Consider the following 115343-nt stretch of genomic DNA (forward strand, 5'->3'; position numbering starts at 1 on the left):
CAGACCGGAGCACCCCCACGTGCGTGGGGAGGACGCCCAGGTCGTATCCGAACCGCCCGTGTACAGCGGAGCACCCCCACGTGCGTGGGGAGGACGTGGGCAGCGGTGTCGGGGTTGCCAATAGCGACAGAGACTTTCGGAGCACCCCCACGTGCGTGGGGAGGACGGGATCTCCTTACGCGGCCTGGCCAGGTGCACCGGAGCACCCCCACGTGCGTGGGGAGGACGTGCCGTCGTCAAATGTGCGGTCTCTGGTGACCGGAGCACCCCCACGTGCGTGGGGAGGACTACCGCCCTTACCGCCGTACTGATCCTCACCACGGAGCACCCCCACGTGCGTGGGGAGGACATGAGCCCGTCGGTGAAGCGGCCGACGCGCCGCGGAGCACCCCCACGTGCGTGGGGAGGACGTGCTCGCGGAGCCCAAACCCGAGGCCCGATTCGGAGCACCCCCACGTGCGTGGGGAGGACGGATCTGGCCGGGGTTTCTCCGGCGATGTGAACGGAGCACCCCCACGTGCGTGGGGAGGACACTTTGTGACCTGCGCGTTTATCAGCCGTGGAAGCGGTTTTGCGTCGATCGAGTTGTGGTGTCGTATGGCTGTGGTTGCATGCTGATGCCCTTGCCGAGCGGGTACGAATGGAGGGGGTCGGATTGGGGGTCGACCATGACGGGGTCGATGCTGGGATTTGGGGCAAGTCTAGCCATCTCCTGAGACCGTATCCGTTGCTCTGGCATTTGATTGATACCGCGGCCGTTGCTGGTGCGTTGTGGGATCGCTATCTGGCCCCGAACCAACGGAGGGTCATCACGGAGGAGCTGGCCACCGACGACAGTCACGCTAAATCGTTGATCATGTTTTGGGCGGGATTACACGATGTCGGCAAGGCAACCCCAGGGTTTCAGAAGAAGGACGGGAGCGCGTTCGATGCGCTGCGGAGTGCTGGTTCGTATGAGGATGTTGTAGGCGATGGCTCGTTGAGGCACGACACCGCTGGTCAGTTGGCCATGCCGGGTCTTCTTGCTCCTTTGGGGTATCCGCGGTTGGTCAGGCGGGTCAGTGACCGCTTGGCCTACCGCGTCGCTCAGATCGTCGGCGGCCATCACGGGCGGTTCCAGCAAACCAGTGGTCCCCATGGTGGCCGGTTGCAGCTGGGCGAGGGCGGCTGGTCGAAGCAGCGCGCCGCCCTGGTGCGGGTGGTGCACGAGGCCGTGGGTTCACCCGAGCGGCCGCCGGCGATAGGTGCCGCGGCCAGTGTGCTGGTCACGGGGGTCGTGATCCTCGCGGACTGGCTGGCCAGCCAGGAGCACTTCTTGCGTCAGCAGTCTTCACGAGTGCCGCAGTACACGGGCGCCGAAGCTGTGTCGACTCATCTCGCGGTCTTATCCGCGCCCGCTGCCGCCCTGCTCGACGACGCCGGCTTAGGGTCACCGTCGTATCGGGCGTTGGGTTTCGAGGATCTGTTCCCGCACCGTCCGAACGCCCTTCAGCGGTCGATCATTGAGGAGTTGCTGCCGGTGGTCGACAGTCCGGGTCTGTTGGTCGTGACGGCGGCTACGGGGGACGGGAAGACTGAAGCCGCTTTGGTGGCTGCCAAAAGGTTGGCCGAGGTATGCGGGGCGCACGGGTTTTTCTTCGCTTTGCCGACGATGGCGACCTCCGACGAGATGTATCGCCGGGTACGAGCGTTTGCCGCCCGGCTTGCCGCCGGTCCGGCGCCGGTCACGCTGCTGCACAGCATGTCGTGGTTGAACGCTGAGTACGAGGCTCGGGCGGTTGTCGACCCTGGTGGTGCGGCTGAGGTGGTGTCCGATGAACCCAGTGGTGATGTGGTGGCACCGGAGTGGCTGCGCGGCCCCAAGCGGGGGCTGCTGGCGCCCATGGCGGTGGGTACGGTGGACCAGGCGTTGCTTGCCGTGCTGACCACCAAGCACAACGCGCTGCGTCTGCTCGCTCTCTCGGGCAAGGTGTTCGTCGTTGACGAGGCGCATGCGTACGACGACTTCACGACCTCCCTGCTGTGTGGCCTGTTGAACTGGTTGGGGGCCTACGGATGCCCGGTCGTCCTGCTGTCGGCGACGTTGCCCTCGTCGCAGGCGGCGACTCTTGTAGGGGCGTACGAAGAGGGTGCTGGCGTCGGGCCGACCAACACGCCTGTGCCCTATCCGGGTTGGACGTTCGTGCCGGCGATCCAGGGGCGTGACACGGTTTCGATCTCACCAACGATGCGGGAGGCCCTGGTCTCGGGTAGGACCGTGGAGTTCACGCTCGACGTACGCCCTGTTCGTCACCTCGTCGGGTCGGAGAGCGACCCAGCGGATCGTAGGGCCGTGGTGCGGCAGGTGCTGGCGCCGGTGGTCGAGCAGGGTGGGTGCGCTGCCGTGGTCTGCAACACGGTCAACGACGCCCAGCAGACCTACCGCGTCGTTCGTGACTGGGCGTCCGGGGGAGTGGATGTGGTGCTGCTGCACTCCCGTTTCCCGGCTCGGCGCCGGGAGGAGATTACGACGCAGATCATCGGTCGGCTGGGGAAGGACGGCAATCGTCCTAGATCGATGATCGTAGTTGCTACTCAGGTGCTAGAGCAGTCACTTGACCTGGACTTCGACCTGTTGGTGACGGATCTGGCGCCGATGGCGCAGCTGTTGCAGCGTGCCGGCCGGTGTCATCGACACCGCAGGACGAGGCCGCCTTGGGCTGCGCAACCGCGGGTGGTGGTTCTCGACCCGCGGGGCCCGGACGGTATCGAGCATGTCAGGCCAGCTGCTTGGGGAGACGTGTACGCGCGGTACCTGCTGCGGGCTACGCACCTTCGGCTGGCGGCGACCGACAGGATCGCCGTTCCGCACGCGGTGCAGAACCAAGTGGAAGCGGTGTATTCGCCACAGTCAGTCGACCACGATCCCGTGCTAAGCGCCGAATACGACGAGTACCGCGCCGAGGCGATGGCCCTACGTGGGATGGCTGAACTCGGTGTCATTCCTGATCCCGCTCAGGTGGCCGACCTGGCAGCGCTGAGTCTTACCGAAACGCCGGAGTGGCGTGCATCAACCCGCCTGGGAGCTGAGTCGGAGCGGGTGCTCTGCTGCTACCTCGACGCTGGCGGCAGGCAGTGGCTCGACCCCGAGCGGCGCACCCTGCTACCGCAGCGCGGGGCGAGACCCGACGGCCGCTTCTCTAGCCAAGAGGTACGGATGATCCTCCAGGAGACGATCCCGCTCCGAACCGACATCCTCACGGGATATGACCCACCCACCACCTTGCCAGCATCCTGGAGCAACAACGCCTGGCTGAAGCGTCTCCGGCCGCTGTGGCTCCCGATCCTCCCCGACGGGCCCGGGTCGGCCGCTTGGGCTCGTCGATCAGTGCACCTTGACCCCGAACTCGGGCTGGTAGTTCTCTCCTCTTCGGAAGGACGGCAGCCTGGTGTGGTGAGTGAGTGAGCAAAGCGCAACGAACGATGGACGTAGTTAGTGTGGCTTGTATCGCAATCATCAGCGCCTGCTTACGTTCAGGCCAGCTCGAGAGCTGTGGGGTCTCCACCGGGTTGGATGCGGCGGCTTGCGAGACGGCGATCTTGGGCTTGCCCGAGCCCTTCCCGCTGTACCTAGATTCGGCCAAAACCTTTTGGAGGAATTATGGAACGGTGTGAAGCAGGGCTCGGCATCTCCCTCCGGTTGCCGGCTGCAACGGTGCTGACCGTCGTGGTGATTGTGATCCATGTGCTCGTGACGTGGATGTGAGCCGTACGGAGTGAAGTGCGGGTTGCTGGCGGCAGCGCCGCCAGCAACCCGCACACCGCGCCAATATTGAGGAAGTTAATTGCCATGGGTCGTGGATGCGGCCGACGACCGGAGCACCCCCACGGTGAGGATCTCACCGACTGTAAGTCATGTAGATGACATGCAACTTCGCGTCGACACGTGAGTTTGGCAACGTCAGTGGGCCTTCAAGTGGAAGCGATCACGCTTATGATCAAATCTTTCGACCTGACAGACCAGCCGTGGATACCGGTGGTTGCCAAGAGTGAGTTGGAGCTGGTCGGCCTCCGTGAGCTTTTCGTTCGTGCGGCGGAGTTCGATGACCTGGCTGTTCCGGTGCCGCCGGCGGCGTCCGGGTTGTGGCGAATTCTGTACGCGATCACTGCACGGGTGACGGGCCTGGACATGCTGCGTGGGCCACAGTGGCGGCAGCGGCAGGAGTGGCTGCTTGACCAGGGCGGGTTTGCCGCAGGCGACGTCGGTGCCTACTTTGCGAAATACTCAGACCGCTTTGACCTGTTCGATGCGCTTCGTCCGTGGATGCAGGATCCCCGGCTTGCTGTCGAGTGTCCGAAGTCCTCCGGGGTCAACAAGCTGGTGTTCGACCGTCCAGCGGGCAACTCTCAGGTGTGGTTCGGCCATCACACGGATGCCGACGCGGTGGCTCTGGCTCCGGGGGAGGCGGCGTGGTACCTGATCGCGCAGCTGTATTACGGCGCATCTGGGCGGTGCAGCAGCCGTGAGGTGGCCGGGCAGAAGTTCGCCAACAGCAACGCCGGCCCGCTGCGGGGGGCCATGTCTTATCACCCGCTCGGGGAGAACCTGTTCGAGTCGCTGGTCGTGGGGGTGCCCCCACGGGTGTCATCAGGGCAGGACGAGGGGCTTGACCTGTGTCCGTGGGAGCGCGATGAGTTGCCGGATCCGCTCGGTGCGCCATGGTCGGTGTCGTGGCCGTGTGGCGCGTTGACGGGCCGTGCGCGGCATGCTGTGCTGCTGGTTCCAGACGCCGCCGGTGAGGCCGTGTCGGATGCCTACGTCACCTGGGCGTGGCGGCTTCCCGGGGCGGCGTCCCCTGATCCGTACGTGGTGCGTCGGCAGAACAAGGAGGGCGGCTGGTACCAGCTGCCGGCCGACGGCTCCCGGGCTCTGTGGCGGGACGTTGACGCCCTGCTGGGCGGCAACACCGAGGTCAAGACGCATCGTCCCGACATCATGGCTGTCGCCGCCGACCTCGGTCTCGACGGACGGGTGCGCGCGTATGGCTTCGATCAAGACGGGCAGGCCAAGGATCGGCAGTGGTTCATCGCACTGACCCCACCAGTTCTTGGTTGGTTGAGTGAGCGCGACCCGGTGACCGCCGACGGCGTGGCCCTGTTGACCCGGGCGGCGGAGTCGATCGGCCGGCGTGTCGGGGCCGCACTGCGGCAGGCTTGGCGGGAGTTGGTTAGCGTCAAGGACCGAGAGGGCCCGTGGGCTCATACGGGTGAGGCGTACTACTGGACGCGAGCCGAGGCGGTGTTCTGGGAGCACGTGCGAGACGGCCGTTTCGCCGAGGGCGGGCGGGCTTTCGCGCGGTTAGGGCACGAGGCCATCGACCACGCCGCGGATGGCGATGCCAGCTCACCGCGGCTGGTGCGGGCCACGCAGACAGCGCATCGGCTGTTGACAACTCCGTCGAGGAAGGGATCGGGCGCGTGATGTCCACGGAGATTGAAGAACGGCCATCCGACCGGTTCGCGAGGCGGGTCACCGAGCGGTGCCGCCGTGATCGTGGTCAGCGTGCGGCGCTGCGTCGAGGCCTACGTCGTCCTCCCGAGCAGGCGCACACCATGCATGCCGTTGTCGCCCCATTGCTGTCGGCGTCGGTGACGCAGGAACACGAGTATGCCCACTACGCCGTAGCGGCGATGATCGCCGCGTCGGTTCGTGACAGGCCAAACGTCGAATCCAGCGACGTCGAGCCAGCGAACGTCACTGACGCCGAGCAGGTAGCCGCAGCGGACGCCGACATCACGCCGGACTACCGCCCCAATCTGGGGCAGTCGTTGGCCTGGGCGGTGTGCCGGCCGGGCCTTGGCCGTCGGGCGATGAACCGAGCTACCGCGGAGAAGCGACTGCATCTGCTGGTCCGGCAGGGCTACCCCGGCGTCTACCAACACCTAGCCGGGGTGGTGCGGCATCTCGCCATGGTCGAGGTCCAGGTGAACTGGGGGCAACTCCTTGACGACCTCTGTCAGTGGCGGTACCGCCGTGACCAGGTCGCCAAGCGATGGCTCCAGTCCTACTACCGCACCCTGCACGAAGCCGACCGCCGCGCCGAGCAGCAGAAATACAACCCGAGCCTGGAGGAGCCCGCATGACCGCCCGTTACGTCGACATCCATGTGCTGCAGACCGTCCCATACGCCAATCTCAACCGCGACGATCTGGGCTCACCCAAGACTGTGCGCTTCGGCTACGCCGATCGCACCCGGGTCTCCAGCCAATCCTGGAAGCGAGCCGTTCGGCGGGAGCTGGAGGAATCGTCAGGTGACAAGGCCAAGCGCACCCGGCGGCTGCCGCAGGCCATCCAGGCTCGGCTCACCGGGCCCGACTGGGACTCGGAGCTGGCGGCCTTCGCGGCGACGCAGGTCATGGCCACGCTCGCCACGATCGCGGTCAAGGCCGACGGTTTCAAGGTGGACAAAGCCACCGGTGAGGCGCAGGTGCTGTTCTACCTGCCGGAGCGGGCCTTCGAGATGCTCGCTGATGTCTGTATGCAGCAGCGTGATCGGCTCATCGGCCTGCGGTCCGGCGCGCTCAAGCTCAAAAGGGGTGAGGCGCCTTTGCCTGCCGACGCCGTCCGCGCGGCGATGGAGCACCGCAGCGATGTGATCAACCTGTTCGGGCGGATGCTGGCGGAACTGCCCGGCAGCAACGTCGACGGGGCGGTCCAGGTTGCCCACGCGTTCACCACCCACGGCACGGACCCGCAGGTCGACTTCTTCACTGCCGTCGATGACCTCAAGCAGGACGCCGACCAGGCCGGCAGCGGGCACATGAACAGCGCCGAGTTCAGCACCGGCACGTTCTACCGGTACGCCAGCGTCAACCTGGAAGACCTTGCCCACAACCTCGGCGACCCGGCCACCGCGGTCGAGCTGACCAGGGTGTTCCTGTCGGCGTTCATCACCGCCATGCCGCAGGCCAAAAAGAACGCCACCGCACCGTTCACGGTTCCCGAACTGGCCTACATCGCGGTTCGCACCGACCGACCGGTATCACTGGCCAGCGCCTTCGAAACCCCGGTACGGGCCACATTCGACAGCGGATACGCCGAGCCGTCACGTCGGCAGCTCGCCGAGTACGCCGGACAGATCTACCGACTAATCGGCGACCAGGGAATGGTCTACCACGGTTGCGCTAGCGTCGACGACAAAGGCCTGGAACAGCTCGGCGAGACTCGCCAGAGCTTCGACAACCTGATCGCCACCGCCGTCGACAAACTGAGGGCGAAATGACGGGGCTGCTGCTGCGGTTGGCCGGGCCCATGCAATCGTGGGGTGACCACAGCACCTTTAGCGTCCGAGACACCGGCACCGTCCCCACCCGATCGGCCATGATCGGCATCATCGCCGCCGCTCAGGGCAGGCACCGCGGCGAGCCGCTCAGCGACCTCGCCCCGGTGCAGTTCACTGTCCGCGTCGACCGGCCCGGCACGGTCATGTCCGATTTCCACACCGTCGGCGGTGGTGCGCCGCCGGAACGGACCGTACCGACAGCAGAAGGCAAACGCAGGACGGCGGGTGCCGGCACCATCGTGTCGCGTCGGTTCTACCTGGCAGACGCGGTGTTCACCGTCGCGGTCACCGGCCCGGACGATCTCGTGGGTCAAATTCACACGGCCCTGAACAACCCGGTCTGGGGTCCGTATCTCGGACGCCGCTCCTGCCCCGTGGCGCACCCGTTCCTGGTCTCCGGCCCGGTCCCCGACCCCGTCGGCCACCTAGAACACCTGCCGCTCAACCGACGCCGCCCCCCGGGCGATGAGGAGACCGTCAGGGTGGACTTCGTCACCGGGGCACCCCACGGCGACGGCTCCATCAGCCGGATGACACTCAACGACGTACCCATGGAACCAGTGTCCGGAAGCCCTGACCCGCGTCGACGGCGATACCTCACCCGCCAGGTTTACGTCACCACCCGCAGCCTGCCCGCCGATCTGTGCGCCGGCACCGGCCTCAACTACCTGAACGCACTGGACGAGCACCTGCGAGGAGTCCGAACGTGATCGCCTGGCTGACCCGGATCGCACTTGACCTCCGCCATTCGGCGGCACGACGGGACCTACGCGACACGACCGCCCTGCACCGTCGCGTGATGTCGCTGGTGCCGGACGGTCTGGGCGAACAGCCACGACACCACGCGGGCGTGCTCTTCCGGCTCGACCACACCACCACTGGCCCGATGCTCCTGGTCCAGACCACCCTGCCACCTGACCCGAATCGGCTGCCCGACGGCTACGCCACCGTCGACACCCGCGACATCAGCCCGCTACTGAAGGCCCTGACCAACGGAATGGCGATGCACTACCGGATCGCTGCCAACGCATCCAAACGAGCGTGGAAGGGCAACAGCGCCGGCAAGGTCATCGCCTTGTCTGGCCAGCAGGCCGAGCAGTGGTGGCAGCGCAAGGCCGAGGCCACCGGACTCGATCTGCGTCACCTGCGCGCCCAGCCACAACCGGCCGCTCGCGGACGCGCCATCCCCGTACGTCACGCCATCACCCTGTTCGAAGGACAAGCGGTGATCACCGACGCGGACCAGGTCCGCGCAGCGGTGCTGGCCGGCATCGGCCGCGGACGCTCGTTCGGCTGCGGTCTACTCAGCCTCGCACCGATGCGATGAGCACCAGCGCCCAGCGGCGACTCGCCGCACCGACCCTGGCCATGCTGCCCCGCGTGGCGGACTCGCTTAGCTTCCTCTACGCCGACATCGTTCGGATCGTCCAAGACGACACCGGAGTCCTCGCCCAGGTAGATACCCCGAAAGGAGCCGAACGCGTCTATCTGCCCACAGCCGCGCTCAGCTGCCTTCTCCTCGGACCCGGCACCTCGATCACCCACCACGCCCTGTCCACCCTCGCCCGCCACGGCACTACCGTCGTCTGCGTCGGCTCCGGCGTCGTCCGCTGTTACGCCGGCATCACCCCCACCTCTCTGACCACCAACTGGCTGGAAAAGCAGGCCCGCTGCTGGGCCGACGACAACACCCGACTGCACGTAGCGATACGCATGTACGAGCAACGCTTCGGCGAAGCCGTCCCCGAAGGCACCACGCTGGCCCAGCTCCGCGGTATGGAAGGCCAGCGTATGAAAACGCTCTACCGCCTGTTGGCTCAGAAGTATCGAACCGGCAAATTCCGCCGCAACTACGACCCCAACAAGTGGGACACCCAGGACCCGGTCAACCTTGCGCTATCAGCGGCCAGCGCCTGCCTATATGGAGTGGTCCACGCCGTCATCCTCGCTTTGGGCTGCTCACCGGCGCTCGGCTTCGTACACAACGGCACCCAACACGCCTTCGTCTACGACATCGCCGACCTCTACAAGGCCAAGGTCACCGTGCCGCTCGCCTTCTCCATGAGTACCTCCGCCCAACCCGAACGCGACGTACGCCGCAAGCTGCGCGACGGGTTCCGTCTGCTCAAGCTGATGCCGACGATCGTTACCGACATCCAACATCTACTCGACCCCGACAGCACGCTTAAACAGCGGCAACCTGCCGCCGAAATCACCTCACTCTGGGATCCAGAGATGGGAGCCATGCCGTCCGGAGTTAACTACAGCTCAGACCCTTGGGACTAGCATGGCTTCCCTTATCGTCCTGGCAACCACCGCCGTACCCGATCACTTAAGAGGCGCACTCAGCCGCTGGATGATCGAAGTAACACCCGGCATGTTCGTCGGAACGCTCTCAGCCAAGGTCCGCGACGAGCTATGGAACGCAGCAAGCAGCGTCGTCGGCGACGGCGCCGCCGTCCTTATCCACCCAGACGACAACGAGCAAGGCTTCTCTCTACGGACCGCAGGAGCACGCAGACGCCGCCCGGTCGACTTCGACGGCCTCACCCTAGTAGCCATGAGCCCCAATGAACACCACGACGACGCTTCCACCCCAGCAGAAACCGTCTGGCCGGAAGGCTGGTAAAACCGCAGGTCAGTAAGTGTCCTCCCCACGCACGTGGGGGTGCTCCGGCACACACCTGGCATGTGGTGTGGCAATTTGAGTCCTCCCCACGCACGTGGGGGTGCTCCGGCCGAGGGCACGATGGTTGACTTGGAAGACGGGTCCTCCCCACGCACGTGGGGGTGCTCCGTTGCCTCGCCAGAGGTTTCGGCCGCTCTCGCCGTCCTCCCCACGCACGTGGGGGTGCTCCGTCGATCGGATCATCGTCGCAGGACACAGGTCAGTCCTCCCCACGCACGTGGGGGTGCTCCGTTGTGGTCCTACGCCCTGGTGGTCTTGCTGGCGTCCTCCCCACGCACGTGGGGGTGCTCCGAAGTCGCCCATGGCTGGTTGCCGGATGTCATCGTCCTCCCCACGCACGTGGGGGTGCTCCGGTAGAGAACCCCCGAGTTAATAGCTCCGCGTGGTCCTCCCCACGCACGTGGGGGTGCTCCGACGGCGATCAGCTCCTGGGCGTCGGCGAGGGCGTCCTCCCCACGCACGTGGGGGTGCTCCACCAACCCAACACGGCCGGACGGACCCGCTGAGGTCCTCCCCACGCACGTGGGGGTGCTCCGACGGCGATCAGCTCCTGGGCGTCGGCGAGGGCGTCCTCCCCACGCACGTGGGGGTGCTCCACCAACCCAACACGGCCGGACGGACCCGCTGAGGTCCTCCCCACGCACGTGGGGGTGCTCCGTCATCGACCACGGACAACATGCCGTTGAGCGGGTCCTCCCCACGCACGTGGGGGTGCTCCGCGACCCTGCGGTACGGGGTGGCGGTGACCGCCGTCCTCCCCACGCACGTGGGGGTGCTCCGTACCCGGTGAGGGCTTGGTGCTGGGTGGTGGCGTCCTCCCCACGCACGTGGGGGTGCTCCGATTGCGTGTTCGAACGTCACGATCAGTCGTCAGTCCTCCCCACGCACGTGGGGGTGCTCCGTGACCTCTTCCATGCCCAAGGGACAGTCGCACGTCCTCCCCACGCACGTGGGGGTGCTCCGTGACTGATCTGGATGGCCTTGATGGGCCGACTGTCCTCCCCACGCACGTGGGGGTGCTCCGTACGCCGACGAGTTCGCTTTCAACACCCTGCAGTCCTCCCCACGCACGTGGGGGTGCTCCGTCCGACCGCACCCAGGAGGCCGCCCGGGTCGTGTCCTCCCCACGCACGTGGGGGTGCTCCGACGCTGGTATCCCACTCTGCGGCCAGTTCCCGGTCCTCCCCACGCACGTGGGGGTGCTCCACAACGCGCCGCCGCCGCAACGCCCCGACGTACGTCCTCCCCACGCACGTGGGGGTGCTCCGCCACGGGCCAGCAACTCCTAGCGGTCCTCGCGGTCCTCCCCACGCACGTGGGGGTGCTCCCAAGTGGATGCGCCGGGTCGAACGTGTGCTCAGGTCCTCCCCACGCACGTGGGGGTGCTCCGATGCTGATGGGAGTGTCTGACGAACGCGCCTAGTCCTCCCCACGCACGTGGGGGTGCTCCGGCGATCGAGACCTTCCGGACCGGCCGCCCGGGTCCTCCCCACGCACGTGGGGGTGCTCCGGTCTCGATAGAGCGCCGGTCCTCCGCCGATAGGTCCTCCCCACGCACGTGGGGGTGCTCCGCCCGACACGGTGACCAGCGGTATGTCCGCATGTCCTCCCCGCGCACGTGGGGGTGCTCCGCAACATTCAGATTCGGCGAAGCCGAACTCCTTTATCCACGTGGCGTCCGGGGTAGCGCTGCTACGGCCGGAGAAGAACAGGTGTTCGCGGCGATGCTCGATGGCTGGCAACCCAGCAGACGGCGCGGAACCTGTCGTCGGCCATGATCACGGCGCGGTTGAGGGTGATCTGGGCGTTCGCCGAGCACGTCAGCAGCGACAGCGACCAGTCCGAGGCGGTCAAGGTCGTCACCCGCTATCACAAGACGCTGATCTGGGAGCAGACCAGGCACATGCTGCGGCTTCGCAGCGCACTGCGGGAGTACTTCCCAGCCGCGTTGGCCGCGTTCGCTGACCTGACCGCGTCGGAGGCGCTGGAGTTGCTGGCCAGGGCACCTTAGCCGGCTTCGGCCGCCCGGCTGCCCTTGACGAGGATTCTCGCTGCGGTTAAGCGGGCACGGCGCCACCACGCCGCGGTCAAGGCCGAGGCGATCCGAGACGCGCTACGGGCCGACCACCTGGGCCAGCCGCCTGTGGTGACGACCGCGTATGCTGCCATGGTCCGTGCTCAGGTCGCCTTCCTGACCACCCTCAACACCGAGATCAAGGCTATGCAAGAGCAGGTGAGGACCCATTTAGGGCGGCACCCGGACGCTGCATCTACGTCAGCCAGCCCGGGCTGAGCGCTGTGCTCGGCGCCCGGGTGCTCGCCGAGTTCGGAGACGACAAGACCCGTTACGCCAGCGTCAAGGTCCGCAAGAGCTACGCCGGCACCAGCCCGATCACGCGGCAGTCCGGCAAGAGGAAGGTCGTGCTGGCCCGCCACGTGCACAACAACCGGCTCGTCGACGCAGTTGGCCTGCAAGCGCTCACGGCCATACGTGCCTCCCCCGGTGCCCGCCGCTACTACGACCAACTCCGCGCCCGCGGCGTCGGCCACCGCGCCGCGCTGCGCCAGCTCGGTAACCGACTCGTCGGCGTGCTCCACGGCTGCTTGAAAACCAAGACCACCTACGACGAAGAGACCGCCTGTCCCAACCTCACAGAACGCCTCGAATACGCCGCAGCTTGATACCAATTCACACGGGATGTCTGCGCTGTGTGTGAGCGCCGCTCTACCGCTGAGCTACACGGGCGTGGCTCCGGTGGCTGGATTCGAACCAGCGCATGGGCGGATTAACAGTCCGCTGCCCTATCGACTGGGCGACACCGGAATGGTCGCGTGTGCGGAACTCGAACACGCTTCATCGCCGTGAAAGGACGAGGGCCTACCCATAGCCGAACGCGCGTGTGTGCCCCGAGCTGGTGTCGAACCAGCGACCTTCCGCGTGTCGAACGGACGCTCTCCCGCTGAGCTATCGGGGCGGGAGCGGGGGCGGGATTCGAACCACGCGATCTCCGGCTTATGAGGCCGGCGAGGACGACCGAACTCCTCTACCCCGCGAGTGCCGCCGGGAGGAATCGAACCTCCGCAATCCGGATTAAAAGTCCGGAGCCCGGCCATCAGGCGCCGGCGGCATCGTGCTGCGCCCCGCGCTGGACTCGAACCAGCGACACCCGCTTTAGAAGAGCGGTGCTCTATCCGCTGAGCTAGCGGGGCAGATGGTACGCCGCCCGGGACTCGAACCCGGAGCCTGCTGAGTAAGAGTCAGTAGCTCTACCGATTGAGCTAACGGCGCGCGGCGGTGAGGGAGGGAGTCGAACCCCCAAGGCCTTTCGACCCAGACCGTTTTCGAGACGTCGCCCGGCACCTATCGGGTGGCCTCACCGTCGGGCTGGCCGGATTCGAACCGGCGACCTCTCGCTCCCAAAGCGAGCGCGCTACCAAGCTGCGCTACAGCCCGTTGGTCGGGATGACCGGTTTCCCACCGATGCTCTCCCGCCCCGAGGATGTGGCAGCCTACCAAGCTGCGCCGCATCCTGATTTGTACCCCCGGCGCGATTCGAACGCGCGGCCTCTGGATTCGTAATCCAGCGCCCTATCCATCTGGGCCACGGGGGTGTGGTGTCGTCGGGTGGGTTCGAACCACCGCATCTCCGAGTTATCAGCTCGGTGCCTTCACCTTCTTGGCCACGACGACAGTGTGGACAGACGGGTCCCTTACCCGTGCGTGAGCGGCCCGGTGCCTGCCTGCACCGGCTCGGTGCCGCCTTTCTCGGTGTGACGGGCCGGCGCTGTAGCCCCTGAGTCACGGCGCACGTGGATCGACGGGGAGTCGAACCCCGCATGCGAGGCTTGCAAGGCGACGCTGTGCACCGGCATTCGACCCGTATCGCGGCCCTCCGCAGGCCCGCCCGCGCACAAGGGTGCCCGGCAGGGTGCGCTCGGGGGGAGTCGAACCCCCATGCCTGTTCGGCACCGGCGTCTGAGGCCGGCGTGTATCCCCGTTCCACCACGAGCGCGTGGTGCCGACGCGGGGTCTCGAACCCCGGGACCTCTCTGTTATGAGCGAAGCGCTCTACCACCTGAGCTACGTCGGCAGGCCAGAGCCGGTGGCGGGAATCGAACCCGCGTCCGCCGCATTACAAGTGCGGTGCTCAACCACCGTGAGCTACACCGGCACACCAAGCGTCGACCGCGGGCGGGACGCGGCCGGCGATTCGGTGAGTGCCCTCGACACGATTCGAACGTGCACTGCGCGGCACCTCATGCCGCTGCCTCCTACCAGTTGGGCTACGAGGGCGTCGCTGCGGGCGGAGGACTCGAACCTCCTCTTTCCGGTCCAGAGCCGGACGTGCTGCCCGTTGCACCAGCCCGCATCGCGCCGGCGGGGTGATGGCCCGCCGGCTGGGTCACCGTTGCGTCATCGACGACCAGGACGGCGTGCGCGGGGTGGTCCGCAGCCGCATGCCGGCCTCGGCCGGTGTCCGGTCGCCTTTCGCCTGGTTGCAGGCGGCGCAAGCGGCGACGGTGTTGGTCCAGGTGTTCCTACCGCCCCGGGATCGGGGCAGGACGTGGTCAACGGTGGCGGCTGGGCCGGCGCAGTAGCCACACCGACGGTCATCGCGGTGCAGCACCCCCGACCGGGACCAAGCAGGCCCGGTGGTGTAACGCCAGCGGGTGACCACGTACCGGACGAGGCGCACGACCCTCGGCATGGGAAACACGCCGATCAGCCGGTCGGGCACCGCTTCGTGGACCTCGGCGACCCGCCGGCACAGCATGCGGATCGCGTGGGCGACCGTGACCCGGTGCAGGGGCCCAAGGTCGGCGTTGATGACAAGGACCGCGTTCACCTGGGCCCCTCCTTTCCTCCTGTGTGCGTGTGGTGCCGTGCCCCGTGAGGGATTCGAACCCCCACGTCACCCGCCTTGAACGGGTTGCCTCTGCCGTTGGGCTACCGGGGCGTGGGCTCCGGGAGCAGGAATCGAACCTGCGTCTGTACCGGGATCCAACGTCCCGTCGCCCCTGCCAGCAGAGCACCCCGGATCGAAAGCGGCCGGCGGGCATCGAACCCGCTGCTCCGGTTTGGAAGACCGGCGTGTCCGCCGAGTTCACCACGACCGCATGGCATGTGATGTGCGTGGGCCGTACGGGGTTCGAACCCGTAACCTCCTGGCTGAGAACCAGGTGAGCTGCCAGCTTGCTCCAACGGCCCGCGATCTGCGACGACGGACGCGGGCGACGCGCGCGAACCGGTCGACGTGCCCGCCCCCGGGGTCGAACCGGGAACCTCTCGGGCTTCAACCGAGCGCTCTACCGTCTGAGCTTGGCGGGCGTGCGTGGAGCAGGCGGGATGCGAACCCGTGGCCTTCGGCGTGCTCCTCCGTGCTGGGCTACAGCCCCATGGTCCGGGACCGGGGTGTCGAACCCCGTGTCTCTCGCTCCCAAAGCGAGCGGGTTAGCCGTCTCCCTCGTCCCGGAGGTGTTTCCCCGGCCGGGCCCGTATTTGAGGCACCGGCCGGGGTCATACTTATGCCATCCACTGTGGAATTGAGAATAGACGGGTGTCTCCGATGGTGGCCGGAAACGGTAAGCAGGGGCGGCAGGATTCGAACCTGCAACCATCGGTTTTGGAGGCCGATGCTCTCGCCGTTGAGCTACACCCCTACGCACTGGTCGGGATAGACAGAAATGCCGCCCGGTCCCTGGCGGGTGGGCGGCTTCGCAGCTTCGCTGCTGCTATTCGCGCCCAGGCTGCCAGTAGTTTCGCTCGTTGCCACATAGGTCGTGGGCCCGCCCGATCGAGGGCAGCACGACACCGCCGCGCGGCGCGACCCGCGTGGATTCGGTGGGCATGTACTGCAACACGGGAAGCTCCTCGAGGTGTGGTGTGGACCGCTTGACCTTGCACATCGAAGGTAAATGCACCGTGGGGTGGATGCAAGAGATATTCCGCAGACGCGATCGTGATGTGATGCCTACCCCAACGGCAGTCACCCCGGCAAGCCCTGAAACCCTTACAAACTGTCGTGTCGCCGTCCCCTCAGGACAGCGATTCCAGGCGACCCTACCCAGGTGATGCCGCTGGCATCCCCAACGCACACCAACGCACGTCATCCCGATGGACGTGCCCGGCTTCCCGGACTCCTTCCCTGACGGTGCGTGCCTCAGGAGCCGTTCGGCGCTGGCCCGCGCTGGCGCACGCACCAGGGCGTGCAGGTGAACGCACACGCCCACCGCTACCCTGCTCGACATGAACGTCGAGCAGCGCCTCCTGCGCATCCGTGTCTGGCTGTGGATCGTAGTGGTGGGGCTGTTCCTCAGTGGGGTGACCGCGTTCCCACTCGAGATCGAAGTTCGCTGGCTGCTGAGGGTCGTCGACCCGCTGGCCGACCACCTGCCGGCACTAGTCGACTGGATTGAGCGGGTGCACCTCGGGCTGGTCGAGACCGGAGAGCGCTACCCGTTCATGCGGTACGGGACCGACTGGCTGGCGTTCGCTCACCTGGTGCTCGCGGTCGCGTTCTGGGGGCCGCTACGTGACCCCGTACGCAACGTCTGGGTGGTCCAGCTCGGCATGATCGCCTGTTTCGGAATCGTGCCGTTGGCGTTGATCTGCGGACCCCTCCGAGAGATCCCGTGGTTCTGGACGGTCGTGGATCTCTCCTTCGCTATCGGAGCGTTCCCACCGCTATGGTTCGCCTACCGACACATCCGGGCGATCGAGGTACTGCAAGCTAGGCCGGCTGACCAGGCTCACCCGTCGGCGCCGGAGCCTCACATGTCATCGGGCGCGTAGCGGGCCGCAGCTGCCCCAGCGGTGGTGTGGTTGGCGTGTGGGCGCCGTGCAACGGGAAACCACTACAACCTGCCCGCTGCCGTAAAGTGCCCGCATGGAACTCCCCGGCCTCGGAACAGTAACTGAAGACCTCGACGGGTGGTACCGCAGCGAGCCCATCACCGTGCCAGCCCTGGGTGACCGCGTTCTCTACGTGACGGTCAACGGCTACGACGACGATCCGGCTAAGGAAGACTTCCACGCAGCCATCACCGCGTTCCTCAGCATCGACGACTCTGCCCTGAAGGCCGCCGCACCAGCACTCTTCGACTACTACCAGGACATCGCGTCCGAGTTTGCCGACGACGACATGCCCGTGACGATCTTCAGTCCTGACCAAGTCTGGACGCACATCCACCCCGTCGAAATCGTCGTGGAGCGAGACAGCTTCCGCGATCAGCACGTCTACGTCTCGATGGAATGCGAATGCGACTGGGAGCCCGAGCACGGACTTCAAATCGTTCTGCGAGACGGCCGAGCAGTGACCAAGGTCGGCCCATGCGACGGCCACCTCACCAACGCAGCCGCCTTCAACCGCGACGACCTCGAAGGCGTCGTCTACCACCGGCTGAGGTAGCGCAACCGACTGTAGCCATCCGGCACTCGCCATCGTCGAGTGATAGACAGTTATCGCTTTACCAGCAGTGCGTGAACCCACGGACTCGGATCGCCGCATAGCTGCATACCTCCCTTCAGTTCCGGCATGACCGCACTTCGGAATTCGTGAACTCGCGGGACGTTTTGAAGGCCGCCGAGCACGGCGGCGAGAGCGGGATAGCCGAGAAAGATCAAGAAACCGCCGAACAAGGCCACGATGGGCAGGATCATCCGTTCGGTGGCGGCGTTGGCGGCTCCTTCGGCGTCGGTGAACTGGCGCTCTCGCATCGCTATCGCGCGGGAGCGCAGCGAGGAGCGAACCCGTGCGCCTTCGGTGCCGGCCATGCCGACGGTCGCGGCGAGTTGCTGCAATTCGGCTACGGCGAGGCGTTGACCGAGGACGGCGAGGATGTCCCACGGCGGTACCCGGGCTAGCCGGGCCTCGGTCAGCGCGTACCGCAGCTCGGCGTAGGCGGCGCGAAGCCGATGACGATGAGCCACAGCCACAGCCACAGCCACAGCCACAGGCCAGTGCCGGCGCCGAACAGCAGGATCTTGGTCGTCGCGGCACCACCGCCTCAGTCCCAGCCGAATCTGCGACGCCCTGCAAAATCCGACTCGTGTCCCGGTCACACATGAGGTGCGCGAGCCATACGAACGCGAACCCGAAACATCCGCCGGCCAGCAGGAGGACAAGCTGCCCTGCGGCGGTGTCGAACGGTGCCGGTAGCCCCGGTTGATCAGGGTGAGGATGCCAACCATGGCGAGGGTGACGCCGACGATGACCCGGGCCGAGGTGCGGTTGCGGCCGGCGGCGATACGCTGCCGGGACGCGACTTTGGCGCGGGCGGAGGCGGCCAGCTCGCCGAGGACATCGCCGAGTTGCCCGGCGCTGCCGCGTGCGGCCATAAGTAGGCCGGCGACCACGAGGTCGGCGGTCGGGTCGGCCAGCTCGGCGGCGAAGGCCCGTAGAGCGGCGGGGAGTCGCCACCCGTGTTGCAGGCGGGTGGCCAAGCGGTTCACCTCGTCGCGGATCGGCTCCGGGGACTCGATGGCGCTGGTGGTGATGGCCTGTTCCAGTCCGGCCGCGCCGGACAGGCTGTCGCGCAGCGCCTCGGTCCAGGTCGCGATGGCCTCGATTCGGGCGACCCGGCGGGCGTGGTCACGGTTCGGGCCGATGACCGCCGGCAGGACCCACACCCCGACGGCGGACAGGGCCGCCGCGACCGGCCAGCGGGTCAATACCGCCACGACCACGGCAACGGCCAGACACACAGTCACCCGCCTCCGGTCAACCCGTCCACGCCCAGGCGGGGGTCGAAACCGGCCCCGGCGAGGGTGGACAGCAGCCCGGTCGACGGCGGCGCCGCCGGGACCGCCCGCCCGTCGCGGTCGGGCCGGAACACCTCATTCGAGGCAACGGACAAGCCGTCGGCGTCCACAACCTCCCGCACGGACGTGACGACTCGTCGGCCGGTGTCGGTGAGTCCGAGGTGCACCACCAGGTGCACGGACTCCGCCACCAGCAGGTTTGTAGTGGCCGGATCGAGGCGTTTCGGTGACTGTGCCGCATACAGGGCGAGCTTGCGGAACACCCCGGCCGACGACGAAGCGTGGATGGTGCCCAGTGAGCCGTCGTTGCCCTGGCTCATGGCGTTGAGCATCGGGATCACCTCGTGACCCCGGACCTCCCCGACGATCACCCGGTCCGGCGACATCCGCAAACCGGAGCGGAACAACATGGACATGTCGATGGCGCCTTCGCCTTCGACGTTGGCCTCCCGTGACTGCAACGGCACCACATCCGGATGCAGTGTCTTGTCTGCGTCCAGGGCCAGCTCGTAGGTGTCCTCGATCGTCACGATCCGCTCGTCCGGTTCGATCACCGATGCAAACGCCCGCAGGAGGGTGGTCTTACCCGCACCGGTACGCCCCGCCACAAGGGTGTTGAGCCGCACCCTGACGGCGGCGGCGAAGCACTCCCGCAGCACCGGATTGACAGTGCTGAGCTGCTCCAGATTAGCCAGGGTCACCTTGATGTACCCGTCACGGCGCTCACCTAACGACCGGCCCACCAACGGATGACTCATCAGGAAGCCTCCCGACGGGCATCGGCGGCCTCGGGGCCGGCGACCTGCAGTAGGGCGAGGTCATCAAGAAGGTCGGTGTACGCGCGCATCAGTGGCAGCCGCCGCCACCGCCGTCCCGCGACCATCTCCCCGCCCAGCACCGCCGCTGCCTTACCGTCAACCGGCAGCGGCCCCAGCACCCCAATCGAATCCGAAGCGGCGGCCAACTCTTCGGCAATGTGGGTGGTCAGCACACTGGCCACCTCAGCGACCGGGTAACTGGCTGCGAGCAACAGGGCTAGCTGGCCGGCGTTGACGTCAACCAATTCAGCCAGGTATTCGCGTAGGTGGGCCACCTCGTCCGTGCGCGCTCTCGCCATGACGAGCACCACGTCGGCCAGAGGCAGCAGCGGCCAGACCGGGGAACCAGGCGCGAGCCGGCCACAGTCGGCGACCACGAGCCGATCCGACGTGGTCAGTACCGATGCGCCTATACCGGTCAGCTCCGGCAGGGCGGCGCGAGTCTGTGTCCCACCCGCCGGGGCCACCACCACCGGCACGGCCGCATCTCCGACACCGAGGGCCTGCTGGCCGGCGGCCAGCGCGCCCTGCGCATCGGTCGCGCCCCGGGCGGCAGCGGCCAGATCCACCAGACTCGGCGTCGCGGCGAGGTCGAGGCGGTACATCAGATCCCCGCCCGCCGGGTCACACTCCACCACCACTGGGCGTACGCGTGAAGGGGCCACGGCGGCCAACCCGAGCGCCGTCGTGGTGGCGCCGGAACGACCCTTCACATAGGTCACTGCCACCAGCGGCATGTCAGGCACCTCCCGCAGCGGTTTGCATCAGCATCACCCCGCCCGTCGAGGCCACTGCCAACGTCGGTCCGTCAGCCTCGTCCAGCAGCACCGTCACCACCGTGGAGCCCTGCCCGTCCCCGGCGAGGTCTACCCCGAGCACCACCGCTGCCAGCCGAACCGGCGGGGTGCCCGCCGCGCTGGATGCGGGCACCGGCTGATCGTCGGGACCGGTTGGTGAGATGTACACCGCCACCCGCACCCCAGAAGCCAAGCCCTGCGGGTACTGACCCGGCTTCAACGCCAGCGACGCGGCGACCTTACCCGGCGGCGGGATGGCCGCCTCACCCACCAGAGAAGGCGTGAGCAGCGTTCCCGGCACCAACGGCACGACCGCCGTCCGACCCCACCACCGCCTTGGCCTGTCCGGCGGGAATCAACGCCACCTTCGGGTCCAGCTCCAGGGGAAGGGCACACCTGCTCCACCGCGTCCAAAGTGCTGTCGAAACCCGGTGGCCAAGTCCGTGTGGCCGGTGTAATCATCGACATCTGGGGTCGCTAGCTCAACTGGCAGAGCATTCGACTGAGTAGCGCGTCCACTCTCCGCCTGTGCGGTCATGGAGGCGCTTCCTTCTCCTTGCTGGATCGAAGGGTTCGGGGTTCGAGTCCCCGGCGACCCACAACCCGCACCATTGTGCGAAACGACGGGCCGGTCGATGTCTCGACCGGCCCGTCGTCGTCTTGATCGAGTTGTTCGAGAGGGATCTTGTAGACCGGGGTGAGTGTGCTGCCCTGGATCTTGATCTCGGCGACGTGGGTTTCGATGACCGCTTTGCGCTGGCCTGGGGTTCCGTGGCTCAAGACGTGGGCGAGTTCCCGGCGCAGGCGGTCGATCGCCTTGGGGCTGGGCAGCGCTGGCAGGTCGTGACAGAGCTGGTGGAGTTCATCCTGCCGGGCCCGGAGCTGGTCGAGTTTGCGGGTCAGGTCTTGGACGCGGTGGCCGCAGGTGCGTTCGTCGAGGGTGCCGTTCTCGAATGCGGTGAGGTAGCGGTCGATGGCCGCTTCGGCGGTGCTGATCTGTCCGGCGATCGCGTCGAGTTCGGCTTGGTGCCGGTCGGTGCCGTCGGCGCGTAGTGTCCGCTCGGCCGCGACTGCTTCGATGATCAGGTCCGGTTTGCGGAAGAAGTCGATCAGCCCTTCGGCGACCGTGCCGTCGAGCAGGTCGGCGTCGATGCGGGCGGCGTCGCAGCCGGTGGGTCCGTAGCGGGCTCGGGTGAAGCAGGTGTAGTAGCGGTAGCGGCGCAGCTTGCCGGTGGCCGAGGTGCCGACGTACTTGCAGCCGCACTTGGGGCAGGTGATCCGGCCGGTCAGGTCGTAGTCGGAGTTGGCGGCGGCGCGTTGGGAGTGAGCCTCGCCGCGGGCCTCCAGGATCGCTTGGCATTGGTGGAACAGGTCTTGGTCGACCAGGGGCGGGTGGGCGTGCTCGGCGGTGACGTCGCGGAAGCCGACCTCGCCGAGGTAGAGCCGGTTGCCCAGCATCCGGCCGATGGTGTGCCCGGACCATGGCTTGCCCGCGCGGGTGCGTGTGCCGTGCTCGTTGAGCTTTGCGGCGATGGCGCGGGTGCCGAGCCGGGTTCCGGCGTAGAGGTCGAAGATCTCCTTCACGATGTGCTGCTCGTCTGGGTGTGGGACGAGGCGGTGCGTGGTCGGGTCGACGAGGTAGCCGTAGGGGCGGGGTCCGTGGGTCCATTCGCCCTTGGCGGCTTTGCGTTCCATGCCGTTGATGACGCGGTCGATGATGACTTCGCGTTCGAACTCGGCGAACGCGCCGAGCATCTGTACGAACAGGCGTCCGGCGGGGCTGGAGGTGTCGAACGGTTCGGTGGCTGAGCGGAAGTGCACGCCGGCGGCGTCGAGGTCGTCCATGAGGGTGGCCAGGTCGCGGATGCGGCGGGAGAACCGGTCGAGCCGGTAGACCAGCAGCAGGTCGAAACGTCCGGCGCGGGCTGCGGTCAGCGCCTTTGCCAGGCCGGGCCGGTCGAGGGTGGCGCCGGAGGCGTCGTCGGTGAACCGGGCAGTGATCTGCCAGCCGGGCTGGGAGTCGACGTAGGCGGTCAGTTTCTGGGTTTGGGCCTCGATGGTGTAGGGCTGGTGCTCGTCGTCCGTGGATCGGCGGGTGTAGATCGCCACCCGGAGCATGGTTTCCGGTGTGATCGCCTCCCGCCTGCGGGGTGTCGGCTTCGTTGTGCTGCCATAGCGGCTCCTTGAAGTGCTGGGGTGGTGTTGCGGCCGAACCAGGTTCGGCCGCAACGAAGGGGCCATGTTTCGTCGTCGTCTTGTTCGGGTGGGTGGGCGGTCCACCAAGAGGCGATCAGCGCCGCCCATGCCTGGACTGCCTTGCGGTACTCGTCGGCGGTCATCGGCACGGTCTCGGGCGGCCCGATCGTCCACTGCTGGCTGGTCGTCTTGCTCGGGCCGGTGGTCTTGCGCGGACCGGTCCGCCTAGCGGCGGTGGACGCCTCGCGGCGGCCGTGCCGGTCCCGGACCGGACGCCTGGCGGTCCGGCCCGGCTCGGCCTCGTGGTCGTCAGCCTGTCCGGCTGGGCGTGCTGGTGGCATAGGCCTCCTCGGGGTGGGCGCTCGTGGTGAGCACGGTGGGCGTCCATGGGGACTCCTTCCGGTTGATGTCGCTGTTCGTGGTGGTTGGCGGCGGGTCGGTCCCGCTGCCGGTCCCGGTCCCGCTCGCTGTCATGGTTCCGGTCCCTTTGTCGGTCCGAGTCCCGCTTCGGGCCCGGGTCCCGCTCGGTCCCGTTTTGGGTCCCGCTTGCGGTCCCGCTCGGTCGGGAGCGGTCCCGCTTCGCGTCTCGTTCGTTGGGCTATTCGGGCTGGTAGTGCTGCTGCGGGCGGTCCCGTTCGCCGTCCCCTGGTCGGTCCCGGTCCCGTTGCGTGGCCGCAGGGACCGTGGCCTGCCCCGGTCCGGATTGGTTGACCGGCTGTCGTCCGGTGTTGATCAGGCTGATTCCCGCTCCATCCAGGACGGGCCTCCGCGCCGGGCTTCAGCCACGGGGTGCCGACACGGCGTAGCCCGATCAGCTCGGGTCGGGTGACGCCGGGCCTGCGCCGAGGCAGCATCCCGCTGCTGCGCAGGGTTCGCTCCGCATCGGTCCGGCTGGGGCACGGCCCCTCGACCTGGCAGGTCCGGCACAGGCCGCTGCCGCTGAGCGTGGCGTGTTCGTTGACGGCGTCCAGCGCCTCGGCTGCCCTGGCCAACGCCGTGCTCGCCAGGTACGTCGTGCCCATCACCGCGCTCCGATCAGCAGCACCGGCGACGCGGTGGGTGGCGTGGGCGCGCAGGGTGCGGTCTGCGCGCCCACGCCACGGCACGCTCCGGCCGGTTGCGACGTGCTCGCGAAGGCGGCTCGCGGAGCCGGTCGCACGGAGCGTGCGGTCGAGGACGAGCCGGTGCCCGGCCACTTCTCGGCGCGGGGAAACGCCTCACGCGATGGCACACTGGCTACCACGGATCACCGTCCTCAAGGTCGTTGCTGGAGGGCGGGCTCACCGGCCACTGGGAGAAGCCGTTCGGCATGGTGAGCCCGCCCGGCGCTCACCACCGCAGCCTGTCGGCGAGTACAGCAGCAAGGCCAGCCGTCGCCCCGGCGGCGTGTCCGTCGGGGTCGACAACCACGATCGGCCCTTGTGGCTGGCCAGGTCAGTGACTGGTTGTCAACCCTGCGTCGGGTAGCCAGCGGCAGGGGCCGGCCGGGCAACGCCCGCCACAGCGCCGCAGGTCGTTGACCGGCTCAGCGCGGCCGACGCGGCTTCGACCACGGTGTGACAGTGCCCTTGGGCGACCCGGGCGGCTCGCTGGAGCTGGTGGGGCAGCCGGTGCCGTTCGCCGCCGCCGATGGCGTCGTGCAGCGTGGACTCGCCTGTGGTGACGTCTCCGGCGGCGAGCAGCACCTCGGCAATGGTGATCTGCTCGATGATGCGCCATTGCGGCGATGTCGGCAGGGTGGGAGCCGGGGAGGCACTGAGCAGGGCGATCGCTTGCGGGGCGCGGCCGGTGGTGATGAGCCCGCGGAGGTGGACTTCTCGGAGGGCTGTGGCGCTGACGAGCGGATCGTCGGAGGCTGGGCGGTCCTGGCTGCGGTGCAGTTCGGTGAGCGTGGCGTCGAACGTCGCGGGGTCCTGGGCGGCGCGTGCGAGTTGGACGAGCGCCGGTGGCCGTTGGTCGGCACTGACGATGGCGATGGCGTGGGCGAGTCGGACCAGGGCTGCGTTGACCCTGCCTGCCTTGCGGAGTTCGTTGCCGTGTACGCGCAGGGTGTAGGCGTGCAAGTCGGTGTCGTCGAGGTGTTCGGCGACGCGCAGTGCCCTGCCGGTCCACCGTACGGCGAACGCCAGCCGTTCCTCTGGCAGCACGTAACCGAGGGAGATACCGAGTTCGGCGCGTGCGCGGGCGAGCAGGAGCAGCATGTCCTTGTCGATGATGCCGTCGGCGGCGCGGGCTTCGAGGCGGGCGACCAGCGGCCACAGCTCGTTGACGGCGGCGGCACCGTGGCCGGCGTGGCGGGCGATCGTGGCAAGGCGCAGGGTCGAGTATCCAAACTGCAGCATGGTGACGTGGTCGACGGCCTCGGTGTCGGTGACGCCGACCCGGTGCAGTGGGATACCGAGGTGCTGGGCGATGCGCCTCCGGTTGACGATGTCGACGACGTCCCGCCGCCCGGTTTCGATCATGGAGATGTAGGAGGGGTCGTAGCCGAGCTTTTCGGCCAGGGCGAGCTGGCTCGTCCCGGTGGCCTGCCGCCAGGTGCGGATCATTACGCCCAGGTCGCCGGTGGCGAGCGCTGCCGCTGCGTGCGGGCTCGTCCACAGCCACAGCGCGGACGTCGAGGCAGAACGGGCAGGCTCGCGCGGGCTGCCGGTGACCGCGGCGCAGGCCGGGCACAGCGGCACGCCATCAGGTTCGTCGACGGAGGTGGCGCAGGCCCGGCAGCGCATGCCTATCCGCTTACCGGTGTTTCGAGCCGGGTGAACCAGTCGTGGATCGAGCGCCGGTACCCGTCGGGCATGGGTAGGGCCGCGATCTCGTCGGCGGCGAACAGGCGGGCTTCCTTGTGCTCGGAGCTCACCGTGATCGGCGAGTCGTCGTCGACGAAGCAGCCGTAGGTCACGATCAGCACGTCGATGCCGTCGCGGATGTGGTACTGCCAGGAGTCGAGGATCGGGCCGACCCGCACCGTCCAACCGGTCTCCTCGCTGATCTCCCGGCCGACGCAGGCGGCCGGGTCCTCGCCGAGTTCGAGCTTGCCGCCGGGGAGTTCCCATTCCTCGCGCTCGTTGCGCAGCAGCAGGACCCGGCCGTCGCGGACGCAGACGCCCTTGATGGACACCGGGAAGGCGTGAGGCCGGTACATGTTCGCGTCCTTCCGCAGTCGGCTGTCAGCGGACCGTAACACGGCGACGACGTGACAGGCGTCGCCGCAGGCGGCGGGCACCTTGACAATCCGTCACTTGATTGACCAGCACCTCGGGCTGACGGTGGTGTTGGTCAGACAGGGGGCTCACCATGATCTATCACGTTCGTGTCGATCCGCACGACAGTCAAGCCGGGACCCGGCTTGCGGCTGCGCTGAGAGGCGTCGGCCTGGCCACTTTCGAGGGCGTCACCGACCGGGCATCGCTGTTGCGCCTGGCAGGACAGGTGATGCGCATCTGGCACCACCGCGACAGTGATCCGGACGGCGTCACCGCCATCCACGATCGTGGCGAGTTGGCTCGCCGACCTGGATTGGCCGGCTTCGGCCGCGATGAGCTGACCGTGCACACCGAGTCCTCGGCCGAGGACCAGCCTCCCGGGCTCATGCTGCTGTTCTGCGCTCGCGGTGCCGCCGCCGGGGGCGAGTGCCGACTGGTCGACGGCGCCCGGCTGCACCACGAGCTGGCGGTGCGCGACCCCGAGTTGCTCGCCGCGCTGCGGACACCGCGCAGCGTGCTCTTCGGCGGTGCCGCAGGTCACCTCGGTGCCGTCTTCGCCGAGCATGAGGGCACCACCGTCGTCCGGTTCCGGCTCGACGACCTGGCCAGGTTCTCACCGCAAATCACCCGGAAGCTGGCCACGCTGCAGACGGCCTTGCGCGACCTGGAGACACCGGCGCCGCTCAAGCCCGGCCACGGCTACCTGCTGAGCAACACCCGCTGGCTGCACGGCCGAGCCGCCTTCACCGGCGAACGTCTCATGTACCGACTGCTGGGCAACCCGCTGCCCACGGTCGACATCCCCGCGGGCTTCGCGACCTCGCTGGCCGAGCCCGCCACCGTCTGACCACCACACCCCCCGGTGGCCGTCGCCGGCCCCAACCCCAGCACGCCTGACGGAGGTGCTTCGCCGTGCCCGGATTCCTCGCGCTGACCGGACCGCCCGCCGTGGGCAAGACCACCCTGTCAGCCCAGCTCGCCGCCGTCCACGGCGCGCAGGTGTTCCGGCTGCGCGAGTTCGCCCAAGGCTTCCGGCACCGCCCCGACGCCGACCCGGCCCTGTTCGCCACCGAGGACCCGCTCGGCTGGTTTTCAGACCAGACCGTCCGCGTGCTGCTGGACGTCGCGTTGCTCGGCCGGGAGCCGACCGGCGTGACGGTGCTGGAGAACCTGCCAGGCACGGTCAATCAGCTGCGCACCATCAGCGAGATCGGCCGTCGGCTCGGGCTACCGGTCATGGTGATCGAGCTGACCGCGCCGGATACCATCGTGATCGGACGATCACTCGCACACCGAGTCTGCCCGGCCTGCGAACCCGATCTCGACGCCGACCCCCACCGGCCCGCCGGCGCTGCTGCCGCCGACTTCGAGAACTGTGTTACCTGTGGCAACCGGCTTCTCCGTCGTCGCTGCGACGGAACAGCGCTGTACGAGCTGAAGTTGCGCCGCTTCCGGTCCCGCATCCCCGGCATCCGGCGCGAAGCCGCCACCCTCGACCTGCCCTACCAGGCCGTCATCGCCAGCGCCAGCCCGGACGACTGCCTGCGACGAGTGGTGGCCGCGCTCCGCACACCCAGATCCTCCCGTGCCTGCCCGCCGACGTCTCACCCGCCCTGAACGGAGCGACCCCGTGACGATCGTGACCCTACCGACCCCGACGCTGCGCCCCGAGGACCGCGACGGCTACGGAGGCGTATATGAACGACCTCGGCGCGAAGGGGAACCTCGAACTGGAAGCGGAGGTCAAGGTCGTTCTCGATGGGACGGTGACCACCGCGGATATCGATGACTGAGCCTCAAAGTCCGATCTTGCAGGGCGGACGTGATGTACGATCCAACCCACAATCGAGGAGAAGCCTTGCTGTACCGGGTGGATATCCGTCCGTCGGCCTTGCCGATCGCGACTTCGCCCAAAGCCGCGAGTGACTCGCAGCCCCTTAGCGAACATCATGATCGGTTTAGCTCACATGCCGCAATCCGACCGCTACGTAGCGTAGTTTTCCCAGTTGTGTCCGTTGCTGATAGCGCCAACTCGCCAGACCTAGACGTCAGGCATGTCGTGACCTGGCCAAACTGGCCGGCAGCGGGTTGCCGACCACGGTGATGATCGTTTTCGCATTCTGCATCGTCAGGCCCACTGTGCCGCGGCTGCGGGTTGGCAGTTGTTGGAGTCCGCCGGGAGGAGGAGGCACGTGCTGGAAAAGTTGATCATTCAGAGGGCGCTGCGCGTGCCGGCGAGCACCGGCGTGGCCGGTGATGGCACGTCCGTGGCCCGGCAGTTGGACGCGGCGCTGCTCGATGTCGGGTTCTCGGCGTCGCGGGCTCTGCTGGGCCATATCGGTGGCCTGGCGCCCGAGCCGGCGATGGATCTCGCCGCGACCGTGGTGTCGGCGGTGCGGGAGTTGGTCGGTGATCACGTTCGGCACAACGCGTACTTCATCAGCTTCCCGGACGATGTGCCGGACACCGTGGAGTTCTGGATCGACCGGCTGCGGGCGGCCGTTCTCATCGGTGGGGGCGCGGCGACCGACGCGCAGCTGCGTGCGGCTGTCGCCTCGGGTGGGGTGAACCTGCTCGACCTGCCGGCGTACGGGACCTACCAGCACACCTACGCCGAGCTGCTAGCGGCGCACGATGAGCTGATCACCGCGGCCGGTGACCGGGTGACGGTGCTACAGCTCGGTGATGTCGTCGAGGTGGAGGCGCAGCGGCTGTATCTGGCCCTGGCCGGCAGCGCGACGCCGCTGGGTGAGGCGGACCTGACCGTCCTTGGTGAGCTGGCGGTCGCCTGCATGGATGGCGCGCAGCCGGCGGAGGTGCCGGTGCGGGAGAACCGTGCCGTGCTCAACGGGGTCCGGCTGGTGCTTGGCCGGCCGCTGGTCGGTATGGACACCACGACGGATGTGCTGCGGCTTGCCTGTCAGGCTTCCGGCGGGGACACCTCACTGGTGACGGCTACGCGGTTCCGGTCGTTCCGGCGCCCGGAGCGGCGGGTGCTGCTCGCTGCGCTGGACGCTGTCGTCGGGGCGAGCCCGGGCAAGCTCGGTGACGTCGCCCGGTATGCCGAGCGGTGGAAGCGACTCGGGGAGCGGCTGCACCCGCACGAGTACGGCCAGTGGCCGCACGCCCGGGAGGTGTTCGCGGTAGCGCGTGGCGAGCGCCGGGTGCCGAACCTGGCGGGTCGGGCCGAGGCGGCCGTCCGTGCCGGCGCTGTCGGTCAGGCCGCGTCGTTGCTGTCGGCCGCTCCGGGCATGCTCCTGCGATCCGCCGACCGGCTGCTGCGGCTGGCATCGGCGGCCGAGCGCAGCGCCGTCCTCGACGCGGTCACCGGCGCGTTCGGTGCGGCGTCGGGCCGGGTGCTGCTGTCGCTGCGGGAGCACGTCGACAACCGGCTGACACCCGCGTCGGCCCGGATGTACGCGAGCCGCTCGCGCAACGCGTGGGTCGGCCTGGATGCCCGCCCGCCGCTGCCCGCCGAACTGGTGGCCGAGCTGTCGGGCCTGCTCGACGCCGAGATCAGCGCCCGACTGCCGGATCCGCAGCGGCGGCTGCTGGTGGATCCGGAGGTGCTCGACGTCGCCCTGCCGCTGTCGGGCAAGGCGACCGAGAGTGGTTTCGCGGTGCTGCCGCGAGGCTCGCGCGCACCGGTCACCGGTGAGCTGCTGCGCTTCTTCACGTATTGGCGGCAGGCGAGTCGCCGCACCGACTACGACCTGTCGGTGCTGCTGCTGGACGGCGAATTCCACCCGGCGGGGCAGGTGTCCTGGACGAACTACCGCCACGACGGGGTGGTGCACTCCGGGGACGTCACCGACGCGACGAACGGCGCGACCGAGTTCATCGACGTGCCCTTGGCGGATCTCGGGCATTACGTGGTTCCGCAGGTCTACATCTATGCGGGTGAGTCGTTCGACGAGGCTGCCGAGTCGATGTTCGGCTACCAGACCCGGGAGCGGGACCAGCGAGGTGCCCCGTTCGACGCCCGGACCGTGCGGGCGCGTTCGCAGATGCGCGGGCAGGGCCGGGTCGCGCTGCCGATGGTGTTCGCCAGGACCGAGCACGGTTGGCAGGCCGTGTGGCTGCACCTGTACCTGCGGGGGCGGCCGTCGTTCAACCGGGTGGAGGACAACACGTTCACCACGACGGATCGGGTGCGGGCGCTGATGGAGCGGCGGTACCTTACCGCGTCCTACCTTGTCGACCGGTGGCGCGCGCGGGCTGAGGTGACGACGTGGGACGGACAGCTGCCGGACGAGCCCGTCACGTTCATCGGCATTGACGCGCCGGAGGGCTTGCCCGACGGGTCCGAGGCATACACGTTGGATAGGCTGAGTGAGTTGATCCCTGAGTAAGCGGCGAGAGCCGAGGCCATGCGGGCGCTTCCTTCTCATCCGTTCGATTCGGTGCCTCCGCCAAAGCGGGGGATCTGGTAATCAGTGCCCGCGCTCTCTTCGGCTCTCGCTAACTTGAGTTTCAGCCTCCGTGGGTCCTCTGGGGACCCTGGCTGGTCACGGAAACAGTCCTTGGTCGATGATCTTCTTGTCGAGGGAAGAGCATCAATAACCAGCGGCTGTTCTGGTGATCAGTGTGCATGATCGTGCTGCGGCTGAGGCCGTCGGGGACCTGGGCAGGTTCCGGCGAGAGTTCTACGACTGCTTGACCGCGCGGGCTGACGCGTGGTTCGACCTGGCAGACGCCGTGTTGTGCGCTGATGGGCCGGTCCGGTCGTTGGTGGAGTTGTCGCTGATTGGTGAGCACCGCCGCGGTCACGGGGCGTTGTACGACGCCTCGCTTGCCGGCGGCTGGACATCGACCGGCTGCGCACCGCCCTGGCCGGGCGCCGCTGCCTCGGGCGGCCAACGGGCGTCTCGTGCTGGGTGTGGACATCACCTGCTGGTTGCGGCCGGACGCGCATACCTCACCGCAGCGGATCCTGTGTCACACCTATGGGCGTGGCAAGGACCAGACGATCATGGTCCCGGGCTGGCCGTACTCGATGGTCGTGTACTGGCTGGACGCCTACGGCGGCATGGGAAGCATGAGCGATCTGTCGATCAACTGGAGCGGGTCGCTGCCGCCGGATCGAGAGCGCGCCGTCTACGAGAAAATCGAGGAACTCCGAGGGCTGTGTTACCGCCTGGCGGCGCGGCTCAAGGCCGACATCCAGGAATACCGGCAGCATTGACCATTCGAGCGTGCCCGATCCAGCGGTCAACACCGGCAAACGGGGAAGTACCGGCGGGTCGCTGTCGGCCTGGGTGAAGGCGAGGTTGTCAGTGTCCCAGATGACGTTGATCCGGATGATTCGGCGGATGCCCGACCCGCCGCCGGGTATGTGACGGTGCGGGGCGATTGGGACGACGACCTCGGGGTCGCGTGGGCCTACCCCCTCGAACCACTACGGTGGCTACCGTGGGACTCCTCAGCCACGCGGCTGGCTGCGGGGTGACCACCGTCTGATGACGGGTCGGAAGCGGACGGTGGTCACCCCGCGTCTGATCAGTGCCCGCCTGGCGCGACGTGCCGCTGGATATCGACGATGGTGTTACTTCGCGCCGGTAAGGGCGACCAGGGCGTTCGCGGTCCGGAAGTACGGGTTGCGGCCGAGGTCGCCGACGGTGGTGATGTTGAAGGCTTCCTTGAGCAGCTTGGCGTCGCCGTCGCTGACTCCGGAGAGGGCGGACACCGGGGCGTCGACGATCTCGGTGAGGGTCTTGTCCTGGTAGGCCTTGTCAACCAGCTTGCCGAGGTCGGCGGTGACGGGCATGCGCACTCCTTTGCCACTCCGTCCGGAGGCTCCGGCCGGATACGGATGAACCTGCCAAATTAGAACACGGCTACTTCCTCTGATTCCACTGTGGATCTCCGACGAGTTGAGCGCTTTCCTCGCCGGAGTGAGGTGAGGACCTCGTTGCTGGCGGTACCGCCAGGTAGTCGCCGGCTCGTCGCGTTCCACCGGCACGGGTGCCGTAGGTGGACCGCCCGGAGCCGCACAAGGTGACGATGGCACCTCGGTCCTAGATGGATGAGTTGAGCGTAATGGCTGTCCATGACCGCCGTCGTGGGCTCGGCGAACCAGATCCGAGCGGCACCGAACACACACGTTACCCCTCGGGGATTCGCAGATTGGGTCACCTACGCTCACGCAACCTCCACAGGAGGCCCTGTCGCATCCAGTCGACAACCTCCACACTGGATGCTAGCGCGACGGACAGCGACCGACACAACTCATTCATCACTAGATGTGTTCGTCTGGTTGCCGACAGTCTTTGCGGTGTGATCGTGTCCATCGCGGTTACCGCGTCATGCAGGGGGTTGGGTCATGCGTCCTGCTAGCCGATCTTGCGGGTGATCAGTTCCACCAATAAGAGGAGGTCTGATTCACATATTTTGTGTGTGTTGGGGTTGTAGGGGTTCTCGGCAGGTTGGGGTGGTTTCGGTGGTGAGGCGTTTGGCGAGGTTGTCGATCATAGCGATGGTGATCATGCTGGCGGAGTTGTCGGGTCGGGCTTCGTGGTCGCGGACGAGTCGGCGGTGGTGCATGAGCCAGCCGATGATGCGTTCGACGACCCATCGCCGTTTGACCATGTTGAAGCCTTGGCCTGTGGGGGGGTCCCTGGTGACGATTTCGACGTCGACGCCAGGGTGGGCGCCGTGTTCGGCGACGTGGTTTGTGAGGCCGGCGTCGACCCAGGTTTTGGTGAGGGTGGGGTGGGTGGTGGTGGCTTGGTCGAGCAGGTTGATGCCGATGGTGCTGGTGCTGGTGCTGGCGGCGGTGACGGTGACGGCGAGAAGGGGCCGAGGGTGTCGGTGATGTGACGTGCCCGGTGAAGAACGACCGCACCTGCTGCTCGTCCGCGACCTCGCTGTCGTGTCAGTTGTCAGTAAAGGCCCTGGTCGTTGCGCGGACAGCCTGCGGGCACATGAAACTTGTTTCCGGCGTTCCTGGTTGCGCTGAGCTAAACCCTGGGTGACCCTATGGGTGCGACGTTCATGTACTTCGATGTTTCGCTCGCGAGGAGCTGAAAGGCGGCGCAATGAGCCAGACCCCGCGGACGCTTCAGCCAGCACTGTCCGAGCGCCACTTCTTCGGAGCTGAACTGCGTCGGCCGCGCGAACGCCCGAACCTCTCGCGGGTGCGGCTGAGCGTCATGATCCGGTTCGGTGCGGACCTAGTGTGTCGCGTGGAAGCGGTCGACCGGTTCCCCTCCTGTGAGTTCGCCGAGGCCTGCGACAAGGCGTTGGCGACCGGGCGCCCCGATGCGTCTGCTACCCCTGCTCGAATATCAACACCTGACGGACGGACATTCGCATCTTCGCCAAGGAGGGGTTGACCCCGTGGTGGACGTGGCAGTGGTGCAGACCAGCGAGCTCGGTGACCGCAGCTACATCGCCCACGACGGGCACGTCGCGATCGTGGTTGATCCGCAGCGTGACCTGGACCGCTTGCAGGCGGTTCTCAACGAGCGCGGGCTGCGCTGCGCGATGGTGCTGGAGACGCACATCCACAACGACTACGTCTCCGGCGGCCTGCAACTGGCGCATCAGCACAACGCGCCGTACGCGGTCAACGCCGCCGACGAGGTGGCGTTCGAGCGGCACGGCGTCGCTGATGGTGACGAACTGTCGGTGGGAGGCATGCGAGTGCGGGTGGTTGCGACCCCGGGACACACCGATACTCACCTGGCCTTCGTGATTAGCGGTGGCCCCGGGCCGGCGGCAGTGTTCACCGGCGGCTGCCTGCTCTACGGCAGCGTGGGGCGCACCGACCTGGTCGACCCGACCCGCACGGAGGAACTGACCCGGGCCCAGTACCGCTCGGCACATCGCCTCGTCGACCTGCTCGACGACGACGCCCGGATCTTTCCGACCCACGGATTCGGCAGCTTCTGCTCCGCCGGATCCAGGTCCGGCGGCGAGGACAGCACCGTCGGGCAGGAGAAAACCCGCAACGACGCGTTCACCGCGACGAACGAGGACACATTCGTGGCGCGGCTGGTCGCCGGTCTCACCGCCTACCCGGCCTACTACGCGTACATGGGTACCCGTAACCGTGCTGGCGCCGGACCTGTCGACCTGTCCGCACCGCAGCAGGTCAGTCCGACCGAACTGCGGGAACGGATCAGCGCCGGGGAGTGGGTGGTCGATCTGCGCGACCGTACCGCGTACGCCGCCGTGCACCTCGTCGGTACCATCAGTATCGCCCTGAGCCAGCAGTTCGCCACGTACCTCGGCTGGCTCATTCCCTGGGGCATGCCGCTCACCCTGATCGGTGAGACCCCGCAGCAGATCACCGACGCGCAACGCCAACTCGTGCGCATCGGCATCGACCGGCCGGACGGCGCTGCCACGGGCAAGCTGCGCGACCTGGCCGACGGCGTGGCCACCCGCGGCTACCGGCGGATCACCTTCGCTGGACTCGCCGCAGCCCGGCAGGCCGGGGAGGCCCTGACCCTGCTGGACGTGCGGCGCGCCGACGAACGCGCCCTTGGCGCGATTCCCGGCTCGGTGCACATCCCGCTGCACTGCCTGCTGGATCGGCTCGGTGACGTTCCACCCGGCCCGCTTGCGGTGCACTGCGCCAGCGGGTTCCGGGCCGGCATCGCCGCCAGCCTGCTCGACCGCGCCGGCCACGACGTCGTCCACATCGACGACGAGTACGCCGTCGCTGTCACCTCCGGTCAGACCACCGGCTGAACAACCTGACCGACCCATGCCGCCGAGGGAGCGTCACCCCGCCGACGGCCTCACCCACGGAGGCACCGTCATGACCGCACCGGCCGTTCACCATCGCATCCTCATCATCGGCGGCGGCAGCGCCGGCATCGATGTCGCCGCCCGGCTCCGCCGGGCGAGAGTCCCCGACATTGGCCTCATCGATCCCGCAGAAACCCACTACTACCAGCCGCTGTGGACCTTGGTCGGTGGCGGATGCGCCAAGGCTAAGGAGAGCGCCCGCCCGCAGGCGTCGGTCATGCCGAAGGGTATCGCCTGGATCAAGGACGCCGCGCACACCATCGACCCGGACCAGCAGACGGTCACCACCGCCGGTGGGATCCGGGTCCGCTACGACCATCTCGTCGTGTGCCCCGGCATCCAACTCGACTGGGACAAGATCCCCGGCATGGCGGCGGCCATGGACACTCCGATGGTATCCAGCAACTACACGTACGCCACGGCGCCGAAGACGTGGGAACTGATCCGAAACCTGCGCTCCGGGACCGCGGTGTTTACCATGCCCGTCGGGCCGATCAAATGCGCCGGCGCCCCACAGAAGATCGCTTACCTGGCCGCGGACCACTGGCGTCGACAAGGCGTTCTCAAGGACATCCGGGTCGTGCTCGTGCTGCCCACCCCAACCATGTTCGGCGTCCAGGTCTTCGCCGATGAACTCGAACGCGTCGCCGCCCGGTACGGCATCGAGGTCCACAAAAACAGTGAGCTCGTCGAAGTCGACGCCGACAGTCGCCAGGCGGTGATCGCCGATCACAACAACCGCAGTGGACAATCCATCGGCTACGACCTCATGCATGTTGTACCACCGCAGTCAGCCCCCGACTGGCTCAAGCAGACCGCCCTGGCAGACCCCGAAAGCCCGGCCGGCTACGCCCACGTCGATCGGAACACCCTGCAGCACACCCGATATCCGAACGTGTTCGCCCTCGGCGACGCCGGGTCCACTCCGAATTCCAAGACCGGTGCCGCGATCCGCAAACAGGCACCGGTGGTGGCCCGCAATCTCATCGCCACGATTAGGGGCGAGCCGCTGCCGGCGGCATATGACGGGTACGCATCCTGCCCGCTGACCACGGCCCGCAACAAGATGCTGCTCGCCGAGTTCGACTACACCATGCATCCCGCACCCAGCATTCCGTTCCTCGACACCACCCACGAACGCACCGACATGTGGTATCTCAAGCGCTACGGACTGCCGGCCCTCTACTGGAATCTCATGCTTCGCGGCCGTGCCTGAGGCCCACGCGTGGGCGGCTACCCACGGCGGCAGGCCCGCGGTGGTGCGTGGGCCTGCCGCCGATCAGCGTACGGCCGCCGCGGTCGAGTCGAAGCGATCCGCCACGTAGTTCAGCATGCTGGTCAGCTCCTGTGCGCCGACCGCGTGCCCGGCCGGACGTGGCCCGTCGATCGGCAGGGAGCCGACATGTGCCCACTCCAGCCGTCCGTCGGGGGCGACCCGGCTCCTGGTCCGGCCCTGAGTGTCCGGGTGCAGGCAGTACGGTACGTCCAGCAGGCCGCGCCGGAAGGCGATGTGCAGGGCGGTGCCCAGGTCTGGGTCGAGTGACCGGACCGCGTCGATCATCGTGCGGGCCTCCTCGTACAGCCCGGACTCTGACGGCGTCCAAGGGGGGCGGCCGGCGGCCCGCATCTGCTGGGAACATCGGACCTCGCGCTCGGCCCGTTCCACTGCCGCGACGTTGTCGGCGACGTCCGGGATTCGGACCGACTCCATGACTGTCTTGACGATGAGCCGCTCGGCACCACCGAAGACGGCGATCCGGGCGCTTTCATCGAGCAAGTTGGAGGAGCCGGCCCGGGTCCGGGGAAAAACGCCCATGTACGTGTACAGGACGACGTGGACGTCAAGGCCCGGCAGTAGCTCGTCGATCAGGCGCCGGAGGGCGGCCAGGGCCTCCAGGTCCTGTTCGGGCTGGGTCTGCTGGGCGTAGCTCAGTGAGATGCTCGGCACCCCATGCTGGGCGAAGAACAGGCCTTCCAGCACGGCGATGGCCACCAGCAGCGATGGCGGGCACATCTGCCCCAGCATGCAGCCACCGAAGCTCTCCAGGTGGGCCGGTCGTTCCGGCGTGGACATCTCGGCCAGCCGGTCGCAGGCAGCCGACCACTCGCTGATCGCGGACCGCAATGGGGTGCGGCCGTACGGTAGGCAGTAGGAGACCGGCCCGCCCTCGGTGGCGTCCAGCCCGATCCGCGCCATGGCTTCGATGATGTGCCCAGGCCGCGCTGAGCCGTGCCGGACCTGGATCGGGAATCCGGGCCCGTACACTTCGGACAGCATGGACCTGGTGGTGTCGTCGGGATGGGTACACAGCGGGTAGCCGTTGAGGCGGGTCCGGGTCCGCACGGCGGTACGGGCGCTGTGTAGGTCGCCAACGCGGGTGTAGCTGTCGAGGGTGATCGTGCCAACGGTGGTCGCCCGGGCGTCCCGGACCGCGACCAGTCCCGCCCGCATCGCTGATGGCTCGGCGAAGCCCATCCGGGGCTGGACGACCACCAGACCGTCCCGCCGAGTGTTGTTGATCGCACCGGCGAAGCCTGTCCCCGGTGGTGCTGTCATCGCGCGCCTTCCAGCTCGCGGCCGGCGGCGGCAGCGGGAGTGGCAGCGGCGGCGGTAGCGGCGGCGGCAGGGGCGGCGGCACGGATCTCGGCGAGCAGCCGCATCAGCTTCGGCAGGTCGTCCTTCTCGAGGACGGCGGTCACCCCGGCGGCCTCCAGCGCGGGCGTGTGGTCGGCGTTCGGGTCCCCGGCGGTGCCGAGCAGCCCGCCAACGATGATCGGCATCGCGTCGTGCCGGGGGTCGTAGCGCACCGCCGCGGCCGCCCGGGCCGCGTCGGTGTGGCCGTGCCCGTTGACCGAGCTGATCACCAGTGTGTCGGGTCGCAGCCGGACGCAGGTCTCGGTCAGCAGGCCGTCCGGGACGCACGGCCCGAGGTTGGTGACGTCGTGGCCGGCCTCCTCCAGGGCGAGTTGCAGGTACATGAGGTTCCAGGTGTGGGCGTCGGACGACGTGCCGGTCACCAGCACGTGCAGGCGGCGCAGGGTCATGACGGACGCCCGCCGATCAGGGCCGCCAACTCGGCCGGAGTACGGTGCTCAAAGACGTCCACATAGGTCAGCTCGGCATCGAACCGCCGGTACACCTTTGAGATCAGCCGGGTGGCCTTCAGGGAGTCGCCGCCCGCGTCGAAGAAGTCGTCGTTCACGCCGCACGGGGCGCCCAGGACGGCGGAGCACAGGTCGGCCAGCTCAGCGGCGACAGGGTCAACCTCGGGCGTGGCGGGCGCGGTGTCATTGCTGGAGATCATGCTGAGGTTCACCTTTCCGTTCGGGAGCAGCGGGAGCCGGTCGGCGATGCGCAGGGTCGCGGGTACGAGGTAGCTGGGCAGCCGCCCGGCGAGCCAGGTGCGGATCGCGGCGGCGTCGGGGGCGGTACCGAGGTCGAGCGGGACCACCCAGGCGGTGAGACCGCTCGGGCCGTCCGGGCCGTCAACCGGCGCCACGGCCGCGACGTGCAGCTGCGGGTGGGCGTACAGGGCACGTTCCACCTCCTCGGGTTCGACGCGCAGTCCCCGGATCTTGATCTGCCGGTCGCGGCGGCCCAGGTAGTCGAGCCCGCCGTCCGGCCGTTCGGCGACCAGGTCGCCGGTGCGGTAGTAGCGGCCGGTGCCGTCCGGGCCGGGACCGAACCGGGCGGCGGTCTCCTCCGGCTTGCCGGCGTAGCCGAGGCTGAGCGACGGCCCACCGACGAGTAGTTCGGCGGTGCCGTCCTGGTCCGGCAGGAGTATCTGTCGCACGTGGTCCAGGGGCGTGCCGATCGGCACCCGGTCGCCGGGCCCGATCCGCCGGCCGAACCCGCCGCCCAGCTCGGCGGCGTGGGTGACGAGCACCGTCTCGGTCTGCCCGTACGTGTTGAGCAGCCGGATCCGGTCGGGGGCGCGCTTGGCCCAGGTCCGTACCTGGGGCGCCCGGACCTCCTCCCCGCCGATGATCACCAGCCGGAGGTCGCCGAGCAGCGCCGCCGTCGCCTCCGGGGTCTCGTCGGCCTCATCGAGGAAGGCCACCAGCTCGTACCAGAAGGCCGTGGGCAGGTCGATGACGGTGATCTGGTGGCGCCGGGCCGCGCTCAGCAGGGCGGGCACGGATCCGCTGGTCGCGGCCGGGTCGATGACGAGGGTGGCTCCGGACAGGAACGCCGACCAGATCTCCTCGCCGCTGGTGTCCCAGCTCAGTGAGGCGAAGCTCAGCACCCGGTCGCCCGGGCCGGTGCCGCAGAGCCTGATCAGCGAGGTGGCCGCCGTGTACAGGGCGCCCTGTGACACCTGGACGCCCTTGGGGTCGCCGGTGGAACCGGAGGTGTGGATGACGTACACCGGGTCGTCGGGATCCGTGACGTTGTCGCCCAGGCTTTCGCCGGACCGCAGAGCTGGATCGATGTGCAGGAATCCCACCGAAAGGCTGCGCGGGAAGCCCATCAGGGCATCGCACCGCCCGATTACCGTCCGGACACCGCTGCCCGCGATCATCCGTTCGAGACGGGGAGCGGGCTGAGCCGCGTCGAGCGGCGTGTAGGCCGCGCCGATCCGGCCGAGCGCCAGCAGGCAGAGCAGGCTCTGCCGGGTGCGTTCGGCGGCGACGCCGACCACATCGCCGCGGCCGATCCCGTAGCGGCGCAGGGACGCGGCGAGCATCCCGGCCTGCGACCACAGGTCGTGGTAGGTCAAGGTTCCGTCCGGGTCGACGAGGGCGGGGGCGCCGGGCCACAGCGCCGCCGAGCGGCGCAGCGCCGCGACGACGGTGCCGGGGCTCGGTCCAGGGGCGGTCACTGGCTCGGCGGCGGCCGGGCCGGTGCGGGAGTAGGTCGTTGTCATGGCGTGTCCTTGTGGTCGGAGGTGGCGGGGGATCAGTTCGCGGCGGCCTGCTGGCGCTGCCGGAGGCTCAGCGGCCGCATATCGGTCCAGAGGGTCTCGATCTGGTCCAGGCAGGTCTGCTTGGGACCGCGGGTCCCCTCCTCCCGCCAGCCTTGTGGGGCCGGGCGGCTGGCCGGCCAGATCGAGTACTGCTCCTCGTCATTGAGTACGACCTTGAACTGTTCGTCGGTATCGGACACGACTTCGCCTTTCTCGGAGGTGACGCGAAAACGGTGGGTGTCAGTGCGTGCGAACGTCGTCCGTCGTGCGCAGTGCTTCCACGCAGGCGCTGACGACGGTGGGACAGCGGTCGGTGGTGAGCATGGTGGCGTGGATTCCCGGCAGGTGGATGGTCCGCGGCGCCGCGGCCCGGCCCAGCAGCTTCTGCCACCCGGCCGCGTACGAGCCGTAGGCGGTGTGCGAGGTACCGGAGGGGCGTTCGGGCGTGGCGTCGGTGCATTCGGCCGAGACCACGAACTGGGTCCGCACTTTCGACTCGTCCGGCAGGGGGAGCGGGCGGTACTCGGCGAAGGCCGCCAGCATTTGGCCGCAGGCGCGCATCGGCAGGGCGTCACCGAGGCTGATCTCGCCGGCCGAGTAGCCCGCGTCTTCCAGCAGCCGGGTCAGTTCGGCCCGCAGCCGGTCGCCTTCCGGATCGCCGGCGGGCAGCCGGAGGATCCGCTCCGCGAGGTCCGCGCCGCGCAGATAGCTATCCCGGGCCGGCCGGTGCAGGTCGATGGTCCGGGCCACCTCGGGCAGGGTGGGCTCGAGCAGGATCAGTTGGACCGGCTCGCCGAGCCGGTCCAACTGCCGCGCCATCTCGAAGGCGATGGTGCCGCCGAGGGACCAGCCGACCACGACGTACGGGCCCTCGGGTTGCACCAGTCGCAGGTCGGCCAGATACCCGGCGGCCATGTCCTCGATGGTCTCTGCGGGTGCCTCCCGCCCGTCCATGCCGAGCGGCTGGAACGCGTGCACCGGGTGCCCCGCGGGGAGGGCGCGTGCCAAGGGCAGGTACCAGGCGACGCCGCCGCCGCTCGGATGCACGCAGAACACCGGACGCCCGTCGCCCTCGCCACGCAGGGTCACCACCGTCCGCGTCGTGCCGGTGTGCCCGGCGCCGAAGACGGTGTCCAGAACCGGGGCGTACGCATCGTCGCGGCTGCGCGCGATCGCGCGCATGGCTTGCCCACGGACGGTCGGTTGCTCGAAGACGTCCTTGGGGGAGATCTCCACCCCGGCCCGGCGGCAGGCGCCGGAGAGCTGGATGACGGAGATCGACGTACCGCCAAGGTCGAAGAAGTTGTCCTCGATCCCGATCCGGTCGGTGCCCAGGACCGTGGACCACAACTCGGCCAGCAGCTGCTCGCCGGGGGTGCGTGGGGCCTGGTACCGGTCCTCGAGCTCCGGTCGTCCGGACGTCGGGCCGGGCAGCGCCCGGTGGTTGACCTTGCCGTGCGGCGTGAGGGGGAAGGCGTCGAGCGCTACCCACTGGTTCGGCACCATGAACTCCGGCAGTTGCTCCGCGCAGAACCGGCGCAGCGCCGACACGGTGACCGGCGGGTGGTCCTCAGCCGGGATGAACCAGCCGACCAGCTGCTGGTCGCGGACCAGCACCACCGCTTGTTCCACCCCGGGGTGCTCGGCCATGCGGGCCTCGATCTCACCCAGCTCGATCCGGTAGCCGCGCAGCTTGACCTGGTCGTCGACCCGTCCGACGAAGTCGAGGAGTCCATCGCCACGCCACCGCACCAGGTCCCCGGTGCGGTACATCCGCGCGCCCGGCTCACCGGCCGGATCGGGCAGGAACTTTTCGGCGGTGAGGGCGGGCCGGCCGAGGTAGCCGCGGGCGATGCCGTCGCCGCCGATGAAGAGCTCCCCGACGGCCCCGACCGGAACCGCCTCGAGCCACGCGTCGAGAACCTGGAGCCGGGTCTCGCCGAGCGGGCGGCCGAGCGGCAGTGGGCTGTCCACAGCCAGCTCCCCGGCTTCGCGCACCGGGTGCACCACGCGCCCGATCACCGTCTCGGTCGGCCCGTAGTGATTGATGACCTCGGCGTCCGGGCGCAGCTCCAGTAGCTGCTTCACCAGGGCCGGGTCCAGCGTCTCGCCGCCGACGACCCAGCCGCGCGCCGCCGGTGGGAGCTCCTGGCCGGTCCAGTGTCCGACCAGGTGGCGCAGGTGCGACGGGGTGAGCCGGATGTAGTCGTACGCCAGGGGCCCGGACAGTTCCTCGGCCAGATCGGCCAGGGTCGCGTCGGCTGGCATCAGGGTGACGCCGCGACCGGACACCAACGGCTCGAAGAGGGCCGACATGGTCAGGTCGAAGCCGACCGACGAGTGCGCCAGGGTGCCGCGCCGTCCGGCGGTCGGATAGCTCGCGGCCGCCCAGGAGAGGTAGCGCACGATCCCGATGTGCTCCACCGCGACGCCTTTCGGCTGCCCGGTCGACCCGGATGTGAAAATCGAGTAGGCCAGGCCGCGGGGGTCGACGGTCACCTCGGGGCGTTGGTCCGGCATCGCGGTGAGCCGGTCGGCCACCCGGTCCAGCGCCACCACGGGCACGTCGCCGAAGACCTCGGCCCCCGGTAGGCACCCGCCTTGCCCGGTGCGGGTCAGGACCAGCGCGGGTGTAACCGTGTCGGCGATTCGGGTCAGCCGGGCCATCGGGTAGCCCGGGTCCACCGGGATGAAGTAGCCCCCTGCCTTGAGGACGGCGAGCATTGCGACCACGAGTTCCGGGCTCCGGTCCAGCAGGAGCAGCACCGGTGTCTCCGGGCCGACCGGCGGTGCCCCCAGCGCCCCGGTGTGCAGGGCGTGGGCGAGGCGGTTCGCCTGGGCGTCGAGGCCGGCGAAGGTGAGGCTTCTGTCGCCGGTGCGCAGCGCGGTCCACCCCGGGGTCCGGTCGGCCTGCGCCTCGACGAGTTGGTGCACCGTACGGTCGTCGCCGACGTGCTGCTCGGAACGCCCCCACCGGGACGTGCGTACCGTGTCGCTCTCGGACGTGATAGCCAGGCGGGTGACCGCGAGCTCCGGGGTACGGACGGCTGCGGCGAGCAGATTCGTCAGCGATGTCACGAGCCGTTCGGCGGTGCCGGGCAGATAGAGGTCGTCGGCGTACTCGAGGACGCCCTCCAGCGTCGAGCCGCCGTCCACCACAGTCAGGACGAGGTCGAACTTGCAGGTCGTGACCGGTACGGGTACGGGTTCGAGGTCCACGTCGCCGGCGCTCCGGCCGGCCGGCTCCTGGCTGCTGAAGCTGTACATGATCCGGAACAGCGGCCCGTTGCCGGCGCCGCGGTCGGCAACCAGATGCTCGAACGGGAGCTCCTGGTGGGCCAGGGCGTCCGCGGTCCGGGCGTGGGTGCGGCGCAGCAGTTCGTGGAACGTCGGTGCGCCGGACAGGTCACCCCGCAGGACCACTGTGTTGACCAGGCAGCCGACCAGGTTGTCCAGCCGCGGGTTACCGCGCCCGGACACGGTGCTGCCGATCACGACGTCGGCGCCGCCGGTGATCCGGTACAGCAGGGTCTGCAGTGCCGAGAGCACCACGGTGGACACCGTGGTGCCGCACCGACGGGCCAGCTCGCGGATGCCCTGGATCTGCCGCGGTGCCAGCGCGAACTCCACCGCACCGCCACCGCCGCCGGGCGTGGCCGGGCGTGGGAGGTCGCCGGCCACCTCGGTGGCGACGGCGCCGGTCAGCTCGGTGCGCCAGAAGTCCAGCTCCGCCGCGTACCGCCCGCGCTGCGCCGACTGGCGCTGCCAGACCGCGTAGTCCGCCTGCGCAAGGGCCGGCTCGTCGAGCTCGGGTTCACGGTGCCCGGTGTCGGCCGCGTACAGCTCGGTGAGGTCGCGCTGGATCAGGTCCATCGACCAGGCGTCAACCGCCACGTGGTGGGCGGTCAGCAGCAGGACGTGCTCCCGCTCATCGAGGCGCCACAGCACGGCGCGCAGCGGGTGCTCGGTCGCGAGGGTGAAACCGAGGGCGGCTTCGGCCAGCAGGAGCTGCGCGAGGTCCGTGCCCGGTGCGGCATCGCGTTCGGTGAGTGCCGCACCGCCTCCGGCGGGGTCCGCGACCTGGACCGGCATCCCGTCCGGGCCGGGGTGGATCCGGGTGCGCAGCATCTCGTGTCGGTCGACCACCCGGTTCAGCGTTCGGCGCAGCGCCCCGCGGTCCAGCGGGCCGATCAGCCGCAGCGCCAGCGGCACGTTGTAGACGCTGTCGCCGGCGCTCACCTGATCCGCCAGCCAGATCGACTCCTGCATCGGCGACAGGGGCAGCGGCTCATCCCGGGGCACCGGGGCCAGGTGGACGGCGTCGTCACCGGTGGACGTCTCGGCGGCGAGTTCCGCGGCGACGGCGGCGACGGTCGGGGCCGCCAGCAGCCGCCGCAGGGAGAAGCCGGCGCCGAACTCGTCGCGGATCCGGGCGAGGAGCCGGAAGGCGAGCAGCGAGTGGCCGCCGAGTTCGAAGAAGTTGTCGCTGACCGCGACCTCCGGCAGGCCGAGCACCTCGGCGAAAGCGGTGCAGAGGAAGCGTTCCCGGTCGTCCCGCGGCGGGCGGGCGGTGCTGCGTGTGCCGTAGTCCGGCGCGGGCAGCGCGGCGCGGTCGAGCTTGCCGTTCGGTGTCGTGGGGAAGTCCGGCACTGGCACGATCACCGCCGGGATCATGTAGTCGGGCAGCGTCCGGGAGAGCTCTGTGCGCAGCGCGTCGGGGGCGACCGGGCCGTCCGGGATCACGTACGCCACCAGTCGCAGGTCACCGGGCCGGTCCTCGCGGACGACCGCTGCGGCCCGGCGCACCGGACCGGCGTTGATCAGCGTCGTCTCGATCTCTCCGAGCTCGATCCGGAATCCGCGGAGCTTGACCTGGTGGTCGGTGCGGCCCAGGTACTCCAGGTCGCCTGCGGCGGACCAGCGGACCAGGTCGCCGGTGCGGTACATCCGGGTGCCGGGCGGGCCGAACGGGTCGGGCAGGAACTTCTCGGCCGTCAGACCGGGCCGGTTCCAGTACCCGCGGGCCAGCCCTTCTCCGGCGATGTGGAGTTCACCGAGGACCCCGATCGGGGCGGGGTGCAGGTTCGCGTCGAGGACGTACACCTGGGTGTTGTCGATGGGCACGCCGATGGACCCGCGCCGGATGCTGTCCTCGCTGGTCGGGCCGCTGGTAGACCAGATGGTGGTCTCCGTCGGTCCGTACATGTTGGTGACCTCGGCGCCGGCGTCGCCTAGCCGGCGGGCCAGCTCGGCGGGGAGCGCCTCGCCGCCGACCAGGACCCGAATTCCGGCCAGCGCCGGTCCGGAGAGCTCCGGGACGAGGGCCTGCCACAGGGTCGGTGTGGCCTGCGCCAGGGTAACCCGGTGGCGGCCGGCGAGGTCGATCAGTGCCGCCGGGTTGCGGGCGGTGTCCGCGTCGGCGAGCACCACACCGGCGCCGGAGCGCAGCGGCAGGTACAGCTCCAGGCCGGCGATGTCGAACGAGACGGTGGTGGTGGCCAGGACCCGGTCCTCGGCGGTGAGGGGGAACCGTTCAGCCATGGCCGCCAGGAAATTGTCGAGCGCGGCCCGGGTGATCACCACGCCCTTTGGCCGGCCGGTCGATCCCGATGTGTAGATCACGTACGCGCTGTGTCCGGCGGGGACGGCGGGCGGCTCCGTGGCGGGATAGCCGCCGGTGTCGGTCTCCTCGAGGACCACGAGCCCGGTGATGTCGTCCGGGCCGAGCCGATCGGCCGTGGCAGCGTCGGTTACCACCAGCACCGGGCGGGCGTCGGACAGCAGGTAGGCGATCCGCTCGACCGGGAAGTCCGGGTCGATGGGCAGGTACGCGGCCCCGGCTTTGATGACGGCGAGCAGGGTGACGAGCAGATCGGCGGAGCGCGGGAGCAGCACGGCCACGAACGTCTCGGCACCCGCGCCCCGTTCCATCAGGAGCCGGGCCAGCCGGTTCGCCCGCTCGTCGAGCTCGCGGTAGCTGAGTGTCGTGTCCCCCTCGATCACGGCGACCGCGCCGGGTGTGCGGCGGCACCACTGCTGGAAGCGTTCGCGCAACGATGCGGCGGGCAGTGGCCGGGCGGTGTCGTTCCACCTGCATAGGACGGTGTGCAGCTCGTCGGTGTCCAGCAGGTCCACCTCGGATACCAGCCGGTCGGGCGCGCCGGTCAGCCCGGCGAGCAGGCTGAGGAACTGGCCGGCCAGCTGTTCCGCGGCCGCCGGGGTGAACAGGTCCGCGGCGGCCACCAGGGTGACGGCGAGGCGATCGCCGTCGTCCAGGACGCTCAGGTCAAGGTCGCATTTGGCGAGGGCCACGTCGACCGGCTGCTCGGTGCCCGCCGCCTCGCCGAACGTCAGCGCCACGGCGGTCGATTCGGTCCCGGCCATCGCCTGCACCAGCAGCTGACTGCCCGCGATGCGGTCCCGGCGCAACTCGCGGACGAGCCGGTCGAACGGGATCTGCGGGTGGGCGAAGTCGTTGCGCGAGCCGGCGACCGTACGGCTGAGCACCTCGTCGAAGCTGGGCCGGCCGGTCAGGTCCAGCCGGACCGGCACCATCCCGGCGAAGAGGCCGACCACCGATTCGAGGTCGGTGCGCCCGCGACCGGCGACCGGTACGCCGACCGCGAAGTCGTCCTGGCCGGTGAGCCGGTGCAGGAACGTGCCGTACGCGGCGAGCAGCACGGTGAACGGTGTGGTGTCGTGGGCTGCGGCCAACCGGCGGACGGCCGCCTCGGTGGCGGCGGGCAGCTCCCGCCGGACGCTGTGCGCACGCCAGTCCCGGTCTGCCGGGCGCTGCCGGTCGCCGGGAATCTCCAGGTCGGGCAGCCCGGCGAGCCGCTGCCGCCAGTACCGGAGCTGGTCGTCCAGTTCACCGGCGGCGAGTCGCCCGTGCTGCCACGCGGCGACGTCACGGAAAGCCGGTGCCGCCACGCCCGCCGGGAGTTCGCCTGCGTAGGCCCGGGCCAGGTCGGCGAGGAGCAGGCCGCACGACCAGCCGTCCAGAACGATGTGGTGGACGGTGACGAGCAGGACGTGCTGCTTGGCGCCGATCCGGTGGAGACAGGCCCGCAGCAGCGGCCCGCGTTCCAGGTCGAAGGGCTGTTCGGCGGCGGTACGCAGCGCCTGTGGCAGGTCGGCCTCGGTGACGTCGATGACCGGCAGCGCGACCGGTGCCGCGGGAGCGGTCTGCTGGACTGGTTCGCCGTCCGGCCCGAGCCGGAACACGGTGCGCAGCGCCTCGTGCCGGGCCGTCACCGCGTCCAGCGCCGCGCGCAGCGCGTCCACGTCGAGTGGGCCGGTCAGCCGGACGGCGAGCGGCACGCTGTACAGCGGCGTCCCCGGCCGCAGTTGTTCGGAGAACCAGATGCCGGCCTGTCCCGGCGCCAGCGGCACGGGTCCCGGCGGCTGGACCGGTAGGCCGCCGCCGTGCGCCGGGCCCTGGCGCAGACGGGCGCCCGCGCGAGCGATCCGGGCCCGGACCGCCTCCAGGCGCGGGTCCGTCTCGGCACGAGGCAGCTCTTCGATGGTCATGCTGTGCCTTCCTGCGTGTCGGAGACGAGGGCGGTCAGGACGGATTCGGCGACGGCGGCCACCGTCCGGGTGGCGTACAGCTCGGTCAGGGAGAACTCGATGTCGAAGCTCTCGCGGAGGCGGGCGACGAGCTGGGTCGCGCGCAGGGAGTGCCCGCCCAGGTGGAAGAAGTCGTCGAACACCCCCGGCGGGTCCGTCTGCAGGACCGTGGCGAACAGGTCCGCGATGAGCTGCTCCAGGTCATTGCGGGGTTCCGTGCGGCCGGTACCGCGCAGGCCGTTTCGCCACGGATCGGGCAGGGCCTGCCGGTCCACCTTTCCTGCCGTGGTCAGCGGCAGCCGGTCGAGTTCGACGAAGTGGGCCGGGACCATGTACGACGGGAGCGTCGCGGAGCAGAAGCGGCTCAGGGCGGCGGTGTCCAGGCGGTGCCCGGCCTCCGGCACCACGTAGCCGACCAGGACGCGTTCCGCGCCGGTCTCGGGTGTGAGGTGGTCGACGACGGCCGCCGTCTCCACACCGGGCGCCACCGCGAGCCGGGCCGCTACCTCACCCGGTTCCACCCGGTGGCCGCGGATCTGCACCTGGTCGTCGGCCCGACCCAGGAAGTCGAGGCGCCCATCGGCCCGGGCCCGAACCAGATCGCCGCTGCGGTACATGCGTGCGCCGGGGACCACCGGGTCAGGCAGGAACCGCTCGGCGGTCAGCGCGGGCCGCCCGAGATACCCGCGGCTGAGGCAACCGCCGATGTACAGCTCGCCGGTCGTGCCGGGTGGCACCGGCCGCAGGGCGTCGTCGAGCACGTGCACCCGCGCGCCGTACCGGGGTCCGCCGATACCGACGACCTCCGCCTGCGCCTCCGCCAGGGTGACGTCGACGGCGGTGGCGGTGATGGTCGCCTCGGTCGGGCCGTACGTGTTCACCAGCCGGCACCGCGGCGCCCACGCGAGCCAGCGTCGGGCGACGTCACCGGATACGGCCTCACCGCCGAGAACGAGCAGCCGGAGCAGGTCCGGCGGCGGCGCGTCGCCGAGGCGGTTGACGACGGCGGACCAGTAGGCGGGCGGTAGTTCCGCGACGGTCACCGCCGTGCGTCGCAGCAGCTCCGGGAACTCCTCCGGCTGCCACAGCTCGTCCGGTCGCAGCACCACCGTGGCGCCCACCGTCAGTCCGGGCAGCAGCTGTTCGAGCGAGGCGTCGAACGAGTGGCTGGCGAACTGCAGGACGCGGTCGGAGGCGGTGAGCTCGTACGCCGCGGCCATCGCCCGGCAGTGCCGCGTCAGCATGCCGTGCAGCCCGATGACGGCCTTGGGACGACCGGACGTTCCCGAGGTGTAGATGAGGTACGCCGGCTGCTGGACGTCCACCGTGGGCAGCGGGGCCGTGCCGGCGTCCGGGCCGGTGACCGGGACCGGGACGACGCCGTCCGGCAGGGGCAGGCCGCCGTCCACGACGGCGAACCTGGTCCCGGAGTCGAGCAGGAATGTGCATTTGCGTTCGGCCGGCAGGACCGGGTCGACCGGCAGGAAGGTGCCGCCGGCGCGGAGCACCGCCAGCAGGGCGACCACCGAGTCGACGCCGCGCGGCAGGTGCACGGCTACCGGCTGCTCCGGCCGCACGCCGAGGGCGACCAGTCGCCGGGCCAGGCTTCCGGCCCGCTCGGTCAGTTCCGCGTAGGTGAGTCGATCCGCGCCGCAGACCACGGCTGTGGCCGAGGGGGTGCGCGCCGCCTGCTCGGTGATCAGGACATGGATCGGGCGGTCCGGTTCGTCCGCGGGTGTCTGCGCGTCCCACGGGACAATCTCGGGACCGCCGTCCAGTTCGCTCACCCGCACGTCCGGGTTGGCGGCCGTCTGTTCCAGCACGGCCAGGAAACGGGCGGCCAGCTGCTCGGCCGCCGCGGTGGTGAACAGGTCGGTGGCGTACTCGATCGTCGCGCTCAACCCGCCGTCCGCGTCCAGTTCCAGGTCAACGGTCAGGTCGGCTGAGGCGCTGAGCCGGGGGAGCGCGGCATCGCGGACAGTCAGGCCGGCGACGGCTATCGGCGTCCGGTCCACGTGCCGCACGTCAAACAGCACGGTGAAGGGACTCTCGGCCGGCAGGTCGCCCCGGCGGCGCAGCTCGGCCAGCAGTCCCTCCACCGAGCAGCCGGGGACCGCCCGGCCCGGCGCCGACCGGACCCGGCCCCGGGAGTACCGGTGGGTGTCCAGGTCGCCGGTGCGGACGGTCTCGATCAGGGACAGCATTGTCGGGTCTGCGGACAGGTCGACCGGGCGCGGGACGGTGTCGACGAAGAAGCCCGCGACGGTCTCGCCGTCCGCGTGCAGGCGGTCGGCCAGCGGCGTGCCGACACACGTGCGGGGGGTTCCGGTCCAGCGGGACAGCAGCGCGTGGAAGCAGGCCAGGAGAACCGCGTTCGGGGTGGTGCGCGAGCTCGCCGCCAATCGGCGCAGCGCCGCTGTGGTGCCGTCCGGGACGGTGACGGTGAGCGTGGCGCCGCGCCCGGTCCGCGCCGCCGCTCCGGGGGAGTCAACTGGCAGCTGCGGTGCGACGGCTCCGGCGAGCCGGCGGCGCCACCAGTCGAGCCGCTCCGCGGCCGGCTCGGCCTCCTCGGCCACCCGGGCCAGCGTGAAGTCGCGGAATGACACTGGTTCGGGCAGGGCCGGGCTGTCTCCGCCGGCGGCCTCCCGGTACAGGTGCAGCAACTCGTCGCGCAGGACGTCGAGCGACTGGCCGTCGGCGGCGACGTGTGCGACGGACAGCAGCAGCACATGCCGGTCGTCTCCGGTGCGGACCAGCAGGACCCGGGTCAGTGGCCCGGCGGCGAGGTCGAACGGGCGGGCGAGCTCGTCCGCCAGCCGGTCCGTCAGTGCGGCGGCCGGCTCGCCCGCGCTTCGGACGTCGGCGTACCGGGGGATGATCGCGGCCGGGCGGCTCGATGTCCAGTGCGGACGGCCGTCCGCGCCGGCGACGATGCGGGCGCGCAGGGCCTCGTGCCGGGAGACCAGCCCGGTCAACGCCTCGGTCAGGGCGGCCCGGTCCAGCGGGCCGTCCAGCGAGAGGGCCAGGGGACACGCGTGCTCGGCGGAGTCCGGCCGCAGCTGGTGCGCCGTCCACATCCGCTGCTGACCGGCGGTCAGGGCGAAGTCCACCGGCATCGAGCGCCGGGACGGGACCAGGCCGAGCGGTGCCAGCAGCCGCGGGGCACCAGTGGGCGCGACGGCGAAGACGTCCACCCCGGCGTCGGCGTCGGCGGCCACCGCCGTCAGCCCGCGCGTCAGCGTCTCGCTCAGGGCCTCGATACCGGCCGGATCGAACAGTCCGGAGTCATACTCCAAGAACGCGGTCATCGCGCCGGCCTCGTCGGCGACGTCAAGCAGCAGGTCGAACTTGGCGGTCGCCCGGGGCACCGTGACCGGCTCGACCGAGATTCCCGGCAGGTCCAGTGTCTCGCCCACGGCGTTCTGGTAGTTGAAGCCGACCTGGAACAGGGCGGTCCCGGCCGGGGTCCGCTGCGGGCGCACCCGGCGGACCACCTGGTCGAAGGGGATGTCCTGGTGGGCGTAGTTGTGCAGTGCGGTCCGGCGGGTGTCGGCCAGCAGGGCGGTGAACGAGCTGCCGGGCACGACGCGGACCCGCTGCACCACCGTGTTCACCAGGTAGCCGACGACGTCCTCACTACCGGGAACCGACCGGGTGGCGACCGGTGAGGTCACTGCCACGTCCGGGCTGCCGCTCCAGTCGCTCAGGGTGGCCTGCAGCGCCGCGAGCAGCACCATGTACACCGACGAGCGGGACGTCCGGGCCAGCGCACGGACGCCGTCCGCCGTACTGGCCGGGATGACGAAGTGGATGGCGGCGCCCGCGCCGCGGTGATGCCGGTGGCGGGGCCGGTCGGTGGGCACGGCCAGGTGCCGCAGCCCGGCGAGCCCGTCCGCCCAGTACCGCAGGTGCTTCTCGGCGTCGAGCCCGGCCAGGCGCTCGTTCTCCTGCCGGACCAGGTCTGGATAGTCCAGCTCCGGTCCCGTCCAGGCTGCCCCCTCCTGATACGCCGCGCCGAGGTTACGCAGCAGGATGCCGGTGGACCAGTCGTCGAAGACGATGTGGTGGACGTTGAACACCAGGACCGTGTCGTCGGGACCGAGGCGCAGCAGCCGGGCCCGCGCGAGGGGTCCGTTCGCCAGGTCCAGCGGCTGCCAGCCGAACCCCGCGGCGGCGGTCCGGGCCGCCTCGACGGTGCCGCCGGTCAGGTCGACGACATCGAGGTCGAACGGGGCGTGCGGGGCGATCTCGTGCCACGGTTCGCCGTTCTCGTCGACCGTGAACCGGGCGCGCAACGCGGCGTGTTGCCGGGCCAGTGTGTCCAGGGCGGTCCGCAGCCGCTGCTCGTCGAGCGGGCCCCGCAGGCGAACCGCCACCGGCACGTTGTAGGCGGGGGCCGCATCCTCGAAGGTCTCGGCGAACCAGATGCGCTGCTGCCCGGCGGTCAGCGGCAGGCGGGCGGCCTGCTCGGTCTGCGGCGGCGTGACGTTCTGCATGGTCATCGGCGCACCTGTTCGGCAGGCGCGTGCCCGCGCCGCCACTGTCGATAGCTGATGCCGGTCTTCGCCACCTGCGGGGTGCGGTGCCAGTCCGGCTCGGTGAGCTCGCGGCTGCGGTACACGTACGGCTGGTCGGGCAGAGCCGGTGCGGTGGGTGCCGCCTGCCGCAGCGCGGCGGCGTCGAGGGCGGTCTCGGTCACGTCGTCCTCCTCGTGCGGGAAACGGGCGTGGAAGGTCAGCGGGCAGGGTCCTCGACCGCGGCGGCGAGACCGGCGACCGTGGGCTGTTCGAGCAGGTCGAAGTAGGTGAGCCGGACGCCGTGCCCCCGCTGGATCGCGTGCAGGGCGCGCGCGGCGAGCAACGAGTGCCCGCCCAGTTCGAAAAAGTCGTCGTCGGCACCGATCGGGTCGACCTTCAGCAGCTCGGACCAGATCTCGGCGATGCTGGTCTCCAGGTCTCCCTGCGGTGCCCGGAAGGCGGCGGTGCAGTTCCGGCCCGCCATGACGGGTCCGTGCAGCGCGGACCGGTCGACCTTCCCGGTCGGCCCCAGCGGCAGCTCGTCCAGGGCGGTGACCGTGTGCGGGAACTGGTAGGCCGGCAGCGTGTCGCGGAGCCGGTCCTGCACGTGCGCGACGAGGGCCGGTCCGGCAGGTGCGTCCGGGGCGGTGACCACGAAGGCCTGCAGCCGCGTGGTGCCGTCGTCGTCGGCCTGCGCGACGACCGCTGCCTTGCTGATCTCCGGCAGCCGGGTCAGGGCGGCTTCGACCGCGCCCGGCTCCACCCGGAACCCCTGGATCTTGACCTGCTGGTCGGCACGGCCGAGGAACGTGAGGGTGCCGTCCGGTTCCCAGCGGGCCAGGTCGCCGGTGCGGTACATGCGGACCGTGGTCGCGTCCGGTCCGGGCAGGTTCAGAAACCTCTCGGCGGTCGCGTCCGGGCGGCCCAGGTAGCCGCTGGCCAGGCCGTCGCCGAAGGCGTACAACTCGCCGTCCTCGCCCACCGGGACCGGCTGGTACCCGGCGTCCAGGAGCGCCACGCCGGTCCCGCTGACCGGCCGCCCGATGGGGACCGGCCCGTCAATGGCGGCCGGGCCATGCACGGTCCAGCAGGTGGTGAAGGTGGTGTTCTCAGTCGGACCGTAGCCGTTGGTGAAGGTGAGGTGCGGGTGCGCCGCGAGTAGGCGACCGACGAAGTCGGGCGACAGGACGTCCCCACCGGCGAGCAGGTGCCGTAGGCCGCCGAGGGCATCGAGCCGGGTGTCGACCATATGGTGGAAGAAGCCGGCCGTCAGCCACAGCACGCTGACCTGCTCGTCCGCCAGGACCTCGGCGATAGTGCCAGGGGTGGCTCGGCCGGCCGGGTGGATCGCCAGCCGGCCCCCGAGGGTCAGCGGGGTCCAGATCTCCAGCGTGGACGCGTCGAAGGCGACCGGCGCGAGTTGTAGGAAAACGTCGTCCGCGGTGAACGACGCCCAGTCCGGCTGCTGCACCAGACGGGCGATCGCGCGGTGCGGGACGCACACGCCCTTCGGCTCGCCGGTCGACCCCGAGGTGTAGCTGACGTACGCCCGGCTTTCCGGGGTGACCGCGGTGGCGGGCACCGGGTCGGTGACCGGCTCGGCGAGGAGCCGGTCCAGGTCGGCTACGGGTGCACCGCACGCGCCGGCGGTGCCGGGCAGGGACGGGTCGGCCAGCAGCAGCACCGGGTCCGCGTCCGCGACGAGGGTGGCGAGGGCGGCCGGTGGGGCGTCGTGGTCGAGGACGAGGTACGCGCCGCCTGTCTTGAGGATGGCCAGCAGCGCGACGATCAGCCGCGGGGACCGTTCGGCCAGCACCGCGACCACCTGATCCGGTCCGGCTCCGCGCTTGACCAGGTGCGTGGCGAGCGCGGTCGCGACGGCGTCCAGTTCGGCGTACGTCAGCCGGTCCGCGCCGCTGGACACAGCCACCGCGTCCGGGGTGCGGCGGGCCGCCTCCGCGACGAGATCGTGGATGCACCGGGCGGGTGCCGGTGAGGGGTGCCCGCTCCACGAGCGGATCGGTTCGGGCCAGGGGCTCGGGTCGGCGCTGCGCGGCTCAGCCGGACGAGCCGGCGACGTGACGGTCATACTGCTCTCCGATCGTTGTCGGGCGGGCCGGCGTCGAGCCAGCCGGTCAGTTCCTTGGGGGATCGGCGCCAGGGGTCGAACGCCTCGATGCGCCAGGTCGCCCCGGCGGCGGCCAGCAGACCGGTCCGGTCGGCGGCCTGCCCGGTGCCGGGCCGGCTGCTGTCCAGGGCGACCACCTCGTACGGGCGGTCCGGGGACTGCTCGGGTGCCAGGTCGGCCAGGCGGGTCAGCATGGCCGTCAGCTCCGCCGGTTCCGGGCCGCGCAGGTGCCCGTGGTCGTCGCGGACCATGGGGGCGACCCCGTCGAACCGGGCGGCTCGGCGCAGCGCTCCGGTCCGCTGGGCGGGCCAGGTGGCGGCACTCCAGATGGTGACGGCCGGGTGGCCGTGCCGGTCGGTGCTGCGGGGCGTCGGCAGGAAGGTGGCCCGGTCGACCCGGTAGTGCTCGCCGGTGTGGCTGAACTCGGTCCCGCGCCACAGGCCGGACAGCACTCGCAGCGCCTCGTCGAGTTTCGCGGCCCGGATCTGCAGCCCGGCGGGTTCGCCGAACGCCCCGAAGTCGAGGTCCGGTTCGGCGCCCAGTCCCGCCCCGAGCACCAGCCGTCCGGCGGACAGGTGGTCGAGTGTCGTCGCCTCCCGGGCCACCTTCCATGGCCGGCGCCGGGCCAGGGGGGTCATCAACGGGCCACTGCGTAGCCGGGTGGTGCGGGCAAGGATCGCGGTGACGACGGTCCACGCGTCGGCCATCGGGAGGCGCAGTTCGCGGGCGAACATCAGGTGGTCCCAGAGGAACACCCCGTCCCAGCCGGACTCCTCCGCGCGGACCGCGACGTCGACCAGCCGCGCCGGGTCGGCGTAGTAGCCGGCGTTCGGGAGCAGGAGCCCGTGCCGGACGCCCGGAGCGCTCACCGCGGTACCTGTTCGCCGGATCCGGCGGGGCGGGGGATCCGTCGGACGAGAGCGTTCGCTGAGCGGACGGCGCCTTCGAGGTGGCCGAAGAAGTACGGCGAATGCTCTGCGCCCACCCGGTGCAGGGGACCGTCCGGATCGCCGGGGGATCGGGCGTCGAGCCAGGCCCCGGGATGTGGCACCGCCGCGTAGCAGCCCTGGACCCAGGGCTGCCGCTGCCAGTCCTGCGCGGTGACGTGCACGGGTGCCAGGGCCGGGGGGCCGAACCAGTCCGCCAGCCGGGCCGTGAGCCCTGCCCAGGTGATCCGGCCGGCGCGGTAGGCCCGGGCTTCCGCCCCGGTCAAGAATCCGACCAGGACACCGAGGCCGTCGCGCCCGTTGGAGTCGTCGACCAGGAAGCGCAGCGGTGCCCGGTCCGCGGTGACCCAGCCGCTAAGCCCGCTGTCGCGCCAGAACGGCGTCCGGTAGATCAGGTGGATCTTCACCACCGAGCCGCCGGTGGATGCCGGCACCGGCGACACGGCCGCGCCCGGGATCGTCACTTCGACGGCTTGTTCCTGTGCCGGGCCGATCGCTAGGACGACCCGGTCGCAGTCGGCGACGAAGCCGTCGGCCTCCACTCGGATCCCGCCGGTGGTGGCGCAGATGCGGCGGACCGGGCGACCGGTCCGCACCGGGCGGTCCAGCCGGGTGGCGAGCTGTTCGCTGAGTCCGGCGGCTCCACCGGCCAGGCGGAACTCCTGGGCGCCGCCGGCGAAGGCGGTGAGGAAGTCGAGACCGCCGCCGGATTTGACGTAGAAGAGGAAGTGCAGCAGGGACACCTCGTCCGGCTCCGAGGCCAGCATCTCCCGCACGATCTGTTCGATCAGCAACGTGGTTGCGGAGGTCATCCGCTCGCTGCTCAGCCACTCGTGCACGGTGATCCGGTCCTGCTGCGCCGCGTCCGGTGACGAGCCGGGCGCGTGGAGGTCGACGGCCTCGGTCAGCTCGTCGATGCGGTCCAGGGCGAGGCCAAGGGCCAGAGCGTTGAAGGGCGCGTCGGCGTCGTCGTCCCGGTACCGGCGACCGGACAGGTCGAACAGTGCGGCGCCGGGGGCGACAGTACGCTGCAGCGGTACGCCCAGCCGGTCGGCCAGCTGCCGGATCTCGGTGTGCCGGTTCCCGATGTACGCACCACCGCAGTCCAGTTCGAGTCCGAGCGGCGCCGCCTCCGTGCGGGTGCGTCCGCCCAGCCGGTCGGATGCCTCCAGGACCTCGACGTCGTGCCCGTCCGCGGCGAGAGCCTCCGCGGCGCAGAGACCGGACAGACCTGCCCCGACGACGACGACGCCGGTCCGGATTCGCATACCGGTCACCGCTCGGTCCACAGCGGTTGGAGTCGGCTGTCGTTGCGGTACGCGTCGGCCAATGCCCGTAGGAAGGTGTGCAGCTCCTCCTCGTGCGAGGCGAGCGGGCCGGCGATGTACCGCGGATCGGAGACGCCCCGTTGGGTGGACGAGCAGGCGTCCCAGTCCTGCTGATTGGTGGTCTTCCAGAAATCGATCGCATAGTCCGGCGTGAACCCAGTGCTGGTCAGTAGTTCTTCCGGGAAGAACCATTCGCAGATTACCCGGGTGCGATCCGGAGCGACCGGGTCGAGGCGATGGGTGACCACGTAATCGTGCATCGCGGTGACGAAGAGACCGGGTAGCACCGCGTAGTAGCAGACCTGTCGCGCACGGTTCTCGTCGAGTTCAGGAAATGTCCACTCCGGGCCCTTTCCATCGAGGGACATGCTCGCCGCGGAATTCTTGAGATCAAGGGAACCGCCGAGCCACATCCCGGTGCTGGCGAATCCTTCGCCGTTAACGGTCCGCTGGACCTTGCTGAGTTCGGGGTGCGTACTAGGGCAGTGGTAGCACTCCAGGTAGTTCTCGACGAGGAGTTTCCAGTTGGCGTGGACGTCGTAGACCTCGGTGCCGACCTGTTTTAGGGTGCCGAGATGGTAGGGCGCGAGGATGTCGGTGAGATTGCCGAGGGATTCGCCGAAGTCGTTCGCATCCCCGGAGTGGTTGACGAACAGCCACCCGTTCCATTCGGTGGATCGAACCGGGAGTAGGTCCATGCCCTGCGGGTGCCGCTCGGCGGCGTCCTCGAACCGCGGTGCCCGGCGCAGTTCGCCATCCAGGCCGTAGACCCAGGCGTGGTAGGCGCACCAGACCTGGGCGCGTCGAATCGTGCAGGCGGGGGCGACCAGCTCGTGCCCACGGTGGCGGCAGGCGTTGACGAAGACGTTCACCCCGTCGCCGGTGCCGGTGATCAGGATGTTGCGCCCGGCCGACATGACGGCGGCCTGGGTGCCCTTCTCGGCGAACTCGGCGACCCGGCCGACCGGCAGCCAGCCCTGCCCGAAGAGTCGCTCCAGCTCCCAGGCGAACAGGTCTTCCGACGTGTAGGCGAGGCCAGGAAAAGCGTGTGCGTCCTGCGTTTCGGTTATTATCCGATCGATCGTATCGGACCCAATGGAATTGGATGATGCCCCATTTTCGGGCAGCGTCGATCGCATGTAGTTCACCTTTATCGGAACGGGTCGACGGTCAGGGGAATGGCGCAGCGTTAAGCGCGCCGGGTCGGCCGGTCGCGCTCAACTACACGAAATATTAATCATCAAATGAGTGATTATGGGGAAACGTATTAATCGGGGTAGGGGGCAGATCTGCCGAGTTCGTAAAGTTCGGCCCGCCGCCAGTGCATTGTGATTCCCTCCCCTGGTGCGTGGCCGTGAAGTTGGGATGATTATTTACCACTGTGAGTCCGCCTTAAAGGACATGTAATTATCTTCATAATTCCTTATTAAGTCTTGACTGCAGGGCTCTGGCAAGGTAAAGATATGGCGATTGGGGGCGGGCGCTCCGGATTGTGATGATAGATAGACGGATTCGAATATTCGGTGATCACCCAGGTTTCGATGGGTCCTCGCGGACCGGTCGGCAGCGGGGCCGGGCAGCGCGTGCACAGCGTGGACGGGAATGCCCTGCGTGGCGGTGGGCCCGCTTCCAGCCGCTGCTGCGGCCCACGTACCTACCGTGCCGAAGCCCTGGCCTTGACCATAGGAAGTCCACTATGGGCAACTTGGGCCTGTCCCCGGCCACGGAACAGTAGTGCCGCGAGCGCGGGAAGGGTGGCGGCGACGGCGATCGTCGCCCACGGCCCAGTGTTGGTGACCAGCACTCCGCCCGCGGCGTAGGCCAGGGATCCGGCCACCCCGTTCGCGGACGCCAGCCAAGCGAACGCGGTCAGCCGATGCCCGTCCGTGAGGTTCTCACTCAGATCGGCCAGCAGTGCCGCTGCCGCCGGGGTGATGAACACGCCGGCGAGAAACGCCAGTGGGTACAGGGCCGGAGCGGACCGGGCGGCGAGCAGGAGGGCGAATCCGGCGGCGCTGCCGATCAACAGCAACCGCACCTGTCGGCGCGCCGGCGCTCGCCACGACCGCGACCCGTACCACAATCCGCCCACGACACTGCCCGCCGCCCACGTCGCTAGCACTGCCCCGCTGGCAGCCGACGAGTTGAATTCGACCGCGACCGCGATCAGAGCGACCTCCACGAGCCCGATCGCGGCCATCTGGACCGCCGCGACGCCCAGCCACGGGGCCAGCCGGATCAGCGTCCGGCGGTCCATAGCCTGCGCCGGCGCGTCCGGCGACGGGACGCGACGCTGCTGGATCAGCAGAGTGGTGGCACCGGCAACCGGGAGCAACGCGGTCCCGGCCAGGGCAGCCGTCGGGCTGCTTAGGGCCACGACCAGCCCGACGAGGGCGGGCCCCAGTACGAACAACACCTCGGTGCCCACGGTATCCAGGCTGTATGCGGCAATGCGATCCCGCGGGTCGTCGATGGTGGCCGCGATCGTGGCTCGCAGCGTTGCGCTCAGCGGAGGGATCGCCGCTCCGGCCAGCACGACACCGGCCCAGAAGTTCCACGACTGCCATGGCAGGACGATGACGAATAGGCCGGCGCTGGTCAGGATCCCGGCGATCAGCAGGACGACGTTGCCGTAGCGCTCGGCCAGCCGGGCGATCAGCGGCCCGCTCAGGCTCGCGCAGAGACCGTAGGTGGCGGCGGCCGCGCCCGCAATGGCGAACCCACCGTGCCGCTGGTTGGCCAGCAGGAGGATGAGCAGCGGCGCCATTGTCTGGGTCAGGCGTGCGACGAGCGCGCCGATCAGGGCGGCCAGGATCTGCCGGTTCGCGACCACGGCGGCGTAGCGGCGCAGGCCCGTCGTCTCGGTCCCGCTCAATCGGCGGTCTCCGCCCCGGGGGCGGTCTGGGGGAAGCCGCGCACGGCCAGCCGGACCGGGCTGCGTCCGTCGCGGCGGGTCCGGCCCGCCTTCTCGACGTGGCTGCGGGTGACCTCCTCGACCGCCTCACCCCAGGCTTTGAGTTCGGCGGGTGTCATGAGAACGGCTCGGGTGTGCACGGTGGTGCTCGATGCCCAGTCGCCGATCTCTGCCTGCGGTGACGCCAGGAAGCTCAGGAAGAGGCTGAGATCGTGTCGGGCCGAGGCGCCGATCGCGTCCGTGCGGGCGCTGTCGGATCCCGCACCGCCGGTCTCGCCCGGCGGGGGGATCTGTACCTCGTCGAAGCAGCGTCGCCAGGGTCGCTGCCGGGTGTCTTCGGCGAGCGGATGGCCCTGCTCCACCAGGCCCTGGCGGGCGAGTACGTGCAAGTGGTAGGAGCAGGACTTGGGCGAGAGCCGGAGCTGCACCGCGCATTCCGAGGCGGTCAACTGGTCGTGGACACGGAGCAGATCCAGGATTCGGAGCCGTGTGGGATGAGCCAGCGCGCGCAGCCCTTCGACATCCGCGAGAGATGTGGAAGACATGTTCCGAATCTAACCGTGGCGTCGGATCCCCGCAAGGCGAGACGGCTCATCGGGCAGCGCGTTCGAACCTGCGCACCCGCCGGGCGCAGCGCCGCGAGCCAGCGTCGGGCCGACCGCCGTTCGTCCCCGACGGCATTGGTGAAAGCACAGCTGACTGGGGTGCGGGTCGCAGCCGTTACACGGAGGCCACGCTTCTGGCCTCTGCCACGGCGGACGACGCCGACGAATGCGGCTTGGCCGGCACGGGCTGGCGCTGCGCAGCAGTCGCGGACGGTGTGGCGAACCCGCTGCTGCCGCAGTGGCGGGCTCGGCCGGACTCGTCGCGCCGGGTGGCGCGGGCCCTGGGATTCCGTCAGCTTGGCGTTCAGCTGAGCAAACGGATCGAAGCCGGAGCACCAATGCCTCGTTGCCAGCAACGCAACGGACCCGGCGGCACACCCACTTAACGTGGAACAGAGCGTGCCCTGATGAGGTGCTCAGGGTCCGTACGGGTGACACCTGAGCGATTCGGTCCGGGGAACACCTGATTGATCTTGGTAATGCGCATGGGCAGGGTGAACTCATGTCATCGCAACCGCCGTTGAAACGCTCGACCCGCCCTCAACTGTCGCGCCGCGCCGTGTTGACCGGTAGTTGTCTTGGTCTGCTCACCGCCGCCGGCGCCACGCTCTGGGGTGATCCGCCCTCAGCGGCCACGGTCAGCGATCCTGCGGTGGGCGCCATCGCCGAGGACCGGCTGTTACGGCCGTGGGGACGGTTACCTGCCACGGCGCGCATCGGTACCGGCATCACGGTGGGGCCTACCGGGGAGGTAGCTCTGCTGCATCGGGCGGGCACCGCGTTTGCCCACGACGCGGTCATCGACACGGACACGGTCGTCGTGCTGAACCCGCGCGACGGCACGGTGCGCCGGACTTGGGGAGCGGGACGGTTTCGTTCTCCTCACTCGATCACCGCCGACAGTGCGGGACGGTATTGGGTCACCGACGTCAGTACCAACAAGGTCACCACGTTCGACGCGGTGGGACGGCAGGTCGGTGAGCTGGGCCACGACTATCCCACCGGGCTGGAAGCCTGCCTGCGAGTACGTAACGTCATTAGCAACCTGCCGTGCACCCTCGACGAGTACATCTTCGCCCGTCCCACCGACGTGGCCGTGTCGGCCGACGGGTCCATCGTCGTCACCGATGGCTACCGCAACTCTCGAGTGGCCCGGTTCGACACGCACCGCGTGCTGACCAGCGAGTGGGGTGAACTCGGTGACCGGCCCGCACAATTCAACATTCCGCATGGCGTGGCCCTGGACAGCAATGGAGCTGTGTACGTCGCCGACCGGCGCAACGCACGAGTACAGGTCTTCAATGCCGACGGGTCGGTGCGGCACGTGTGGCACAGCAGCGCCCTGGGCCGTCCTTACGACGTGGCGATCGGTCCAGACGACGCGGTCTACGTCCTCGACGGCGGAGATCTCCTGGATGAGAAGAACGGTGAGCAGCGCGGCTACGTTTGCCGGCTGTCGACCACCGGGCAGGTTACCCACCGGTGGGCGCTAGCTGATCAGCGCGCCAACCCCCACCAACTCGCCATCGGTGTCCGGGGGGAGATTTACGTGGCCGCTCTTGCCGGTGCCCCCCTGTGGCGATGGGCTCCCAGTGAATAGTCTCGCGACGGCAGTAGGGGTTAACGGAGTCGGCGGGCGAGACTCCCGCCGCCTACCCGGCGTGCCTCGGCGCAGGTCGGCCATGCGGCTACCCGATCCGGGTGGCCGCGGTGTCGTCGACGATCCGGCCGTCGGTCAGGTGGATGATGCGGTCGCAGGCGTCAGCGAGCCGGAGTTCGTGGGTCGCCAACAGCATGGTGGGGGCTCCTTGCTCGGTTCTGAGCTGGATGAGGAGGTCCAGGATGGTTTCGCCCGTGCGCGAGTCGAGGTTGCCCGTGGGTTCGTCGGCCAGTAGTAGCCGGGGTCGGCCGACCAGGGCTCGGGCGATGGCGACCCGCTGTTGTTGGGCGCCGGACAGTTCGCCGGGAAGGGCGTTGTGGCGACCGCCCATGCCGACGGCATCGAGCAGTTCACGGGCTCGGGCCACCTTGTCGAACGCGACCCGGTGAGGAACCAGCGGTGCGAGGACGTTGTCCAGTGCGGTGAGCGCTGGCAGCAGGTGGTAATGCTGGAACACGAAACCCACGCTGAGACGGAACGCTTCGAGGCGAGATCGGCGCATCGATGTGATGTCGTCACCGTCGACGAGGATCGTGCCTGAGTCGGCCTGCTCGATGGCACCGAGGAGATGCAGCAGGGTCGACTTACCCGAGCCGGAGGGGCCGGTGACCGCCGTCATGCTCCCAGGACCACAGGTGATCGAGAGGTCGTCCACCGCCGGGATTCTCGTCGACCCTGCGGGAAGTGCTTCGAAAGTTCAGAGATCTCGATGGAGGCGCCGTGCGGCATCGCTCACTCCTCGGCCAGAAGGGTGGACACGTACCCGCAGCTGCAGGAGGGCGGGAACGTTGACCACACCGTGTCGCTAGGCGCGGAAGCGACAGCGCTGATCCGTGGCGAGGCATGCCCGGCAGGAAAGCCGCGTCGCTCGGGCTCGACATCGCCCACCGTTCATCGAGACCGAACAGTGCAAGATCGCCGGGCAGGTAGCGCTAGTGACGCAGGTCGACGTCCTCCGGTACGTGAAGGCACTCCGCCAGCAGGGCCACGATGTCGAGCCAGGCCCGTTGCGCGTGCCGCTGGTGGTAGCCGACGCCGGGGAGCACAGTCTGGTCGGCCGCCAACGGTGGGTGGTGGAAGGCGTGCAGGGCCCCGCCGTAGACAACGAGGCGCCAATCGACGTCCGCGGCCTGCATCTCGGCGGTGAACGCGTCCCGTTGGGCCGGCGACACGATCGGGTCCTCCGACCCGACCCCGGCCCACACCGGGCAGCGAATGTGCGCCGCCTCGCCCGGCCGGCCTGTGGTCATTGCGTTAATCGTTGCGATCCCGCGCAGATTGGCGGCGTCGCGGCCGAGTTCCAGCACGATTGCTCCCCCGATGCCGTAGCCGATGGCGGCGATCCGGTCCGGGTCGGTCCGTGGCTCGGCGTACAGCACGTCAAGCGCTGCGTGGCCGATGCCGCGCATCCGATCGGGGTCAGCGAGCAGCGGATTCAGGCGCGCCAGCATCTCCTGGGGGTCGGTGAACCAGCGTCCACCGTGAATGTCGAAGGCCAGCGCCACGTACCCCAACTCCGCGAGGGCGTCGGCCCGGCGGCGCTGAAAGTCGTTGAGCCCCGGCCCCTCGGGTCCGACCAGGACCGCTGGCCGGCGGTCGGCGCCGACGGGCAGGGCGAGGTGCCCGATCATCGTCAGGCCGTCGGCCGGGTACTCGACCGAACTCGTCGTGATGGACGTCATGAAGCCGGACTATAGCGATCGTCGAGCCCGGACAGACAGATGTTTCGCCACAGGCAGATCAGCCGACGGCGTCGGCTCTCGCGGTTCATGTCAGCACTTCCAGTCAGGGCTGCCCACCGACCTACTCGACGGCTTTCTCGCTCACACCAGACTGATACTCGTCGTTGCCGACGCGGACGTCCCCGGTTCATGGGTGCATGAGGATTCCCTCGACGGGCTCGGAGACGTGGTGATCTGGGGACGGGACGAGGAGCAGGTCGCGGCAGAATTTCGGTGGCCGGAGACGACTGACGCCCTTACCTCCCTTGAGGCACTTCCCGCCGCGTGGGCGGCTACCGGTGCTCGGCTGCCCGCTTGAGAGCCTGGCGCAGCGGAGCGAGCGGAGGCGTACCAGACAGGCCCGCGTCATCGCGATAGAGCCGACAGGCGAGCCCGGCCGTTCCCGTCGAAGCGGCAAACGGGTCACAGCCGTCTATCAAGATCGTCGGGGAGCCGGCGAACCCTACCGCCTCCGCCTCAGCCTGGTCGGCCACCACACGGGTGCTGAACTGGACTTCGGGTAGGCCAACGTCGTCTAGGGCCTTACGCAAGATCATCGCGGCCGGCTCTTCGTTGGGACAATCATCAACTACCAACAGCTGCACATCCACCACCCCATCATCACCCCTCCCGACGTCGAGCTGCCCGACAAGCACTTGCTTGACTTCTAGGGATGATCGGATGCCTTGCCACGGTCTGGTCCTGGACTGGGGTACCTTCTGGGACATCGTCGGGCGCGCTCGCGTCGAGGCGGGCAGGGACACCGAACGCGTTGCGCAGGTTCTTCTTCGCCAGCTTCGCGAACTGTCGCCGGGCGAGATCGAAGAGTTCCAGGAACACCTCCTGCGATGGGGACTGAGCGCCTGTGCTTTGGGGTCGGCCTGCCCAACGCGCGGCGCCGGTACCACGCGTTACTGAACCCAGGGTGGCAGCACCGTTCGAGTCGGGCCAGGCTCCGGGGAGCCCGCTCATCAAGAGCGGGCTCCCGAAATCAGCACATCCGGATGTTGCTCTTCAACGGCGACTGCACCCCTTCGCGGCGAGGCGACCTCGCACCAGCAACCGCCCCCTTCTGCAGCCGGTCAGGTGGAGATCCGCAGGTAGCCGTTCCGTCCGAACAACACGCCACGGTCCAGGAACCGATTGAAGACTCGGCACGACGGCTCACCCAGGTGCATGCAGGCCGCACAAGCCCCACTGCCAATCCCGCACCCCGGATCCAGCGGACAACGATGCTCCGCGGCAACGAAGGCGGTCAGCAGGTCGTCGAGGTTCGATTCGAAGACCGCCTGCATGCCGCCGAGTACGAAGTCGCCCCGGGCCGCCGTGTACAGGAAGAAGCCGAGATGGTGGGGCACGAGATACTCGCTGAGCACGTCGCGCTCGATGCCGGAGAAGACAGCGGTCTGCCGGATGAGCCGGTGGGCATAGGTGTGAATCAGCTTCAGTACGTCGGCCCCGATCGACGCTACCCGTGGATCGTCGCGTTTGTCGGGAACCGAGGCCGACTCCAGGATGGCGACTCGGGCCACAGCCGGGTCGGTGCAATCCGGCGTCCATCCCGGAAGCCGGTGACTGCGACCGGCGAGCCACGCCGCGACCCGGATCGGGTCGAGCCGGATCAGGAACGCCTCGGTCTCGGCGAGGTTGCCGTAGAGCCGGTAGCCGCCCCGCTTGCCTCGGAACGGCACCAGCCGACACTTCGACGGATCGTCCTCGCCCCGCGTGTAGCCGTACATGGCGTTGAGGATTGGGAACTTGTCGACCAGGTCGAGCCCGTCGATGCCGGCCCGTCGCAGGGCCGGCGGATACTTCTCCCGGTAGCGCCGCTCGAGCGGGTCGTCGCGGTCCGGCAGGCGTAACGCTGTCGTTGGTGTCCGACTCTCGGCCAGGGCCATCGCGATGTCGACGGCCTCCCGTTCGGCCACGGTACGTCGGGTCGGGGGAAGCCGGTCGACCGGGTGATCGCCCGCCTTGGCCAACTGGCCAGCCTGCTCGGCGGACGTGATCACCTGCAAACCCTCGACCACCCAGATCAGCGCCTTGCGCGGATCACCGGCGTGGGTGAGGTTCTCCCGATGCTTGGACCGAGATGGGCTGATCAGCACCATGCCCCGCGGCACATAGACCATGCGGGCCTTGTGAACGTTCCAGCGCACTGCGCCGGCACCACACACGCACTTCTTATGGAAACCCAGCCCCTGCATCGTCGGCGTGTCACAGACCGGGCATACGAAGCGAATGTCCGCGGCCTTGGCGCTCCTCGGCACGACCACCCGTACGTCGTCGTGCTGCGGGCAACGCCGGATCCAGGGTTCGGTGATCGCCCCGCACTCGTGCACGCCGACGAAGTGCAGCTGACCCCAGGCACGTTTGCCGCACTTGCAGTGTGCCTCCTCGGACGTGCCGATGCGTTTGCAGACCCGGCACAGCCATATTCGCGGGTACCTCTCGACCGTCACGCCACGGCGTTCATCGAGCTCGACGACCTCCACCGGCACCTTGCGCAGCAGCTCTTCGGCCATGCCGCCGTCGGTGTCGTTGGCGGTCCATGCGCCGATCTCGGCCAACAGACTCCACCGCACCACGTCGGAGTCGATCTCGATCGGGTTCGGGGCTGACCACTCATCAACTCGGTAGATGTCGCCGCGCAGGTCAACGGTCTGTGCCGGCAGGAAGGTACGCAGGATTTGGCTGCCGCTGCGGGAACCCAGTTTCGCCATGTCGCCCGCCTTCAGTCGTGAATTGGAGCTTGGGCCTCGACATCGCGCAGGCTCCGCATCGGGGAGGGGTAGCCGATCTCGCTGATGAACCGGGCCGCGGTGGCCGGGTTTTCCAGGTCGGCGAACCATTCACGGACCCACTCGATGATCTGCTGCCGGTGCCGGGAGTCCTCCGGCCCGTCGAGACCGAGGAGCTTCGCCACGGCCGCTGCTTCGAGGTCGGGCGTTAGTTCCGCGTCGCGGACGTACTGGCGCAGCTTCGCCGGTGTGCTCAATCGCTGTCTGCTGGCCGGCTCGTGCACCATCAGGGTGCGCGCCGCAACCAGTCCGGGGAGCGTGAGGGCCAGGACCCGCCGGCTGCGGCGCGTGATCGGGATGGCGTCAACGAACCGATCGCCCTGGCGTACGTACTTGTCGAAGTGCCGGAACGTTTGGGCGTCGCGTTCCCGGCCGATTTTGTGCAGGACGTACACGAGACCCGGGCGCCGGCGACCGACCCGGGCGGTGGCCTGGATGAACTCGGCGGTCGTCAACGGCAACCCCAGCATCACCATCGTGTTGAGCCGGTCGATGTCCACCCCGTGTGACATCATTGAGCTGGCCGCGATCACGTGAATGCGATCCGCGAACTTCTCCTCGGGCTTTCCTAGCCGTTCCAGGATGTCGCGCACCTCGTCGAAGCCGGTCTGCCCGGTGAGCTGCTCGACGTTGATGCCATCGACGGTGTTGTTGCTGTCGAGGCTTCGGCCGGCGGCCTCGACGTCGTAGAGGGTGGAGCCGTACACCACGTTTGTGCCGTAGAGGCTGAGCAGTTCGTCGACGTGCTTCGGATCGATGCCGGCTTCCGTGCAGACAGCCGATGGCTCGTCTACCAGCCGGCGTACGCAGTGCTGCAAGGCGTCCAGGGTCCGGTCGCTGACGTGCTCGAGCGTCACCCCGCGCGGCGCGACCGCCACGAAACGCCGTTGCTTCTCCGCCGTGCGTACCGTCCAGAAGGACTCGCCGGAGCGAGGACCTGGCTGCGGGAAGACTCGGCCTTCGCGCCGGTAGAGGACCTCGACCTGCCGGTCGTACCCGGTGAGCGTCGCGCTGCTGGCGACGATCTTGGCGTGGCTACCGGACAGCTCCTGCTGTAGGTGGTCAAGCAGACTCTCGTAATGCGAGTTGACGGCACCGAGACTGTCGCGGAGCAGGTGCAACTCGTCCTGCAGACGCAGCGACGGTGCGAACCGTTCCGCCGGCATCGGCAGCGGATTGAGTGTTCCCTGGCAGTCGGGCACCAGACAGCCGTTGGGCGCCTTCGACCTGGTCGCGTAGGTGAAGCCGTGCCAGTCGAGTGAGCAGATCTTCTGCGGTGGCCCGACGAGACCGCGCATCGCCTGCTGCAGGCCAATCGATGCGCCCTTGTCCAGTGTTCCCACCACCACGGTGGGGAGGAAGCGGAAGATCTCCTGGTCGACGATGTACACCGGCAGGGCCCCGCGCTTCCAGGAGCAGTGCGGGTTGGTGCAGTGATGTTCCAGCTTCCAGCGTCGTCGGTCGAACTTCATCCGCAGGTTCTCGTCGCGGCAGAACGGACAGTGCAGCAGTACCCGGTATTTGTCAGGTACTCCCGGGCTGTCCGGACCGATCTCGTCACTCCCTGGCTTGGGCACGATCTTGTTGGGCGTACTTGTCTGGCCGACCAGGAAGCCGAGGCTGAACGGGGCACCTTTGACATCGGCTACCCGGCGTGCCACCGCATCCCGGCGCACCAACTCGGCGCCGGCGAGCGCGTCGGCGAAACGCTGCGTCTGTTGCAAGCTCAGCAACCGGAGGGGAAATCGGGACCAGGCCGTCACGCCGGTGCGCTTGCCGGTGAGCCGGTCGAAGAAGGCCGTCATCAACAACAGCCCCAGGTAGGTCTCGGTCTTGCCGCCACCGGTGGCGAACCACACGGTGTCGACGATCTTCGCGTCATCGGCGGGTTCGGCGAGGAAGCGGGTGGCGGACAGCAGAAAGCCAACCTGGAACGGCCGCCAGGTGTCGTAGCCACGCCCCTTCGCGCTCCACCCGATCGCCCTGTTCATCAGCTGGAACGACTGGCGGATATCCCGGTTGGTCTGTAGGAGCTTCAGCCCGGCTCGAAGCCGGTCGACTTCGGCGAACACGTCGGCTGCCGCCTTGTCCGCCTCGGCGCGCATTCCCGCCGTCCAACCCTCGGCAGCCTCCCCGGCGGCCAGCACCGATGGAGACCAGTGGGCCTGGTCGTACTCTTCGAGCGCATCGACCAGTGCGGTGAGTTCCGGAATCGGGTCGGCGGCGAGCCGTTCAAACGACAGCGTCGGCTCCGGCCGACTGCTGTTCCAATAGGTGGGGCGGAAGGTCTGCACCGTGGTGGTGTCGGAACTGCGAAACACCCCGGGTGCGGGCACCTCGACACCAACGTTGATGCCGTACGCCGGTACGTCGCGGTCGTAGCGGAAGCTGTCCGGCAGGGCCTCCAACTGGAACGGGGTGGTGGTGAGACCGGCGACCTCCAGCTCTGTTTCGTACAGGTGCGAGTCGGTCAGATCGCGCGAATCTTCCGGGCTGGTGTTGATCATTTGTACGACAAGTTCGGTGTCCTGGTGCCAATCCTCCACATCGACCCGGACTTCGGCCGTCAGGCCCGGCGCACCCACCGTCGCGAAGGCATCTCGCAGCTGCTCGCCGCCGAAGGTTCCACCATCGGCGGTGGCCACGACGGAGATCTTCTCCTCGACGGGACCGGTACGCCACCAGCGCCGGTTTGGGTCCGGACCATCCTTGGGTTCCTTGATCCAGGCCCGGGCCCGCACCGTTACCGTCATCGACCACGGCGGCACCTCGGCGGGGCGCAACCGGATGCCGATCGCGCACGGGTCCAGTCGCTCGGCTCGGTCGTCGCCGGTGCCCCGACGCGCCTCGGCCTCGCATGCGAGGCGCCCCAGCCAGAAGGTCCCCGATGGCGCCACTTCCAGTCGATCCAGGTCGTCGCCTCTGCCCGCCGCGACCACACGTCGATCGAGCCAGGTGACGAAGGCATCGCACGCCTCCTCCAGCGACTGCGCCGCCTTGCCGCTCATCGGGTCTTCCTCTCCGTCGACGCGCCGTGCCCCGGTTCGCTGACTAGGTACGGCCGTAGCGCCACCGTCTCCGTTGACCGCTGTAGCTTGCTCATGGCTTTTCCCTGGATCTGGCGGATCCGTTCGCGGCTGACGCCATGGTCGGCAGCGATATCGTCCAGGGTCTCTTCCGCGCCGGTGCCGAGACCGAACCTGCGACGGATCACGTTGGCGGCTCGGTCGGGGAGCACCGTGCGGAGCAGGCGGTCGATCTCGCCGCGCAGTGTCGCGTGTTCGACGATTGTCGCCGGGTCGGTCCGCCCATCGCGCTCCTCGTCGTGGACGAGGACGTCCGCGAGGCGGAGGTCGCCATCCATACTGAGAAGCAGGTCGATGCTGAGCACTGGTTGACTGATTTCGAGCATCGCCTGCACCTTGCCCGGCTCCATGCCGGTAGCGTCGGCCAGTTCGTCGAGCGTCGGCTCCCGGTCCAGCCGGTCCGCGAACTTCCGGGCGGCCCGTCGAATCTTCTGAACCCGGTCGTGGACATGCATGGGTATGCGGATGGTCCGGCCGTGGTTGCCGATGCCCTGCTCGATGCCTTGCTTGATCCACCACGTCGCGTAGGTGGAGAACTTGTAGCCCTTGGAGCCGTCGAATAGACGGGCGGCGTGCATCAGGCCCAGGTTGCCGTCCTGGATGCGGTCGGCAAACTCGACGCCGGACTGGCGGTATTGCCGGGCTTTGGCGATCGACACCACGAGTCGCAGATTCGCGCACACCAACGCCGTGTGAGCTCGCTGCCCCTCGATCACGCGGCTTCGTAGTGACCGGCGGTCCGCTGCTGACAGGTCCGTTCCACCGGTGTCGAGCGCGGTCCGTGCCGCTGCGCCTTGCACCATCAACGACCAGAGCTCCACCTCACGAGCGGCGTTGATCAACGGGTACCGACCGATCTCCCGGAGATACTGGCGAACCGTGTCATCGGGTAGTTCGGAGCCCTTCGCGGCGGACCTGACCGGTCCCGCGTCGGACACGGCTGCGAGGTCAACGCCGGCGTCCGCCAAGCGGCCGAGCAACTCACCGGTCTGTGCTGCGGTGAGGCTTCGCCGAGTTGCGAGCAGTGCGACCTCGGCGCGGGTGAGCCTTCCCCCCGTCCGGGTCCAATCACCGAGAAGGTCCTCGAACGCCTGGCCGACGACATCATCTGCGGGAAAGGGAACGGGAGGCGCAGGATCGTCATCGAACATCCACCCGGCGTCACTGTCTGGTGGGTCATCGTCCGGTTTGGGCTCAAGACTGCTTACGTTCGTCCCGGTGGCGGTCCCGGTCCCGGTGGTGGTATCGGTGGCGCTGGTGGTGGCCGGGGCTTCGGCCACCGGGGTGGCGTCTGAAGGCCGGGTGTGGTCGCTGCTGGCGTGAGGCCGGGCCAGCGCCGCCACGAGCGCATCGATATCGCTGCGGGTAAGGCGGTGTCGAGCGACGAATTTCGCAATCGCGGACTGTGCCTGGTGTACGTCCTGGTTGTCGATGATCGCGCGTAGTTCGTCCATGAGTGCAGCAGACGTTCTTGCGGATCGCACCATTTAGGTGATGATGGCGGTAGTCATGCTTCCTCCCCTGGCTGGTAGCGCTCAGCGTAGGGAATGGGTGCGACAAAGGACATGAATCGAACAAATGTTCCATTTTCCTCGTCGGTGCCGCGGGCTCAGACTCCCGACCCGGGCCGCATGTTCGACGAGTTCGTCCGGCTCGTCCACCACGAAAGGTGTTGAGCAATAGCTGACGTGGACGTAGCGGCCGACGCGGCTTCGATCTGCCCGGTGAGTGAGGAGGTGGGAATCAGGAATCTCCGCGCCCACCAGGAGCTGTCAGCGGGGCATGGCAGCGTACTCGGCGATCAGGTATGACCGGTAGGTGATCACCGCGGGGATCGTCACGTTCAACATGCCCGCCGTCTCGGTCAACACCTCCTCGTATCCCAGCAACGCGCCGGACCCCGGATCGACGATCACGGTGTACTGGGCGGGTAGGCCATGGAAGTCGGAGGTGATCGAGAACGCTTCCCCGGGCCGTTCGGCACGGTCGATGACGGTGCCGGTCACCGTGATGCCAGGTAGGTCAGCGAGGAGTCTGAGTGCCGCCGCACGCTGCGCTGGGTTCAGCAGCCGCACCCCTGCGAGTTCGGTAACGGACTCCAGATACTGCACCGGTGCCTTGTGGGCGGGCACGCCCCTGGTGAGCCACTCGCGTAGCGCGCTGGCATCGGTGGACACCGGGCCCTGCCAGTGGCTGTAGTACCCGCCGGCCGTGTAGTCGCGCGTCTTCTCCGACGAGTCGATCCGGCCGCCGCGCCGCTTCCACTCCCGGCGGTCGGCCTCGGACCGGAACATCGGGGGAGCGCCTTCCGGACCTCCCGGCCGGCGCCGTCGTCGGTCCGCCAGGACCGCCACTGCTCCGGTACGACTGCGGACGTCGTCCGTCCGTCGGTGACCGAGGAGTTCAGGAACCAGTTCGCCGACTCCAGGTGCTCCACGGTGCCGGCCGGCCGCGGTGGTGCTGGCTGCCCCGCCGCTACCTCCGCCAGGCGCCGCAGCCGGGTACTGGCCGGTTCCGCGCTCGTCGGCGGGCCGTAGGTGAGCATCGCCGGGGTGGCCGCGTACGCCGGCTGCGGCTCCCGAACGCTCTCCAGCGCCACCGCACCGCCAGGACCACCCCGCCGGCCGCCAGCGCGACACGACGTCGTAGCACCGCCCGGCTGGCCGGGGGAGCGGCGCGGTCGGAGGCGAGGATCCGCGCCAGGTCCCGCGCGCGACGCTCCGCATCTTCGGGCTGACCGTCCAACGCGGGATCCAAGCCGCGCAACGTCAGACGAACCTCATCTGTAGCCTTCACCCTCATCGCCCCCCATTCGACAGCGACGGCGTGGTCCGGGGCGCCGGCCCCGCCTCGGTACTGACCCCACCCAGTTGTGCCCGAAGCCGCCGCCGGGCACGCAGCAGCCGCATCGCGAACGTCGCCCGCGAGCACCCGAGAACGACCGCCGCCTCGGCAGCGGTCAGACGCTCCCAGGCGACAAGCCGAAGGACCTCCCGATCTGCCTCCGGGACCTGATCCGGCACCAGCCGCGACATCACCACCAGTAACGAAGAACCACCCAAGAGCGTCCGCCCGTTTCGGCCGATGGCCCATGACCGGCCGCGCACCTGGCCAACGCGGTACGCCTCGTCACCACCGCCGATGCCCTGCTTTCCCCCATGATTACCCGTCGCCTGGTGGAGCGGTTCACCACCGAGTCCGCCCCGGTGCCACCGCACCACGACCTCAGCCCGCTTACCGGCGTGAGCTCGAGGTACTGACCGCGCTCGGCGCCGCCTGTCCAATACCGAACTCGCCCAGAAGCTCACGCTCAGCGCGGCGACCGTCAAGACCCACGTAGCGCGGATCCTCGCCAAGATTCACCTGCGGGACCGGGTCCAGGCAGTTGTCCTAGCGTACGAGACTGGGCTCGTACGCCCTGGCGACCCGTCCCGCTAACCGGGGCGTACGGTCTGGACCGGGTCACACCAAAACGTCCACTGCCGGCGTCGCTCCGGTCGACTCCGTGGACTTTCCATTCCGCACTATGTGTTGTTGACATCGAGATAGACAGTGCCGCTGGCGGTGTCGAGGTAGACCCGGCCGTAGTACTTGTTCGTGCTCACCGCCTCGGTGAACTCGTCACTGCTCACCCAGGTCCCGTCTGCTGGCAGCAACGGCCGCAGTTGATCGCTCATCTCCGCGTCCCAGTCCGCGGCCGCGGGTTCCCACTGGTAGTACGGAACGATTTCTGCTCGGGCGTCGGGGGAGAGGGTGACCAGGGCATGGATGTAGATGTCGGTTGGCCCAGGTACGCCACCGGAATCAACTCCGAGGCTGCCCCCTTGCCAGTGAACCGCGGCGAAATCTCCCAGTCGGGGGAACCGCTTAGCGATCGGTTCACGGTCTGTCCGCACCGGCGGGGTATTCACGCTTGAGACTTCCCTGTTACCGGGTTGTGGTGTGGTGGTGGTGCCGCGAGTGCAGCCAGCGGGCAGGGCCATGAGTGCAAGCAGCGATACCGTGAGCGTGATGCGTCGGTTAGCCATCGGCGCGTCCGTCCGCGCGGTCCTCGCCGGGAGCGTGGCGTTCTGGGGCACTCCCACTGGTCAGATCAGGCGTCCCACCGACTGTCCAGGTCACTGTGCGCTCCATCTCGCCGTGCGTGCGAAACTCTTTTGCCCATCCCAACGTCGAGAATCGGCCATTCTCGTCGTCAGATGCGCCAGTTTTAATATCGGAATTTCCGGCATTGAAGTTGTACATATCCTCAGCATGGACCCTGATCTTCATAGTGATCCGGTCGCCGTTGACAACAACTTCTGAGGTCCCGTAGATGGCGTAATCGCCGATGGCTTTCTGCCAGTTCTCAGTGGTCGGATAGAGGCCCATGCCGCCTACCATCGCTGGGCTGCCTGTCATCTGAAAGGCGGTTTGTCCGGTCTCTCGGAAGAGTTGCTCTGCTGCCCTCTGTGCGGTCGCGATTTCGTTGTCGACTGCACTGCGGATGTTTGAGTCCTCCCGATACCCCTCCTCGAAGTCGATCTGCCGGTCGGTGCCGGTGCCGTCGCGGTAGTGAGCGTATAGATCGAGGGCGTCATCCAGGTCGGGGCGGGCCACTTGGGCGCCGCGCAACACGGCCTGCCACTTTTTCCAGCTGGCGTAGTCGGCCGGGGTGGCGGTGGTGTTTGGATCGTACGGAAAGTCGTTGTCAAAAGTCAGCTTTGGGGCAGCCGGCGGACCGATGTGGTACTTGCCCGAGCTATCACGCAGTCCGGCTATCCCTTCGGCGATCTTCGCGCTGAGCGCGGAACTCACCAGGAAGTCGGGTAGCAGACGGTACGCCGCGGCGAGCAGGGCGCGCGCATCGGTGCGGGCTTCGGTCTCGATCCGGATCGCATCGTCGTAGGCGCCGGTAGCGGTCTGCCAGAGTTGCTCGGCGTTGGTGCGTACCTTGTCGATCTCGTCTTGAACTCCGAGCTCGATCAGCCAGTCGGTGGCTCCCGTGGTTGCGCGGAGGTCGTTCCATGCCCGCAGCGCGTCGGAAAGGCGCATCACCGGAGACTGGGTTGCGACGATCGGGGCGATCAGCGTGCGTAGGTGCTCCTCCGCAGTGGCTCCGTCGGCGACGATTGCTTGGGCCCGGGTCTGGGCTGTTGCGTATTCGGCGATGGCTGCGCCTGCTCTGTCGAACCCGTCGTGCAGGCCGTCAACCAGATCGAGGGTTTCACGGAGACGCTGCTCGTAGAGGTCCGCCGCTTCGGAGGACCACTCCATCCTGCCGCGCAAGCCGTCGAGCCTCGGCGACACCGCGTGGAGAGCCCTCTTCGCCCGCAGGCACTCCTCGGCCATGGTACTGACATAGCCCGGCTTCATGTCCTCGATGTATCGCACCGCATCTCGGTAGGCCATCGTGTCACATCGGGTGTTGGTCGGCGCGCCGATAGGTCGATTGGGTCAGGAGCGCCGTCATGTCCGCCGCTGTCACCTCGTCGGTGTGCTGATAGCTATTGGCGGTGGTCCTGACCCGGGTGGAGAGTGCCGCTAGTAGAGCGATCACGTCCTGGTGCTGGTCATGAGCGAATTCGACGAACGAACGCATGCTCTGCGCCAACTCCGGGTGACTGGCCGGGCCGTCGGCCGAGTCGAGCACGAAGAGGTCGACCTGTGCGGTCTGCAGGTGTCTGGCCAGGTCGATCAGGACGTTGGCCGTGTCGGTGAGCGAGCCCAGGTTCACCAGAAGATCGTCTGCCACGTCGGCACCCCCATTGGTTTCCGGCGCGACCCTATCAGGCGCATTCAACCGGGAGTGGGCTCGACCGTTTGGATGCTCCATGGGATCGCAAGCTCCGCGGCCGCTCGCCAGCGAGCCGAAATCACCAGAACTGTTCCGTTGCGGCTGTTCTGCAAGGCCGGATTTCCTGGTGTGGAACTGCCAGCCATACCATTCGGCGGAGCTGGCGAGCCAGCGCTTCGATTGCCTGATTGCCCATGCGTGAGTGAAAGCAGAGGTAAGTCCAATGGGTTACGGGACGCCCACGCAGTGGCTGTGAGCCTGGTCGGGGTGGCAATCGCCAACTCGGGCTACGCCGGACTCCGGCCATTCTTTTTCTATGGGGCGTTGGCTTCGAGGTGAAGGCGCATTGGTTTAGTAGCGAAAATCCTCCACCTACTGGATGTAGCCGTATAGCTGGCGTTCTTCTGTTGTCGGGCCTGCTGGGCGATCTCTTGCGAGCGACGCGGTGCTCGATCGCGTCGGCGTTCGCGGTGGTGTAATGAGGTGGTCAGTTGCGGGGCAAGGGTGAGCACTAATCGTATGTGCGCCACACGGATCATTTCCCTGGACGTATCCCGAGATGGTCTGCAGAAAATCGGTGGCCTGGGCGGGGCTCCGCGCCGCGTAACGGCGTTGGGTTGACGCCGCCGTTACACGGCGACGGCGCCCTATGCGGCGATGATGTCGGCGACGACGCAGGCGATGTTGTCCGGCGCGCCGGCCGCATAGGCCAGGTCGATCAGCCGTTGTGCGGTCGGCTCGGGTTCACCGGACTCGGCGAGGGCGGCGTGCAGGTCGCTTCGGCTGACGACGGCGGACAGGCCGTCGGAGCAGAGCAGGTAGCGGTCACCGGCCAGGGCGGTGCGCAGCGCCAGGTCGGCTTCGACAGGCTGGCTGCCACCACCGAGCGCCCGGGTGAGCAGGGCGCGCTGCGGGTGGGCGGCAGCCTCCTGGGGGCTGAGCTTGCCGTACTCGACCTGGCGCTGCACCCAGGTGTGGTCCTGGGTGAGCTGCGCCAGTTCACCGCCGCGGAGCAGATAGACGCGGGTGTCACCGATGTGAACCAAGGCCAGTTGTGTCCCGCGACGCAGCAGCGCGGTCAGGGTGGTGGCCGGCTGGTTGTCGTCGGTGCCGGTGGCATGTACCGCACGATCGACGTCGTCGATGGTCGCGGCCAGCATGGCGAGCAGGTCAACGGCGGGCCGGTCGGTCAGTTCGAGCGCCTTGAGCGCGTTGATGGCCGCGCTACTGGCGGTGGCGCCGGCGCCCCGGGTGCCGTCGGCGACGGCCAGCAGCCGGTCGCTGGCGTAGGCGACGTCCTCATTGCTGTCGCGCCCGTTGCCCTGGTTGCAGCGGACGGCGTAGCGGATGGTCGGGGTGGGGTTGGTTGCGGACATGGTGACGCCCTCCTGGGACAGGTGCGTGACGAGGCGGGCGACGTGGTGTGCGCGGGTCGCGGTGTCGGCGGTGACCTGCTGCCAGTAGTCGGTGACCGCTCGGGCCGCCGCGTCCGGCTCCAGGTCGCACACGGTACGGATGTCGGTCAGCGGCATGCCGATGCGGCGTAACTGGGCGATCAGCCGAGCGTGCGCCAACTGCTCCGGGTCGTAGAGCCGGTAGCCGGACTCGGGATCGACCGCCGCGGGCGGCAGCAGCCCCACCTCGTCGTACAGGCGCAACGCCTTCGGTGTCAGCCGCGCCGCCCGGGCGAACGCACCGATCGTCAGCAGCTCCACGATGTCATCCTCCTCGTTCCCGGCCGGGTGGCCGGCACGGACCACGGTGCTGCTTGCCCAAGGGGCAAGGTCAAGGGGGCGAGTAGGTCCTGCCCAGTGGCGGGGGCCGGGCACCGGGCGGGGCAGGTGTAGCTGGCGGTGCGTGGGGTCGCCGCCGTCCCTGTGTGGAACCGGTTGACCAACAATGCAATAATGAAAACCGTTGTCGTTACCGTTTTCGGCACGCTTCGCGGCGTGTGAGCCGAGGATCTGCTGGCCCGGCAGACCGACGGTGACATCACCACGTACCACCGCCCGGGCACGCGGTGTGAAAGGGGAGGTATGAATGCGACGGTGCGGGCTCGCGGCTTCGCGGCCCTACTAGCCGGGGCGGTGGCCGTTGGCCTGGTGACGGCGCCGGTCGCTGCGTCGGCGGCGGAGAAGGTGGTGCTGTCCAAGGGGCACGCCGACGCGATCGACGTGCGCTACAGCGACGGCGGGCTGTCGTTGAAGGTCAACGACGACACGGTCAGCCCAGCCGTGGTCCGGGATCCGGCGGACGTCACGTTCCAGGTCCTGCCGGAGGCGGCGATGGCCGTTCCGGACGATCCCCGGTTCGCCTTCCTCGGCCCGGCAGGTAGTCAGATCTGGCTGCTGCCGATGACCCAGGACCCGGATCTGCTCTGGCCGGGTTGGAACACCACGAGACTCGAGTCCGATGTGTTCGAGGACGACACGGTGCGACTGAGCCTGGTCGAGGTGCAGGGGCCGGGTAACGTCACGCTCTTCACCCAGGACTCGTTCGGCGGTCCGATTATCAAATTCCGTGGGGACGACGGGCTTCCGGACGCGATCGATGTGCCGGTGCACACTCATGCGCACTCGAACTGGGCGTTCAGCGCGCTGGGCGACTACACGCTGACGTTCCAGGTCGATGCGACGTTGATCAGTGGCACCATGATCAGTACCGGCCCGGTGGACTATTCGTTCCTCGTCGGCGAACTGCCCGGTGACGGCTCGGAGGTCAGCCTGTCGGTCAGCGGCATGGCCGATGAGTACCAGCCCAACGACACCGTCACGCTCAACGCGGTGCAGACGCCGCAGACCGAGCTGGATTCCTACCACTGGTTCAGCAGGTGTCCGGGGGCGACGGAGTGGACGGTCATCCCGGGCGAAGTAGGCGCCAGCTACTCGTTCACCGCGACCCGGGAGCTGAACGCCTGCGAGTACGTGGCCAAGCTCTACGACGAGGATGACGTGGTTTCGGCCGTCAGCGAGCCGGCTATTCTCTGGGTGGCGTTCGCGCCCGCCGAGCCGGGGAGCTCGCAGACGATCACCGCGTCTATCGACGAGACCCAGGGCTCCCTGGTCATCAGCGTTGACCCGGACGACCGGGCGGTGGTGCTGCCACCCGCCCAGCTCACCAGCGCCGGTGACCGGTGGGAGAGCAACGGTGAGCTTCGGCCGGTCACGGTGACCGACACGCGTGCCGGTCAGCCGGGCTGGAGCGCATCTGGGCAGATCCCGGACGACTTCGCCGGTCCCGACGGTGCCACCTTCAGCTCCGGCTACCTCGGCTGGACCCCCCGGGTCCTGGCCCAGGGTGATGGCCAGGGGGTCGTCGCCGGTCCCGAGGTGGCACCGTACGTCGTCGGCAGCGGCGGCGGCCTCGGCAGCAGTGCGGTTCTGGGCTCGGCACCGAACGAGGCCGGGCGGGGCACCGCCCAACTGGGCGCCGGGCTGCGGCTAAGCCTGCCCACTGAGACGGCCGCGGGAACCTACACCGCGACCCTCACCCTTACCGCGATCTAAGGGTGCCGGCCGGTCCGAGGGCCCGGCATTGACTCTCGGCCCCGGACAGCTGCGGGGTGGGCGGAGCGCTACCGCGCCCGCCCACCCCATCTCCTGCCCCACGGAACGGAAATCGTCGCCCCCATGCGTCTGCTCGCCGCCATCGCCACCGGCCTCTCCCTGCTTAGCGCCCTTAGCGCCGCCCCGGCCCCACCCACGCCGCCACCGGGCCGGTCGTCGGGCCCGTCGTCGGCTCCATCCGCCGTGACCTGGGGGGTGGCGCCATCGAGTCCGGACGGACCGAACGGCCGTCCGGCGTTCACCTACAAGCTCGACCCCGGCGCGACACTGACCGACTACGTTGCGGTCACCAACCACTCGACGCGTCCGCTTACCCTGAACCTCTACGCGAGCGACGCTTTCACCACCGAAAGCGGCGGCTTTGACCTGCTGGCCGGCGGTCAGCAACCCACTGATGTGGGTGCCTGGGTCCGCTTCACCCAACGCAGTGTGACGATCCCGTCAACGTCGCGACTGAATGTTCCGTTCACCCTTTCGGTGCCGGACAATGCCACACCAGGCGACCACGCCGGAGGTGTTGTCGCGTCACTCGCCACCACGGTGGCGGATGGCCAGGGCAACCAGGTCGCCGTCGACCACCGCGTCGGTGCCCGGATCTACCTGCGGGTCACCGGTGAGCTGAGACCCGCGTTGACTGTCGAGAACCTTCGGGTACGGCACACCGGGTCGCTCAACCCCCTGGCCGGTGGCACGCTCACCGCCACCGTCACCGTCCGCAACACCGGCAATGTCCGGCTCACCGGTCTACCCGCGCTCGAGGTGGCCGGCCCTCTCGACCTCGGCCGGCGTGCCGTGGAAGCGGCGGACCTGCCGGAGATCCTGCCGGGCGGTGAGGTGACCACCACCGTACGGATGACGGGTGTGCCGCCGCTCTTCCGGCTGACCACGAGGCTCACTGTCACCCCCGCCGCTGTCGGCGACCAGGTCCTGGACCCACCACCGCGGGGCGACACGGCGCGGGCCACCGTCTGGGCGGTGCCCTGGCTGCAACTGGCCCTACTGATCCCGATCGGACTCGCCGGGTGGCTGCTGGTCGTTGCCCGCCGCCGGCGGCTTCGAGCGATTGCGCAGGCGGTGGCCGCCGCCCGTGAGCAGGGCCGGATGGAGGCCAGCCGGACGACGCCGCAGGACGCTGCCAACAACGGTGCCGCTCAGGGACCGCACGAGACAACACCACCACGTCGCCCGGGGAGCGAGCAATGACGATGAAAAGCAGGTGTGCCGGCGCGGCCGGCCTTGCCCTGGCCGTCCTGGCCCTGGCCGTAGGGGCCGCGCCGGCCATCGCTGAAACGGCCACGATAGGCGCGACCGATGCGGACCTGGTCTCGGTGACGCTCGACGGTGACGCGATGTCACTGCGGATCCGAGACGCCGGCCAGGTGGCCCGCGACGTGCCGGGCTACGACCCGGCCGAGGTGGTGCTCGGCCCCGACGGGGGTTTGGCGGGCCGGGTTCCGGCCAAGTCAGCCCTCGCCTTCCTGGGGCCGGCGGGTCAGCCGGTGTGGTCGCTGTCCGCCGGCGACACCGGGTTCCCCGCCCTGGACACCACCGGCGTACCTCTGGGCGCTGTCACCGAGGACACGCTGACGCTGCGCCTGCGGTCGATCGAGGGGCCGGGCACCTTCACCGCCTACCGACTGTCGGGCCTCGAAGGGGCGACCGCGTTGTTCGGCAGCGGCACGAATCTGCCGCGGTCTCTGCGACTGTCAGCGGCTACGCGTACCGGTGGTGTGGTGTGGGCCTTCGACGCGGCCGGCGACTATCGGCTCACGTTGACCGTGTCGGCGGACCTGCGCTCCGGCAGGGCGGCCAGCGCTGAGGCGACGTATCGGATTCGCGTACCCGAGATCGTCCCGGCCGGGCAGGTGCTGCCGTCGGCTGCGCAGCCACCGCGGCCCGGCAGCCAGCCGGACATGGCGCTCGCCCCGACCGCCGCCGAAGTGAGGCCGACCGCGACACCGAAACCTCTCGCCGCGCCGATGGCACCGGCCGCCGCGAAGACGGGCACGACCACGGAGACGGGTGCCCGGCAGGTCATCGCCGACGGACACGTCGATATGGGACCGCAACTCTCCGGAGCCGACTGGACAATTCGGATCAGGGATGATCGCACCAGCCCGGCTGTCTGGCGAGAGACCGCCGACGTGGTGTTGTGGATCAAGGACAACGCGAAGATCACTGTACCCGCGGGTGCGGACTTTCTCGGCGCGCAGGGCGATTCGGTCTGGCTGCTGCCACAGTCCCAGCAGTCCGGCATCGTCTGGCCGGGCTGGAACACGCAGCACGAGTCGGTCGTCTCCGGTATCAAAGGCGACGTCACCTGGACGCTGAAGGGCGTGGACGGGCCCGGGCGGTTCGCACTCTTCCTGACCGGCTCGTTCGGTGAGGCCGACGTGCTGTTCGACTCCACGACGTCGTTCCCGCAGCAGCTGGCTGTCCCGCTGAACACGCATGCGCACGGCAACTGGGCTTTCACCAAGCCCGGCCTGTACCGCCTCGCGGTGCAGATGGGCGGCACCACGACCGCCGGCACGGCGGTTACCGACACGAAGACGCTCACCATCGCCGTCGGCGACAGCACCGACCCGAGCGGTGGCTTCGGATCGGGCAGCGGCTCCGGGGACGACGGACAGGACCAGGGCAGCACCGGCCCGCTGCCGCGTACGGGCGCGGGGTGGGTGTTGTTGGCCGGCGCGGTCGGCGTCGTCCTCGTTGTCGCCGGGGCGTTGCTGGTGCTGCTCGCCCGTCGCCGTGCTGGCGCCAACCAGGAGGGCTCGTGATTCCGGCGCCCCGGTCCTGGTTGCGGCGGGCGATCCTGCCACTACTGATTGTGGGGCTGGTCGCCGGGTGCCGGTCGGAGGTGGCGTTGAGCGCGAACGACGAGCGCCTGCAGGTCATCACGACCACCGGAATCCTGCGCGACCTGGTGCACAACGTCGGCGGTGACCGGGTAGCAGTCAGTTCGCTGGTGCGCGACGGTGCCGATCCGCACAGCTATGAGCCGTCGCTGCGCGACATCCGGGACGTGGTCTACGCCGACGTCGCCTTCAGTAACTATTTGCTACTCGAAGAGCAGTCCGTTATCAAGGCGCTGGACGCCAACCTGCGCGCGGGGGTGCCGAACATCTCGCTGGCAGAGGGAGCGGTGAAGTACGCCGCAGAGATCATCCCGCTGGTCGAGGACGTGTCGCTGGACACCCTCTGGTTGGGCATGCGGGTACGTGGGACCGGTGCGGTGCATGGTGCGAACCGCGCCTCGGACGTGTTGCTCAGCGCGACATCGGCCGACGGTCCGGGTGGTGTGGTCGCCTACCTCACCGAGTCGTTCGGCAACCCGTCGGTCTACATCGACTCCACCGACGGGTTCGATCCGGCCAATGGCTTCCGTGCCGACACCGCCGTGCTCCCACCCGACGCGCACACGCACATGAGCTGGGCATTTACCAAACCCGGTGTTTACCGGCTGAGCATGCGGGCGACGCTGTCCGTTGACCCGCAGGCACCATCGGTTCCCATGGGCGAGCAGGTGTTCACGTTCGCCGTCGGGGTGGATCCGTACTCGGTGCCGGGCATGCCCGAGGCGACGGTCCTGAATGCCGGCCACGCTGATCTCACCGTTGACCTTGACCAGCAACGGCTCTACCTGTTCGCCGACCCGGAGGGCAGCGGGGAGGCCGAACAGCGGATCTACGATCCGGCCCGCACGGTCATCGAGGTGCCGGGTAAGGCGTTGTTGGAGGTGCCCGGCGATCGCCGGCTCCGGTTCCTCGGCCGACCCGGTAGTCGGGTGTACCAGCTTCCGCAGGCGGTACTCGGCAAACACGTGCACGGGGAGATCGATCCGCACCTATGGCAGAACGTGCGAAACGCGATCTCCTACACCGAACTCATCCGCGACACCCTCATCGAGGCCGATCCCCGAGGTGCGGCGGCCTATCGGTCGCACGCCTCGGCCTACATCCACAGATTGGAGCAGCTTGACACGTACGTGCGGAACACGATCGCCGAGATTCCGCCGTCGCGACGGCACCTGATCACCACTCATGATGCCTTCGGCTACCTCGGCCAGGCGTACGGGGTGAACATCTCCGGTTTCGTCGCCCCGAACCCAGCCGTCGAACCGAGCCTTGCCGACCGGCGCCGTCTTACCGAGACGATCCGCAACCTGAAGATCCCGGCGGTGTTCCTGGAGCCGAACCTGGCAGCCCGGTCTACCACCCTCAACGAGGTGGCCCGTGAGGAAGGGCTCCGGGTGTGTGCGATCTACGGCGACACCTTCGACCGCGACATCACCAACTACGTGCAAATGATGCGGTTCAACGCCGAATCGCTGCGTGACTGCCTGACCACCACCAACCAGGGGAGGCCTCAGTGACATCCGGATGGGTGCGACGCCGCACCCGCGTACGCGGACTGCTCCCACGCTGCATGCTCGCGGTGCTGATCGTGCTGACGACGATGCCGGCTGCCGCGGCGGCGCAGGAGCCCACCCCGGGGCTCAGCCAGTCGATCGCCGCCGACCAGCCGCTCACCACCGGTCGGGCGGAACTCGGCGCCGGACACATCGACCTCGGCCCCCATTACGTCGATGACCAGTGGACACTGATGATTCACGACGGTACACCGGCGCAGCCGGTGTGGCGTGACCCCGACGAGACGGTGTTGCGGGTGTCCGACGCGGCACTGCAGACCGTCCCGGAGGATCCGGCGTACGAGTTTCTTGGCGTTGACGCCGGTGCACAGGTGTACGTGGTGCCGCAGGTCCAGAACCCCGATGTCGTCTGGCTCGGCTGGAACACCCAGGATCCCCGGGTGATGCAGAGCATCGACCGTGGCGTCACCCTCTCCTTGCTTGGCGTGGACGGCCCCGGAACCCTCACGACGTACCTGCAATCGGGGAACTTCGCGGCCCCCGAGCCGCTGTGGCGCTCCGTGGAGCCGAAGGCACAGCCGTTCTGGGCCGAGGTCAACACCCACACCCACGCCAACTGGGTCTTCACCGCACCAGGCGTCTACCTGATCGCGGTGCAGGTCTCCGCCGACCTGATCAGCGGTGAGACAGTGTCGGCAACCCGCATGTTGCGCTTCGCGGTGGGCGACGGCACCAGCGTGGACGAGGCGTATACCGCCACCGCCGACCTCCCCGGATCGGCGGAACAGACCTCGCCGGTCAGTGACCGCGCTGAGGCCGGCAAGCCAGCCGCCGAGTCCATGACTCTGCTCCTGCCGGCGATGGTGACGCTGGCGGTCCTGCTCGCCACCGGCCTGGTGCTTCTGCTGCTGCGGGGACGCCGGGCCAAGCGGCAGGCTGAGCGAGAAGGCGGGACCTCGCTGTCCGGGGGCGACCGTTGAACGAGCTCGAGGTTGATCAGCTGGAGGTGGATCTCGGTGGCCGACCGGTCTTGCGGGACATCAACCTCCGCCTGGACCGGGGTGAGCTGGTCGGGCTCCTTGGCCCGAACGGCGCTGGCAAGACCACCTTGCTGCGCGCGATCCTGGCGCTGACCAGTATCCGCTCCGGCCGGGTGCTGGTGGGGGGCAAGCCGTCGCGCCCCGGCCGCTGCGAGATCGGGTACGTCCCCCAGCGCCACGAGTTCACCTGGGACTTTCCCATCTCCGTCGAGCAAGCCGTGTTGAGTGGCCGGACGGGCCGAATGGGGCTGTTCCGCCGCCCCGGCGTCGCCGACTGGCGGGCGGTCGGCGCCGCGCTGGACCGGGTACAGCTCACCGAGCTGCGTCGCCGACCGGTCGGTGAGTTGTCCGGTGGGCAACGTCAACGCGTCCTGGTCGCTCGCGCGCTGGCTCTCGCGCCACGGATCCTTCTGCTTGACGAGCCGTTCACCGGGCTGGACATGCCCACCCAGGAACTACTGGGTGACTTGTTCATGAGTCTGGCCGGTGCGGAGCACGCGGTACTGATGACCACCCATGACCTCGTGGCCGCAGTGGATACCTGTAGCCGTCTGGTCCTGCTCAACGGCCGGATCATCGCCGATGGACACCCGGCGGACCTGCAGGACGCCGCGCTGTGGACGACAACTTTCGGCGTGAGTGACAACTCCCCGCTACTGAAGCTCGTGAAGGCGATCTGATGTCGATCACCGACTTCCTCACCGACCTGTTCAACCCCAACCTCGCGTTCCTACCGAAGGCCTTGGCGATCGCGGTCATGTCGAGCATCGTATGCGGCGTTGTGGGCTGCTATGTGGTCCTGCGGGGCATGGCCTTCATCGGCGACGCCGTGGCTCACGCGGTCTTCCCGGGGATCGCGGTCGCCTTCGTCCTGCAGGGCAGTTTGGTCCTGGGCGGAGCAGTCGCCGGGGTCGCCACCGCACTGCTGATCGCGATCTTTTCGCAGAATCGACGGGTCAAGGAGGATTCGATCATCGGTGTCTTCCTCGTTGGCGCGTTCGCCCTCGGCATTGTGATCATTTCACAGGCCCCGGGGTACGCCGGGTCCCTGCAGCAGTTCCTGTTCGGCTCGATCACCGGCATTCCCGACCGGGACGTCTATGTCGTCGGCGGCGCCGGCTTGGTCATCCTCGGCCTGGTGCTCGCTCTGCACAAGGAGTTTGTCGCGGTCTGCCTCGACCGGGAGATGTCGCGCTCGATGGGGCTTCCGGTCTTCTGGCTCGACATTGTGCTCTACGTTTTGGTCACCCTCGCCGTGGTGATCTCTTTGCAGACGATCGGAAACATTCTCGTCCTCGCTTTGCTGATCACTCCTGCGGCGGCGGCTCGTCTGCTCACCGACCGACTCGGCGTGATGATGCTGCTTGCCCCGGTGATCGGCGGCTCGGCAGCGGTCATTGGTCTGTATCTGTCGTGGAGCTACGACACGCCGGTGGGCGGAACCATCGTGCTGATTGCCACGGCCGTCTTTCTCGCTGCGTGGTTGCTCGCACCTCGGCACGGTCTGCTGGCCAAACGATGGCGGCGGGTGGGGGCGGCCCGGCCTCCTCGTCGGCACCGTCAGCGGCTTCCCGGTAGATCACCGTGACCGACCCCACCCGATGGTCGCCTCCCGTCAGCCTGAGAAAATGACTATCATTTCCAATAATCACGGTCCAAGGGGGACCGCGGGGAAGGAGTTCTTTCGTGCTTAAGCCCATCCGCCTGCTGCTCGCCTCCGGGGCGGTGACCGCAGCGCTGCTTACGGCAACGCAACCAGCACAGGCATCACTGGTGAGGTTCAGCTCCGGGCACATCGACCTGGTCGACATCGCCTACGAGGCCGGCGAGCTGGAGCTCGGTGTCCACGACGAGGACAACGACGTCGAATACGCCACCGACGAGGTAAAGATCGTCGTCAAGCAGCAGGCCGAGGTGACGGTCCCGAACGACCCCGCCTTCGACTTCCTCGGCACCCCCGGCGTGTCGACGGTGTGGATCCTGCCCCAGATCCAGGACACCGATCTCGTATGGCCTGGCGTCGCCACCGAAGAGGTCGAGGCCGGCCTCTTCACCGACGACGAGCTCACCCTCGCGATGCAGTCGGTCAGCGGGCCCGGGGAACTCGCCCTCTACGTTGAAAACGCGGTCGGACAGCCCAACGTTCTCGTCGACAGCGGTGACGGTCTGCCCGACACCATCGCCCTGAACGCTGGCGACCACCAGCACTACAACTGGGCCTTCGACCGCGCCGGCACCTACTGCGTCACCTTCAGCGCCACCGGCACCCTCGCCGACACCGGGGAGCAGATCAGCAGCGAGGCGGTCACCCTGCGCGTCGTGGTTCAGGGGTGAGCACCATGCACCTCCGTCGCCGAATTCTCACCGGCCTCGCCCTCACCGCCGCGCTGCTCGCCGGCACCACCACTCCCGCTGCCGCAACGCCGGTCGTGATCTCCAGCGGGCACGTTGACGTCCTCGACGTCGACTACGCCGGCGGCGCACTGACCGTCAACCTGCTCGACGACGACTCGGTGGAGCGCGACCCCGCCGATGTCATCCTGCGCGTCCCCAACACCGCCAAGGTCACCGTGCCCAGCGGTAGTAAGTGGTCCTTCCTCGGCACCGACAACCAAGCGTGGGTGCTACCGCAGGCCAGCAGCTCTGAGCTGCTGTGGGCCGGCTGGAACACTGAAGAGGTGCCCAGTGGCGTGTTCCAGAACAACCGGGTCACTTTCAGGCTCACCAATGCCACCGGGCCGGCCGGCTTCAGTGCCTACACCGTCTTCGGCGGCACCCCGACGGTGCTCTTCGACAGCGGTGACGGGCTCCCCGACAGCCTGAATGTCAACTACAACACCCACGCCCATGTCAACTGGGGCTTCGACGCCGCCGGAACCTACGACGTCACCTTCGAGGTCACTGGCGTGCTTGCCGCCAACGGCACTACCATCAGCTCCGGTGCCAAGACCTGGACCTTCGAAGTGCTTCCCTGATGCCCTTCCCCGAAGGAGCCAATCCAGACGCCCGCGAAATACGGGGAATCTGTAGCGGCTGAACTGGCCGGCGCGAGACCGCCACCACCTGGGCCTCGCGCCGGCCACTGCGTTCCAGTGAGACCGTCTGGCCCGACGGGGCAAAGAACTGAGAACCGAGAGAGCGGTCTGCCCGTACTGCTCGGCGTGGACCGGCCGAGGCCGGAAGCACGGTCAGGGCCGTTCGATCCGCACCGGATCGCCGCGGACCAGCTCGTCGTGGGTACGCCTTCGGGTGGCGACCAGCGCCCGCCCGGCCGCCTCGTCACCGGCCGTGAGCCGTTGCCGTAGCAACCGCAGCGCGATGCTGCGGTTGAGGCTGAACTGTCGCTCGGTGTCGACCACGACGACGGTGCCGGTCGGGCGGTGTGTGGCCCGCACCGCGGTGCTGGCCTTGTTGCGGTGCTGGCCGCCCGGCCCACCCGTGCGTACGGCAAGCACCTCCACGTCCGCCTCGGTGAACGGGGTGACCGGGGCGTCTACCTCGCATCGTCGGGCTGCGACGTACCAGTTCTTTCTGCCCTGACCGGAGCGGTAGGGGCTGGGCGCCTGCCAGCACAACGTCCCGGTCCAGCCGTCGGCGAATGCCTCCACCTCGGCGCCGGTGAGTCGGAGTAGCACGGACCGGTAGGTGCTGGGGCGGTCGCCGACGACGCTGTCCAGCCGTGCCACGTCCACGTCGTTGCGGGCGGCGTCGGCCTCCAGCCGGCGCAGCAGCCGGGCCAGCGCCCACGCGCACTCCTGGGGCCCCCGACCAGCCGACAGCAGCAGGTACAGGCTCATCGCTGCCCCCGCCGCCGGCGCTCGGCTCGTCGGTCGCCGCGCGGGGTGACCCCCACGTCCGGGGTCTTGTAGGTGACCAGTGGAACCGTGGTCGTCACCGGGGTGGCGAGCCCGTGGGTGACCAGGTCGCCGACCACTTGCTCGATCCGCTTGTACGCGGTCGGCGCCTCCTCGAAGAGCAGTTGCCGGTCGCCGCAGACCACCAGCGAGCCCAGCGGGGTACGGCGCAGCTCCTTGACCGTGTGCTTGGCCCGGCCCCGGCGCAGCGCGTCCGCCCGGGACATCTTGCGGCCCGCCCCGTGCGCCACCGAATGGTTGGCCTGGGCGCCCGCGTGCGCGGCCACCAGGTACGACGGGGTTCCGCGGGTACCGGCGACGAGCACGTCCCGGCCGTCGCCCGGTGCCGCGCCCTTACGGTGCAGGTAGTGTCCGTCGCGTACCTCGACCAGGTTGTGGCATTGGTCCACGATCGGCGTCGTCGGCTCGGCACCCAGCGCGATCGCGGCCCGGGCGGCCAGCAGCCGCCGGTTCAGCGAGCCCCAGCGCACCGCGTCGTCGTGTCGCGCCAGGTACGCGGCCGGGTTCTCGGCGGGCCCGGCGCCGCGCTGTTCGGTGTGCGCACGCAGAATCCGCTCGCCGAGGCCGCGTGACCCGCTGTGGACGACGAGGACCGTGTCGCCGGCGGTGAGCCGGAGCCGCGCGGCGTGGCCCGGGTCGAGGACCTCGCCGACGCGGGCCAGCTCGACGAAGTGGTTGCCCCGCCCGACGGTACCGAGACCATCGAGGTGGCCGGCGGGGATGTCACCGTCCAGCACGGACCAGGCTGGGTCGTCGGCGTCTCGGTCCGGGTCGAGCGGGCGGTCCAGGTCGGGAAAGCGGGCGGCGAGCCGTTCCGGTACGACCCGCTTCAGCGCGATCGGGAAGACGGCGATGCCACAGCCGATGTCCGAGCCGACCAGGTGGGGGTAGAGCACGGTCGAGGCCATCGCGGCGCCGATCGGGGCGCCCTTGCCGGGGTGCAGGTCCGGCATTCCGGCGACATGAACCATCCCATCCAGGGCTGCGACCTGGTGGCACTGGTCGACGGCGTCGGACTCGACCCAGCTGGTCGGGGAGGTGAAAACGGTAACGGTGGCAGGGGTGGGTGCCGGCCGGGACTCCGGCCGGAAAGGTAGAGCAGACAAGGACGCTCACTTCTCGTCAGGGCTGGGTGGACGGCCGCCGATCGCAATGGCGTGGCGACGAAGGTGCTGCCCTCACAACGACATGCCGCCAAGCGTCCCGGAGTTCACTGTCGCCGACAACCGACTTTCCACATGTCTAGGTGCAGTCTGTCGGCCCTGCCTGCGGGCCTTGACGCTGAGAGCCGCGGTAAGTTAGAAAGCCCGGCATGGGCTGGGCCTGGGTCCGCACCGCGACCGTGATCGTCGTGGCGGTCGTGCTGGTGCCGCTGCTGACGCTGCACGCCTACCTGCTCCTCTGGTTCTACCCGGATCTGACTCACCACCTCCGGCCGGCGCTGTGGCTTGTGATCTTCGCGTTGACCGTGGCGGGGGCGGGATGCCTGGTGGTCGGCGGGTTCCGTCGGCACCGGTCCGCGTGGTGGTGGGTCTGGCCGCCGGCGGCGGCACTGTGTGTCGCGGCAAGTTGGCCGTTCGTCGCTCGTCTCTAGATTGGACGTTCGGCTGAGCTGACGCTCGGTGATCACTTGATGGCCTCGCCGCCAACCACGAAGGCGGGGGCGACATGCCGGAAGCGTTGGCGTGTGGTGGTGGCGGCTCTGGCGTTGATGACGGGTGGCCGACCCTGATGGTGACCGCGCCATCGGCGGCCGCGGCGCCGCCGGCCGGCGGGATGACCGGCGCCCAGCTCACCACCGCGTTCGACCAGTACGGGAACACCAGCGGACGGTGGAGTGGGGCAGACAGCACGGTTCATCGCCCAGTGGAATCACGAAGAGTACGGGCACGTGGCCTGGGTGGCCGGCATCGACGGCTCGTACATCAGCATCGAGGAGTACAACTACACAACCGCCAATTCGTACTCACGGCGACGCATCAGCGCAAGCAGCGTGGATAACTATCTCGCACTGCTGTGAGAGCGGGGGACCCGCTGGGCGAGTAGGTCGGCTTCTAGCTGAAGAGGTGTTGCCGGCACAGCGACCCGCAGTCTTGATCTTGTTGTCGGCGGCGCAGATCGTCAGGATAGCGAGGGCTGCCAGGGTAAGAGTGGTGTGCGGCGGCACCAGGAGTCCCCATGTCGGGCTTGGTGCTCGTCCAGGCCGACACCTGAGTCGTCAGCCCGGCGACTCAGGCCTGTGTCCCGAGGGCCAATCGCCGTTGTCTCTTCAAGCTGCCCCGCATCAGCCAGGTGACCGGCGCGGCCGGCAGCGCCTTGCGTTCCTCGGGGCGGGCGGCCGATGCCAGCCAGTGTGGCATGAAGCCGAGAGTCCACTTCGGTGCGGTCCGCGTCATCTTCCGCTCGGAGATTTTCCACTCCCGGTCACCGAGTACGGGCTTTAGTCGTCCCGCAAGCTCTCGCTCCTCGTCGGCGGTGTGTGCCAGCAACGCCTGGCGCACTACGGATCTTTGTTTCTTGCTGTTCGGGATACGGGCAGTGTGTTTCGCTGCGGAAAATGCGGTGGGGCAGGGTAACTCGACAAGGATCTCGTAGAGCCGCGAAGCGCGCGCCCTGGTCGTGGGCCGCCCAGGTGCCGCCCGGAGTTGGGCATTCTATTTTCCTAGGATGCTCTACGGGGTATGAGATGCGCGGGTGGTGCGACGCAGGCGTGCCATGCTGCCGTTTCTCACCCGGCTACAACAGCTGGTTGGTGACGACCACCTCATCTGTGACGTCGCGGTCACGACTGTGCGGTCTATGCCGATTTGGGGTGTGGTCGGGGGCACGGTGGCGGCGGAATCCCGGCCGCCGTCGGGGCGTTACACCACGCGTACGACCGAGCAGGCGCCCCGCCGATGGCGGATGCCAGCCGGGTCAGCCCCCGGGAATGACGGTGGGCGGCCGGTCGTTACATCTGGACCCGGCGCCGTATGTGTGTGCCTCTCTGGTGAGGGCCGCGGTCGCCGACCCCCTTCTTCTCTTCTTGTTCTTTTGAGCGCCGGACGGTGCTTGCACCCCTTTGCCGCCCGAACCCCCCTTCGGGCGTGCGTGTGATGGGTGTCGACCCCCGAATGGAGCATCCCCTGATGAACACGATTCTGCGTCGTAGTGTGCTTGGTGTTGCTGGTCTGGCCCTGTCCACCGGTGTCGTCGCCGGCCCCCTGGCTACCCTCACCGACACCACCCCTACCCCCGCCTCGGCCGCTGCCGTGGTGCAGGCCGAGAAGCCGGACATGGACACCCTGATCCCGCACGGCACCCAAGGTGAGCAGTCCCGCATCGACCTGGGCGACGAGCAGACCGGCAACGTCAAGGCCATCATCGAGGCCACCAAGAACGCCGACATGGACCAGCGCGCCGCCGTCGTGGCNATCGCTACCAGCCTGCAGGAGTCGAAGCTGGAGAACCTGGGACACCTGGGTGACCGCAACGANCACGACTCGCAGGGCCTGTTCCAGCAGCGCCCGTCGTCCGGTTGGGGCACGGTGGAGCAGATCACCGACCCCGCCTACTCCACCACCGCGTTCCTGGAGGGTTTGAAGCAGGTCGAGGGCTGGCAGGACATGCCGTTGACCGAAGCCGCGCAGACGGTGCAGGTGTCGGCGTACCCGTTCCACTACGCCCAGTGGGAGACCCAGGCCGCCGACCTCGTCGCCGAGCACTGGACCAGCTGACCCCACCCACACCACCAGGCACAAACAAACCCCCACCCACAGACCTAACCCGTACAAGGGGGAGAAAGACTGTTGGCCGGCACCCGAACCAGGGTGCCGGCCAACAGCCGCGTCAGGGCGTTTCGTTCCCTGCGGTGGTTGCCGGGGCGCCGGGGCTCATCCGGTGGCGAGCTTCGCGCGGGTGCTCATCAGACCCGAGGAGGTTGCGACCGCGCCATCGGGCGGGATCAGCCGCACGCGGGTCCGTGGCGGATAGGCCAATGCCCCAGACCCGATCTACCGGGCTGGCTTCCACCAGGACCCGCTTCTTTGTGCGCGAGAGGTACTGCCCGAGTCCAGGGTGCTGGCTGAATTTGGCCACGTTGCCGGCGACGACCAGGTCGAAGCAGTGCGCATCCCAGGTGGCCTGGTCGAAATTACGGACCTGCCGGCCCAGGGCCTTGACCGCGCCCGGATGCGACGCTGTAAGCATCTGCGTGACAATCTTCTCGTCGCCAAACAGGCGAGCTTTCCCGATCATCATGTAGTGCTCAGCCGTGACGTATCGAATTCCATCAACGATGAAGGGAGCCGGCCACCACTGGCTCAGGCATCCCGCGCCGATGCTGCCATCTGGTTGGGGTTGATGCCCCCAGAAGAACAGGTACTTTACCTGCCCGCCGGCATCGGCGATCTCCTGCAGTTCGGGCAGGCTAAGCGGCGGTGAAGCAATCTCCGGCATATCCAGCAGGCTGCCAGAACCGGCCACTAACGCGCTATTGATTTGGCTGCCAGGAGTAGCCGGCCGTTCAGTCTTTGGACGGGTGCCAGGTGCGTACGGCGCGTGCGGCTGTGGTGCCGCAGAGCAGGGTGAGAGCAGCGGCGATAGCGGCGATGCCGAGGTAGAGGCGGGTGCGGGCATCGTATGTGGTGAGCACACCGAGGGACCGGATCTGGCTGAGGACGATTCCGGTGGCGGCCAGGATGCCGGCGAGGGCGAGGATGGTCACGCCGGCTACGCCGAAGGAGAGCACCCAGTTGAAGACGGAGGAAGGTCCACGCGGTCAGCAAGGTCACTGCGGCAGCTACGGCCAGGGAGCAACGATGCGTCACGGCACCAGCGCCGGCCCGTCGCCCCGCGCGATGAGCGGCAGCGAGCAGCACGAATGCACGGTTCACGAGCTACCCGCCGACATCGCGGTGAGGCGACCCCCGTCGAGAGCAAGCTGCTGATCCGCGCGCGGCGACCCGGTCGTTGTGCGTGACGACGATCAGCGCGCAGCCGTACCGTCGCGGTAGGTCGAACAGGAGATCACTGACGACCTGCCCCGAGGCGCTGTCGAGAGACCCGGTCGGCTCGTCCGCAAGGATGACACCGGGCCGCGTGATCAACGCACGCGCCACTGCAACCCGTTGGCGCTCACCGCCGGACAAGGTAGCGGTCGCGGCGTCGGCAAGCTCTCCAACGCCGAGATCATGCAGCAGTGTCTTCCCCCGCTCGTAGCTCGCCCTCCGCGGTGCGGAATCCAACAGCGCCGGCAGGGTCACGTTCTCCAACGGTGTCAACTTGGGCAGAAGCTCACCGAACTGATACACCAAGCCGACCGACCGTAGCCGCAACGCCGAACGCGTCCTCGGCGACAAACTTGTCAGTTCTTGACCATTGATCCAGACGCGACCGTCAGCCAGTGGCAGGATCCCCGCGAGACACAGTATTAGCGTCGTCTTTCCCGTACCGCTGGGCCCGGTCACTGCCAACGACGTCTGCGAGGGTACATCGAACGAAACGTCAGCGAAAATCTCGCGTTCGGCTACCGCATAGCACAAAGCTTCGGCCCGCACCGTAGAGGCGTTCCTCATTGTTCCTCCCGGGACGTGGCGATGTGGGCCAGCGTAGGTACTGAGCCAAATGTGCGGCGAACAGAGCACCCGGTGGCGGGGATACCGAACTGCATCGCTCCGATGGCCATCATCGGAGTGGAGGCGAGATCCTAGTTGCAGGCGCCACCTAGGATCGCAATATGTCTATCATTCCTCGGGCGTTGAAGATCGCGGTTGCCAGTGTGACGCTGGCAGCTGCGGCCTTTGTGGTGCCCACATCTGCTGCCGCGTTACCAACTACGCCCGTCGGCGGAAGCTCCGCCGGCGGGCTGGATCGGGTCGAGTTGCGCACCGCACTCGCCACGGTGCCCGAAGCTGGCGTTCCGGGTGCGCTGGCGGCCGTGCGCGACGGCCGACACGACTGGCGCGGCAGTGCCGGCCAGGCGTTCCTGACCAGCCCCCGACCGATGCAGCCGCAGCTGCGGCACCGCATCGGCAGCATCACCAAGACGTTCGTCGCCACCACTGTGCTGCAGCTTGTTGACGAGGGCCGGCTGGGCCTCGACGACCCGATCGGGGAGCTGCTGCCGGAGCTCGTGCCGGGTGACCGTGGCGCCGAAGTCACCGTCAGGATGCTGTTGAACCACACCAGCGGCATCGGCAACTACACCAACGCGATGCTCGACTCGTGGGCGGCGATCAACCAGATGCAGGTCACGACGTACGCACCAGCCGACCTGGTTGCGACGGGCCTGGCCATGCCGCCGACCAACGCGCCCGGGGCGGAGTTCAGCTACTCGAACACGAACTACATCCTGGCCGGCTTACTGATCGAGTCGATCACTGGTAACCCGGCGGCGGCAGAGGTGCAGCGGCGTATTCTGCGGCCACTGAAGCTCACCGGGACCTCATTCCCTGGCACTGATCCGACTATTCGTGGCCCACACAGTGGTGCCTACTTCGCTCCGTTCGGGGTTCGTGACCTCAGCGAGTTCAACATGAGCTGGGGTTGGACGGCGGGCGAGATGATTGGGACCACGGCGGACCTGAACACGTTCTTCCGGGCGCTGCTCGGCGGTGATCTGCTCAGCCCGGCCATGCTCGATGAGATGCTCGCCGGGGTGCCGATGCTGCCGGGACTACCGGAAGCTGGAAGCTACGGTCTCGGTATCCTCTCGATTCCTACCCCGTGCGGTGAATTCTTCGGCCATGACGGTCTGGTGATCGGTCACATGATGTTCTCGTTGCACAGCCGCGATGGCGGTCGCCAGGTATCCGCCGGGATCAACCTCAGCCACTACCAGGTCGGCCTGCCCGATGCGCATCCGATCGACATCGCCTGGCAGTCGTTCCTGCTGACGGCGATGTGCCCGACCGGCGAGACGAGTGGCCGCTCGGCAGCGGACGTGCTGCAACTCCCCAGCGTGACCCGGATGCCGGGCAATGACGCCGTGGTCGCGGGGCCCTGATAGCGAGCTAGGCTTGGTCGATGACAGGCGGCCCTGCCGCTGGGAGAGCGAGGAGGACGTCCCTGATTCGGGCGGCAAGACAATCGGAGCTCGGCGACCTGGCTCGGCTTGAGGTCCACGCTGGCCAGCTCTTTCATTCGGTTGGCATGTCAGAAATCGCTGGTCATGAGGTGGACCAGCAGGCCTTGAGGCGCAGTCAGCGGCAGGGGCTGATCTGGGTTGCCGAGGAAGGCGATCGGACGGTCGGCTACGTCATGGCGGCGGTGCTGGACGGCAACGCCCACATCGAGCAGGTGTCGGTAGCGCCCACGCACGCTCGGCGCGGGATCGGTCGGCGGCTCATCGCACACGTCGAGGACTGGGGGAGGCGTAACGGTCGTCCAGCGACGACCCTGACCACCTTCCGCGATGTGCCCTGGAACGGCCCCTACTACCGCAGGCTCGGGTACCGGGAGCTACCCAACACGGAGATTGGACGCGAGCTGACCGCCGCAATGCGACACGAAGCCGCGCTGCCGGGCCTGGACTCTTCGCTCCGGTGCGCGATGATCAAAGCTAACGGGGGCGGGCTTTGACCTGGCCGACCAGCGCTTGCCGCTGAGTCCAAGCGAGCAGGGGTGAGGGAGCACACGCCGGCGGTACGGCTGGGGCTGGGTGGGCGCATCCGCCGCTGCCCAGCCCCAGCACTGGAGGGCAGCTGGCTGCCCGAGGTCGTACGCGTCAGATGTCGGCCGTGACCGGTAGTGGTCGGCGTAGTCGGTGTAGCAGTAGCGGACGAACCAGCTCGTCACGCACCACTTTGGTGCCTCAACGGCTAACGTCTCATTGTCGCCCGAGCCATTCCGGGCGTGGCCGTTGCGTTGCAGAATGTAGTCGAGCTGTTGGCGGCTACTCTGGCCGTCGTTGTAGCCGGCCATGTCGTTGCGCTGAGCATCCCACGAGTATTGATGGCCGGTGAACGTGGCATCGCTGACGTCGAGCCGGGTCAACATGCTGTCGTACTCGGTGGAGTAGCGGTCAACGTTGAAGTCACCGGCGATGATGACCTGTTCGTCCGCCGGGATCTGGCGGCTGTCCAGGAAGGCGTCGAGCTCGTCGAACTGGGCTGCCCCTACCTGGGCCCCGGTGCCATCAGAGCAGCCGGTGTCGGCCGCCTGCGCATGAGTGCCCACCACGTGTACGGGAGTGTTGTTGACGTCGAACTGCGCGTAGACGAAGCCTTTGTTGGAGAACCAGTCCGCCCCGCAGCCGTCCGCGTAGACGTACTGGATCGTTTCCTGGATGGGCCACCGGCTCAGGATGGTGACTCCGCCATCCTCCGGGGTTGCGCTGGAGTATGAGCCCAAAGTGGCGTCCCAGCCGGACCTGGACCGGCCTAGAACCGGGGTTTGGTGAGGATACTGCGTAGCCAGCTGATCTTTGAGCCGGTCGGATGCCTCGTTGTCGAACATTTCTTGCAGAAGGACAACATCCTGGCCGGCGATGTAGTCGGCCTCAGCGATCAGGTGGGACCGCGTGATCTGCCCCCAGTTTGGGAAGAGTGACTGGGGCAGGAACATGACGTTGTGGGTCAGGACCTTCAGCGGTACCCGGTCGGGTCGGCGGGCTTGCCGACGTCCTGCACCTCGACCAGGTATCGCCAGGCGTCGGGCTGGCTCCCGTCCAGGTCGGTGAAGCCATAGATCTTTGCCAGCTCCCCGCTGGAGAGGGACTTGCCGTGCCAACGGGACACGTCCGGATCCTGTGCCAGGGCCGCCACGGCGCGGCCAACGTAGGCCGGGCTTTCGGAGATCGCGAAGTGGGGCTCGACCGTGAGCGCGTCGCGCCAGTTCTGCTCGGTCACACCGAAGCTGTCCAGCATGTCCTCAGACCGCAACCATCCGGGAGTGAGCAGCACCGATGTCGTGTTCTGTGACCGGAGTTCATGCGCCAGTGCGAACGCCATTCGGCTCACGGCGCCCTTGGCGAGATCGTAGAAAAACGAGTTGCGGTAGGTGGTCGCGTTGTACTCGTCCGTCCCATCGGTCATCTCGACAACCAGCCCACCCGGGTTTTGGATGAGCAGGGGCAGCGCGAAGTGACTGGTGATGGCGTGGGTTTCCACAGCGAGACGGAGCGTGTGTAGCCCGGCGGTCAGGTCTGACTCCCAGACCGTCTTGTTCCACTCCACCTGGGAGGTGCCCCAGATGTCATTGACGAGTACGTGGAGAGCGCCCTGCTCGGATTCGATCCGCGCGATCAGCTCACGTACCTCGTCGGGGACAAGGTGGTCGACCTGCACCGCGATGCCGACCCCACCAGCGGCGCTGACCAACTCGGCAGTGTCCTCAATGGTCTCCGGCCGGTTCATCTCCGACCGTTGGGCTCGGGTCGACCTGCCGGTCACGTAGACCGTAGCCCCAGCCGCTCCGAGCTGGATGGCGGTTCCTCGGCCGGCACCCCGGGTCCCTCCGGCGACGAGCGCCACCTTGCCGGTCAACAGCTTGGTCATGCGCCGTACCCTAGTTGCGCGGAGTGGGGAGTGTCGCCTAGCGAGCCGCGGCTCCCTGCTTGGCTTTCTTTCGGCCAAGGTAGTGGATCCGCTGCTCCTGGTCGAGGTGTTCGATGGCTGGGCGCAGTAGCGTCCGGGGCATGGTGGCCGCGTGCCGGTCGAGGAATTCGAGCAGCCGTGCCCGGTCCTGGTCTCCGGCGCTGCGCAGCAGCCAGCCGGTGGCCTTGTGGATCAGGTCATGCGGATCGGCGACGAACATCTCGGCGATCCGGAACGTGTCGTCGAGGTCGCCGGCGCGTACGAACGCCATGGTGCTGACGATCGCGGTTCGTCGCTGCCACGGGTCGTCGGAGCGTGCCAACTCGTACAGCACGTCGCGGGACTTGTCGACCAGATGCGCCCCGACCACGTTCGCGGCACCGAGGTCGACCAGGTCCCAGTTGTCGATCCGGTCGTGCCGGCGCAGGTAGAGGTCGTACAGCTCCACGCGTCGCGCGTCGGTGGTCTTCTTCCGTGTGGCCTGTTTGGACATGATGCTGACTGCGCCGGCGCGTACCTCGTGGATCGGGCTGTCGAGTAGGGTTTCGATCTCGCCGGGTGCCAGGTCGATGAATTCTTTGGCCAGCGCGAAGACCTGACCCATTCGGACGCCCAGGAATGTGTCGCCCTCGGCGTGCCTGAAGTAGCGCTGAATCTTGCGGAGCTCCTCATCCGACTGGTGTGTCCCCAACTTCTCGACGAACTGCTCGGCGCTGACATCCGTCATGGGTGGCCCCTCCGATCGATAGGCGATCGTACCGATCCCGGAGCCACCCAGGGCCGATCGACCGGGCGTGTCCCGAGTAGCCGGACCCCCGTACACCTGCAGGAACGGGCGCGCTGGCTGGGCGGCCGTTCGGCTCGCGTCGCCTCGCCGGAGCGCCCTCCACCTGCGAAGACATGCCCGGGGCCGAGCTTGACAGGGCAACAGTCAAAGGATATAACCAACTCGTTATGAAACAAGCTGGTTATGCATACGATGAGCCCGAGCGCCTCGACGCCACCTTCGCGGCCTTGGCAGACCCGACCCGGCGAGCGATCCTCGCTCGGCTCGCGCAGGGAGACGCGACCGTGAAGGAGATCGCCGCCCCGTTCCCGGTGAGTCAACCGGCGATCTCTCGGCACCTGAAGGTGTTGGAGAACGCGGGGCTGATTTCTCGCGGACGTGTCGCCCAACGCCGGCCGTGTCACCTCGAGGGGCGCCAGCTCCGGTTGGTCGTGGACTGGCTGGAGAACTACCGCAGCTACTGGGCGGAGGCGTACGGGCATTTGGACGAACTGCTCGACGAACTTCAAGCCGGTGCCGCTGTCCGCCAGTCGAGTGCCGGCCGGGAGGGGCAAGGGACATGACGGCGAAGACCCTGCGGGTGACCACACCAGCGCCGACCGACATCGTCCTGACCCGGGTGTTCAACGCGCCACGTCACCTCGTGTTCGACACGTTGACCAAGCCGGAACTGCTCAAGCGGTGGTTCGGCGCGCGCGGTTGGCGCCTGGTCGAATGCGAGGTCGAGCTACGGGTCGGTGGTAGCTGGCGCTTCGTCTCGGTGGGGCCTGCTGGCCTGAGAATGGGCCAGGGTGGGGTGTACCGCGAGGTCCAGGCGCCGGACCGACTCGTCTACACCGAGTCCTACGACGACCAATGGGTGCCGGGCGAGTCCCTCGTCACCGCCGTACTCACGGAGCGCGCCGGGTTAACCACGCTGAAGACCACCCTGCGCTACTCATCGCAGGAGGTGCGCGACCTCGTGCTGGCCACTCCGATGGAGCGGGGCGTGGGGGAGAGCTACGACCGGCTCGACGAGGTGCTTGCGTCACGGTGATGTGGGCCCGCGGAGGCCACCAAGAATGTGTCGGCGGCCGGAGAGCGTGTCCGTCAAGCAAGGGGTAGCGGGAGCGGGATATATGAACTGGACTCTGGAAGTTGTGCTGGTGCCGGTCGCGGACGTGGACCGCACCAAGGATTTCTTCACCGAGAAGCTGGGCTTCCACCTGGATTTTGATTCTCGTGGTGACGGCGAGTTCGGTCCGGTGCAGCTGACCCCACCCGGCTCCGGGTGCTCGATCATCATCGGAAAGGGCATCAGTGAGATGGAGCCGGGATCGCTGAAGGGGGTGCAGTTCGTGGTCGCGGACGTACGGAAGGCCCGTCAACAGTTGGTGGAGCGGGGGGTCGGGGTTAGCGAGGTCCGAGTGGCCGGGCCGGAGGGCTTTCGCCCGGCTCGGGACGGCGACAGCCTGGACAATGTCGGCTTCATCGTTTTCGACGATCCGGATGGCAACAACTGGACAGTGCAACAGATTTCATCTCGGGGATAGCGCGGCGTGGGGCGTGGGCGGTTCAAGTTGGGGCTTGGGGCTGGCATCGTGGAGCCATGTGTCGGAACATTCGCGTGCTCCATAACTTTGAACCGCCCGCCACCGACGATGAGATCGAGGCCGCCGCGGTCCAGTACGTACGCAAGGTCAGTGGTGCGACCAGACCGTCTGCGGCCAACGAGGAGGCGTTCAACGAAGCCGTTCGGGCTGTCGCCGCGGCCACCCAGACCCTCCTGGGCGACCTGGTGACCAAGGCGCCGCCCCGGGATCGGGCAGTGGAGGCCGCGAAGGCCAAGGCGCGTGCCGCCGAGCGGTACGGGGATCGCGCAGCGGCGGGGCGGGGCTGACCGGGCCACGGTCAGGTCCGGGCGTCACCGATCTGTTCGGCGGAGAGCCGGTCGAGGATCGGTAGGAGTTGCGCCTCCTCGTAGTCGAGATACGCCTCGGCCGGCCGGCCGGCGACCGGCTTCAGCGCCACAACGGGTGACGGAAGCATAGGCAAATATTTCTGTCTCAGCCAAAGCTATCGGCTCTGTCGGGCTGTTGGCTCGGTCGACCACGTGGCCGTTGCGGACGTTCGCCGAGGAGGGAGCGGGCAGCAGGCAGCGGCCCAAACGGCAGGATCCGCTGATCGAATGAGGCGCCTGGGGCGTCCGAATCAGGGGACCCATGCAACATTTCCAGGGCGTGCGGGGTAGTCATAGTATGAAGGTGCCTGCACTCCCGCCGGACGGGTCCGGGTTCGACGCGTTCGTGCGTCAGAGCGCCGCCGGGCTGCTGCGCTTAGGCAACATTCTGACGCTGGACCGAGCCGCCGCGGAAGATCTTGCCCAGGAGACCCTCATCCGCGTCGGGTTGGCCTGGTCACGGGTGCGCGCGGACGAAAATCCGGTCGGCTACGCCCAGCGCACCATGACCAACCTCTTCCTCAACGAACGACGACGTCGCCGGCCGATGCCGACCGACACCATCCCGGAAGCCGGGTACGAGGACAGGGCACTGGCCGCGGTGGAGTCGACCGCCGCGGTTCGGCGGATCCTCGCGAGCCTGCCACCGAAGCAGCGGGCCGCGATCGCCTTACGCTACGTCGCTGACCTGCCGGACGACGAGATCGGTCGCCTCCTGAATTGCACCGCGGCGACGGTGCGGTCGCAACTCTCCCGAGGTTTGTCCCGTCTCCGTACGACGATGTCAGCAGAAGGGTGAATTCAGTGTCCGAGCATCTCGCCGACGAGCTAGCCGAACTGGATAAAGGAGACTTCATGCTCCCGGTCACGGACGCTTTCGTCACCCGGGTGCATCGCGGCGTACGGCGACGTCGAATTTTTCGCGCGGGTGCGGCCGGCGGCGCGGTAGCCGCAACCGCCATCGCTGTCACTGTCGCGGCTTCCCTGACTGGGATTATCCAATCGGCTCCGCTTTCGAACTCGTCCACCGATCCGTCGGTGGCCGCCCCGCCGACCTTCGTTTTGTACCCGCTTTTCCAGCCACTGGACGACTACCGGATCACCTTCGTTCCGGAAGGGTTGCGGAACTATGTTCCGCAGCTTGGACCTGTGAGCTACGCCGTGTCGAAGAACCAACTGCACAACGACCGCGGGGTGCTCACCCCGACCGGTAGCGGAGCGGTCGCCGGCTCCGAGCATCCGACCGCCACGACAACACTCCGTAACTATGTGCGACACAACGGGGAGAAGTGGCTTTGGATTTCTGTGTTGCGCCCGGAACGGACGACGGCGGAGGTTGATCGGGAGCAGGTCACCGAGTGGCTGGTCGGCTGGTCCATCAAAGGCAAGGCGGTGATTGACATCTTCCCGGTTCCGGCGGGCCAGGCCCAGCTCACCAGATTTGTCGGCTCCAAGGTCACCGTCCACGAAGTGGTGATCACGACGCCCAGCGGTGCGGTGATCAATATTAGCGGGAATGGAGCGGTGCCCGTTGCGGACCTGAGGGCGGTGGCCGCCGGAATCCTGCCGTGACGATTCGTCGCTCGCCAGGAGTGCGGCTTACCACCAAGTGGAGGGCCGATGGTCAACGAGGTGGCGGTACGGATCGCGCGTCCGTGCACGGATCTTGCGTGCCGGCTGGGCCGCCACCGCGGCCGTCACCGCTGCGTACGCCCCGGCGATCGGAGAACCCGGGCCGCTGCTCGTGGCCGAACAGGATGCTGCCGAGGTTATGCGGCTCGCGGTGGACTCCGCCGACCCGCACGCCATCAAGTTTGCCGATACCGCGCTCGACGCGTACGCCGGCACCGGTGACGCTGCCCTGCTCGCCGCATCGGTACGCGCGACAGAACAGATCGGGCCGTGGTGAACTGGAGTACCCCGGTCCATGCCCTGTTTGTCACAGAGTATTCACCTCTGACGGGGGGAGTGGTCACGAACTCTTGGTGAGTCGTACGAGTCGGTCGGGCAGGTTGAGGCGGAGGCTGCGCCGGAAAGCGGCGCGAGCCGTTGATCGTCTGGTCTACCGGGAGTCGCTTGTGCGTACGAAGTGGTTGAGTGGGGCGCTGGCCGTGGTGGCCGCGGGTGCGCTGGTTGGTGTGGTGCCGCGGGTGGCGGGGGCGACCGCCTCGGTCGCGCCGACGGCGGTTGTTGAGTCGGCGCCGACTCCCACCATTGCGCAGGTGCGGGAGCAGTTCCTGCAGCACGGACCGGGTGCGGAGGTGCTGGTGGCGGCGCACCGTGGGCACTGGCGGGCCGCGCCGGAGCTGTCGCTGGCGGCGATTGACTCGGCGGTGGAGACGGGCGCGCATGTGGTGGAGATCGATGTGCGGCGTACGGCCGATGGGCATCTGGTGTTGATGCATGACAGCACGGTGGATCGGACGACGGACGGCACGGGTGCGGTGTCGGAGTTGACGCTGGCCGAGATAAAGCAGCTGCGGTTGAAGGTGGGCCTGGGCGGGAGTCAGGCGCCGTTGACCGATCAGCGGGTGCCGACGTTGGCGGAGGCGATGGACGTGGTGCGGGGCCGCTCCATGGTCAACCTGGACAAGGCATGGGAGATCCGGGACGAGGTGTATGACGTCCTGGTCGAGACGGACACGCTTGATCACGGCATCTTCAAGGGGCCGGCGAGGCTGGCGGACGCGCAGGCGTTTCTCAATTCCGACCCCGAGATCCTCTACATGCACAAGATCAACGACGACAACGTGGACGAGATCGGTGCGTTCACCGGTCGAGCTCCGCAGGCGTACGAGATCGGCTTCGACCGCCTGACTGACCCGCAGGTGCAGCCGGCGGCGTTGGCGGCAGTTCAGTCGCATGCCCGGGTGTGGATGAACACCTTGTGGTACGGCCAGGCCGCTGGTTACACCGATGAGTCGTCGTTGCGGGATCCGACGCAGGGCTGGGGTGCGGTGGTGGATCGGCACCAGGCGGACATGATTCAGACTGACAACCCGGAGCAGCTGGTGAGCTGGTTGGCCAGTCGGGACCAGGAGCACGGTGGTCGGGGGCGGTGGCCGTCGTTGCCGAAGGGTTCGGTGCGGGTGCAGGCCGAGGAGTACTCGCTGGCGGGTAAGGGGATCGGCTACCACGACCTGGATGACGAAAACCGGGGTGGCACGGCGGGCCGCCAGTACGAGGGCGTGGACATCTGCGACAGCAACGGCGCACTGGTGATGTGCTATATCCGCGGCGGCGAGTGGGTCAGGTACACGGTCGAGGTGCCGAAGTCGGGGACATACCGGGCGAGTGTGCGGCTGTCATCGCCGTACTTCCCGGCAGGTCGACTTTCGATCATCTTCGATGACAAGACGGTGTTCGGTCCGATGGAGGCGGTCGGTACGACATCACACAGCGCGCTCGAGTCCCAGTCGATTGCGGAGACGCACTTCCTGCGGAAGGGTGCGCACGAGTTCGAGGTGCGGATGGACGAGGCGGCGCACCAGAACTTCAACATCGACTACTTCCAGTTCGACCGCGTCAAGCACTGAGCGGCATCGACGGATCGCGGTGACCACGATTCTTGGCGGCCCCGAACCGCTGATTTCGTGGAGCCGTCGCGCGGCTCAGAGCGGCCACCCTTTCGGAAAAGTGGCCGCTCGTCGTCTCGGGCGAGGAGGTTCTCGACCTGCCCTAGCGGGGTCGGACCCGCCCGCCGTAAAACTTGATTCATTCCAGAAGACTGGCTATCGTCGTCGCGTGACGCCCGACTTCGAGACGCAGCTGCGGGCGGTCTCGTTGCGCGTGACCCGACCCCGGATGGCGGTGCTCGCCGCGCTGCGTGACCATCCGCATGTCGACACTGATGAGGTTATTGCCCTGGTTCGGGTAGATAATCCAACGGTGTCGCATCAGACCGTGTACGACGTGCTCCGCGCGCTCACCACCGCAGGCCTGGTGCGACGCATTCAACCAACCGGCGCCCCCGCTCGGTATGAGTCCCGGGTGGGGGACAACCATCACCACGTCGTGTGTCGGTCCTGCGGAGCGATCGCCGATGTCGACTGCGCGGTTGGCCACGCTCCCTGCCTCACCGCCTCCGACGACCACGGTTTCGTGGTGGATGAGGCGGAGGTTATCTACCGGGGCACCTGCCCCAACTGCATGAAATCGGACGCGCCTCCCGCGCTCCACCACGTGAAGGGAAGTAGATGAGCGACACTCAGGACAACGCCCCCGCCAGCGCGCAGGGCGTGGATCAGAAGGCGGCGGCCGGCTGTCCGGTCGCGCACGACTCCGTCACCGCACACGGCAGCGAGAGCGAGAGCCCGGCGATCGACTCTCCCACCGCGGTCGGTGGTGGCCGTCCGCGTACCAACCGGGACTGGTGGCCCAACCAGCTTGACCTGTCGGTGCTCTCCACCAACTCGGCGAAGGTCAACCCGTTGGGCGAGGACTTCTCCTACGCCAAGGAGTTCGCCAAGCTCGATGTCGAGGCCCTCAAGCGGGACATCACCGAGGTGCTCACCACCTCGCAGGACTGGTGGCCGGCCGACTTTGGCCACTACGGCGGTCTGATGATCCGGCTGAGCTGGCACGCCGCCGGCACCTACCGCATCCATGACGGCCGCGGTGGCGCCGGTGACGGCGGCCAGCGGTTCGCCCCGCTGAACAGCTGGCCGGACAACGTCAACCTGGACAAGGCCCGGCGGCTGCTGTGGCCGGTCAAGCAGAAGTACGGTCAGAAGATCTCCTGGGCCGACCTGCTCGTGCTCGCCGGCAACGTCGCCCTGGAGTCGATGGGCTTCAAGACGTTCGGGTTCGGTTTCGGCCGGGAGGATGTCTGGGAGCCCGAGGAGATCTTCTGGGGCCCAGAGGACACCTGGCTCGGCGACGAGCGCTACGTCTCCGCGCAGGAGCTCTCGGCGGACGTCGGGGCGACCGAGATGGGTCTGATCTACGTCAACCCGGAGGGGCCGCGGGGCAACGCGGACCCGGCCTCGGCGGCGTACTTCATCCGGGAGACCTTCCGCCGGATGGCGATGAACGACGAGGAGACGGTGGCCCTCATCGCCGGCGGCCACACCTTCGGCAAGACCCACGGTGCCGGGGTCGCCGACGATCACGTGGGCCCCGAGCCCGAGGGTGCGCCCCTGGAGGCGCAGGGTCTGGGCTGGATGAGCAACCACGCCAGCGGCGCGGGCGCCGACACGATCTCCAGCGGTCTTGAGGTGACCTGGACCGACCGGCCGACGCAGTGGAGTAACCGCTTCTTCGAGATCCTGTTCGGCTACGAGTGGGAACTCACCACCAGCCCCGGTGGCGCCAAGCAGTGGGTCGCCAAGGACGCCGAGGCGATCATCCCCGACGCGTACGACTCGACCAAGAAGCACAAGCCGACGATGCTCACGACCGACCTGTCGCTGCGCGTCGACCCGGCGTACGAGCGGATCTCGCGTCGCTTCCTGGAGAACCCGGACGAGTTCGCGTTGGCCTTCGCCAAGGCCTGGTACAAGTTGCTGCACCGCGACATGGGCCCGGTTAGCCGGTTCCTCGGGCCGTGGGTGCCGCAGACGCAGCTGTGGCAGGACCCGGTACCCGCCGTTGACCACGAGCTCGTCGGCGCAGCCGACATCGCCGCCCTCAAGACGAAGGTGCTTGAGTCTGGCCTGACGACCGCTCAGCTGGTCTCCACCGCGTGGGCCTCCGCGGCCAGCTTCCGTCACACGGACAAGCGCGGCGGCGCCAACGGTGCCCGGATCCGCCTCGAGCCGCAGCGCAGCTGGGAGGTCAACCAGCCCGAGCAGCTCGCCACCGTGCTGCCGGTGCTGGAGCAGATCCAGCGGGAGTTCAACGCCGCTGGTGGCACGAAGATCTCGCTCGCGGACCTGATCGTGCTGGCCGGCTCGGCCGCGGTCGAGAAGGCGGCGCGGGACGCTGGCGTCGAGGTGACCGTGCCGTTCCGGCCGGGTCGCACCGACGCCACCCAGGAGCAGACCGATGTTGAGTCCTTCCGGGTACTCGAACCGCGGGCCGACGCGTTCCGTAACTACCTGCGTCCCGGTGAGAAGACCCAGCCGGAGGTGCTGCTCGTTGACCGTGCCTACCTGCTCAACCTGACCGCACCCGAGATGACCGTCCTCATCGGTGGTCTGCGGGCGCTCGAGGCCAACGCCGGCGGCAGCCGGCAGGGCGTTCTCACCGACCGTCCCGGTGTGCTCACCAACGACTTCTTCACCAACCTGCTCGCCTCGGGCGCGCGGTGGAAGGCTTCGGAGTCCGCGGAGCACGGTTACGAGATTCGGGATCTGGCCACCGACAAGGTGAAGTGGACCGCCAGCGCGGTCGACCTCATCTTCGGCTCCAACTCGCAGCTGCGGGCGCTCGCCGAGGTGTACGCCAGCGAGGACGCGCGGGAGAAGTTCGTGCAGGACTTCGTCGCGGCCTGGACCAAGGTCATGGAGCTCGACCGGTTCGACCTCGCCTGATCAAACCCCACGACGAGCCCGGTCGACCCGACGAGGGTCGATCGGGCTCGTCGCTGTCCGGCCCAGCACCGGCAGCGGTGTCCGACCAGGGCGACCGGCGGCTGTGGCAGGTGTCAACCGTCCCGCCCGGCCGGCAGGATCCGCGGCCGGTCGAACACCGTGTTGTCGATGATCACGTCAACCAGCCGCAGGGGGCTCACCTCGGTCAGGTACAGCCGCATGGCCACCAGGTAGCGATCGCGGTGTATCGCCTCAGCTTCCGCGCCGGCCCAGGTCTGGTCCCGGTGGGTGCCGCGATGCACGGAAGTCTGCTCGTCGACGTCCAGCCAGATCCGATAGTCCCAGGAGTCATTGATCTCCGGGCGAAACGCGAACACGCCGTCGACGATCAGTACCGCATCCGCCGCCGCTTGGTTGACCACCTCACGGTGGTCACGTTGAGTTAGTGGGTCGATGCTGCACAACACGCATGCACCAGATCCCTCGGGGGCGACCGGCCGCAGCAACAGCCGCGCGACGGCTTCGTAGTCGTACGCGTTGCGGTAGTAACCCGCACCCGATTCCCGGTCATACCGGTGCCGATCCCGCCACGGTTTCTTGAAATCGTCCAGAGTGGCCCGTAGCACCGGTCGCCCCCGGGCGCTGATCCGCTGCGCCAGTTCATGGCCGAAGCTGGTCTTACCCGCAGCGGTCAACCCGTCGATGCCCACCCGCAGCCGTCCGTCACCGCACGCCAACACCCGCTCGGCGACCTCGGCGACCAACGCCGAGCGCACCGCCGACCCGGCGGCCGGTAGCGGCTGCTGCCACGTCGACACCGACATCTGCACCACGCCATGACCCTCCACGACCGGAATCTAACCCAGAGTTCACCAAGGACGACAGACGGTAGCAGCGGATCTGAACCGCTGCCATATTTTTATTGTCATCGAAGCCACAGTCATCACTCTCTGGTGGTGGAGGTGGTCGTCTGCGTAGGCTCATCGGTACGAGAAGAGCGAGCCCTCGCTCGTTTTTAACTTGGGGCGATCCCGCGCAACGGAGTGTGGAGGTGGCTGATCCGATGGACGAAACCACGTACGATGTCGTGATTGTCGGAGCCGGACCAACCGGGCTGCTGCTCGCCGGTGATCTCGCGGCGGCCGGGGTCCGGGTCGCTGTTCTGGAGAAGCGCCGCGACGAGTCGAACCTGACCCGAGCATTCGGGGTGCATGCTCGGACCCTCGAGCAGTTCGACGCGCGTGGGCTCGCCGACCAACTGGTCGAGACCGGCAAAGCGCTGGGCCGGCTCCGGTTGTTCGGCACGGTGTCGGTCTCCCTCGCGTCGCTGCCGACGCGCTTCCCGTTTCTGCTCGTCACACCCCAGTACCAGGTGGAGCGACTGTTGCTGGAACGCGCCGTCGCGGGTGGAGTCGATCTCTTCCGTGGCGCCCGGGTGATCAAGATCGAGTCAGGTCAGGATGAGGTGCAGCTGACCGTTGACCGCGATGGGGATGTTCACACGTTAACGGGCCGGTACGTCGTCGGCACTGACGGACGCCACTCCACGGTGCGGGAGCAACTCGGCCTGGACTTCCCGGGTAACTCCGTGCTCCGTTCACTGATCTTGGCTGACGTCCAGCTCACCGAGTCGCCGCCCGAAGTGCTGACGGTCCTGGGTAACCAGCACGGCTTCTGTCTCATCGTCCCGTTCGGCGACGGTTGGTATCGGGTCATGGCGCGGGACCCGAACTGGGAGCCGCCGGACAGCACGCCGGTCACCCTGGAGGAGATCGCCAACCTGGTGCGCCGGATCGCCGGAACTGACTACGGCATGCACAGTCCACGCTGGATGTCCCGGTTCCACAGCGACGAGCGGCAGGCCACCGCCTACCGGCAGGGGCGGGTGCTGCTCGCCGGTGACGCCGCCCACGTCCACTCGCCGGCCGGTGGCATGGGCATGAACACCGGTCTACAGGACGCGGCCAACCTGGGGTGGAAGCTCGCTGCCGTTGTGCACGGTCGGGCTGGTGACAGTCTGCTCGACACGTACGAGGCGGAGCGGCGGCCGGTCGGTCGAATGGTGCTGCGTACGAGCGGCGGGCTGATCCGGGCGGTGATCCTCCGTTCCTCGCTCGCGCGGGCAGCCCGCAACGGACTCTTCCGTGCCGGCATCGCCGTGCGGCCGCTGGGCGACCAGCTGCGAATGCGGCTCAGCGGGATCGGCGTACGCTATCCGGCCACCCGCGGCGCGCATCCGTTGGTCGGCCAGCGCGCCCCCGACCTCGCCGCCCAGGATGGGAGCCGGCTGTACACGGCGCTGCGAGGTGGCGGCTTCGTCCTGGTGGATCCGGATCCGAACGGCCCCGGCTACAACGACCTGGTGACGTTCCGCCCGGCGGAGCCGACCACACCGATGTTGGTGCGGCCCGACGGGTATGTCGCCTGGGCCGGCTCGACCGGGCCCGACCTGGATCGGGCCGTGTCCGCCTGGGGCGCTGCCCGACCAGCGTCGTGACCTGTTCCAGGTAGTTCCACTCGGTTCTCCCGTCCAGCAGGGTCACCCGGGAGCCGCGGGTCCCGTCGGGATCGCCGAACGGGAGTTGGCGATCACCGTCGGGGCCGCCGAATGCGGGCCGGCGATCACCGTTCGCTGCGTCGGTGGCGGGTGCTGCGGCCGCAATCGGGGCCTCCGAAGCTCATGTTGCTGATCTACTCTGGCCGTTTCTCCGAAACGGGTGAGAAGGGTGACATGAGCTACGACGACACCAACCGGCTGGATGAGCCGATAGATCGGCTGGCGGCTCGGGCGCTTGCCGCCCGGGCCGCTCAGTCTCCCCAGCGTAGGTAGGCCGGGGCCGGCCGCCCGGGCAGTAGCCGCAGCGGCGCGTGGTCCAGCCCGAGCACTTCCCGCACGGCGACGTTCTCGCCGGGCCACTTCGGGTTGTCCACCTCGTCGAAGGCGACAATGCTGCCCCTGGTCAGGCGCGGCCGAATGGCCTCCAGGACCGCCCTGGTCGGTTCGTACAGATCCAGGTCGAGGTAGGCCAGGGCGATGATGGTCTGTGGGTTCTCCTCCAGGTAGCGCGGCACGGTCTCCCGTACGTCGCCCTGGACCAGCACGCTGCGCTGGGTGACGTGACCGAAGAATTCACTCTGTTCGTGTGCGTCCAAGATCTCTCGTAGGTACGTCGGGTAGCCCTGCGGGGTGGCGAAGCGACCCTCGTACGCGGTCGGGCCTACCCGGTCGACGTCGTTGAGGTCGGGAAAGCCGGTGAAGGTATCGAAGCCCACGATGCGTCGCAGCGGGTTGTACGGTTCGTAGACTCCACGAAGGGCGGCGAAGGTGGCGAGGTGGCGGCCGTACCGGACCCCGAACTCCATGATCACGCCGGGGACGTCGAGGACCTGCCGGTACAGCGCGTCCATGGAGAGCAGGTCGGTCAGCTGATGCCGACGGAGGAAGAGCGGCAGATTGTTGATCATTTCCTCGGGCGGGATCGGCGAGGTGGCCAAAAGCTTGGTCAGCCGGAGCGCCGTCTCCGTCTCGGTGGGTGAGTCGTGTGCGAATGACCGCAAATCTTGGTTGTCATCTTTGTCCATTATCGACCTCCCGTCATGAGGGGGTGACATGATGGGCGAAAGCGTAGGGGAGGTCGGTCGGTGACACAATGGCATCGGTGCGGGGCTTCGACCTGAAAGAGGCTGTGTTTGGTGCTGGCTCGACGGCTCTTTCCGAGGTGGGCCGGTAGGTGCGGGTGAATTTTGCGGGTGCTCAGACTCCAGGCTTTGTTCAACTGCGGAGTTTCGGGTCAGCTGGCCGGGTGCCTTCTCGCATAAGGGAAAGCTATGCGATGGTCGCCCTGGTGGGCGCGGTGGCTAGCGGGGCTGACTCCGGACATCGTGGCGGTTCGGAGAGGTAGGCGAACGTCTCGATGATTCGGCCGACCGGGCCGATCGCCAACACCGGCGGGTCGGTTGGCTGCGGCGGTCCGATCAGGATTCGGCCGACCGTCGCGCCGCGCTGGGGCAGCTCCACCTCGGCAGTACCGATCAGGTAGCTCGTCGGCTCCTCATCGACCAGGGCGCTGATCAGCGTGCGGTGCGCCCGTGCCAGCACGATCTGGGCGTGGTAGGCGCTGGGTCGGGCGATGACCGGAACGGCCGAACTGCCGGCGGCTACCGTCCAAGCGGTCGGTACGTCGGTGCTCCGTCCCTTCCCGCGCAGGCCCACCAGCACCAGATCGCCGGGTTCGCTGTCGGGCACGAGCAGGGTCAGCCGGGGGCGGGTGACCACTGCGGCCGCGTGGTGGAGTCGGTCCGCCAGGACGTGGCAGCAGCGACCATCGAGCAGGCGTGCCACCTGCCGGAAGTGCCCCGGCGTGATACCGACCAGCCGGGAGAACTGAGTGGTGAAGGTGGCGGCGCTGGTATAGCCGACGCAGCGACTGATCGCGGTGACGGTCCGATCCGTGTGCAGCAGCAACCGCCGTGCCTCCGCCATACGTAGTGCGGCGAGGAAACGGGCCGGAGTCATCGTGGTCACGTCTCGGAACAGCCGATGGAAGTAGAAGGGGCTGAACGGCGCTACCCGAGCCAGGTCGGCCAGTTGCAGCGGCTCCGCCAGGTGCTGGCGCATGTAGTCGATCGCCTGTGCCGCGGCTGCCTTTCGGGCCTGGTCCGCCAAGTAGGCCGAGAGGCCTGAGGTTGAATTCATACGAGCCCCCTGTACGGTTGTTCGGGCACCCACCGAGAATTCTGCTGAGACCTCCTTGAACTTTTCTTGAAGCCGCCATCACGCATCACCTGGTGTGGGGGTATGTGGCGTCGCGCCGCTTGCGGGCTATGGCCAGCAAAGTAGCGGAATATAATTCAGGAAGATTTGCGACTGCCCTTGGTTCAAGCGCCGAGGTGGCAACCGCATGTGCACCCTGTTGAGGGCGGTGCGCCCACGCAACCGCCCTCCTGGAACAGCTGCCGAGCCAATGCGTGAACCGTGCCGAGCATGTGGTAAGTGCGGCCGCCAGGACCGTGCCGAACCTCCAACACCGATTTGTCAACCAATCGGTCCAGTAGCACCCGCACGGCGCGGGGATCACCGATCAGCGCCGCATCCGCACCGGTGCCGGCGCCGGCGCCCGCGCCGGCACCCGCAGCGGCCGTTAGGTCGAAGTCGGCGGGCATCGCCCCGAGCCCGGTAAAGCAGCGCAGCTCCGCCGTGTCGAGCAGCTCAATGCTGCGGTGCACAGCAGCGTGTAGCGACCGATGGTGACTCGGCACCCCTCGCCGCGGCGGCTGGAGCCAATGCAGCGGATCGGTGACAATCTCAACCAGGGCGTCCAGGCGTTGCGTCCGCAGACACGCTGCGGCCAGCTCGATGGCGAGGGGGAGGCCGTCAAGGGCCCGGCACACCGTGGTGACCCCCGGCAGCGTGGGCTCGTCGAGTTGGAAGCTCGGCTGCACCTGTGTGGCCCGTCGGGCGAACAACTGTTGCGCGGGTGGGGGTGCCGTCGATCCTGGTTCCGGATCGGTGCGCAGCGGCCGGACCGGATACACCGCCTCGTACCGCATCCCGAGTAACTCGCGTGAGGTCAACAGGACGGTGAGGCCGGGACAACCCCGGAGTAGTTCGTCCGCCAGGTCAGCCGCCGCGTCGGTGACCAACTCGGCGTTATCGATCACGAGCAGCAGCCGTCGGTCCTCCAGCTGACGTACCAGGGGCACGGGTGCTTCCGTCGTTCGCCGCGGTCGGGAAGCGACGACAGCCATCACCGCCCGCTCGAGCGCGGCCCCGGTGCGTACGTTCGTCAGGTCGACCACCGCCACCCCATCGGCGTGCCGCCCCCGTTGCTGCTCGGCGACGGCCAGGCCGAGCGCGGACTTGCCTACCCCGGCCGGGCCGGTGAGGCTAACTAGGCGGTATCCGTCGAGCAGGTCGTTGATGGCGGCAAGATCGGCCGATCGCCCGGTCAGTTCGTCGATCAAGGGTGCGGCCCCGCGCCACGGTGGCGCGTGCGCCGGGTTCCGCCGGTGGGTGGGCGACGAGGCCAGCTTGGCGTCTAACACCTCGCGGTACGCCGCGGACAGTTCGGGCCCCGGGTCTACCCCGAGGTCAAGCCGAAGCCGCCCGCGGACCTCGGCGTACCGTTCGATGGCCCGAGCCCGTTGGCCGATTCGGGCCAGCGTCTGCAACAGCCGGGCCTGCACCCGCTCGTTGAGGGGCTCGGTCAGGGCCAGTTGTTCGGCCACGGGCAGGACTGCCTCTGCCCGGCCCAGTTCCAGCCCGAGGCCGACATAGTTGAGCGCCGCGGCCAGGAACTCCTGCCGCAGCGGGCGGATGTCATCCTGCTCAATCAGGAGCGCGGCCAACTCGCCGACCTGGGGATCTCGCCACCGACCAAGGCTCTCGCCGAAGCGGGCGAAGGCGCCGGTCGGCTGGCCGCGTTCGTGGAGGGATGCGGCCTCTCGGACTTCGGTACGAAACGCGTGGAGGTCGAGTTGCCCGACGCCGACCGCCAGCCGGTACCCGCCGGGTACCGAGGCGATGACGTTGGTTCGTTGATGGCGTGGTGTGTCCGGTTCCAGCACCTGGCGCAGCCGGGCAACGTAGGTGTGCACGAGGTTGGTGGCCCGGGTCGGTGACTGTCCCGCCCAGAGCGTGGCGATCACATCATCGAGCGGCACGTGTCGTCCGGCCCGAAGTGCCAAAAGGGCGAGAATTGCTCGCTGTTTCGGGGGGCCTAGGTCGATCACGTTACCGCGGATCGTCGCTTGGATTGGACCGAGGATCTGAATATGAGGGCCGATCTCGATCCGGCTCATGTTCCCCCCCAAGCTGTTGGGGTGCTGCGCTCGTTTCGTAGCTATTTTAGGTTAGGTTTCGAGGTGCCTAAAGTGGCTATTCGGAGAGCCACGAGGAGGACGATCTTTCCCCGCCCGTGCCCGGTCTCGATTGAGCGGTACCGTCAGGCGTCAGGGCGCGTACCCGCTCGACCAGTCCAGCGCCGTAGGTCACCGGGATCACGCCCACCTTGTCCCCCACCGGATGCCCCAGCGACGCCCTCGCCCACCTGGTCGACGACGCCCGCGTACTCATTACCGGGTACGACCGGGAAGGTGTTGTTCACTGTCGGCGGTGCCCACCCCTTCCTGATGGCGGCGTCGAAGAGTTTGACCCGGTCGATCGCACGCGGCGCGCAGGTGGCCGGGGGCGGCCTGCGGGCTGGCGACCTCGGTCAGCGTCAGAACCTCCGACCCACCGAAGGGCGTCAAGACGGCAGCTTCATAAGGGTCACTTCTCACTTCCCTGTGTCCTGGATCTGATTTGATCCCATTTCTGCTGGTGTTGGCCCGATGGCAGACTGGCGGGCATGGCTGACATGCGTGACCCGAAGGGCGTACTGCACCACTACCTACAGGCGGCCCGTGACGATCTGGTCTGGAAGCTCGACGGGCTGGGCGAACGCGAGGCGCGATGGCCGCGTACGTCAACCGGCAACAACCTGCTGGGAATCCTCAAACACTGCCTCAATGTCGAAGCTGCCTACTTTGGTCCTACCTTCGGGCGTGAGTTCCCCACGCCGGAGGAACTGGTTTCAGCGGAGGCGTATGAGAAGGATTCGCAGGCGGACTGGTATGCGGAGGTAGACGAGACGAAAGATGGGCTGATCGAGCTGTATCGTCGGGTGGCCGTCTTTGCGGACCAGACGATCGAGCAGCTTCCCCTTGATGCCCCCGGGCGGGTGAGTTGGTGGCGACCAGACCGGCAGGATGTGACCCTGCAACGAATCATCGTTCACGTCACCTGTGACCTGACCCGTCACGTGGGCCAGGCTGACATCCTGCGCGAGCAGCACGATGGAGCGATCGGTTGGCATGCGGGCAATACCAGCGTTCCCGACTACGACTGGTCGGGCTATGTCGTACGGCTGACCGATCTCGCCCAGCGATTCGGATAGCGCACGGTCTGCGCGACCACGTGCGTGGCGCTCGCGGGTTGCCTTCCTGAGGACCTGCCCCGCGACCGCAGCCATCTCCCATTGCCCGGTTGGCCGAGTTCGACACGCACCTGGCGGATCAACTGCTAGCGGCCTTGAGGTCACCGATCGGATCAAGTTGCGCTACCCGCCCCACCGGGAGGAAGCCGCCCGGGCTTTGGTACATCGGGCCCTCGTAGCCGACGAGGTACTTGCGACTGACTGTGCCGAGGGCACGCCTACCTGGCCGGACGCGGAGTTGCTCACCCGATGAGTCACTCGGCCTGACCTTTTGGCTCCAGCGCGCCTGAGGTGTTGGCGCCCGGGCCAGGAAGGCACCGCCTGGATGATCCGGGCTGGCCTCCCTGGTCTGGATCATCCAGGGCGACGCTGTGGTGGCGCCGCCCCGGATGGCTGCTTTGCTGACCGCTGACCGCGCGGTCGCTGCGCGGTCAGCTGGCGGTGGGCTCCTTGTCGAGAAAGCCGTACACCGCGGTGAGTCGTCCGTCGTCGTCGGCCTTGACCACGTCGAAGCCAATGGCGACCGGCTCCGCTGCCCCGGCTGGGACGAGGTGCCAGGTGAAGCGGGCAATGTCGTGATGGGTGTCGACCGGCCCGGCCAGGGTGAAGGTCATGCCCGTGACCTGCGCCTGGACGGCGCTGATAAACCCGTTGATCGCCTCGTATCCACTGACGTCTGCCTTTGGGTCCGTATAGGTCGCGGTCTCGGTACAGATACTGCGCATCTTTTCGACCCGACGCATTGGGTCTGTCTCGTTCCATAGGCCGATGTAGCGCTGGACGGTGTTGGCAAGGTCGCTCATGACTGCGGATCCTCTCGTCTCGGAAGTCACGCGGTGTTCTCCGTGCCCCTGAAGATTCGCCCCGCCGGCGGCGCGGTGTCGATTATCTGCTAGGTAATGGCTGGTCCCGGGGCCTGGTTGGGGTGCCCGTCGCCGCGATGGCCCGCGTCGTCCTCGGATTAATCGGGTCGGGTTCACCCTGGGACGTGCGGATGTTGATTCACCTCAACCAGATGATCGATATCGCTCGAAATAATCTTGTTCGAGTCTATTGCTTGGAGTTACTTCAGACCTTAGATTAAGACTCGACTTTAGGAGTGCCATGAAGGGGCGAAACAGCGTAAAAGACATCCGGGTCCGCAACCGGGCTGCGGTGCTCCGACGGGTGGTGTTGGTGGGCGAGACCACTCGAGCCGTACTGGCCAACGAGTGCGCGTTGTCCCCGGCGACGGTGACCAGTGTGGTTGGCGATCTTATCCGCGAAGGGCTGGTCGAGGAGCATGGATCGCTGCC

87 protein-coding genes, 25 tRNA genes, 14 pseudogenes and 2 CRISPR repeat arrays (1 of these 128 running past the window's edge) are annotated in these 115343 nt (G+C 68.2%); of the genes and pseudogenes, 51 read left to right on the forward strand and 75 right to left on the reverse strand.

Going from position 1 to position 115343, the window contains the following annotated elements; all coding sequences use genetic code 11:
* The first annotated feature begins 5 nt into the window (after positions 1-5).
* A CRISPR array of direct repeats spans positions 6-532; the repeat unit is 29 nt; unit sequence CGGAGCACCCCCACGTGCGTGGGGAGGAC.
* 108 nt (positions 533-640) lie between these two features.
* The 9 genes and pseudogenes from B116_RS0120905 to B116_RS29155 form a co-directional block, all read left to right on the forward strand.
* Entirely contained in the window at positions 641-3445 is a 2805-nt protein-coding gene (locus B116_RS0120905) for a CRISPR-associated helicase/endonuclease Cas3 (protein WP_082312865.1), read from the forward strand.
* A gap of 528 nt (positions 3446-3973) precedes the next feature.
* Positions 3974-5461 carry a type I-E CRISPR-associated protein Cse1/CasA gene (gene casA, locus B116_RS0120915; RefSeq protein WP_018722440.1) on the forward strand — a complete coding sequence of 496 codons (1488 nt, stop codon included), beginning with the start codon at positions 3974-3976 and terminating at the stop codon, positions 5459-5461.
* Entirely contained in the window at positions 5461-6123 is a 663-nt protein-coding gene (gene casB / locus B116_RS0120920) for a type I-E CRISPR-associated protein Cse2/CasB (protein WP_082312866.1), read from the forward strand. The genes casA and casB overlap by 1 nt, the downstream gene beginning before the upstream one ends.
* Positions 6120-7262 carry a type I-E CRISPR-associated protein Cas7/Cse4/CasC gene (cas7e, locus tag B116_RS0120925; protein WP_018722442.1) on the forward strand — a complete coding sequence of 381 codons (1143 nt, stop codon included), beginning with the start codon at positions 6120-6122 and terminating at the stop codon, positions 7260-7262. Before casB ends, cas7e begins: the two co-directional genes overlap by 4 nt.
* Entirely contained in the window at positions 7259-8032 is a 774-nt protein-coding gene (cas5e, locus tag B116_RS0120930; protein ID WP_027661215.1) for a type I-E CRISPR-associated protein Cas5/CasD, read from the forward strand. The genes cas7e and cas5e overlap by 4 nt, the downstream gene beginning before the upstream one ends.
* Positions 8029-8649 (forward strand): type I-E CRISPR-associated protein Cas6/Cse3/CasE, encoded by a 621-nt coding sequence (gene cas6e, locus B116_RS0120935; protein WP_018220081.1) that lies wholly within the window; start codon positions 8029-8031, stop codon positions 8647-8649. The genes cas5e and cas6e overlap by 4 nt, the downstream gene beginning before the upstream one ends.
* Positions 8646-9608 (forward strand): type I-E CRISPR-associated endonuclease Cas1e, encoded by a 963-nt coding sequence (gene cas1e, locus B116_RS0120940; RefSeq protein WP_027661216.1) that lies wholly within the window; start codon positions 8646-8648, stop codon positions 9606-9608. The genes cas6e and cas1e overlap by 4 nt, the downstream gene beginning before the upstream one ends.
* Position 9609: 1 nt before the next feature.
* On the forward strand, positions 9610-9951 hold the full coding sequence (cas2e, locus tag B116_RS27005; protein WP_082312867.1) for a type I-E CRISPR-associated endoribonuclease Cas2e: 342 nt from the start codon (positions 9610-9612) through the stop codon (positions 9949-9951).
* A gap of 18 nt (positions 9952-9969) precedes the next feature.
* A CRISPR array of direct repeats spans positions 9970-11643; the repeat unit is 29 nt; unit sequence GTCCTCCCCACGCACGTGGGGGTGCTCCG.
* A 187-nt stretch (positions 11644-11830) separates the two neighbouring features.
* Positions 11831-12693: pseudogene (locus tag B116_RS29155) on the forward strand (transposase); the annotation flags it as partial.
* 65 nt (positions 12694-12758) lie between these two features.
* Here the strand turns inward: B116_RS29155 and B116_RS0120960 are convergent.
* The 25 genes from B116_RS0120960 to B116_RS0121060 all read right to left on the reverse strand — a co-directional run bounded on the left by B116_RS0120960 (position 12759) and on the right by B116_RS0121060 (position 15672).
* Positions 12759-12835: transfer RNA gene (locus B116_RS0120960), tRNA-Asn, on the reverse strand.
* Between the two features lies 1 nt (position 12836).
* A tRNA-Glu gene (locus tag B116_RS27670) sits at positions 12837-12910 on the reverse strand.
* A gap of 4 nt (positions 12911-12914) precedes the next feature.
* A tRNA-Val gene (locus tag B116_RS0120965) sits at positions 12915-12986 on the reverse strand.
* A gap of 2 nt (positions 12987-12988) precedes the next feature.
* A tRNA-Met gene (locus B116_RS0120970) sits at positions 12989-13065 on the reverse strand.
* A gap of 2 nt (positions 13066-13067) precedes the next feature.
* Positions 13068-13139: transfer RNA gene (locus B116_RS0120975), tRNA-Lys, on the reverse strand.
* Between the two features lie 9 nt (positions 13140-13148).
* Positions 13149-13221 (reverse strand) — tRNA-Arg (locus B116_RS0120980).
* 3 nt (positions 13222-13224) lie between these two features.
* Positions 13225-13300 (reverse strand) — tRNA-Lys (locus B116_RS0120985).
* A 4-nt stretch (positions 13301-13304) separates the two neighbouring features.
* Positions 13305-13390 (reverse strand) — tRNA-Ser (locus tag B116_RS27675).
* 1 nt (position 13391) lies between these two features.
* A tRNA-Pro gene (locus B116_RS0120990) sits at positions 13392-13465 on the reverse strand.
* An 84-nt stretch (positions 13466-13549) separates the two neighbouring features.
* Positions 13550-13623 (reverse strand) — tRNA-Arg (locus tag B116_RS0120995).
* 1 nt (position 13624) lies between these two features.
* Positions 13625-13702: transfer RNA gene (locus B116_RS0121000), tRNA-Ile, on the reverse strand.
* 120 nt (positions 13703-13822) lie between these two features.
* Positions 13823-13891: transfer RNA gene (locus B116_RS27680), tRNA-Ala, on the reverse strand.
* 50 nt (positions 13892-13941) lie between these two features.
* Positions 13942-14024: transfer RNA gene (locus B116_RS0121005), tRNA-Leu, on the reverse strand.
* A gap of 1 nt (position 14025) precedes the next feature.
* Positions 14026-14102: transfer RNA gene (locus B116_RS0121010), tRNA-Met, on the reverse strand.
* A gap of 7 nt (positions 14103-14109) precedes the next feature.
* Positions 14110-14183: transfer RNA gene (locus tag B116_RS0121015), tRNA-Thr, on the reverse strand.
* A gap of 47 nt (positions 14184-14230) precedes the next feature.
* Positions 14231-14305: transfer RNA gene (locus B116_RS0121020), tRNA-Leu, on the reverse strand.
* Positions 14306-14309: 4 nt separating this feature from the next.
* Positions 14310-14381, reverse strand: a tRNA-Gln gene (locus B116_RS0121025).
* Positions 14382-14414: 33 nt separating this feature from the next.
* On the reverse strand, positions 14415-14858 hold the full coding sequence (locus B116_RS0121030; protein ID WP_027661220.1) for an HNH endonuclease: 444 nt from the start codon (positions 14856-14858) through the stop codon (positions 14415-14417).
* Positions 14859-14896: 38 nt separating this feature from the next.
* Positions 14897-14969: transfer RNA gene (locus B116_RS0121035), tRNA-Leu, on the reverse strand.
* Positions 14970-14974: 5 nt separating this feature from the next.
* A tRNA-Gln gene (locus B116_RS0121040) sits at positions 14975-15051 on the reverse strand.
* A gap of 5 nt (positions 15052-15056) precedes the next feature.
* Positions 15057-15129: transfer RNA gene (locus tag B116_RS0121045), tRNA-Gly, on the reverse strand.
* Positions 15130-15146: 17 nt separating this feature from the next.
* Positions 15147-15220 (reverse strand) — tRNA-Glu (locus tag B116_RS0121050).
* Between the two features lie 47 nt (positions 15221-15267).
* A tRNA-Phe gene (locus B116_RS0121055) sits at positions 15268-15340 on the reverse strand.
* Between the two features lie 69 nt (positions 15341-15409).
* Positions 15410-15485, reverse strand: a tRNA-Pro gene (locus tag B116_RS27685).
* Positions 15486-15599: 114 nt separating this feature from the next.
* Positions 15600-15672, reverse strand: a tRNA-Trp gene (locus B116_RS0121060).
* A gap of 586 nt (positions 15673-16258) precedes the next feature.
* Here B116_RS0121060 and B116_RS0121070 point away from each other — a divergent pair.
* On the forward strand, positions 16259-16804 hold the full coding sequence (locus tag B116_RS0121070) for a hypothetical protein (RefSeq protein WP_018722449.1): 546 nt from the start codon (positions 16259-16261) through the stop codon (positions 16802-16804).
* A 94-nt stretch (positions 16805-16898) separates the two neighbouring features.
* Positions 16899-17420 carry a DUF6985 domain-containing protein gene (locus tag B116_RS0121075; RefSeq protein ID WP_027661221.1) on the forward strand — a complete coding sequence of 174 codons (522 nt, stop codon included), beginning with the start codon at positions 16899-16901 and terminating at the stop codon, positions 17418-17420.
* A gap of 167 nt (positions 17421-17587) precedes the next feature.
* Here the strand turns inward: B116_RS0121075 and B116_RS29065 are convergent.
* From B116_RS29065 to B116_RS25610, 4 genes and pseudogenes are all read right to left on the reverse strand, one after another.
* A pseudogene (locus tag B116_RS29065) lies at positions 17588-18715 on the reverse strand (type II secretion system F family protein); the annotation flags it as partial.
* A 2-nt stretch (positions 18716-18717) separates the two neighbouring features.
* A pseudogene (locus B116_RS25605) lies at positions 18718-19506 on the reverse strand (CpaF family protein); the annotation flags it as partial.
* 23 nt (positions 19507-19529) lie between these two features.
* Positions 19530-20327, reverse strand: a complete 798-nt coding sequence (locus tag B116_RS0121095) for a hypothetical protein (RefSeq protein WP_027661222.1) — start codon at positions 20325-20327, stop codon at positions 19530-19532.
* Position 20328: 1 nt separating this feature from the next.
* Positions 20329-20761 (reverse strand): annotated as a pseudogene (locus B116_RS25610) (SAF domain-containing protein); the annotation flags it as partial.
* A 97-nt stretch (positions 20762-20858) separates the two neighbouring features.
* Here B116_RS25610 and B116_RS27690 point away from each other — a divergent pair.
* Both B116_RS27690 and B116_RS28480 read left to right on the forward strand, forming a co-directional pair.
* Positions 20859-20986: transfer RNA gene (locus B116_RS27690), tRNA-OTHER, on the forward strand.
* Between the two features lie 172 nt (positions 20987-21158).
* A complete protein-coding gene (locus tag B116_RS28480; RefSeq protein WP_223874639.1) occupies positions 21159-21440 on the forward strand; it encodes a hypothetical protein in 282 nt (93 codons plus the stop codon).
* A 120-nt stretch (positions 21441-21560) separates the two neighbouring features.
* On the opposite strand, the pseudogene B116_RS28485 reads toward B116_RS28480, so the two are convergent.
* The 4 genes and pseudogenes from B116_RS28485 to B116_RS0121115 all read right to left on the reverse strand — a co-directional run.
* Positions 21561-22691 (reverse strand): annotated as a pseudogene (locus B116_RS28485) (recombinase family protein); the annotation flags it as partial.
* Between the two features lie 201 nt (positions 22692-22892).
* Positions 22893-23057 carry a hypothetical protein gene (locus B116_RS27695; protein WP_155255775.1) on the reverse strand — a complete coding sequence of 55 codons (165 nt, stop codon included), beginning with the start codon at positions 23055-23057 and terminating at the stop codon, positions 22893-22895.
* 974 nt (positions 23058-24031) lie between these two features.
* A complete protein-coding gene (locus tag B116_RS0121110; RefSeq protein ID WP_027661223.1) occupies positions 24032-25132 on the reverse strand; it encodes a helix-turn-helix domain-containing protein in 1101 nt (366 codons plus the stop codon).
* 182 nt (positions 25133-25314) lie between these two features.
* Positions 25315-25809 carry an NUDIX hydrolase gene (locus tag B116_RS0121115; protein WP_027661224.1) on the reverse strand — a complete coding sequence of 165 codons (495 nt, stop codon included), beginning with the start codon at positions 25807-25809 and terminating at the stop codon, positions 25315-25317.
* 71 nt (positions 25810-25880) lie between these two features.
* Here B116_RS0121115 and B116_RS0121120 point away from each other — a divergent pair, with 71 nt between their 5' ends.
* The 4 genes and pseudogenes from B116_RS0121120 to B116_RS28845 all read left to right on the forward strand — a co-directional run.
* Complete coding sequence (locus B116_RS0121120) at positions 25881-26636, forward strand: TauD/TfdA family dioxygenase (protein WP_027661225.1); 756 nt, start codon at positions 25881-25883, stop codon at positions 26634-26636.
* Between the two features lie 65 nt (positions 26637-26701).
* A pseudogene (locus B116_RS25620) lies at positions 26702-27423 on the forward strand (hypothetical protein).
* Positions 27424-27981: 558 nt separating this feature from the next.
* On the forward strand, positions 27982-30141 hold the full coding sequence (locus B116_RS0121135) for a TerD family protein (RefSeq protein WP_027661226.1): 2160 nt from the start codon (positions 27982-27984) through the stop codon (positions 30139-30141).
* A gap of 226 nt (positions 30142-30367) precedes the next feature.
* Positions 30368-30794 (forward strand): annotated as a pseudogene (locus tag B116_RS28845) (transposase); the annotation flags it as partial.
* Between the two features lie 540 nt (positions 30795-31334).
* On the opposite strand, the gene B116_RS0121145 reads toward B116_RS28845, so the two are convergent.
* Both B116_RS0121145 and B116_RS27030 read right to left on the reverse strand, forming a co-directional pair.
* The gene (locus B116_RS0121145) at positions 31335-31556 is read right to left on the reverse strand and encodes a hypothetical protein (protein ID WP_016810424.1); all 222 of its coding nucleotides are present in this window, start codon (positions 31554-31556) and stop codon (positions 31335-31337) included.
* Positions 31557-32170: 614 nt separating this feature from the next.
* Positions 32171-32649, reverse strand: a pseudogene (locus B116_RS27030) (transposase); the annotation flags it as partial.
* Positions 32650-32826: 177 nt separating this feature from the next.
* On the opposite strand from B116_RS27030, the pseudogene B116_RS28495 reads away from it, so the two are divergent.
* From B116_RS28495 to B116_RS0121160, 3 genes and pseudogenes are all read left to right on the forward strand, one after another.
* Positions 32827-33074: pseudogene (locus tag B116_RS28495) on the forward strand (helix-turn-helix domain-containing protein); the annotation flags it as partial.
* A gap of 53 nt (positions 33075-33127) precedes the next feature.
* Entirely contained in the window at positions 33128-34486 is a 1359-nt protein-coding gene (locus tag B116_RS0121155) for an MBL fold metallo-hydrolase (RefSeq protein WP_027661228.1), read from the forward strand.
* A 70-nt stretch (positions 34487-34556) separates the two neighbouring features.
* Entirely contained in the window at positions 34557-35762 is a 1206-nt protein-coding gene (locus tag B116_RS0121160) for an NAD(P)/FAD-dependent oxidoreductase (protein WP_027661229.1), read from the forward strand.
* Between the two features lie 63 nt (positions 35763-35825).
* Here B116_RS0121160 and B116_RS0121165 read toward each other — a convergent pair whose 3' ends face one another.
* The 13 genes from B116_RS0121165 to B116_RS0121225 form a co-directional block, all read right to left on the reverse strand.
* Positions 35826-37103, reverse strand: coding sequence for a methylaspartate mutase (locus B116_RS0121165; protein WP_027661230.1), 1278 nt, complete (start codon positions 37101-37103; stop codon positions 35826-35828).
* On the reverse strand, positions 37100-37591 hold the full coding sequence (locus B116_RS0121170; protein ID WP_027661231.1) for a cobalamin B12-binding domain-containing protein: 492 nt from the start codon (positions 37589-37591) through the stop codon (positions 37100-37102). The genes B116_RS0121165 and B116_RS0121170 overlap by 4 nt, the downstream gene beginning before the upstream one ends.
* Positions 37588-39414, reverse strand: coding sequence for a non-ribosomal peptide synthetase (locus B116_RS0121175; protein ID WP_027661232.1), 1827 nt, complete (start codon positions 39412-39414; stop codon positions 37588-37590). The genes B116_RS0121170 and B116_RS0121175 overlap by 4 nt, the downstream gene beginning before the upstream one ends.
* 32 nt (positions 39415-39446) lie before the next feature.
* Positions 39447-39653 carry an MbtH family protein gene (locus B116_RS0121180; RefSeq protein ID WP_018722477.1) on the reverse strand — a complete coding sequence of 69 codons (207 nt, stop codon included), beginning with the start codon at positions 39651-39653 and terminating at the stop codon, positions 39447-39449.
* A 40-nt stretch (positions 39654-39693) separates the two neighbouring features.
* Positions 39694-46983, reverse strand: coding sequence for an amino acid adenylation domain-containing protein (locus B116_RS0121185; protein ID WP_027661233.1), 7290 nt, complete (start codon positions 46981-46983; stop codon positions 39694-39696).
* On the reverse strand, positions 46980-51524 hold the full coding sequence (locus B116_RS0121190; RefSeq protein ID WP_027661234.1) for a non-ribosomal peptide synthetase: 4545 nt from the start codon (positions 51522-51524) through the stop codon (positions 46980-46982). Before B116_RS0121190 ends, B116_RS0121185 begins: the two co-directional genes overlap by 4 nt.
* Entirely contained in the window at positions 51521-51721 is a 201-nt protein-coding gene (locus B116_RS0121195; RefSeq protein ID WP_018722480.1) for a hypothetical protein, read from the reverse strand. The genes B116_RS0121190 and B116_RS0121195 overlap by 4 nt, the downstream gene beginning before the upstream one ends.
* A gap of 35 nt (positions 51722-51756) precedes the next feature.
* Positions 51757-53628, reverse strand: coding sequence for a non-ribosomal peptide synthetase (locus B116_RS0121200; RefSeq protein WP_027661235.1), 1872 nt, complete (start codon positions 53626-53628; stop codon positions 51757-51759).
* Positions 53625-54536, reverse strand: coding sequence for an LLM class flavin-dependent oxidoreductase (locus B116_RS0121205; RefSeq protein WP_027661236.1), 912 nt, complete (start codon positions 54534-54536; stop codon positions 53625-53627). Before B116_RS0121205 ends, B116_RS0121200 begins: the two co-directional genes overlap by 4 nt.
* A complete protein-coding gene (locus B116_RS0121210; RefSeq protein WP_027661237.1) occupies positions 54533-55891 on the reverse strand; it encodes a flavin monoamine oxidase family protein in 1359 nt (452 codons plus the stop codon). The genes B116_RS0121205 and B116_RS0121210 overlap by 4 nt, the downstream gene beginning before the upstream one ends.
* Positions 55888-57015 carry an aromatic ring-hydroxylating oxygenase subunit alpha gene (locus B116_RS0121215; RefSeq protein ID WP_027661238.1) on the reverse strand — a complete coding sequence of 376 codons (1128 nt, stop codon included), beginning with the start codon at positions 57013-57015 and terminating at the stop codon, positions 55888-55890. The genes B116_RS0121210 and B116_RS0121215 overlap by 4 nt, the downstream gene beginning before the upstream one ends.
* A 581-nt stretch (positions 57016-57596) precedes the next feature.
* A complete protein-coding gene (locus B116_RS25630) occupies positions 57597-58817 on the reverse strand; it encodes an MFS transporter (RefSeq protein WP_050591901.1) in 1221 nt (406 codons plus the stop codon).
* Entirely contained in the window at positions 58814-59401 is a 588-nt protein-coding gene (locus tag B116_RS0121225; RefSeq protein ID WP_027661239.1) for a winged helix-turn-helix domain-containing protein, read from the reverse strand. Before B116_RS0121225 ends, B116_RS25630 begins: the two co-directional genes overlap by 4 nt.
* A 562-nt stretch (positions 59402-59963) precedes the next feature.
* Between B116_RS0121225 and B116_RS0121230 the strand changes: the two genes are divergently transcribed.
* Positions 59964-61061: a peptidyl-alpha-hydroxyglycine alpha-amidating lyase family protein gene (locus B116_RS0121230; protein WP_033667773.1), complete on the forward strand. Its 1098-nt coding sequence runs from the start codon at positions 59964-59966 to the stop codon at positions 61059-61061.
* An 88-nt stretch (positions 61062-61149) separates the two neighbouring features.
* Here the strand turns inward: B116_RS0121230 and B116_RS0121235 are convergent, their stop codons facing one another.
* From B116_RS0121235 to B116_RS27945, 3 genes are all read right to left on the reverse strand, one after another.
* Positions 61150-61776, reverse strand: a complete 627-nt coding sequence (locus tag B116_RS0121235; RefSeq protein ID WP_033667774.1) for an ABC transporter ATP-binding protein — start codon at positions 61774-61776, stop codon at positions 61150-61152.
* A gap of 277 nt (positions 61777-62053) precedes the next feature.
* A complete protein-coding gene (locus B116_RS0121240; RefSeq protein ID WP_027661242.1) occupies positions 62054-62803 on the reverse strand; it encodes a dienelactone hydrolase family protein in 750 nt (249 codons plus the stop codon).
* 332 nt (positions 62804-63135) lie between these two features.
* Positions 63136-63399 carry a hypothetical protein gene (locus tag B116_RS27945; RefSeq protein WP_188116059.1) on the reverse strand — a complete coding sequence of 88 codons (264 nt, stop codon included), beginning with the start codon at positions 63397-63399 and terminating at the stop codon, positions 63136-63138.
* 124 nt (positions 63400-63523) lie between these two features.
* Here B116_RS27945 and B116_RS0121250 point away from each other — a divergent pair, with 124 nt between their 5' ends.
* Complete coding sequence (locus tag B116_RS0121250; protein WP_027661244.1) at positions 63524-63760, forward strand: DUF4240 domain-containing protein; 237 nt, start codon at positions 63524-63526, stop codon at positions 63758-63760.
* Positions 63761-63924: 164 nt separating this feature from the next.
* On the opposite strand, the gene B116_RS0121255 is transcribed toward B116_RS0121250, so the two are convergent.
* The 5 genes from B116_RS0121255 to B116_RS25640 all read right to left on the reverse strand — a co-directional run bounded on the left by B116_RS0121255 (position 63925) and on the right by B116_RS25640 (position 71764).
* Positions 63925-65565 (reverse strand): hypothetical protein, encoded by a 1641-nt coding sequence (locus tag B116_RS0121255; protein ID WP_027661245.1) that lies wholly within the window; start codon positions 65563-65565, stop codon positions 63925-63927.
* An 11-nt stretch (positions 65566-65576) separates the two neighbouring features.
* Positions 65577-68651, reverse strand: a complete 3075-nt coding sequence (locus tag B116_RS0121260) for a helicase-related protein (RefSeq protein ID WP_027661246.1) — start codon at positions 68649-68651, stop codon at positions 65577-65579.
* Positions 68648-70183 carry a sigma-70 family RNA polymerase sigma factor gene (locus B116_RS0121265; protein ID WP_027661247.1) on the reverse strand — a complete coding sequence of 512 codons (1536 nt, stop codon included), beginning with the start codon at positions 70181-70183 and terminating at the stop codon, positions 68648-68650. Before B116_RS0121265 ends, B116_RS0121260 begins: the two co-directional genes overlap by 4 nt.
* 318 nt (positions 70184-70501) lie before the next feature.
* On the reverse strand, positions 70502-71023 hold the full coding sequence (locus B116_RS28500; protein WP_223874643.1) for a hypothetical protein: 522 nt from the start codon (positions 71021-71023) through the stop codon (positions 70502-70504).
* A 504-nt stretch (positions 71024-71527) separates the two neighbouring features.
* Entirely contained in the window at positions 71528-71764 is a 237-nt protein-coding gene (locus tag B116_RS25640) for a sigma-70 region 4 domain-containing protein (RefSeq protein ID WP_223874644.1), read from the reverse strand.
* 69 nt (positions 71765-71833) lie between these two features.
* Here B116_RS25640 and B116_RS27045 point away from each other — a divergent pair.
* A pseudogene (locus tag B116_RS27045) lies at positions 71834-72167 on the forward strand (response regulator transcription factor); the annotation flags it as partial.
* Between the two features lie 86 nt (positions 72168-72253).
* On the opposite strand, the gene B116_RS0121285 reads toward B116_RS27045, so the two are convergent.
* From B116_RS0121285 to B116_RS0121300, 4 genes are all read right to left on the reverse strand, one after another.
* Positions 72254-72625, reverse strand: a complete 372-nt coding sequence (locus B116_RS0121285; RefSeq protein WP_027661248.1) for a hypothetical protein — start codon at positions 72623-72625, stop codon at positions 72254-72256.
* A gap of 124 nt (positions 72626-72749) precedes the next feature.
* Entirely contained in the window at positions 72750-74102 is a 1353-nt protein-coding gene (locus B116_RS25995; protein ID WP_155255776.1) for a hypothetical protein, read from the reverse strand.
* Between the two features lie 22 nt (positions 74103-74124).
* Positions 74125-74463: a hypothetical protein gene (locus tag B116_RS26000; protein WP_050591903.1), complete on the reverse strand. Its 339-nt coding sequence runs from the start codon at positions 74461-74463 to the stop codon at positions 74125-74127.
* Between the two features lie 689 nt (positions 74464-75152).
* The gene (locus B116_RS0121300) at positions 75153-76220 is read right to left on the reverse strand and encodes a MerR family transcriptional regulator (protein WP_026321764.1); all 1068 of its coding nucleotides are present in this window, start codon (positions 76218-76220) and stop codon (positions 75153-75155) included.
* Between the two features lie 321 nt (positions 76221-76541).
* On the opposite strand from B116_RS0121300, the gene B116_RS0121305 reads away from it, so the two are divergent.
* From B116_RS0121305 to B116_RS0121345, 9 genes are all read left to right on the forward strand, one after another.
* The gene (locus B116_RS0121305) at positions 76542-78011 is read left to right on the forward strand and encodes a choice-of-anchor M domain-containing protein (protein ID WP_188116060.1); all 1470 of its coding nucleotides are present in this window, start codon (positions 76542-76544) and stop codon (positions 78009-78011) included.
* A 123-nt stretch (positions 78012-78134) separates the two neighbouring features.
* A complete protein-coding gene (locus B116_RS0121310) occupies positions 78135-79274 on the forward strand; it encodes a WxL protein peptidoglycan domain-containing protein (protein ID WP_027661250.1) in 1140 nt (379 codons plus the stop codon).
* Entirely contained in the window at positions 79271-80851 is a 1581-nt protein-coding gene (locus B116_RS0121315; RefSeq protein WP_027661251.1) for a TIGR03773 family transporter-associated surface protein, read from the forward strand. Before B116_RS0121310 ends, B116_RS0121315 begins: the two co-directional genes overlap by 4 nt.
* The gene (locus tag B116_RS0121320) at positions 80848-82446 is read left to right on the forward strand and encodes an anchored repeat ABC transporter, substrate-binding protein (RefSeq protein ID WP_027661252.1); all 1599 of its coding nucleotides are present in this window, start codon (positions 80848-80850) and stop codon (positions 82444-82446) included. Before B116_RS0121315 ends, B116_RS0121320 begins: the two co-directional genes overlap by 4 nt.
* 53 nt (positions 82447-82499) lie before the next feature.
* A complete protein-coding gene (locus B116_RS0121325) occupies positions 82500-83423 on the forward strand; it encodes a choice-of-anchor M domain-containing protein (protein ID WP_188116066.1) in 924 nt (307 codons plus the stop codon).
* Complete coding sequence (locus B116_RS0121330) at positions 83420-84163, forward strand: anchored repeat-type ABC transporter ATP-binding subunit (RefSeq protein ID WP_027661254.1); 744 nt, start codon at positions 83420-83422, stop codon at positions 84161-84163. The genes B116_RS0121325 and B116_RS0121330 overlap by 4 nt, the downstream gene beginning before the upstream one ends.
* Positions 84163-85071, forward strand: coding sequence for an anchored repeat-type ABC transporter permease subunit (locus B116_RS25655; RefSeq protein WP_050591904.1), 909 nt, complete (start codon positions 84163-84165; stop codon positions 85069-85071). Before B116_RS0121330 ends, B116_RS25655 begins: the two co-directional genes overlap by 1 nt.
* A 98-nt stretch (positions 85072-85169) precedes the next feature.
* Positions 85170-85817, forward strand: a complete 648-nt coding sequence (locus B116_RS0121340) for a choice-of-anchor M domain-containing protein (RefSeq protein ID WP_027661255.1) — start codon at positions 85170-85172, stop codon at positions 85815-85817.
* A gap of 5 nt (positions 85818-85822) precedes the next feature.
* On the forward strand, positions 85823-86458 hold the full coding sequence (locus B116_RS0121345) for a choice-of-anchor M domain-containing protein (protein ID WP_397540860.1): 636 nt from the start codon (positions 85823-85825) through the stop codon (positions 86456-86458).
* 213 nt (positions 86459-86671) lie between these two features.
* On the opposite strand, the gene prfH is transcribed toward B116_RS0121345, so the two are convergent.
* A complete protein-coding gene (prfH, locus tag B116_RS0121350; RefSeq protein WP_027661257.1) occupies positions 86672-87280 on the reverse strand; it encodes a peptide chain release factor H in 609 nt (202 codons plus the stop codon).
* Complete coding sequence (locus B116_RS0121355) at positions 87277-88464, reverse strand: RNA ligase RtcB family protein (protein WP_027661258.1); 1188 nt, start codon at positions 88462-88464, stop codon at positions 87277-87279. Before B116_RS0121355 ends, prfH begins: the two co-directional genes overlap by 4 nt.
* Before the next feature lie 206 nt (positions 88465-88670).
* Between B116_RS0121355 and B116_RS0121360 the strand changes: the two genes are divergently transcribed.
* The gene (locus B116_RS0121360; protein ID WP_027661259.1) at positions 88671-88952 is read left to right on the forward strand and encodes a hypothetical protein; all 282 of its coding nucleotides are present in this window, start codon (positions 88671-88673) and stop codon (positions 88950-88952) included.
* 243 nt (positions 88953-89195) lie between these two features.
* Positions 89196-89378, forward strand: coding sequence for a hypothetical protein (locus B116_RS28505; protein ID WP_018722513.1), 183 nt, complete (start codon positions 89196-89198; stop codon positions 89376-89378).
* A gap of 211 nt (positions 89379-89589) precedes the next feature.
* Here B116_RS28505 and B116_RS25665 read toward each other — a convergent pair whose 3' ends face one another.
* Complete coding sequence (locus tag B116_RS25665; protein WP_223874645.1) at positions 89590-89859, reverse strand: hypothetical protein; 270 nt, start codon at positions 89857-89859, stop codon at positions 89590-89592.
* 627 nt (positions 89860-90486) lie between these two features.
* Here B116_RS25665 and B116_RS0121380 point away from each other — a divergent pair.
* A complete protein-coding gene (locus B116_RS0121380) occupies positions 90487-91074 on the forward strand; it encodes a hypothetical protein (RefSeq protein ID WP_027661260.1) in 588 nt (195 codons plus the stop codon).
* A 156-nt stretch (positions 91075-91230) separates the two neighbouring features.
* Here B116_RS0121380 and B116_RS25670 read toward each other — a convergent pair.
* The 3 genes and pseudogenes from B116_RS25670 to B116_RS25675 all read right to left on the reverse strand — a co-directional run bounded on the left by B116_RS25670 (position 91231) and on the right by B116_RS25675 (position 92913).
* Positions 91231-91795: pseudogene (locus B116_RS25670) on the reverse strand (NADAR family protein).
* A gap of 67 nt (positions 91796-91862) precedes the next feature.
* Positions 91863-92063, reverse strand: coding sequence for a hypothetical protein (locus tag B116_RS0121390; protein ID WP_223874646.1), 201 nt, complete (start codon positions 92061-92063; stop codon positions 91863-91865).
* A 172-nt stretch (positions 92064-92235) separates the two neighbouring features.
* Entirely contained in the window at positions 92236-92913 is a 678-nt protein-coding gene (locus B116_RS25675) for an ABC transporter ATP-binding protein (RefSeq protein WP_223874647.1), read from the reverse strand.
* Between the two features lie 305 nt (positions 92914-93218).
* Here B116_RS25675 and B116_RS0121400 point away from each other — a divergent pair, with 305 nt between their 5' ends.
* Both B116_RS0121400 and B116_RS27055 read left to right on the forward strand, forming a co-directional pair.
* Positions 93219-94343, forward strand: coding sequence for a serine hydrolase domain-containing protein (locus B116_RS0121400; protein ID WP_027661262.1), 1125 nt, complete (start codon positions 93219-93221; stop codon positions 94341-94343).
* 20 nt (positions 94344-94363) lie between these two features.
* The gene (locus B116_RS27055) at positions 94364-94918 is read left to right on the forward strand and encodes a GNAT family N-acetyltransferase (RefSeq protein WP_155255778.1); all 555 of its coding nucleotides are present in this window, start codon (positions 94364-94366) and stop codon (positions 94916-94918) included.
* Between the two features lie 165 nt (positions 94919-95083).
* Here B116_RS27055 and sph read toward each other — a convergent pair.
* The 3 genes and pseudogenes from sph to B116_RS0121420 all read right to left on the reverse strand — a co-directional run.
* Positions 95084-95929, reverse strand: a pseudogene (gene sph, locus B116_RS0121410) (sphingomyelin phosphodiesterase); the annotation flags it as partial.
* Positions 95923-96834: an SDR family oxidoreductase gene (locus B116_RS0121415; protein WP_018723375.1), complete on the reverse strand. Its 912-nt coding sequence runs from the start codon at positions 96832-96834 to the stop codon at positions 95923-95925. The pseudogene sph and the gene B116_RS0121415, both read right to left, overlap by 7 nt.
* A 37-nt stretch (positions 96835-96871) precedes the next feature.
* Entirely contained in the window at positions 96872-97600 is a 729-nt protein-coding gene (locus B116_RS0121420) for a DNA alkylation repair protein (protein ID WP_027661265.1), read from the reverse strand.
* Positions 97601-97827: 227 nt separating this feature from the next.
* Here B116_RS0121420 and B116_RS0121425 point away from each other — a divergent pair, with 227 nt between their 5' ends.
* The 4 genes from B116_RS0121425 (at position 97828) to B116_RS0121440 (ending at position 99539) form a co-directional block, all read left to right on the forward strand.
* The gene (locus B116_RS0121425) at positions 97828-98223 is read left to right on the forward strand and encodes an ArsR/SmtB family transcription factor (protein WP_027661266.1); all 396 of its coding nucleotides are present in this window, start codon (positions 97828-97830) and stop codon (positions 98221-98223) included.
* Positions 98220-98696 carry an SRPBCC family protein gene (locus tag B116_RS0121430; RefSeq protein ID WP_018723378.1) on the forward strand — a complete coding sequence of 159 codons (477 nt, stop codon included), beginning with the start codon at positions 98220-98222 and terminating at the stop codon, positions 98694-98696. Before B116_RS0121425 ends, B116_RS0121430 begins: the two co-directional genes overlap by 4 nt.
* 82 nt (positions 98697-98778) lie before the next feature.
* Positions 98779-99192 (forward strand): VOC family protein, encoded by a 414-nt coding sequence (locus B116_RS0121435; protein WP_027661267.1) that lies wholly within the window; start codon positions 98779-98781, stop codon positions 99190-99192.
* 56 nt (positions 99193-99248) lie between these two features.
* On the forward strand, positions 99249-99539 hold the full coding sequence (locus B116_RS0121440; RefSeq protein ID WP_026321923.1) for a DUF2277 domain-containing protein: 291 nt from the start codon (positions 99249-99251) through the stop codon (positions 99537-99539).
* An 11-nt stretch (positions 99540-99550) separates the two neighbouring features.
* Here the strand turns inward: B116_RS0121440 and B116_RS27705 are convergent, their stop codons facing one another.
* Positions 99551-99688, reverse strand: a complete 138-nt coding sequence (locus B116_RS27705) for a hypothetical protein (protein WP_155255779.1) — start codon at positions 99686-99688, stop codon at positions 99551-99553.
* A gap of 209 nt (positions 99689-99897) precedes the next feature.
* Between B116_RS27705 and B116_RS0121450 the strand changes: the two genes are divergently transcribed.
* The 6 genes and pseudogenes from B116_RS0121450 to katG all read left to right on the forward strand — a co-directional run bounded on the left by B116_RS0121450 (position 99898) and on the right by katG (position 106072).
* Positions 99898-100398 carry a SigE family RNA polymerase sigma factor gene (locus B116_RS0121450; protein ID WP_027661268.1) on the forward strand — a complete coding sequence of 167 codons (501 nt, stop codon included), beginning with the start codon at positions 99898-99900 and terminating at the stop codon, positions 100396-100398.
* Positions 100395-101171: a hypothetical protein gene (locus tag B116_RS0121455; protein WP_027661269.1), complete on the forward strand. Its 777-nt coding sequence runs from the start codon at positions 100395-100397 to the stop codon at positions 101169-101171. The genes B116_RS0121450 and B116_RS0121455 overlap by 4 nt, the downstream gene beginning before the upstream one ends.
* Positions 101172-101265: 94 nt before the next feature.
* Positions 101266-101508 (forward strand): annotated as a pseudogene (locus B116_RS25680) (questin oxidase family protein); the annotation flags it as partial.
* A 169-nt stretch (positions 101509-101677) separates the two neighbouring features.
* Positions 101678-103135 carry a glycerophosphodiester phosphodiesterase family protein gene (locus B116_RS0121465; RefSeq protein ID WP_050591907.1) on the forward strand — a complete coding sequence of 486 codons (1458 nt, stop codon included), beginning with the start codon at positions 101678-101680 and terminating at the stop codon, positions 103133-103135.
* Positions 103136-103343: 208 nt separating this feature from the next.
* On the forward strand, positions 103344-103799 hold the full coding sequence (locus B116_RS0121470) for a Fur family transcriptional regulator (RefSeq protein ID WP_027661271.1): 456 nt from the start codon (positions 103344-103346) through the stop codon (positions 103797-103799).
* Positions 103796-106072, forward strand: a complete 2277-nt coding sequence (gene katG, locus B116_RS0121475; protein ID WP_027661272.1) for a catalase/peroxidase HPI — start codon at positions 103796-103798, stop codon at positions 106070-106072. Before B116_RS0121470 ends, katG begins: the two co-directional genes overlap by 4 nt.
* A 113-nt stretch (positions 106073-106185) precedes the next feature.
* Here katG and B116_RS0121480 read toward each other — a convergent pair whose 3' ends face one another.
* A complete protein-coding gene (locus tag B116_RS0121480) occupies positions 106186-106896 on the reverse strand; it encodes a nucleoside/nucleotide kinase family protein (protein ID WP_033667798.1) in 711 nt (236 codons plus the stop codon).
* Between the two features lie 221 nt (positions 106897-107117).
* Here B116_RS0121480 and B116_RS0121485 point away from each other — a divergent pair, with 221 nt between their 5' ends.
* Positions 107118-108569, forward strand: coding sequence for an FAD-dependent monooxygenase (locus B116_RS0121485; protein WP_027661274.1), 1452 nt, complete (start codon positions 107118-107120; stop codon positions 108567-108569).
* A gap of 311 nt (positions 108570-108880) precedes the next feature.
* On the opposite strand, the gene B116_RS0121495 is transcribed toward B116_RS0121485, so the two are convergent.
* The 3 genes from B116_RS0121495 to B116_RS0121505 form a co-directional block, all read right to left on the reverse strand.
* Complete coding sequence (locus B116_RS0121495; protein ID WP_018723390.1) at positions 108881-109654, reverse strand: class I SAM-dependent methyltransferase; 774 nt, start codon at positions 109652-109654, stop codon at positions 108881-108883.
* Positions 109655-109898: 244 nt separating this feature from the next.
* The gene (locus B116_RS0121500; protein ID WP_027661276.1) at positions 109899-110768 is read right to left on the reverse strand and encodes a helix-turn-helix domain-containing protein; all 870 of its coding nucleotides are present in this window, start codon (positions 110766-110768) and stop codon (positions 109899-109901) included.
* Between the two features lie 182 nt (positions 110769-110950).
* On the reverse strand, positions 110951-112873 hold the full coding sequence (locus B116_RS0121505; protein WP_027661277.1) for a BTAD domain-containing putative transcriptional regulator: 1923 nt from the start codon (positions 112871-112873) through the stop codon (positions 110951-110953).
* A gap of 548 nt (positions 112874-113421) precedes the next feature.
* On the opposite strand from B116_RS0121505, the gene B116_RS0121510 reads away from it, so the two are divergent.
* Together B116_RS0121510 and B116_RS28850 are read left to right on the forward strand one after the other, a co-directional pair.
* Complete coding sequence (locus B116_RS0121510; protein ID WP_027661278.1) at positions 113422-114009, forward strand: DinB family protein; 588 nt, start codon at positions 113422-113424, stop codon at positions 114007-114009.
* A 127-nt stretch (positions 114010-114136) separates the two neighbouring features.
* Positions 114137-114338, forward strand: a pseudogene (locus B116_RS28850) (hypothetical protein); the annotation flags it as partial.
* A gap of 141 nt (positions 114339-114479) precedes the next feature.
* Here the strand turns inward: B116_RS28850 and B116_RS0121515 are convergent.
* Positions 114480-114851 carry a nuclear transport factor 2 family protein gene (locus tag B116_RS0121515; RefSeq protein ID WP_027661279.1) on the reverse strand — a complete coding sequence of 124 codons (372 nt, stop codon included), beginning with the start codon at positions 114849-114851 and terminating at the stop codon, positions 114480-114482.
* A 301-nt stretch (positions 114852-115152) separates the two neighbouring features.
* Between B116_RS0121515 and B116_RS25685 the strand changes: the two genes are divergently transcribed.
* Positions 115153-115343: the beginning of an ROK family transcriptional regulator gene (locus B116_RS25685; protein WP_050591908.1), read on the forward strand. 1225 nt of this gene lie beyond the right edge of the window; only the first 191 of its 1416 coding nucleotides appear in the window; the start codon lies at positions 115153-115155; its stop codon lies beyond the right edge, outside the window.

Origin of the sequence: Salinispora fenicalii, from assembly GCF_000514815.1 — a bacterium.
Classification (GTDB): Bacteria; Actinomycetota; Actinomycetes; order Mycobacteriales; family Micromonosporaceae; genus Micromonospora; species Micromonospora fenicalii.

Excerpts from the sequence above, each read along its gene's own strand:
- B116_RS0121425 (WP_027661266.1), top strand. The coding sequence starts at position 97,828 with ATGAAACAAGCTGGTTATGCATACGATGAGCCCGAGCGCCTCGACGCC.
- cas2e (WP_082312867.1), top strand. The coding sequence starts at position 9,610 with ATGGCTTCCCTTATCGTCCTGGCAACCACCGCCGTACCCGATCACTTA.
- B116_RS0121500 (WP_027661276.1), bottom strand. The coding sequence starts at position 110,768 with ATGAATTCAACCTCAGGCCTCTCGGCCTACTTGGCGGACCAGGCCCGA.
- B116_RS27945 (WP_188116059.1), bottom strand. The coding sequence starts at position 63,399 with ATGATCTTGCGTAAGGCCCTAGACGACGTTGGCCTACCCGAAGTCCAG.
- B116_RS0121435 (WP_027661267.1), top strand. The coding sequence starts at position 98,779 with ATGAACTGGACTCTGGAAGTTGTGCTGGTGCCGGTCGCGGACGTGGAC.
- B116_RS0121240 (WP_027661242.1), bottom strand. The coding sequence starts at position 62,803 with ATGACGTCCATCACGACGAGTTCGGTCGAGTACCCGGCCGACGGCCTG.
- B116_RS0121310 (WP_027661250.1), top strand. The coding sequence starts at position 78,135 with ATGCGTCTGCTCGCCGCCATCGCCACCGGCCTCTCCCTGCTTAGCGCC.
- prfH (WP_027661257.1), bottom strand. The coding sequence starts at position 87,280 with ATGAGCCTGTACCTGCTGCTGTCGGCTGGTCGGGGGCCCCAGGAGTGC.
- B116_RS0121160 (WP_027661229.1), top strand. The coding sequence starts at position 34,557 with ATGACCGCACCGGCCGTTCACCATCGCATCCTCATCATCGGCGGCGGC.
- B116_RS0121510 (WP_027661278.1), top strand. The coding sequence starts at position 113,422 with ATGGCTGACATGCGTGACCCGAAGGGCGTACTGCACCACTACCTACAG.
- B116_RS0121315 (WP_027661251.1), top strand. The coding sequence starts at position 79,271 with ATGACGATGAAAAGCAGGTGTGCCGGCGCGGCCGGCCTTGCCCTGGCC.
- B116_RS0121495 (WP_018723390.1), bottom strand. The coding sequence starts at position 109,654 with ATGGACAAAGATGACAACCAAGATTTGCGGTCATTCGCACACGACTCA.
- B116_RS27705 (WP_155255779.1), bottom strand. The coding sequence starts at position 99,688 with ATGCTTCCGTCACCCGTTGTGGCGCTGAAGCCGGTCGCCGGCCGGCCG.
- B116_RS0121505 (WP_027661277.1), bottom strand. The coding sequence starts at position 112,873 with ATGAGCCGGATCGAGATCGGCCCTCATATTCAGATCCTCGGTCCAATC.
- B116_RS0121515 (WP_027661279.1), bottom strand. The coding sequence starts at position 114,851 with ATGAGCGACCTTGCCAACACCGTCCAGCGCTACATCGGCCTATGGAAC.
- B116_RS28500 (WP_223874643.1), bottom strand. The coding sequence starts at position 71,023 with ATGTTCCGGTCCGAGGCCGACCGCCGGGAGTGGAAGCGGCGCGGCGGC.
- katG (WP_027661272.1), top strand. The coding sequence starts at position 103,796 with ATGAGCGACACTCAGGACAACGCCCCCGCCAGCGCGCAGGGCGTGGAT.
- B116_RS0121075 (WP_027661221.1), top strand. The coding sequence starts at position 16,899 with ATGGAACTCCCCGGCCTCGGAACAGTAACTGAAGACCTCGACGGGTGG.
- B116_RS0121095 (WP_027661222.1), bottom strand. The coding sequence starts at position 20,327 with ATGCCGCTGGTGGCAGTGACCTATGTGAAGGGTCGTTCCGGCGCCACC.
- B116_RS0121185 (WP_027661233.1), bottom strand. The coding sequence starts at position 46,983 with ATGACCATCGAAGAGCTGCCTCGTGCCGAGACGGACCCGCGCCTGGAG.
- B116_RS0121415 (WP_018723375.1), bottom strand. The coding sequence starts at position 96,834 with ATGACCAAGCTGTTGACCGGCAAGGTGGCGCTCGTCGCCGGAGGGACC.
- B116_RS0121225 (WP_027661239.1), bottom strand. The coding sequence starts at position 59,401 with ATGTCTTCCACATCTCTCGCGGATGTCGAAGGGCTGCGCGCGCTGGCT.
- cas1e (WP_027661216.1), top strand. The coding sequence starts at position 8,646 with ATGAGCACCAGCGCCCAGCGGCGACTCGCCGCACCGACCCTGGCCATG.
- B116_RS0121325 (WP_188116066.1), top strand. The coding sequence starts at position 82,500 with ATGCTCGCGGTGCTGATCGTGCTGACGACGATGCCGGCTGCCGCGGCG.
- casB (WP_082312866.1), top strand. The coding sequence starts at position 5,461 with ATGTCCACGGAGATTGAAGAACGGCCATCCGACCGGTTCGCGAGGCGG.
- B116_RS0121305 (WP_188116060.1), top strand. The coding sequence starts at position 76,542 with ATGAATGCGACGGTGCGGGCTCGCGGCTTCGCGGCCCTACTAGCCGGG.
- B116_RS0121170 (WP_027661231.1), bottom strand. The coding sequence starts at position 37,591 with ATGACCCTGCGCCGCCTGCACGTGCTGGTGACCGGCACGTCGTCCGAC.
- B116_RS0121360 (WP_027661259.1), top strand. The coding sequence starts at position 88,671 with ATGGGCTGGGCCTGGGTCCGCACCGCGACCGTGATCGTCGTGGCGGTC.
- B116_RS0121250 (WP_027661244.1), top strand. The coding sequence starts at position 63,524 with ATGCCTTGCCACGGTCTGGTCCTGGACTGGGGTACCTTCTGGGACATC.
- cas5e (WP_027661215.1), top strand. The coding sequence starts at position 7,259 with ATGACGGGGCTGCTGCTGCGGTTGGCCGGGCCCATGCAATCGTGGGGT.
- B116_RS0121440 (WP_026321923.1), top strand. The coding sequence starts at position 99,249 with ATGTGTCGGAACATTCGCGTGCTCCATAACTTTGAACCGCCCGCCACC.
- B116_RS0121260 (WP_027661246.1), bottom strand. The coding sequence starts at position 68,651 with ATGAGCGGCAAGGCGGCGCAGTCGCTGGAGGAGGCGTGCGATGCCTTC.
- B116_RS0121190 (WP_027661234.1), bottom strand. The coding sequence starts at position 51,524 with ATGACCATGCAGAACGTCACGCCGCCGCAGACCGAGCAGGCCGCCCGC.
- B116_RS0121345 (WP_397540860.1), top strand. The coding sequence starts at position 85,823 with ATGCACCTCCGTCGCCGAATTCTCACCGGCCTCGCCCTCACCGCCGCG.
- B116_RS0121175 (WP_027661232.1), bottom strand. The coding sequence starts at position 39,414 with ATGACAACGACCTACTCCCGCACCGGCCCGGCCGCCGCCGAGCCAGTG.
- B116_RS0120905 (WP_082312865.1), top strand. The coding sequence starts at position 641 with ATGGAGGGGGTCGGATTGGGGGTCGACCATGACGGGGTCGATGCTGGG.
- B116_RS0121230 (WP_033667773.1), top strand. The coding sequence starts at position 59,964 with ATGTCATCGCAACCGCCGTTGAAACGCTCGACCCGCCCTCAACTGTCG.
- B116_RS0121070 (WP_018722449.1), top strand. The coding sequence starts at position 16,259 with ATGAACGTCGAGCAGCGCCTCCTGCGCATCCGTGTCTGGCTGTGGATC.
- B116_RS0121255 (WP_027661245.1), bottom strand. The coding sequence starts at position 65,565 with ATGGCGAAACTGGGTTCCCGCAGCGGCAGCCAAATCCTGCGTACCTTC.
- B116_RS0121430 (WP_018723378.1), top strand. The coding sequence starts at position 98,220 with ATGACGGCGAAGACCCTGCGGGTGACCACACCAGCGCCGACCGACATC.
- B116_RS0121145 (WP_016810424.1), bottom strand. The coding sequence starts at position 31,556 with ATGCCCGTCACCGCCGACCTCGGCAAGCTGGTTGACAAGGCCTACCAG.
- casA (WP_018722440.1), top strand. The coding sequence starts at position 3,974 with ATGATCAAATCTTTCGACCTGACAGACCAGCCGTGGATACCGGTGGTT.
- B116_RS0121110 (WP_027661223.1), bottom strand. The coding sequence starts at position 25,132 with ATGATCCGCACCTGGCGGCAGGCCACCGGGACGAGCCAGCTCGCCCTG.
- B116_RS0121200 (WP_027661235.1), bottom strand. The coding sequence starts at position 53,628 with ATGACCGTCACGTCGCCGGCTCGTCCGGCTGAGCCGCGCAGCGCCGAC.
- cas7e (WP_018722442.1), top strand. The coding sequence starts at position 6,120 with ATGACCGCCCGTTACGTCGACATCCATGTGCTGCAGACCGTCCCATAC.
- B116_RS0121450 (WP_027661268.1), top strand. The coding sequence starts at position 99,898 with ATGAAGGTGCCTGCACTCCCGCCGGACGGGTCCGGGTTCGACGCGTTC.
- B116_RS27055 (WP_155255778.1), top strand. The coding sequence starts at position 94,364 with ATGACAGGCGGCCCTGCCGCTGGGAGAGCGAGGAGGACGTCCCTGATT.
- B116_RS0121420 (WP_027661265.1), bottom strand. The coding sequence starts at position 97,600 with ATGACGGATGTCAGCGCCGAGCAGTTCGTCGAGAAGTTGGGGACACAC.
- B116_RS25640 (WP_223874644.1), bottom strand. The coding sequence starts at position 71,764 with ATGTCGCGGCTGGTGCCGGATCAGGTCCCGGAGGCAGATCGGGAGGTC.
- B116_RS0121480 (WP_033667798.1), bottom strand. The coding sequence starts at position 106,896 with ATGTCGGTGTCGACGTGGCAGCAGCCGCTACCGGCCGCCGGGTCGGCG.
- B116_RS0121265 (WP_027661247.1), bottom strand. The coding sequence starts at position 70,183 with ATGGACGAACTACGCGCGATCATCGACAACCAGGACGTACACCAGGCA.
- B116_RS27695 (WP_155255775.1), bottom strand. The coding sequence starts at position 23,057 with ATGACAGCGAGCGGGACCGGGACCGGCAGCGGGACCGACCCGCCGCCA.
- B116_RS25655 (WP_050591904.1), top strand. The coding sequence starts at position 84,163 with ATGTCGATCACCGACTTCCTCACCGACCTGTTCAACCCCAACCTCGCG.
- B116_RS25675 (WP_223874647.1), bottom strand. The coding sequence starts at position 92,913 with ATGAGGAACGCCTCTACGGTGCGGGCCGAAGCTTTGTGCTATGCGGTA.
- B116_RS0121165 (WP_027661230.1), bottom strand. The coding sequence starts at position 37,103 with ATGACAGCACCACCGGGGACAGGCTTCGCCGGTGCGATCAACAACACT.
- B116_RS0121120 (WP_027661225.1), top strand. The coding sequence starts at position 25,881 with ATGATCTATCACGTTCGTGTCGATCCGCACGACAGTCAAGCCGGGACC.